Below are 115343 nucleotides of genomic sequence, written 5' to 3'. Positions count from 1 at the left end.
GCCGCTGCCGACCAGCGCCCGCAGCGCCGCGTCCAGGTGGTCGGTGTCGACCTCGAACCGCACCCGCCGCCCCTCCACCACCAGGTCGTGCACGCCCGGCAGCCCGGCCAGCCCGTCGGGCGGGCCGACCAGCTCGGCGGAGACGCTGGTGCGGGTGAGGTGGCGCAGGTCGGCCAACGTGCCGGTCTCGACCGTGCGGCCGTTGCGGATGATGCTGACCCGGTCGCACAGCGCCTCGACCTCGGCCAGGATGTGGCTGGACAGCAGCACGGTCCGCCGCCCGCGCAGCTCGCGGACCGCCTCCTGGAACACCGCCTCCATCAGCGGGTCCAGCCCGGAGGTCGGCTCGTCCAGGATCAGCAGCTCCACGTCCGAGGCCAGCGCCGCGACCAGGGCCACCTTCTGCCGGTTGCCCTTGGAGTACGTGCGGCCCTTCTTGCGCGGGTCGAGCTCGAAGCGCTCCAGCAGCTCGGCGCGGCGCTTCTCGTCCAGCCCGCCCCGCAGCCTGCCCAGCAGGTCGATCACCTCGCCGCCGGTCAGGTTCGGCCACAGGCTCACGTCGCCCGGCACGTAGGCGAGCCTGCGGTGCAGCTCGGCGGTGTCGCGCCACGGGTCGCCGCCCAGCAACGACGCCGAGCCGGCGTCGGCGCGCAGGAGCCCGAGCAGGACCCGGATGGTGGTCGACTTGCCCGACCCGTTGGGGCCGAGGAAGCCGTGCACCTCCCCCTCGTGGACGGTCAGGTCCAAGCCGTCCAGCGCACGTGTCGGGCCGAAGGTCTTGACCAGGTCCGACACGGATATCGCAGCAGTCATGCAGGCAAGCTACAGTCGTTTCACAAAGTCGTGAAGTTAAGGAAGCGTATAAACTGCCCTCCTTCCTGGGGACCACGAAGGGATGATCCGGCGGTGACAGACGTGGGCGAGCGTGACGAGCAGGCGGTGCTGCGCTTCATCGAGCGCTTCGGCGCGGTGTTCGCCGAGTCCGGCATGCCGCGGATGCCGTCGCGGGTGTTCGTCGCCCTCCTGGCCACCGACTCCGGCGAGATGACCGCCGCCGAGCTGGCCGACCTGCTGCGCGTGTCCCCCGCCGCGATCTCCGGCGCGGTCCGCTACCTGGCCCAGATGAACCTGGTCAGCCGGGAGCGGGAGACCGGCTCGCGCCGCGACCTCTACCGCGTGTTCGACGACGTCTGGTACGAGGCGCTGTTCCGCCGCGACGAGATGTTCCGCCGGTGGTCCGGCCCGCTCAAGGAGGGCATCGGGGTGCTCGGCCCCGCCACGCCCGCGGGCAAGCGCATCTCCGAGACGCTGATGTTCTTCGAGTTCGTCCACGCCGAGCTGCCGAACCTGCTCAAGCACTGGCGGTCGTACCGCGACGAGCGACTGGGCGCACCGGATTCCGCCGACCGGCCCTGACCGCCCGTACCGATCGCCCGCGATTCGACGTAGTTACGACTATCGGCGCTACTGGGCCGTCGGTTTTGTCCCGACCATGCATGTGACCAGGTCGCTCCACCCCGTTCGCGCGGACGTCCCATCCCCTGCACCGCACGGCCGACCGGCGCACCCGCCCGGCACGGCCGCGCAGCCCTGCCCCGAGGGAGAACCCTGACATGGGAGACGCCCGAACCACCGGAAGACTGGCCGTGCTCGGCCTGGCCGCCGTGTCGGCCGCCGCGCTGGCCTTCGCGAACGTCGGAGTGGCCGCCGCGGAGGGCACCGTGCTCGGCGCGGACCGCGCCGACGCCGTCCCCGGCTCCTACATCGTGGCCCTGAACGACTCGGCGTCGCCGAGGTCGGCGTCCGCGTCCACCGCGTCCTCGCTGGTCGACAAGTACGGCGGCCAGGTCCGCGTGACCTGGCAGCACGCGCTCAACGGCTTCCACGCCACCCTGTCCGCGGGCCAGGCGCGACGCCTGGCCGCCGACCCGCGGGTCGCGTTCGTCCAGGCCGACCTGCCGATCTCGGTCGACGCCGTCCAGCAGAACCCGCCGTCGTGGGGCCTGGACCGCATCGACCAGCGCAACCTGCCGCTGGACAGCGCCTACAACTACTCGACGACCGCGAGCAACGTGCGGGCGTACATCATCGACACCGGCATCCGGACCACCCACTCGGACTTCGGCGGCCGCGCCACCTGGGGCACCAACACCGTCGACTCCAACAACACCGACTGCAACGGCCACGGCACCCACGTCGCCGGCACCGTCGGCGGCACGGCGCACGGCGTCGCCAAGGGCGTGCAGCTCATCGCGGTCAAGGTGCTCAACTGCGCGGGCTCCGGCACCACGGCGGGCGTCGTGAACGGCGTCAACTGGGTCACCCAGAACGCGGTCAAGCCGGCCGTCGCGAACATGTCGCTGGGCGGCGGCGTCGACACCGCCCTCGACACCGCGGTGCGCAACTCGATCGCCGCGGGCATCACCTACGCGGTGGCGTCGGGCAACTCCAACGCCAACGCGTGCAACTACTCCCCCGCCCGGGTCGCCGAGGCGCTGAGCGTGAACGCGTCCACCAACACCGACGCGCGCGCCTCGTTCTCCAACTACGGCACCTGCACCGACCTGTTCGCGCCCGGCCAGAACATCACGTCGGCGTGGATGACCAACGACACCTCCACCAACACGATCAGCGGCACGTCGATGGCGTCGCCGCACGTCGCGGGCGCCGCCGCGCTGTACCTGGCGGACAACCCGACCGCGACCCCGCCGACCGTGAACGCGGCCATCGTCGCCGCCGCCACCTCCGACAAGATCACCAGCCCCGGCACCGGCTCGGCGAACAAGCTGCTGTTCACCGGCACGGCGACCCCCGGCGGCCCGGCCGTGACCAACCCGGGCAACCAGTCGACCGTCGTGGGCACCCCGGTCAGCCTGCAGCTGTCCGCGAGCGGTGGCACCGCGCCGTACACGTTCTCCGCCACCGGCCTGCCCGCCGGCCTGTCGATCAGCTCCTCGGGCCTGATCAGCGGCACGCCGACGACCACGGGCACCTACTCGGTGACGGTGACCGCGACCGACTCGGCGTCGCGCACCGGCAGCACCACGTTCTCGTGGGCGATCACGTCGACCGGCGGCGGCTGCGACCCGGCCACCAACAGCACGGACGTGACGATCGGCGACAACTCCGACGTCAGCAGCCCCATCTCGCTGACCTGCGCCGCCAACGCCTCGGCCTCCACCACCGTGCAGGTCAACATCGTGCACACCTACATCGGTGACCTGATCGTGGACCTGGTCGCGCCGGACGGCACGGTCTACAACCTGCACAACCGCAGCGGCGGCAGCACCGACAACATCAACCGCTCGTACACCGTGAACGCCTCCTCCGAGGCGGCCGCGGGCACCTGGAAGCTGCGCGTCCGCGACCAGGCGCTGTTCGACACGGGTTACCTCAACAGCTGGACGCTCGACGTCTGAGCGTGACGTGACCGGCGGGGCCGTCCCACTCCGGGGCGGCCCCGTTCACGTGACACCCGTGGGCCGTGGCGGACGCGGCACCGGAGTTCGGATTCGGTGGTCCCGGTGGAGCGGGTGCTGTGCTCCCGGGCGACCCCCAACGATGTGGACGCCGCCCCGGAGCCGGTCACCTCATCTCCCGGGGGTCAGAGCTCCACGCCCAGCAGCGAGTCGGCGGCGGCGCGGAAGAGGGTCGGACCGGTGTGGTCCGTGCCGCCGGTGGCGACGGCTTCGGCCGCCCACGCGTCCATCGCCGCCAACGCGCGGGGAGTGTCGAGGTCGTCGCTGAGGTGGTCGCGCAGCCGGGCCACGGTGTCGACCGCGCTCGGACCCGTGGCCGGCGACGCCGCCAGCCGCCACTTCGCCAGTCGCGCCTCCGCCTCGGCCAGCAGGGCGTCGCTCCACGGCCGGTCGCTGCGGTAGTGGCCCGCGAACAGGGCCAGCCGCACCGCGTTCGGGTCGACCTTCCGCGCCCGCAGCTTCGACACGAACACCAGGTTGCCGCGCGACTTGGACATCTTCTCGCCGTCCAGGCCGATCATGCCCGCGTGCACGTAGTGCCGGGCGAACGGGTGCTCCCCGGTCACCGCCTCGGCGTGCGCGGCGGAGAACTCGTGGTGCGGGAAGATCAGGTCCGACCCGCCGCCCTGCACGTCGAACGACGTGCCCAGGCGGTTGAGCGCGATGGCGCTGCACTCGATGTGCCAGCCCGGCCTGCCCTCACCCAGCTCCGACGGCCACGACGGCTCGCCCGGCCGGGCCGCGCGCCACAGCAGCGCGTCCAGCGGGTGGCGCTTGCCCGCCCGGTCCGGGTCGCCGCCGCGCTCGGCGAAGAACCGGCCCATGGTCTCCAGGTCGTAGTTCGACTCGTAGCCGAACCGGCCGGTCGCCGTGTGGTCGAAGTAGACGTCGGGGAACTCCGGGTCGTCGACCCGGTACGCCGCACCGCCCGCCAGCAGCTTCGCGATGACCTCGACGACCTCCGGGATCGCGTCGACCGCGCCCACGTAGTCTCGCGGCGGCAGCACCCGCAGCGCCACCATGTCCTCGCGGAACAGCGCGGTCTCGCGCATGCCGAGGACCACCCAGTCGTCCTGGTCGCGCTCGGCCCGCTCCAGCAGCGGGTCGTCGATGTCGGTCACGTTCTGCACGTAGTGCACGTCGTGGCCGTTGTCCAACCACACCCGGTGGACCAGGTCGAACGCCAGGTAGGTCGCCGCGTGGCCCAGGTGCGTGGCGTCGTACGGGGTGATGCCGCAGACGTACAGCCTGGCGGTGGCGCCGGGAGCGGTCGGGCGCACCTCGCCGGACGCCGTGTCGAACAGCCGCAACGGACGCGGCTCCCCCGCTACCCGCGGGACAGGAGTGGATGACCAGGTCTGCATGTCAACGACCCTAACTCGCGCGCGGGACCGGGGACGAAACGTCCGCTTCGCGGGAAGCCGGGCGTACCCTCGTCGGCAGGGACGTGGGAGATGGTCGCGATGATCCTCGACATCGTCATCGGCGCGCTGGGTGTGCTCGCGGTCGGGCTCGCGGGCAGCGCCCGCGTCGTCAAGCAGTACGAGCAGGGCCTGGTGTTCCGCTTCGGCAGGGTGCGGCCCGCGCCGCGCGGACCGGGGCTGACGATGGTCGTGCCGGGCATTGACCGGCTGCGCAAGGTGAACCTGCAGATCGTCACCCAGCCCATCCCCGCCCAGGACGGCATCACCCGCGACAACGTCACCGTGCGCGTGGACGCCGTCGTGTACTTCAAGGTGGTCGACGCGGTGCGTGCCGTGGTGACGGTCGAGGACTACCGGTTCGCCATGCTCCAGGTCGCGCAGACGTCGTTGCGCTCGATCATCGGCAAGAGCGAGCTGGACGACCTGCTGTCCAACCGCGAGCGCCTCAACCAGGGCCTGGAGCTGATGATCGACAACCCGGCGGTGTCGTGGGGCATCGAGATCGACCGGGTCGAGATCAAGGACGTGGCGCTGCCGGAGAGCATGAAGCGGTCCATGTCGCGGCAGGCCGAGGCCGAGCGGGAGCGGCGGGCGCGCGTCATCACCGCCGACGGCGAGCTCCAGGCGTCGAAGAAGCTGTCCGAGGCCGCCGCCGCGATGGCCGCCACGCCCGCCGCGCTCCAGCTCAGGCTGCTGCAGACCATCGTGGAGGTGGCGGCGGAGAAGAACTCGACCCTGGTGCTGCCGTTCCCGGTCGAGCTGCTGCGCTTCCTCGAACGGGCGACAGGATCGGTGGAACAGCAGGTCAGGGTGCCGGAGCAGGGCTGAGCGTTTGCCCCTTGCCGCCACCGGGGGGACGATGTGGTCTGGCTCACGTCGTCGGGACGAGGGAGGCGGCATGACCGCGCTCAAGCCGGAACCCGTGATCACCCACCCGGGTGCGGCCCGACGACGGCCGAAGGGCGCGGTGCTGCTGGGGCTGCTCCGCACCACCGACCCGAAGCAGATCGGGCTGCTCTACCTGACCACGTCGTTCGTGTTCTTCATGGTCGGCGGCGTGATGGCGCTGCTCATCCGGGGCGAGCTGGCCCGACCCGGCCTGCAGTTCCTGTCCAACGAGCAGTACAACCAGCTGTTCACCATGCACGGCACGATCATGCTGCTGCTGTACGCGACGCCGATCCTGTTCGGCTTCGCCAACTACATCCTGCCGTTGCAGATCGGCGCGCCGGACGTGGCGTTCCCCCGGCTCAACGCGCTGTCGTACTGGCTGTTCCTGTTCGGCGGGCTGACCGTGATGGCCGGGTTCCTCACCCCCGGCGGCGCGGCGGACTTCGGCTGGACCGCGTACACGCCGCTGAGCAGCGCGGTGCACGCGCCGGGCGTCGGCCCCGACCTGTGGATCATGGGCCTGGCGGTGTCCGGCCTCGGCACCATCCTCGGCGGGGTCAACATGGTCACCACGGTGTGCTGCCTGCGCGCGCCCGGCATGACCATGTTCCGGATGCCGATCTTCACCTGGAACATCTTCGTCACCAGCATCCTGATCCTGCTGGCGTTCCCGATCCTCACCGCCGCCCTGATGGGCCTGGCCGCCGACCGGCACCTGGGCGCGCACGTGTTCGACCCGGCCAACGGCGGCGTGATCCTGTGGCAGCACCTGTTCTGGTTCTTCGGCCACCCCGAGGTCTACATCGTCGCGCTGCCGTTCTTCGGGATCGTGAGCGAGATCTTCCCGGTGTTCAGCCGCAAACCGTTGTTCGGCTACAAAGGACTGGTTTTCGCCACGTTCGCCATCGCGGCGCTGTCGGTGGCGGTGTGGGCGCACCACATGTTCGCCACCGGCGCGGTGCTGCTGCCGTTCTTCTCGCTGATGACGTTCCTGATCGCGGTGCCGACCGGCATCAAGTTCTTCAACTGGATCGGCACCATGTGGAAGGGGCAGCTGACGTTCGAGACGCCGATGCTGTTCAGCATCGGGTTCATGGCGACGTTCCTGCTCGGCGGGCTTACCGGCATCATCCTGGCCTCGCCGCCGCTGGACTTCCACGTCACCGACACCTACTTCGTGGTGGCCCACTTCCACTACGTGCTGTTCGGCACGATCGTCTTCGCCACCTATGCGGGCCTGTACTTCTGGTTCCCCAAGATGACCGGGCGGATGCTGAACGAGCCGCTGGGCAAGCTGCACTTCTGGACCACGTTCCTCGGCTTCCACGGCACGTTCCTGATCCAGCACTGGCTCGGCAACCTCGGCTTCCCCCGCCGCTACGCCGACTACCTGGAGAGCGACAACTTCACCCTGCTGAACACGATCTCCACGATCGGGGCGTTCCTGCTGGGCGCGTCCGTGCTGCCGTTCGTGTGGAACGTGCTGCGCAGCTACCGGTTCGGCGACCCGGCCGGGCGCGACGACCCGTGGGGCTTCGGCAACTCCCTCGAATGGGCGACGACGTGCCCGCCGCCGCGGCACAACTTCACCGAGCTGCCGCGCATCCGGTCCGAGCGGCCCGCGTTCGAGCTGCACTACCCGCACATGGTGGAGCGGATGCGCGACGAGTCGCACTTCTCCCTCCGCCCCGGCAAGCACCACGCCGAGCCCGACGCCACCACGGAGAAGGCGCTGGCCTCGACCGAGCGGGAGCGCGAGACCAAGGACGAGATCAGGGACGACCGCACCGACTGAGCGCGTCCACCGGGCTCTGTCGGGCGTTCGCCGGACAGGTGCGGCGCGCCGAACCTCATACCGTGGTGTGTTCCCTCCCCCGGGAGACCGGTTGCACACACCACGACCGATGAGGAGACCTCGTATGTCACGAGGCAGAACGGCACGACTCCGCGCCGCCGTGAGCACCTGCCTGGTCACCGCGGCCGGACTGGCGTCCGTCGTGCTCGCGTCACCGGCGCACGCCGCGCCGTCCTTCCAGCTGCCCTTCGAGTGCGGGCAGAAGTGGCGGCTCGACACCTGGGCCCACAGCCCCGCGCTCGACATGGTGCGCGAGCCGAACCAGGTCGGCACCGAGGGCGCGGCTCTGCTGGCGCCGGCGGCCGGCACGGTGAACAAGTCCTTCTACCACGACAACGCCGGCAACGTGATCCAGATCAACCACGGCGGCGGCCACTTCACCACCTACCTGCACCTCCAGTCGCGCGCGGTCGCGGTCGGGGCGCGGGTCGCCCAGGGGCAGCGGATCGGGCGGGTCGGCCGGACCGGGCCCACCTCGAACGACCACCCACACCTGCACTACGAGCAGGGCTTCGACGCGAACGGCGACGGCAGCGCCACCTGGGGGTATGCGGGAGCCGAACGCGTCGCCGCGGTGTTCGACGGGGTGACCCACACCGGGTCCTCGCGCACCTGGCGCGACGTGACCAGCCGCAACTGCGGCAGCGAGACCGACAACGAGCGGGTGTCCGACTTCAGCGGTGACGGCCATTCCGACGTCCTCGGCGTCAACGCCAACGGCGACCTGCTCTACTACCCCAACAACGGCCTCGCGCTCTCCACGCCCAAGCAGATCGGCCACGGCTGGAGCAGCTTCAGCCACGTCATGGCCGCCGACTTCAGCGGCGACGGACACGCTGACATCCTCGGCGTCAACGCCAACGGCGACCTGCTCTACTACCCCAACAACGGCCTCGCACTTTCCACGCCCAAGCAGATCGGCCACGGCTGGAGCAGCTTCAGCCACGTCATGGCCGCCGACTTCAGCGGCGACGGACACGCTGACATCCTCGGCGTCAACGCCAACGGCGACCTGCTCCACTACCCCAACAACGGCCTCGCACTTTCCACGCCCAAGCAGATCGGCCACGGCTGGAACGCGTTCACCCACGTGATGTGACCCCGCGGGTGGCGCGTCCCCAGCCCGGGGGCGCGCCACCTCGCCGGTCAGCGGCGCTTGCGGGAGCGCAGGTAGTCGCTGACGACGGCCGCGCCCAGGCCGTCCTCGTCCGGCGCGACGACCCGGCCGCCGGACCGCCTGGCCAGCGTGTCCACGAACCGGGTCAGCCTGGGGTCGTCGCCCAGCCGGAACACCGTGATCGACGCGCCCAGGCGGGCCAGGGCGTCCACCTCGACCAGGGTCTTGCCGATGGTCCGGGGCAGCGGCGGGTAGTGGAACTCGGCGTCGCCGGTCGCCTCCAGGTGCGCGGTCGGCTCGCCGTCGGTCACCACCAGCACCACCGGCTGCGCGTCGGGGTGCCGGCGCACGTGCCGACCGGCCAGCAGCAGCGCGTGGTGCAGGTTCGTGCCCTGCTCCCACACCCCTTCCAGCGCGGTGAGCTGCCCGATGTCGACGGTCTCGGCGTGCCGGCCGAACGTGATCAGCTCCAGCGCGTCGGTGCGGAACCGGGTCCGCACCAGGTGGTGCAGCGCCAGCGCGGTGCGCTTCATCGGCACCCACCGGCCGTCCTGCACCATCGACCAGGACGTGTCCACGCACAACGCGACCGCCGCGCGCGAGCGCTGCTCGGTCTCGCTCACCTCGACGTCCACCACGTCCAGCTCGACCGGGCCGCCCGCCGACCGCAGCACGGCGTTGGTGACGGTCCGCGGCACGTTCCACGGCTCGGTGTCGCCGAAGCGCCACGGCCGCGTGGACCCGATCAGCTCACCGGCCGCGCCGGCGGACGAGTTGTCCCGCTGCCCCTGCTCCCGGGCGCGGTCGAGGACACCCCGCAACGCCGTCTCGCCCAACTGCCGCAGCGCCTTCGGCGTCAACCGCAGCGTGCCGTCCGGCGCGCGTTCCAGCAGGTTCTGCGACCGCAGCTCGCGTTCCAGCTCGGCCAGCCTGCGCGCGTCCACGCCCGTCTCCGCGCCGAGCTGCCGGACCAGCGCCTCCAGGTCGATGTCCTCCAGCCGCGCGCCGGGATAGGACTGCGCGAGCTGCTCGGCCAGCGCGTCCAGCTCGGCCAGGTCCGCCATCGCCTGCGCGCCCTCGCCCAACCCCAGCGGGTTGTTGCCGCGGAACCGCGCCGAGCCGTTCCAGTCCTCGCCCGGCCGCAGCCCTTGCAGCAGGGCGTCCAACTGCGACAGCTGCGCGCCGACGCCGGAGTCGCCGAAGGCCTGCTGCGACAGCGCCGACAGCTCCTGGCGCTGCTGCTCCGACATCGAGTTCATCATGCGCTGGGCGGCGGCCGACCGGGCGGCCAGCGCGTCGATCAGCTCGTCCACGGACTTCGGGTTCTCCGGGAAGAACTCGCCGTGCTGGCGCATGAACCGCTCGAACCGCTCGGCCGTGTCCTCGCCCGCGGCGTGGGCGGCCAGCAGGTCGTTCAGGTCGCCCAGCATGGCCTGGATGCGCCGCACGTCCTCGGGCCGGACGTTCGCCATGGCCTGCTTCATGCCCTGGAACCGCTGGTCCATGAGCTCGCGGCCCAGCAGGGTGCGGATCTGCTCGTAGGACTCCCGTGCCTGCGGCGAGCGCCAGTCGTACTCGGCCAGCTCGCTCACCGCGGCCGCGGTCGACTGCGGCAACGCGTCCAGCCTGGCCTCGCGGAACCGCGCCTCGTCGTCCGGGTCGGGGAACAGCGCGGCCCGTTCGGCGCGCAACGCCTCCTCCAGCAGCCGCTGGATCTCCTGCAGCGTGCCGTCCAACCGGTGGCGGCGGGTGAGGGCGGCGCGCTTCTGCCACAGCCGCGCGGTCAGGTCGTCCAGGCCGCGGGTGCCGGGCAGGCCCCGGCGCAGCAGCTCGCGCAGCGCCGAGTCGGGCGAGGCGCCTTCCATGACTTCGCGGCCCAGCTCGTCCATGGCCGCGCGCAGGTCGGTCGGCGGGGCGAGCGGGTCGGGCCCGTCGACGTACCGGCCGTACCGGTAACCGGTCATCCGTACACCTGTCGGTCGTCGTCGCTGCTGTCCTTCGACAGCTGACGGGTCAGGTAGAGCGATTCCAGCGCCAGCTCGACGGCCGACGCGATGCGGCCCGCCGGGTCCTTGGGACCCGCGCCGACGCGCTGCGCCACGTCGTGCAGCACGGGCAGCTCCGGCAGCGCGGCCAGCAGGTCGCCGGGGTGCACGCGCTCACCGGTGGCCACCGGGTGGCCGTCGGACACCAGCGCGGCCAGGGGCCGCAGGTCGACGCCCGCGAACGTGGACCGCGCCGTGTCCGCGACGGCCCGGCGCAGCAGGTGCACCAGCACCTCCTGCTCGCGGCCCTCCTCACCGGCCTCGAACTCGAGCTTGCCGCGCAGCACCTCGGGCACCGAGTCCAGGTCGACCGGCCGGGCGATGGGCGGATTCTCGCCGATCAGGGCGCTGCGCCGCAGGGCGCTCGCGGCCACCGTCTCCGCCGCCGCGACCGCGAACCGGGCCGACACGCCGGAGCGCTGGTCGATCGAGGACGACTCGCGCAGGTGCCGCACGAACCGGGCGATGACCTCCAGCAGGTGGTCGCCCACCTCGGCGACCAGGTGCGCCTCCTGGCGGACCAGGTCGACCTCGGCGCCGATCTCCAGCGGGTAGTGGGTGCGGATCTCCGCGCCGAAGCGGTCCTTGAGCGGCGTGATGATGCGGCCGCGGTTGGTGTAGTCCTCGGGGTTGGCGGTGGCGACGAGGAGGACGTCCAGCGGGAGCCGCAGCGTGTAGCCGCGGATCTGGATGTCGCGTTCCTCCATCACGTTCAGCAGCGCCACCTGGATGCGCTCGGCCAGGTCGGGCAGCTCGTTGACGGCGATGACGCCGCGGTGGGAGCGGGGCAGCAGGCCGTAGTGGATGGTCTCCGGGTCGCCGAGGCTGCGGCCCTGGGCGACCTTGACCGGGTCGACGTCGCCGACCAGGTCGCCGACGCTGGTGTCCGGGGTGGCGAGCTTCTCGGCGAACCGCTCGTCGCGGTGCTTCCACGTCACGGGCAGGTCGTCGCCGAGCTCGGCGGCGCGGCGCTTCGACTCGGGGGTGATGGGGTCGAGCGGGTGCTCGTTCAGCTCGGCGCCCTCGATCACCGGCGTCCACTCGTCGAGCAGGCCGACGAGGGTGCGCAGGAGCCGCGTCTTGCCCTGCCCGCGTTCGCCGAGGAGGACCACGTCGTGCCCGGCGAGCAGTGCCCGTTCCAGCTGCGGCAGGACGGTGCGGTCGAAGCCGACGATGCCGGGCCACGGGTCGCGGCCGTCGCGGAGGGCGGCCAGGAGGTTCTCCCGGATCTCGGCCTTGACCCCGCGCGGCGCGTAACCGGCCGCGCGGAGGGCGCCTGCGGTGGTGGGGAGGTCGGAGGTCACCCCGTCGAAGTTACGCACTGCCGGGCCTCCGGTCGACGTGGAGCGACTCCACCTCGCGTTTTCCGCCGGAACTCCCCGACCGGACCGGAATTGTCGGACCCCTCTGGGAAAATGAGAACAGGGGTCCCCTGGGCGGGGACTCCTGCGAAGCGTTCCCGGGTCGGCGGGCGTTCCCGGGTCAGCGGGCCAGGGTGAGGAGTTCCGTTCGCATCGCCTCGTCGTCGAGGTAGGCGATGGCGATCATCGGGGCCAGGGCCCGGCACCAGTCGTGGAGGCGGTCGGGGTCCAGGGCGGCGGCGGCGGCGACGGTGGTGGCGCGGGTCGGCACGTCCCCGTGGCCGGCGGCGGTGAGGGCGTAGTCGACGACGTCGAAGCACGGGTCGCCCACGCAGGGCCTCGGGTCTATCGCGACCAGCGCGTGGCCGCCGTCCAGCACGTTGCCCAGGTGCAGGTCGCCGTGCAGCAGCACGCGCGGCTGCGTGTTGAGCAGGGCGGAGCAGCGGTCCCACGCGCGGCTCCAGGTCCGCTCGGAGACGTGGGCGGCCACGGCGGGGTCGGCCAGGCGGCGGCCGATGCGGGTGAAGGCCTCTTCGCAGCGGGCGCGCAGGTCCGGCCACGGGCGGTCACGGTCCGGCACGCCGTGCAGCGCGGTGACCAGGTCCGCCCACTCCCGCGGTGCCGGCGGGGTCGGCAGTTCGTCCGCCGGGGTGCCCGGCCGCACGGCCTCCATCAGCAGCACGCCCTCGGCTTCGGCCAGCACCGCGGGCACGCGACCGGACGGGGCGAAGTGCCGCAGCACGGACGCCTGCGAGGCCAGGAAGACGGGGTCCGGGCTGAGCTTCAGCGCCATCGGCGCCTCACCGCGCGAGCACGCCACCACCACCGACGAAGCGCCCGGCGGCATCACGTCACCCAGGGTGAGGTCCCAGCGCGCCGCGACCTCGGCCGCCAGCTCGGGCACCCGTGCGCACCACCCGGCGACCGGAGGGCCGAACCGCTGTGCCAACCGCGAAGTGATCTCGTCGACGTCCACCGGTGTCACAGTAGGAGCGACGGCAAGCGGATAAAGGCCCGTAGGCGGCGTCCGGGTGGACGCCGCCTACGGGTTGTGCAGTGCGTTGTTCAGTTGTCAGTCACCCGAGGTCACAGCGCCGGGTAGGCGTTGGCCATGAGCTCCTGGAACTGGGCCGAGAACCAGTGGCCCGACAGCGGCGCGTTGGCAAGCGCACCCGAGGGGTTGTTGCCGTTGCGGATGTTGCCACCGTAGGTCGGGTCGCACATCCGGTCGAGGCGCTTGCCCTCGTCGTTCGGGATCTCGCTGGACGCACCGTCGGACTCACCCGGCGGCTTGATCCAGACGTAGGCGTCGATGCTCGGCTTCGGCGCGGCCTTCGGCCGCTCGCCCAGACCGGCGCCGGCCTGGTTGCACCAGTTGCCCTTCTGGTAGCGGCGGTCGATGCGGGACTCGTTCACGTACGCGTCCGCGGTGGTCGCGGTCGACTTCGCGGTGGGCCGGTTCGGGCCGCCCCAGCCGTTGCGCGAGGTGTCGATCAGCATGCCGATGCCGCTGTCGAAGCCCTGCTTGACGAGCTCGGCGCGCATCGCCGTGGCGAAGCCCAGCTCACCGTTGAAGTCGTTCCAGTCGACCCACTTGGCGTTCTCCTTGACCGGGCGACCGCCGACCAGGTCGTCGACCGTCCAGTACGGCTCCTCCAGCGCGGAGTAGTTCGCCGTGTTGGTGGCGAAGCCGTGGACCTTGTCCTTGGTGGCGCCGTTCTTGCCCAGGATCGAGGCCATCATCTTCGCCGAGGCGTAGAAGTTGTCGTACTCGGGAACCGTGTCGCCCCACCCGATCCAGCCGTGGTGGCCGGAGTCGAGGTAGTTGTAGACGTTCGGGATCTCGCCCAGCTTGCCGACGGCGTACGAGACGCCCTCGACGTAGTTGCCGTTCGCCTTCATCGTGTCGCAGTTCGCCACGGCCGTGGCGCGCGGGGTCACGTTGGTGACGAGGTTGGGCAGCGAGTCGATCTCGATGACCGCGACGATGCGCAGCTTCGAGTACTTCGCGTTGCTGACGATGCTCGTGATCTTGTCGATGTACTCGGTCTTGTAGCGACCGATCTCGGTCGGGCCGAGCTCACCGGCGGAGGCCAGCGCGGCGCAGTCGCGACCGGGCAGGTTGTAGACGACGAACTGGAAGACGAGCTGGCCGTCCGCACGCGCGGCGCGCTGCTTCTCGGCCTCGTCGAGGTGGGCGGCCAGACCCATGCTGCCGGTCGTCGGCGAGCCGTTGCCCTCGATCGCGCTGGTCCGGTCCAGCCACACCGCGGTGGGCTGGTTCGCGATCCGCGAGCCACCCGGCTCGGCGGCAGCGCGAGCCGACCACTGCGGGTTGACGTACACGCCCGCGCCCACGTACGGGTTGTCGACCTTCGGGCCACCCGGGTTGTTGCCGGTGGTGGTGGTCGTCGTCGTGGTGGTCGTGGTGGTCGTCGTCGTGGTGGTGGTCGTGGTCGTCGTGGTGTCGATCGACCCCGTGCACACCGTGCCGTTCAACCGGAACTGCGTGGGCACCGGGTTGGACCCGGTCCACGAGCCGTTGAAGCCGGGCGTCACCGAAGCACCGGTGCCGAGGTTGCCGGCCCAAGAGGGGTTGCGGACCGTCACGCGCGTCCCGGACTGGGAGAACGTGCCGTTCCAACCCTGCTGGACCCGCTGACCGGCGGCGAAGTCCCACTCCAACGTCCACCCGCCGGAGATGGCGTCACCGAGGTTGGTGACCGTGACGTTGGCGCCGAATCCGCCTTGCCACTGGTTCGTGATCTGGTACGCCACCCGACAACCGGGGGCAGCGTTGGCGGTGGCGGTCGAAGCCACCACCCCGGCAACGGACAGGGCCGCCACCGAGGTCACCGCCAATGCCCCGGTCATTTTCCGGGAACGTACGAACGTGCGCAGACTCATGCATCGCCTCCTTGCGAGCAACCCGCCATCTGGGAGCGCTCCCAGTGGTGTCGCCGAATCGGGATTCGACGCGAGACCGAAACGGCTTCCTGGGAGCGCTCCCAGACGTACGGTAACGCACGACACCTCGTGTTGACGAGGGGTTGACCTGGACATAATCCATGGCTATACCCGCGCACGAAACCCGCCACCGAGCCTGCGACCTGCACCGACGGTACTTCGGTCACCGATGGGACAGTAGCCACCAGTTCGGCCGGAACCGATTCGGAGCGCGAATGGTCGTCGCCCGGCTCACCTGTTCAGCCGATTGCCGGAGCGGTTCGGCGGCAGGGCCACCGTCGAATATTCGACGGACGATCCGAAAGACCGGTCGACCGATCGTTTCGACGATCACCGAATGGCTGTCGAACATTCGACGACGACTACCGCCTAATGGCGGCCGGCGCCCTGATCCGAAAGGACGCGCACCGCTTCGTCCACAGCCGCGAGCCGAGCCCGCCGCACGGCCTGCGACAACGGCCGCAACGCCTCGTCCCGGGCCCTCGTCGCGGTCGCCGACACGGCCCCGCCCGGCGCGTCCGACGCCGCCACGGTGAGGATCGCGGCGACCTCGGCGGCCCGCTGGAGCACGCGCAGCGCGCGCGACGGCATCCCGGCGGGCCACTCCAGCCCCGAGTGCTCCGCGGACAGCGCGGCGATCTCGGCGCGCACGTTCGGCCGGTGCCGCGCCACGTCCAGCGTCACCAGCGCGGTGGCCGCCTCCCGCATCGCCGACGCCAGGCCGTGCTCGGCCTCGCCGATCGGCACGTGCTCGGCGGCGGGTGCGCCGGGCAGGTCGAACACCGTCCACCGCAGCACGCCGTCGGCCACCAGCTTCGGCACCAGCCCCACGCCCACCTCCGGCAGCACGGCCGCCTGGCCGGCGCGCAGCGCGGACTTGCCGAGCGGGCCGTTGGCGCCCAGCCCCCGCACGTCGCCGGGCACGGGGATGACCAGCCGGGCGGTGGTCGCGGACGCGCGGCGCAGCGACGCCAGCAGCAGCGCGGGGCCTACCGGGACCTCGTCGGGGCCGGGCAGGTCGAGGGCCGTCGCGGTGCCGTCGTCGTCGGCCACCACCTCGTGCAGCCCGGCCCAGAACCCCAGGGCGTCGAGGACGTCGTCGGCCGCGGCCGCACCATGCAGCCAGGCGGACGTCCACACGACCAGCGTCGCACTCGCACAAGACACGCCTGCCGAGGGTACGCGGGCCGCGCGGCGGTTCAGGCCGCCGGGCCGACGTGTTCCACCAGCAGGGAGCGGAACTTCCCGACCGCCTCGGCGTCGGCGAACGCGCGGTGCGGCACGGCGTACACGGCGGTGGTGCCGGTCCGCAGCACGAAACCGCGCGCCGTCTCCACCCAGCCGGGCAGCTCCGCCCAGCTCAGCTCGCTGCGCGCGGCCTCGCCGACGGACATCCGCAGCGAGTGCGCGTCCGCCGTGCCGGTCACCGCCTTCGCGGCGAGCGGGTGGTTGTGGAAGTTCACCGCGGTGCCCACCGGCACGAGTGCGACGATGATCACAGCGAGCACCAGCCCGAACACGCCCGCCCACGTCATGCCCAGCACGAGCACCACGACGCCCAACACGCCGAGCACCGCCGCGAACCACGGCGCCCACCGGTACAGCGGCACGGACGTGCGCAGCGCGTCACGCCAGTCCGCCGGCCGGGGCGACCAGCTGAAGTCCACGCTCACCGACCCGCTCCCGGCCGTTTCGCCGGCTCGCAGCACCGGGTGGCGCAGAACGCGCCGTCGACCGTGCAGCCCAGTGAGCGGAAGTCCGACAGCTTGCGCGCCGGCGCGTCGGACACGTGCTCCGCGACGAGTTCCGCGACGAGCCGGGCGAAGCGCGGGTCGTCGTTGGGGGTGGCCGCGCGGGCGAAGCCCATGCCCAGCTCCTGGGCGCGCTCGCGGGCCTCGGTGTCCAGGTCCCACACCACTTCCAGGTGATCGCTGACGAACCCGATCGGGCACACCACCACGTTGCGCACACCCTTGTCGTAGAGGGCGTCGAGGTGGTCCACGATGTCCGGTTCGAGCCACGGCACCTGCGGCGGCCCCGACCGCGACTGCCACACCACGTCGTGCTCGGCCGCGCCGACGGCCTCGGCGACCAGCCGGGACGCCTCGGCGACCTGCCGGGAGTAGAGGTGGCCGCCGTCCTCGGGCGGTCCGGCGGCCTGGTCCGCCGACACCGGCACCGAGTGCGCGGTGAACACCAGGCGGTGGTCGTCACCGGGCAGTCGGGCGGCGGCGGCGCGCACGGCGTCCGCGAACGACTCCACGAACAGCGGGTGGTCGAAGAACTGGCGCAGCTTGACCAGCTCGGGCGCGTCCGGCACGGCCGCGCGGGCGCGCAGGATGTCCTCGTCGTACTGCCGGCACGCCGAGTAGCCGCCGTAGGCGCTGGTCGGGAACACGAGGGCGCGCCGGACGCCGTCGGCCTTCATCCGGGCCAGCGTGTCCTCGACCATCGGGTGCCAGTTGCGGTTGCCGAAGTAGACCGGCAGGTCGACCAGGCCGCGCACGGCCTCGATCGCGGCGCGGTTGAGCGCGTTGATCGGCGACACGCCGCCGAAGTGCTGGTAGTGCTGCTCGACCTCGTCCAACCGCTCGGGCGGGACGCCCCGGCCGCGGGTCACGTTCTCCAGGAAGGGGCGGACGTCCTCGGGTCCTTCCGGTCCGCCGAAGGACAGCCAGAGCAGCGCGTCGTAACTCACCCCGACATCCTCGCGCCGCCGCCCGGGTACCGCACAACCGGGTCGGCGTGATCGCCCGCACGCCGACCCGGTCCGCGCGTCAGAGGCCCAGGAAGTGCACGCCGCCGTCGACGAACACCATCGAGCCGGTGGTGGCCGGGAACCAGTCCGACAGCAGCCCGCACACCGACTTGGCGACCGGCTCCGGGTCGTCCACGTTCCAGCCGAGCGGCGCCTTCTCGCCCCACATGGCCTCGAGCTGGGCGAAGCCGGGGATCGACTTGGCGGCCATGGTGCGCACGGGACCGGCCGAGACCAGGTTGACGCGGACGCCCTGCGGGCCGAGGTCGCGGGCCAGGTAGCGGTTGATCGCCTCGAACGCGGCCTTCGCCGGGCCCATCCAGTTGTAGGCGGGCCACGCCTGCCGGGCGTCGAAGTCCAGGCCCACCACCGAGGAGCCGGGGCCCATCAGCGGCAGGGCGGCCTTGACCAGCGCCTTGTAGGAGTAGGCCGAGACGTGCACGGCCGTGGCGACGTCCTCCCACGGCGCGTCCATGAACGGCGCGCCCAGGCACGAGGGCGGGGCGTAGCCGATCGCGTGCACCACGCCGTCCAGGCCGTCCACGTGCTCGCGCACCCGGTCGGCCAGCGTGTCCAGGTGCTCCTGGTTCTGCACGTCGAGCTCGACCACCGGCGCGGCCTGCGGCAGGCGCTTGGCGATCCGCTCCACGAGGCTCAGCCGGCCGAAGCCGGTGAGCACGACCTGGGCGCCCTGCTCCTGCGCGACCTTGGCCACGTGGAAGGCGATCGACGCGTCCGTGATCACACCGGTGACCAGCAGCCGCTTGCCTTCGAGCAGTCCCGTCACTGAAACCCGTCCTCCGAAATGTTGTGCTCTGGTACTGGCTGGTTCAGTGGCCCATGCCGAGGCCGCCGTCGACCGGCAGCACCGCGCCGGTGATGTAGGCGGCGGCGTCGGAGGCCAGGAAGGTGACGGCGGCGGCGATCTCGTCGGTCGTGCCGTAGCGGCCCGACGGCACCTGGGCGAGGATCTGCTTGCGGCGCTCCTCGGGCAGCGCGTCGGTCATGTCCGTGGTGATGAAGCCGGGCGCGACGACGTTCGCGGTGATGTTGCGGGCGCCCAGCTCGCGGGCGATCGACCGGGCCACGCCGACCAGGCCCGCCTTGCTGGCGGCGTAGTTGACCTGGCCCGCGCCGCCCGTGAGGCCGACCACGGAGGAGATGAACACGATCCGGCCGTAGCGCTTGCGCAGCATTCCCCTGGACGCGCGCTGCGCGACCCGGAACGCGCCGGTGAGGTTGGCGTCGAGGACGCGGGTGAACTGCTCGTCGGTCATCCGCAGCAGCAGGGTGTCGTCGGTGATGCCGGCGTTGGCCACGACCACCTCGACCGGCCCGTGCGCGGCCTCGACCTCGGCGAACGCCGCGTCGACCTCGGTCGAGCTGGTCACGTCGCACTTGACGCCGAGCAGGCCTTCGGGCGCGCCGGACCCGCGGTGCGTCACCGCGACCTTGTCGCCCTGCGCGGCGAACGCCCGCGCGATCGCCAGACCGATGCCCCGGTTGCCACCGGTGACCAGAACGGACCTCGACACGCTTGCTCCCATCGCTGCTGGTTGATGCGGGCGAGGCTATCCCGTACCCCGGAGTACGCCACCATCGGCCGGAGGTGGATCACAATCGGCCGGTGACCGGTTTCGTCGAACGACTCACGACCGAGGTCGACGGCGACGTGCTCGCCGCCCCGGGCGACCGCGCGCTGTACTCCGTCGACGCGTCCAACTACCGCCACGTGCCGACCGTCGTGGTGCGGCCGCGGTCGGTGGACGGGGTGGTGGCGGCGGTCGGGGTGGCCGTCGCGCACGGCGTGCCGATCACCAACCGGGGCGCGGGCACGTCGATCGCGGGCAACTCGGCGGGCGCGGGCCTCGTCATCGACTTCTCCCGGTACCTCGACCGGGTGATCTCGGTGGACCCGGTCGACCGCGTCGCGGTGGTGCAGCCCGGGGTGGTGCTGGACCGCCTCAACGACGCCGCCCGGCCGCACGGGCTGGTGTTCGGCCCGGACCCGTCGACCCACTCCCGCTGCACGCTCGGCGGCATGATCGGCAACGACGCGTGCGGCGCGCACTCCGTCGCCTGGGGCAAGACCAGCGACAACGTGCGCGCGCTCGACGTGCTGCTGACCGACGGCCGCCGGTTCGACACCCGCACTCCCCCACCGCTGGACCTGCCGGCGGTGGACCCGTCGTGGTTCCCCGCGCTGGACCGGCGGGTGTCGGGCTACCGGCTGGACGCGCTGCCGGACCTGACCCGGGCGCTGGTCGGCTCGGAGGGCACGTGCGCGACCGTGCTCGGCGCGACCGTGGAGCTGGTGCCGGCGCCGCCGCGCCGGGTGCTGGCCGTGCTCGGCTTCGACGGCCCGTACGACGCCGCGGACCTCGCGCCGCAACTGCGTGAGCTGGACGTGCTCACGATCGAGGGGCTGAACGCCGAGCTGGCGCGGGCGGCGGGCGACTCGCGGCTGCTGCTGCCGCGCGGCGAGAGCTGGCTGTTCGTGGAGACGGCGGAGGACTCGGTCGCGCACCTCGCCGCCGCGCTCGCGCCGCACTCCGTGGTGGTGACCGACCCGGCGCGGCAGCGCGCGCTGTGGCGGGTGAGAGAGGACGGCGCGGGGTTGGCGACCCGGATGCCCGACGGCGGCGAGGCGTGGTCGGGCTGGGAGGACGCGGCCGTGCCGCCCGACCGGCTGGGCGCCTACCTGCGCGACTTCGACGCCTTGCTGGCCGGCCACGGCCGGCGCGGCATCACCTACGGCCATTACGGCGAGGGCTGCCTGCACGTGCGGATCGACTTCGACTTCCGGCGCGGGCACCGGTCGTTCCTGCAGGACGCGGCGGACCTGGTGGTGGCGCACGGCGGGTCGCTGTCGGGTGAGCACGGCGACGGGCAGGCGCGGTCGGAGCTGCTGCCGCGGATGTACCCGCCGGCCGCGATCGAGGCGTTCGGGCGGTTCAAGGCGGCGTTCGACCCGGACCACCTCATGAACCCGGGCCGGATCGTGGCACCCGCGAAGCTGGACGACGACCTGCGGGTGCTGGTCGCGCCACCGGTGATCCCGACCCGGGCGGCGCTCGCGCTGCGCGCCGACGGCGGCGACCTGGCGGCGGCGACGCGGCGGTGCGTGGGCGTGGGCAAGTGCCTGAACACGTCCGGCGGGGTGATGTGCCCGAGCTACCGGGTGACGAAGGAGGAGAAGCACTCCACGCGCGGCCGGGCGCGGCTGCTGTTCGAGATGCTGGGCGGGCAGGTGGTGCGCGGCGGGTGGCGGTCGGAGGAGGTGCGCGACGCGCTGGACCTGTGCCTGGGCTGCAAGGGGTGCAAGCGCGACTGCCCGGTGGACGTGGACATGGCCACCTACAAGGCGGAGTTCCTGCACCACCACTACCGGGGACGGGTGCGGCCGGCGGCGCACTACTCGATGGGGTGGTTGCCGCTGTGGCTGCGGCTGCGGTTGGTGAACGGGGTGACGGCGCGGTTCGGGCGGTTCGCCGGGGTGTCGCCGCAACGGCCGCTGCCGACGCCGGTGCGGTCGTTCCAGTCCCGGTTCACCCCGGTCGGCGGCGGTGACCGGGTGCTGCTGTTCCCGGACACGTTCACCAACCACTTCGAGCCGGGCATCGGGTTCGACGCGGCGGCGGTGCTCGGCCACGTCGGGCAGGCGGTGGAGGTGCCGGAGGGCGCGGTGTGCTGCGGGTTGACGTGGTTCTCCACCGGTCAGCTCGGGGTGGCGCGGCGGGTGGTGCGGCGGACGGCACGCGTGCTGCGGCGGTGGACGCGCGACGGCGTCCCGGTGGTGGGGTTGGAGCCGAGCTGCACGGCGTTCCTGCGGTCCGACGCGCTGGAGGTCGCCGGGGACGACCCGGACGTGGTGCGGCTGGCCGGGTCCGTGCGCACGTTCGCCGAGCACGTGTCGCCGCTGCTGGAACCGGTGCCGGGCGAGCGGCGCGCGGTCGTGCAGCCCCACTGCCACCAGTACGCGGAGCTGGGGCTGGACGCCGACCGGGAACTGCTGGCCAAGGCCGGGGTGGGCGCGTCCCTGCTCGAGGGATGCTGCGGCCTGGCGGGCAACTTCGGGTTCGAGCGCGGGCACTACGACGTGTCGATGGCGGTGGGTGGGCAAGCCCTGTTCCCGGCCGTGCGGTCGGCCGACGCGGGCACGGCGGTCGTGGCGGACGGGTTCAGCTGCCGCACGCAGGTCCGCCACGGCACCGACGCGGAACCCGTGCACACCGCCACCCTGGTCCGGCGGCGGTTGGGGATCTAGGAGTCGGTCCGGGTGGCGACCCAGTACTCGGCGAACCGGCCGTCCCGCACGCGCAGGATGTCGTGGCCGACGAACCGCATCGGCCCCTGGGCCGTGCGACCGCGGCCGGTCCACCGCGCCGCGACGAGGTCACCCTCGACCACGGGGCCGACCTCCAGCGCGAAGGACAGGTCGGTGAACATCGCGTGGGTCTCGCGGACGACGGCGGCGAGGTCGGCGGGCCCGGTGACGTCGCGGTCCGGCCAGTGCCCGACGAAGTCCTCGGTGACCAGGTCGGCGGCCACGTCGCGGTTGCCGTGCCACAGCTCGTCGAGCCAGCGGCGGTACAGCTCGTGGATCGACACCATGGGGGTGGGGTTGCCCGGGGCCGACGGGGTCAACCGGGTGTCACGGGTGCGGCCGCCCCCGGCGGACAGCGACACCGCGTCGGCCGGCTCCAGCAGGTCCGCCACGGCCACGTCGGCACGGCGAACGGGGGCCACCCCGCTCAACCGAGGGAGCACGGCGGACAAGACGATCGCGGTGGTCGGCGCGACCGGGACTCGCGTGGATCGGCCGCACCGAGGACCTGGCCGGCGACGAGCTGACCCCGGTCGCCATCGCCGCCGCGATCTCGGCCGCCACCGGGCGCGAGCTGTCGTAGGAGCAGGTCCCGATCGAGGTCGTCCGACAGGTGGGCGGGGACTTCGCCTACGCCAACGAGTGGCTGGACGAGCGCGGCTACCGGGCCGACGTCGCGGCCACCCGCCGGCCGCACCCCGGCCTGCTCGACCCGCGCGCCTGGCTCGCGGCCACCGGGGCCGCGCTGGTCACCGCGTACCTCAGCGGCGGGTCTGCTCGGTGACCCAGGCCAGGTAGTCCGCGTTGCCGCCCAGCACCGGCAGCGCCAGCACCTCGGGCACGTCGTAGGAGTGCCGCGCCTCGACGAACTCGGTCAGCTCGTCCACCCGGTCGTACGCGGTCTTGATCCACAGCTGCCACTCGCGGTCGTCGTGCACCTCGCCGTCCCACCGGTACACGCTCCGGACGGGACCGCTCACCTGCACGCACGCAGCCAACCGCGCCTCCACGATCGCCTTCGCCAGCGTGCCCGCCGCGTCCTCGCTGTCGGTGGTGGTGATGACCACGACGTGGTTGTCGCTCATCCACCGGAGGGTAGCGGCGGACGGCCGGCCGCGGCGGGCCGTGGAACGCTCGGCGCGCCGGACCCGATACAGACGACGACACACGGCCGCGTGCAGAACGGTGGAGCTGAACCCATGACAGTCGATACCGGTCCGACGGCCGGCGGCACCCCCGACGCCGACGTCATCTTCGTCGCCATGCCCGGGACCGTGCGCGGTCCGAACGCCGGCTGGACGAACGTCGAGCAGATCAAGAAGCACCTGTACGAACGGGTCGCGCGCGAGGTCGGCGAGGAGATGGGCCGGCGTTTCCGCGTGCGCGTCGAGGTCGACGAGTACCGCCCGGGCAACATCCACCAGTCGATGTTCGGAGCGGCCCTGCACGCGCCGGTCTACATCGCCGACCTCACCGGCTTGAACGCCAACGTCTACCTCGAACTCGGTGTCCGCTGGGCCGTGCGCGACAACGTGACGGTGCTGACGTGCCAGAGCCTCCAGGACGACCTGGCGTTCAACGTGGCCCCCAGCAAGGCGGTCGAGTACGGCAACGACCCCGAGAAGCTGGAGACCGCGTGCAAGCGCATCGTGGAGATGATCGTCAAGGGGCTCAGGAACCCGGACCACGTCGACAGCCTGGTGCGCCAGGGCACCGAGCTCGTCGCGGTCGGACGTCGAGAGTTGCGGGAGCTGCGCGACGAGAACGCGCGGCTGCACCACCAGCGCGGCGAAGACCTGATCACAGCCGCGCGGACCGCGTCGCACGACCAGCGCGTGGACCTGCTCCGCCAGGCCGTCGAGGTCAACCCCGCCAACGCCGAGGCGCACCTCCTGCTCGGCGAGGCGGCCATCGCGGCCGACGACCACCCCACCGCCATCACCCACCTGACCAGGGCGGTGTCACTCGACGAGACCGACAGCCGGGCATGGCGCCAGTTGGGCGTCGCGCAGAGCAAGCACGGTTCGCTCGACGCTGCCGCGCACTCGGTCCAGCGGTGCATCGCGCGTGCACCGGACGACGCCGAAGCGCACGCGATCCTCGGCGGCATCCACCGTCGCCGGGCCCGAAGCCACTACGACGACGCCGGCGTCTACGACTTCGCCGCGCTGCGCCAGGCACGGGACGCCTACGCCGAGGCGGGCCGGATCGACCGCCGCGACACCTACCCCCTCATGAACGTCGTCCGCTTGGACCTCTTGTTGGCGGGCGACGACGGGGACCTGTGCGCGCGGGCCCTCGCCGCCGCCGACACCCTGACCGGGCTCGCGCGCTACAGCGCCATGGAGGAAGGCCACCGGGACAGGTGGAAGTGGTTCGACTACGCCGACGCCCTGGCGTTCGCCGGCCAGGAGCGGGAGGCACTCGCCGCCGCCCGCCGCGGCCTCGCCCTGTTCGAGCCGCCGCACCGCAGGGCCGCCGGGGTCACGGCGGCGGACCCGTTGCAGGACATCGTCAACCACACGCCCCTCCCGGCGGAGGTCGACGCCGCCGTCCGGGCGCTGATCGACGCCTACCGCTCGCCGGAGGGGTGAGCACCGCTCGGCCACCCGAACCCGCCGCACCGCCGGGCCGGGACGACGTCACCGGGTCGTGCTGGCCCGTTCGGTGAGCCGCGGCGGCAGCAGGGTCAGCGGGGGTGTCGGGGTGCGGTCCAGCTTGGCCATCAGCAGCGCCACCGCGTGGTGGCCCAACTGCTCGGCCGGGACCGCCACCGACGTCAGCGGCGGCATCAGGCGCTCGGCCTGGTCGTCCGGGCAGATCGCGATCACGGCGACGTCGTCGGGCACCTTGCGCCCCAACGACCGCAGCACCTCGACCACGGACGGCAGCGCGGCCTCGTTGTGCACCACCAGGCCCGTGACGGCGGGGTGCCGTTCGAGCAGGCCGGTGATCGCCACCCGGACCGAGTCGTGGTCGGTCTCGGTCGGCAGGGTCGTCGACGAGACCCCGCGCCGCATCGCCGCCGCGCTGAACCCCGCCATGGTGCGGTGCGCGAACCCGGTGTCGCGCTGGTAGACCGCGCGGGGCGCGCCGACCAGCGCCACGTAGGTGTGGCCCAGGTCGGCCAGGTGGTCCACGCACCGCGAACCCGCCTCGGCGAAGTCCAGGTCCACGCACGTCAACCCGGCCGCGTCGGCGGGGAAGCCGATGAGCACCGACGGCCGGTCCAGGTCGCGCAGCACGGGCACGCGCTCGTCGTGCATCTCCACGTCCATCACCAGCAGCCCGTCGACCTGGGCGCTGCCCGCCACCCGGCGCAGTCCGGCCGCGCCCTGGTCGGCGGTCACCAGCAGCACGTCGTGGTCGTGCCGGCGGGCCGCGTTGGCGACCGCGACGACGAACTGCATCAGCACCGGCATGTGCATGCCCTCGCGCATCGGCAGCACGAGCGCCAGCACGTTCGCGCGGTTGCTGGCCAGGGACCTGGCGCCCGCGTGCGGGTGGTACCCCAACGCCCGCACGCTCGCCTCGACTCTCGCCTTGGTGGCCGAGGAGATCGAACGGCGGCCCGTCAGCACGTACGACACCGTGCTGGGCGCCACCCCGGCGTGCCGGGCGACATCGGCGATCGTGACCATGTCAGCGCACCTCCTTCACGCGCACGCCCGCGATGCGGGCGGTGAGCACCAACGACGTGCCGACGAACGAGATCCGGGTGCCCGGCGGCGCGGACCGCGACCCCGGCACCACGTCGTGGAACGAGATCCACGCGCCCTCGCCGGTGAACACGACCTCGTCGTCCACCAGCCGCACGCCGTCGCAGTCGTCGAAGTCCGACGCCGGCAGGACGCCCGCCCTCGGCGCGATCCGCTCCCCCGGCACGTCCACCACCAGCCGCGACCGGATGTCCCGCGACGACGAGCCCGCGCACAGCTCGTACCGCCCGGCCTCCACCACCCGGCGGCCGGTCGTCACGTCCCAGTGCCACAACCGGTCGGTCCGCAGCCGCACCACCGCCGTCTCACCCGGCGCGAGGAACACCCGCTCGAACGACTGCAGCTTGCGCACCGGCTGGCGCACCCGCGAGTCCAGCGCCGACGAGTACAGCTGCACGACCTCCGCGCCCGCCACCGCGCCGGTGTTCGTCACCGACACCGCGGCCACGCCGTCCGCCCACGCCAGGTCGGCGTACTCGAACGTGGTGTAGCTCAACCCGTGGCCGAACGGGAACAGCGGCTCGCCGGTGAAGTAGAGGTACGTGCCGCCCGCGCGGATGATGTCGTAGTCGAAGATGTCCGGCAGGTCGTCGTCGGAGCGGTACCAGGTCTGGGTGAGCCGGCCCGACGGGCAGAACGCGCCGAACAACGCCTCCGCGACCGCCCGGCCCTGCTCCTGGCCGCCGTGCGCGGTCCAGACGACGGCGGGCAGGTGCTCCTCCTCGCCGTCCAGCGAGTACGGGTAACCGCTCACGAGCACCAGCACCGTGTTCGGGTTGGCCTCGCGGACCGCGCGCACCAGGTCGAGGGACGGCAGGCGCAGCGTGGCGCGGTCCTCGGTCTCCCGGCCGTTGACGTGCGGGTCGTTGCCCAGCACCAGCACGACGGTGTCGGCCCGTGCCGCGACCTCGGCCGCGGCGGCGACGCCGTCCACCACGCGTTCGACCCCGAACGGGACGGTGTCGGTGCCGTGGACCTTGTTGCGCAGCACCACCCCCGCGTCGGTCAGCCGCGGCTCGAACAGCTCCCGCACGTCCCAGCCGCCCGGCGCGGTCGCGGTGGCGACCAGCGAGCCGTCCTCGGCCACGCCGAGGTAGCGCCGCGAGCCCACGTCGCGCAGCGTCCACACCCCGCCGCCCCAGTGGAAGCGGTCGAACAGCGCCCGCTCGCCCAGTCCCACGACGCCGCCGCGCACACCGAGGTAGCGGCCGTCCGCCGCGCGCAGCGCGATCCGGTCGACGCCCTCGGCGTAGGCGACCGAGGAGGCGAACTCCTCCAGTCCCCTCCGAACGGTCACCTGGTAGGGCAGCGTGCCGCTGTACCAGTCCTCGAACAGCGCGTCGGCGTGCGTGCCGATCACCGCGAGCCGCGAGCCGCGCGCGAGCGGCAACGCGGAGTCGTTGCGCAGCAGCACGACCGCCTTCCGCGCGGCTTCCAGCGCCAGCTCGCCGTGCGTGCCGATGACGTCGGAGGTGATGGCGGCGTAGGGGTTGTCGTCGACGGGGTCGAACTCGCCGAGCCGGAACCGCAGCGCCAGCACGTTGCCCACCGCGCGGTCCACCGCCGACCGGTCCAGCAGGCCGTCCTTGATCGCGGTGGTGACGCTCTCGACGGTCAGCGAGGGGTCGGCGTCCTGGTCGGTGAAGCTGTCCACGCCCGCGTCGAGCATCGCCGCGTGCGCCTCGGCGTGCGTTGGCAGGTACGCCTGCAACCCGGCCACGTTCGACGGCGCGTACGCGTCGCTGACGACGGCGAGCCCGTTCGGGGCCCACCTCCGCAGCTCCTGCCCGATCAACGGGCTCAGGTGCGCGGGCCGGCCGTTGACCAGGTTGTACGACGGCATCACCGCCACGGCCGCGCCCGCCTCGACCGGGCCGCGGAAGCACGGCAGCTCGTACTCGTGCAGCACGCGCGGGCGCAGGTCCGACGACGTGACGCACCGGTCGTCCTCGTTGTTGTAGCCGAGGAAGTGCTTCAACGTCGGCGCCGTCCGCAGGTAACGCGGGTGGTCCCCGCGCAATCCCGACGCGTACGCCGTGCCCATCGCCGCGGTCAGCGTCGGGTCCTCGGAGTAGCCCTCCTCGTTGCGCCCCCACCGCGGGTCGCGCAACGGGTTCACCACCGGCGCCCACACGTTCAGCCCGTGCGCCACCGGGTCGCGGTGGTGGAAGCCCCGCGCCTCCACGCCGACCGCCTCGCCGACCCGCCGCACCAGGTCGGTGTCCCACGACGAGGCCAACCCGACCGCTTGCGGGAACACCGTGGCCGGACCCAGCCACGCCACGCCGTGCACCGCTTCCAGTCCCGTGCGGAACGCCGCCAGCCCCAGGCGCGGCACGGCCGGCTGGTGCTGGTGCAGCAGCGCCACCTTCTCCTCGTCGGTCAGCCGGCCGAGCAGGTCGGCCACCCTGTCCTCGACCGGCAGGCCCGGATCTCGGAACGGCAGCGGGTCCACGGCACACCTCTCGCGGTCGTCGAATTGTTCGAAAGTGCAGCTCACTCAATCGAATCGTTTCGATCGCTGCGACAACGGCGCCGACCGGGGGTCAGCGGGCGGGGTGCCAGAAATGTGGCACAGCTCTCTCGCCGGCGTCAACACCGAAGTTCCGGAGTTGTTCCACCGACGGGGCCACGTCGAACAGAATCGACGATCGAGACGCTCCGCGACACGCCGAACACCCCCCTCACCACGTCGTGAGGGGGGTGCCGGCGACCTTCGCGGGTCTACCCGAACAGCTCCACGTGCAGCTGGAACGCCGTGGCGATCTCAGCTTGCGCCCAGAACCGGTGGTAGGTGAAGGTCGGCGCGGGGCCGCCGTCCAGGTACGCCTGGACCTTCGGCCAGTCCTTGTCCTGCTTGAACATCGAACGGATGTCCACGAAGGACACACCCGGCTTGATCTGGTCGCCGTTGGGCATGGTGCCCGTCCAGCCCGACGGAACGTACGGACCCTCGCGCGTCGTCGTGTTGTAGACGTCGTCGAAGCGGTTGTAGTCCTTGCGCTCCTCGGGCACCGTGATGCCCTTGTCGGTCTTGTGCGCCAGCAGCGCCGTCAAGAGGCCCTCACCGACGGTCTTCGCCTGGGCGTTGCCCGACTCGGCCGCGTAGTTGAGGAGCGTCTTGGCGTAGGACGCGGCGATGCCGACGTCCTGGCTGTAGTTGAGCACCCTGACGCGCAGGTTCGCGTTGGCGCCGGGGTTGGTGGCGTTCCAGTTGTCCGGCGCGCCGGTCCACTCCAGGTCCGACGGGATCTGGAACTGGCCGTTGGTGCCGATGGTGGTGTTCGCGATCGCCCAGGGGACCCACTTGTCGAGGATCTTCTTGGCGGCCGCGTTGCCGGTCATCTCGTACAGCGCCGCGGTGCGCTCCATCTGCCACGCCTGGAAGCCGAACCAGCGGTTCGACGGCGGGTCGCGCCACACCGGGTGGGCGTCGTAGAACATGCCGTAGAAGGTCGGCGTGCCGGCCGGCGGCTGGCTGTACGAGCCTTCCCACGTGTTCGTGACACCACCGGCGATGGCGCCGTCGGCGGACTGCAGCCACGTCAGCAGCTCGAGCTGACGGGTCATCGACGTGGCCCAGTCCTGCTGACCGGTCGTCGACTTCGGCTTCAGGGCCGGCTCGTTCGCCAGCGCGTAGGCCGCGAGCGGGTTCTGGTAGCCCTGGTGCGAGGCACCCGAGCCGATGCGCCAGGCCCAACCCGCGGACGTGTCGGTGGCGCCGCCCCACGCGTAGTACCAGGAGATCAGGTAGTGCGCGCTGTCCTTGCCCGTGCCGCCGGGGCAGGAGGAGGCGCTGGTGCAGTTGCCGATCTTCTTGAAGTACTTGTCGAACAGCGAGTAGCGCAGGTAGTCACCCATCTTGGCCGCCTTCGCGACCTCGGGGGCGATCTCGGCGACCTTGCCCTGCTCGGTCGCCCACCGCTGGGCCAGCAGCGCCACCTGCACCGCACGCGCGTCGGCGTCCGGGGCGTTGGTGTACTTGTACTGCTTGGCGTAGCTGGCGTCCTTGGTGAACAGGTCGAGGTAGCCGTTGCGGCCACCGTGCGCGAAGGTGTCGCACGACGGCTGCGGGATGGTCTCCCACACCGACTCCGACGAACCGCGCTGGTAGGTGTTGATGTAGGCGGGCGCCGCGTCGGACTCGTCACCGCACCGGCCGAAGCCGTAGGTGTTGTCGACGTCCATCAGCCAGTGCATGCCGTAGATGTCGTCGGTGCCGTACGCCGACTTCAGCTCGGCCGCGATCGGGTCGCGACCCACCGGCACGTTGGACTCCAGCTGCGACGGGTACAGGTCCATCCGCGGGTGCTCGGGAGCGTAGGTCGCGGGCTTGGACGGGTCGTACTTGTTGTTGGTCGGCTGGTCCGCCGTGGCCGGGATGATGTACTTCTCCATCGAGGCCCAGGCCTTCTTGAACGAAGACCAGTCCTCGGTGATCCGGGCGTAGCTCGCTTCCAACCACAGGTAGTAGCTGAACGCCTCGGACGTGGTCTGGTGACCGTGGTCCGGAGCCTCGACCATCAGCGTCTCGATCGAGTGGTACGGCACCTTCAGGCCATCGGAGAAGGTGCGGAAGTAGCCGCTCGCCGGGTCGTGGATCTTGGCGTAGAGGTCCAGGAACTCCTGCTCGAACGTGGAGGTGTTGGCGCTGGTCTCCCTGACTTCCACCGACGCCGCCGTCACACCGGTGGCGCTCGCGGTGAACGTGGCCGTGGCCAGGTCGCCGCCGTTGGCCGCCGAGGTGACCGTGACGTTCTGCTTGGTCGCCCAGTTGCTCGGCGTGAACGTCAGCGACGCGGGACCGGCCGTGAGGTCGGTGCTGCCGGCCGAACGCGCCACGGTGACCGTCACGTTCGCGGTCGGCGCGGTGGCCAGCGAGACGCCGAAGGTGCCGGTGCCGCCCTGCCGCACGCTCAGCGACGGCGGGCTGACCTGGATCGCCTGGCCCGCGATGACGCGGATGCTGGCGATGCTGGAGTTGCCGATGCCGCCCTTGTCGTCGGTGGCGCGGGCGACGATCGCGTGCTCACCCACGCTCGCGCCGGTCCACGAACCCGTGTACGGGGCGCTCGTGTCGGTCGCGACGACCACGCCGTCGGCCAGGAACTCGACCTTGGCGACGGTGCCGTCGCTGTCGGCCGCGGTCGCCGCCAGCGGGATCGCCTGGCCGGACTGGAACGTCTGCGCGGTGGTCGGCGACGTCAGCGACACCGTCGGGTCGACGTTGACGTTCGGCCCGGTGCACCGGGTGCCGTTGAGGGCGAAGTCCGTGGGCGGCCGGTTCTGGCCGGTCCACGAGCCGTTGAAGCCGGGGGTCACGGAGGCGCCCGTGCCCAGGTTCGGCGCCCAGCCCGGCGCCGCCACGGTCACGACGCTGCCGCTCTGCGAGAACGTGCCGTTCCAGCCCTGCTGAACGCGCTGGCCGTCCGGGAAGGTCCACGTGAGGCGCCAGTTGTTGACCTGGTCGCCCTCGTTGCGAATGGACACGTTGGCGCCGAAGCCACCCTGCCACTGGTTGGTGACCTGGTAGTTGACCGTACACGCGACGGCCGCGTTCGCCACCGGCGCGACGAACGGCATAACACCCGCGGCGGTCGCCGCCGCGGCTATCAGCGCGAGCGGACCGGTGCGCAACCGTCCCGCTCTGGTGCGGTACCTCATGCGTCCTCCTCCTGCACGGATCAGCCATTGACCCGCGAGCTTGAAAAAGCGGCGTGGCGGAGAGTGGAGTCGGCACGGGACGCCTGGGCGCGCAGAACGCCCCGTGCCGAGACTGGTGCTAGGGCTCGGTGCCCCAGGTGAGGGAACCGCCGGTGTAGGCGGTCACCCGGTCGAAGTCGGTGAGGGTCGCGCTGACCCGGTAGCTGTGGTCGTCGGCCTGGTTGAAGGTCGACCAGTCGGACTTGGCCACCCGCAACTGGATGTCGCCGGTGCTCGCACCCGCGGCGAGCGTGCCCGCGGTGAACGACACCTGGAGGTAGGAGTCCGCGCCCGGCCGCGCGTCGGGCAGCTTCACCACGGTGGCGCGCACGTTGGCGCAGCCGACCACCGCCCAGTCGCAGAACACCTGGTAGTTGGCGTTGGCCGTGTCGCCGGTGAACCAGTACCGGAGGGTGACCGCGGACCGGTCGACCGCCGCCGCGCCGCGGTTGACCAGGGCGAGCGTCGCGCCGATCTGGTTGGCCGAGGCCGAGCCGTTGCCGCGCTGCTGCACGGCGATCGGGCCGGTCGGGCCGCCGGTCGTGGTGCGGAACGTCACCGCCGTGCTCGCCGCGGAGGCGTTGCCGGCGGCGTCGCGGGCGCGGACGGCGAAGGTGTAGGCCGTGTCGGCGGTGAGGCCGGTCAGCTGGTGGCTCACGCCGGTCGTGGTGGCCGCGACCGAGCCGTCCGCGCGCAGGACGTCGTAGCCCACCACGGCGTTGTTGTCGGTGGAGGCGGTCCAGCGGATCGTCGCGCCGGTGCTGGTGATCGCGGAGGCGGTGAGTCCACTCGGGACCGTCGGCGCCTCGCGGTCGCCGTTGTCCGCCACCGTGATCACGATCGGCGTGCTCGCCGCCGACACGTTGCCCGCCGCGTCCTTGGCCCGCACCGAGAAGGAGTGCGAGCCGGGCGCGAGACCGGAGAGGGGGAACGTCGGGGTGGCCGTGGCACCTACGACCGTGCCGTCCGCCCGCAGCACGTCGTAGCCGGCCACCCCGACGTTGTCGGTGGAGGCGTTCCAGCCCAGGGTGAAGGTGTTGTTCGGACCGGCGACCGCCCGCAGCCCGGTGGGGACGGTGGGCGCCTCGCGGTCGACCACCGCCGGGCCGGGCTCCTTGCCCCACTGCACCGCGCCGTCCTGCACGAGCACCAGGCGGTCGGTCAGCGCGACCGTGTTGCCCGTGCCCAGGCCCTCGTAGGACCAGTCGTTGGACGGGTCCCAGGAGCCGGCGCTGGTGATGCGGAACTGCACCTCGTGCTTGTGCGCGGACTGGCCGCCCGGGTACACGCCGGGGCACGGCACGTCCACGTAGTACACCGAGCCGCTGTGCTGCTTGGGCGCGCTCGGCGTGCCGCACTGGTTGTAGTTGGTGGTGACGGTGATCTGGCTCGGCGTGGTGGCGCCGTCGAGGGTGAAGTAGTAGCGCAGCGAGCCGTTGAACATCCGGGCCGGCCACGCGGTCTTGTTGAAGACGAACGCCTTGATCTCGGTGAAGCCGGTCGCGCTCTGGTTGACCGACGCCTGCACGGTCAGCTCGGGGCCGTCGGTGGCCTCGGCGACCGGGAAGTTGGCCAGCGGCGTGCCGCCGTACTCCTGGTAGAGCCGGGCGAGCGCGCCGGTGAACGCGGCGTTGTAGTCCAGCGCGACCTCGTTGGCGACGAAGTCGGTGCGGTCGTCCTTGTACGCGTCGTTGTTCGTGCCGGGGCCGCCGACCAGCGCGCCGTACAGGACGTGCCTGCTGGTCACGGGGTCCTGCATGGTGTCGGCCCACGCGCCGTGCGCGGTGCGGTGGTGCGGGTTGCGCGGCGGGTTGGCGCCGAAGCCGACGACGTAGCTGGCGCTGCGCGGGTTGTCGCCCAGCGCGTAGTTGATCTGCCGCACGCCGAAGTCGTGGTAGGTGGCCGCCCTGGCGGCGTCGCGCTCGCGCAGCCAGTCGCTGTAGACCAGCGCGACGAACGCGGTGTTGGCGGCGTACCGCAGCGAGCCCCAGGTGTCGAGGTGCGCCTGGCCGCCCGGCGAGTACCGCACGCGGTTGCCGTTGTAGCCGGTGGTCCAGTAGTCCAGCCACCGGTTGGCGTCGGCGACGTACTCGGCCTCACCGGTCAGCTTGGCCAGCAGCGCGTAGGCGCCGTAGGACTTGTCGTCCCACGCGATGGTCCAGCGGTACGAGCGCGTCGTGGTCTGCGGCTCGGTGGACAGCTTGGGGTACTCCGCCTTGGCCTTGGTCAGGTAGCTCGCGTCACCGGTGGCGCGGTAGAGCCAGATCGCGCCCCACACCAGCTCGTCCTGGTAGCCGCTCCACGAGTTGTAGAAGTTCGCCGAGTCGGTGATGCAGGAGCTGTACTTGCCGCGGTAGGTGTCGGCGAAGGTGTAGAGCTGCTTCGCGTGGGTCAGCAACGTGGCCGCGTAGGTCGGGTCGGTCGCCTTGAACACCATCGAGGCCGACGCCATCGCCGCCGCGTACTCGCCCGCGAGGTCCGAGCCGGGGCACGAGGCGTCCACTTTGTACGCCGGGCGGGCCATCTGCATGACCTCGGCCGCGCCCCACCACTTGTGGTCGTCGTCGCCCTTGCCGACCTGCCCGTACACCACGTTCGGCGACGGGTGCGCCTTGATGATCCAGTCCGTGCCCCACTTGAGGTTGGCCATGAGGTGGCGCAGCTGACCCGAGTTCTCGTAGGCCTCGCGGTTCTCCACCGCGCCCCACGCCAGCATGGTCATCGTGGCGCCGAACGGGAGGCCGAACTTGACGTGGTCGCCCGCGTCGTAGAAGCCGCCCGAGAGGTCGATCCCCACGTCGCTGCCGTCGCGCAACGCCGAGTCGCCGCGCCAGTTCACCCGGTTGTCCGCGGGCAGGTCGCCGGACCGCTGGGCGTCGTAGAACCAGATCGACTTCTGCAGGGCCTCGCCGTAGTTGAACGCGGGCGCGGCGGTCGCGGACGGCTGGAACGGGGTCAGCGTCAAGGCGCTGACCAGCACAGCGAGCGTGCCGGCCAGTGCTCCGGACATGCGTCGTCGCATGCGGTGCCTCCGAGGGGCAGGGCGGTGGAGGTTTTCTGGGAGCGCTCCCAGTCCGGGACTGTAACCGCACAGAAACACCGTGAAAAGAGGGTTCAACCACAAAGCCTTGACAACTACGACCTGAAGGCCTTCAGACCCTGGGCCGAATGTCCGCGATCGCTGGGCCGAACGACGCAGCGTAGGGGAGCGCTCCCAGAAAGTGATCACGGCGGCGTGCTACCTCACCCGGCAGGTCAGCTCGGGCGTCGACGTCGCGCCACTCGCGGTGTACCCGAAGGACCCCGAAGCGCCGGGTGCGAGCGTGCCGTTCCAGCCGACGTCGTCCACGGACACCGACGTGCCGGTCTGGGTCAGCCTGCCGTTCCAGAGCGAGTTGATCGTCTGGTCGCCGGACTTCGCCCAGGTGACCGTCCAGCCGTTGAGCCGGGCGGTTCCGGTGTTGGTGACGGTCACGTCGGCCTGGAACCCACCCTGCCACGAGGACGTCACGCGGGCCGTGGCCACGCAGCCGCCCGGCGGGGGCGCGGTGGTCGTGGTGGTGCTCGTGGTGGTGGTTGTTGTCGTGGTCGTGCTGGTGGTCGTGGTCGGGCCGTAGCTCAGGCCGTGCCCGAACGGGTACAGGGCGGCCTTGCCGTCACCGACGTTGATCGGCTGCTGCGAACCGCTGTTCATCCAGGTCACGGGCAGCTTGCCGGTCGGGTTGTAGTCGCCGAAGAGCACGTCGGCCACGCCGCGGCCTTCGGTGCCGGGCAGCCACGCGGCGAGCAGCGCGTCCCAGTCGCCGACCTGGTTCGCGATGTCCATCGGACGCCCCGACACCAGCACCACGACCACCGGGATGCCCGCCGACCGCAGCCGATTGATCGTCTCCAGGTCCTCGCGGTCCAGCCCCAGGCCGTACGGGCGGTCGCCCTGGCCCTCGGCGTACGGGGTCTCCCCCACCACCGCGATGGCCGCGGTGTACGAGCCGTCCACCCCCGCGCCGTACCGGTCGTGGGTGATCGACGCACCGGAGCCGACCAGGTCGCGGATGCCCTGCAGGATCGTCGTGCCGGGGGTGACGTTGCCGCTGCCGCCCTGCCACGAGATCGTCCAGCCACCGCTCTGGTAGCCGATGTTGTCGGCCGACTTGCCCGCGACGAAGTACTTCCCCGACTTGCGCAGCGGCAGCACGCCGTCGTTGCGCAGCAGCACCTGCGACTGCCGCACCGCCTGGCGGGCCAGGTCGCGGTGCGCCGCCGAGCCGACCGTCGAGGTCAGCGACCGGTCGGTGAGCGGGCGCTCGAACAGGCCGAGCTCGAACTTCTTGGTCAGGATGCGGCGGTTGGCGTCGTCGATCCGGGCCGTGCTCACCCGCCCGGCCTGCACCTCGGCCTTGAGCAGGCTGGTGAACCGCTGGTAGTCGGTCGGCACCATGACCATGTCGATGCCCGCGTTGACCGCGGCGGCGACCTCGGCGCCGGTGAACCCGGTGGCGCCGTCGAGCTGGTCGATGCCCGCCCAGTCGGAGACCACGAAGCCGGTGAAGCCCAGCTCGGTCTTGAGCAGGTCGGTGATCAGGTAGCGGTGGCCGTGCGCCTTCACGCCGTTCCAGCTGCTGTAGGAGATCATCACCGAGCCGACGCCGCGGTCCACGGCGGCCCGGAACGGCGGCAGGTGCACCGAGCGCAGCTCCTGCTCGCCGATCCGCGCGTCGCCCTGGTCGTCGCCGCCCTCGGTGCCGCCGTCGCCGATGAAGTGCTTGGCCGTGGCGAGCACGGAGCTGGGCGTGCCGCCGAGGGTCGCGCCCTGGAGGCCGTCGATGTAGCTGGTCATCGCGGTGGGGATCTCCGGCACCTCGCCGAACGACTCGTAGGTGCGACCCCACCGGTCGTCGCGCGCCACGCAGAGGCAGGGTGCGAAGTTCCAGTCGATGCCGGTGCCCGCGACCTCCTCGGCGGTCGCCGCGCCGATGCGCTCGACCAGCCCGGGGTCGCGCGTCGCGCCCAGGCCGATGTTGTGCGGGAAGATCGTCGCGCCGCGCACGTTGTTGTGCCCGTGCACGGCGTCCACGCCGTAGATCAGCGGGATGCCCAGCGGCGTGGCCGTCGCCGCGCGCTGGAAGCCGTCGTACATGTCGGCCCAGGCCTGGGCCGTGTTGGTGGCCGGCGCGGAACCGCCGCCGGACAGCACCGCGCCGATCCGGTAGGTGGCCAGGTCCGAGGTCGACCTGAGCGCGCCGCGGTCGACCTGGGTCATCTGGCCGACCTTGTCGTCCAGCGACATCCGGGCGAGCAGTTGCTCGACCCGCGGGTCGGCCTGGGCCGCCACTTGCGCGGTGGCGACCGGTCGCAGGGTGGGCACCAGCACGGTGGCGGCGAGGGCGACGGCCGCCAGGAGGGCCGTCGTCGCGGCCACCGCGACAGGTCGGGAGGGAGTGCGCGTCATTGCGTTGCCTCCGGGTCGGGAACAGGGCCCGAGAATGGGCTGGGAGCGTTCCCAGACTAGGAATGTCCGGTTTAAAGCACCAGGCTTGGGCTTTTCGGACCAGCGGGACCACGACCGCACGGCGTAATTCGACAACTTTTTCGACATCAACTTCGAACATGCCGTGACCCGGATCTCACTCACTCGATCGGCCCAGTGGAGGCGGGAAAACATGACCGAGCGTGGCGAACACCGCGTTCATCGGCGGGCGACCGGTCTCAGGTGCTGTTCATCCGGCGTTTTCTTCACGGACCGTATAAACCGGCGTGAGGCGCCGGCCGATCACGCCCTCTTTTCTTCACCGTTTCCCACTGGCTACAGTCCTGCCACCTGGGAGCGCTCCCAGGTCAAGTCAGCCCCCGTTCAGCACCGACGCTGCGAGGACCCGATGCGAGCACACACCACCCGCGACCGCGGCCACGACACCCCACGTCCTCGGCACAAGGCCAGGCTGGCGACCGCCGGCGCGCTCTCCAGCGCGTTGGTGGCCAGCGCGGTGGCCCTGGTCCTCGGCGGTGGCGCGACGACCGCCCAGGCGGCCGACTCGGCGTTCTACGTCGACCCGAACACGTCGAGTGCGAGGTGGGTCGCGGCCAATCCCGGTGATTCGCGTGCGGCGGTGATCCGTGACCGGATCGCGTCGGTGCCGGCGGCGCGGTGGTTCACCACGACGAACACCTCGACGGTGCGTTCGGAGGTCGGTTCCTACGTCGGTGCGGCGGCGTCGGCGGGGAAGATCCCGATCCTGGTGGTCTACAACATCCCCAACCGCGACTGCGGTGGTGCCAGCGGTGGTGGCGCGCCGTCGCACTCGGCCTACCGGGCGTGGGTGGACGAGGTCGCGGCGGGGTTGGCCGGTCGGCCGGCGGCGATCGTGCTGGAGCCGGACGTGCTGCCGATCATGAGCAACTGCCAGAGCGAGAGCCAGCAGTCGGAGACCCGGGCGTCGATGGCGTACGCGGGCAAGAGGCTCAAGTCCGGGTCGGGGCAGGCGAAGGTGTACTACGACATCGGCAACTCGGCGTGGTTGAGCCCGTCGGAGGCGGCCAACCGGTTGCGTGCGGCCGACATCTCCAACAGCGCCGACGGCATCGCGTCCAACGTGTCGAACTACCGGCGCACGTCCGACGAGGTGGCCTACACCAAGAACATCCTCAACGCCCTGGGCGACGGCAGGCTGACCGCGGTGATCGACACCAGCCGCAACGGCAACGGCCCGCTGGGCACCGAGTGGTGCGACCCGGCCGGGCGCGCGATCGGCACGCCCAGCACGACCAACACCGGCGACTCCCGCATCGCCGCGTTCCTGTGGGTCAAGCTGCCCGGCGAGGCCGACGGCTGCATCGCCCAGGCCGGCCAGTTCGTGCCACAACGCGCCTACGACCTGGCCATCGCAGCCGGCCCGACGTCCACCACCACCACGACGACCACCACTACCTCCACGACCACCACTACTTCCACGACCACCACCACGACCACCACTCCCCCTCCAGGGGGATGCCGGGTGACGCACCGCGTGGTGAGCCAGTGGTCGGGCGGTTACACCGGCGAGATCGTCATCGAGAACCGGGGAGCGGCGATCAACGGCTGGACCCTGACGTTCTCCGCGCCCGGTGTGACCGTTTCCCAGGGCTGGAACGGGACGTGGACCGACGGCGGCGACATCGTCCGCGTCGGTAACGCGGCCTGGAACGGCGGACTCGCGACCGGTGGTACCGCGACCATCGGGTACAACGCGAGCTTCAGCGGCGGTACCCCACCGTTCACTTCTCCCACTTTGAACGGTGCGGCGTGCGGCTGACGCCGTAGCCGGCCCTCGAAGCGGCCCCCCTCCCCGACTGGCAGTCAACGGGAGGGGGGCCGCTTCCTCTCTTATCCTGGTCCCGTGACCGAACCGATGTCCGCCGCCGCGCGCGAGGCGCTGTCGACCGACCCGTCCGCGCCCGCCGACGCGGTCGCGGCGCTCGCCGACGACCCGAGCCCGGTGATCCGCGCGAACCTGCTCACCAACCCCGCCGTGCCCGCCGACCTGCGCTACCAGGTGCACGCGTCGTTGGCCGCGGAGGCGGCGGCCGGTGACCGGGAGGCGGAGAACGCGCTGGCGTGGGTGCGTTACGACCGCTCCGGCCGCACCGCGTGCGACACGCCGGAATGAGCGGGCCCGGGATGAGCGGGCCGGGGAAGGCGGGCCGGTGCCCGTGCGGCCGGGGCGAGCCGTACGACGAGTGCTGCGGGCCGTTGCACCGGGGTCGGCGCAAGGCGGCGACGGCCGAGGCCCTCATGCGATCCCGCTACAGCGCGTTCGCGGTGGGCGACGAGGACTACCTGCTGGCCACCTGGCACCCCGGCACCCGCCCGGCCTCGCTCGACCTCGACCCGGAGCAGCGCTGGACGCACCTCGAAGTCCTGTCCCGCACGGGCGGCACGCCGTTCCAGACGACCGGCACGGTCGAGTTCCGCGCCCACTACCGGTGGCAGGGCCACCGCGACGAGCTGCACGAGAACAGCCGCTTCGTCCGCGAGGACGGCGTCTGGTTCTACGTCTCCCCCGCCTGAAACACCGGCCGCCCGCGGGACGATCTACCGGACATGGTCGAGCAGGCAGACGGCAGCTTGGGCATCTACGACGCCTTCCCCGGCTACCGCCGTCCCCCCGAGGAGGAGCTGGCGGACGCGCTCCGATCCGCCCTGGTGGTGGTCGACGCCAACGTGCTGCTCAACCTCTACCGCTACAACGAGTCCACCCGGGACGACCTGCTGGGCCTCCTGCGCCGCGTGGGCGACCGGCTGTGGATACCGCACCAGGTGATGCGCGAGTTCTGGCGCAACCGGCTGACGGTCCTGGCCGGCCGTGCGGCGGCGACCGACCAGGTGCTCGCCGCCCTGGCCAAGCAGCACCGAGCCGCCGATGACGCGCTGCACCAGTGGGCCAAGACCACGGCCGTGGCCGACGCGGTCCGCGACGACCTCCGGGGCGAGGTCGCCGCGTTGCACGCGCGGTTGGAGACCGCCATCAGGTCGCACACGCCCCCGTCGCCCGACTCGCCGGGTGTGCCGGGACGCGAACCGGTGCTCGACCGGTTGGAGGCGCTGCTGCGCGGCAAGGTCGGCGCGCAACCCGACCACAGCCAGTGGAAGGCGCTCGTCCAGGAGGGGAAACGGCGTGCGGCGGCCAAGGAGCCGCCCGGCTACCTCGACGCGGGCAAGGACGACTCGACCCTGCCCGAGGGCGCGGCGGGCGACTACCTGGTGTGGGCGCAGGCGGTGCAGGAAGCCGCGCGGCGCGACACCGACCTGCTCTTCGTGACCGGCGACGAGAAGGAGGACTGGTGGTGGCGCTACCGCTCGGACTTCCTCGGCCCGCGGGTCGAGCTGGTCGAGGAGTTCGCCACCACGGCCGGCAAGCAGCTCTACCTGATGCGGCCCGTCGACCTGCTCCGGCGCGCGTCCGCGCTGGAGGTCGAGGTGCGCACCGAATCGGTGGACGACGTCGCCCGGGTGAGCGAGAGCCAGGAGAGCGCGCTCTGGTCGGTCGACGGGGTGGCCGAGTTGCTCCGCCACCTCGACTTCGAGGAACGACCGCACGCGGAGATCATCCGTGAGGCGGCCCGACGGGGCGGGTTCATCGACAAGGAGGCGGCTTACCGGATCGGCGGGTTCGACGACAGCACTCTCATGAGCGGTTTCATCGGCCCGGTCATGCGCATCACCCGCATGTTGAAGGGCCGCGGTGTCGTGCCGCAGTCGGTCGACACGCCCCTGATGCCCCACATGAGCGCGGAACACGGGCCCCGGTTCCACATCCCCGAGGAGATGGTGACCATCCTGGCCGAGGACGAAGCCGCGGACTAGCGCGGGGCGTTCTGCGAGCCGCGGACGCCGGTGGCGGAGCCGCGCGGGAGGGTGCAGGCGGCATCGGTGTTGAACGGGCCGGTGGAGGTGTCGAGGCCGCTGCGGCGCGGGGTGGACTCGTAGCCGGCCACGCACGGCGGCGGTTCGAAGAACGTCAGGGCCAGGCCGAACCGCGCCCGGCCGGACCCGAGGCTCGAGGCGGCCACCGACACCGCGTCGGGCACGGTCACCAGGACCTCCTCCAGCGCGCCCTGCCGGGTGACCAGCACGTCGGCCGTGGTCAGCAGGTTCGCCAGGACGACGCCGAGGTTCGGCCCGGACTCCCGCAGCAGGGCGCTCACCTCCGCCGACGCGCCCGGAGCCGCCGCGATCAACCGCCGCAGGTCGCCGTCCGACTCCCGCAGCCGTGACGCGACCCGCAGGGCGCTGTCGGCGAAGGAGTCGATCGCCGCCGAGTGGTCCAGCTGGGTCGCCAGCACACCCGCCGAGTCGTTGAGCAGCTTCGTGGTCTGCGGCAGGTGCGCGCTCGCGGTCGCGATGAACTGCGTGGTCGCGTCCAGCAGCACCTGGAGGTCCGGCCCGGTGCCGCGCAACGCCTGGTCCAGCTCGTCCACCACGGTCCGCAGGGAGTCGACCGGCACCGAGCGCGCCAAGTCGTCCAGGCTGGTCAAGACCCGCTCCACGGGCAGCGGCAGCGACGTCCGCGACCTCGGGATGACCGAGCCGTCGCCGAGGTACGGCCCGCCGTCGTGGCGCGGCCGCAGGTCGACGTACTGCTCGCCCACGGCCGAGCGGTTGGCGACCACCGCCTCCAGGTCCACCGGGATCGGCGGTGTGCCGGCCGCGATGCGCAGCTCGACCTCGACCTGGCCGTCACCCAGCCGGATCGGCCCGACCCGACCCACCGGCACGCCCCGGTACGTCACCTCGCCGCCGGTGAACAGGCCGCCCGTGCGCGCCAGCTCCACGCGCACCACGTACCCGTCGTCCACCACCACGAGCCCCACGTACTTCGCGCCGACGTACGTGACGCCGAGCAGCGCGATGATTGCGAACAGCGCGATCTGCGCCTTGATCCGGCGAGTGATCATCAGCGCGCTCCGGGCTTCAGGGTCAGGTAGGTGTTGAGGTAGTCGCCCTTGATGCCGTCCAGCACGGCGTCGGTGAACGGGAAGGTCAGCAGCATCTCCAACGACTGCGGCAGGTTCTGCCCGGACTCGGCGAGCCGCCGCAAGGTGGGCTCCAGCGCCCGCAGGTCGGCCACCAGGTCGTCCCGGCTGCGGTTCACCGTGCTCACCGCGACGTCGGACAGCCCGCGCAACGCGTCGAGCAGCCCGACGAGCTGCCCGCGCTGCTCGTGCAGCACGCGCAGGCCGGGTTCCAGCCCGTCCAGCACCTCGCCGATGTCCTCCTTGCGGGATTCCAGCGACGACGCGAGCTCGTCCATCCCTTCGAGGGCACGGGTGATCTCACCCCTGTGCGAGTCCATCTCGCCGACGAACGAGTCCAGAGTAGACAGGAGTGACCTCACCGCGGCCTCGTTGCCGGACAGCGCCGCGCTCAGCTCCCGCGAGATGTCCTGGATCTGCGCGATGCCGCCGCCGTTGAGCAGCATGGACAACGCGCCGAACACCTCCTCCACCTCGGGGTTGCGGTTGGTCCGCGTCACCGGGATCACGGCGCCGTCCACCAGCGGTGACGCCGACCGCTGCGCGGGGACGGCGAGCTCCACGTACTTCTCCCCCAGCAGGCTCGACTGGCGCAGCCGGGCCAGGGCGTTCGACGGCAGCAGCACGTCGCCGCGCACCGCGACGCGCACCAGCGCCGTGGTGCCGTCCTCGGACAACGCGATGTCCTCGACCTTGCCCACCGCCACGTCGTCCACCTTCACCCCGGCGTGCGGCACCAGGTCGAGCACGTCGTCGAACTCGACGGTCACCCGGTACGGTCGGTCGCCGAGGTCCGCGCCGCCGGGCAGCGGCAGGTCGTACGCGCTCGGCATCGCCGAACACCCGGTCAGCACGAGCACCAGCGCCACCGCCGCGAGCCGCCTCACCGCACACCGCCGGGCACGCTCAGCAGATCGGTGACGAACTCGTTCAGGTTGGCCCGCGCGGTCAGCGTCCCGGTCGCCGGGTCGTAGGCGTTGACCACGTTGTGCAGCGCCACGGGCGCGACCTCCAGCATCTCGGTCAACGACGTCTGCTGCCGCACCAGGGTGCCGGTCAGCACGGCGAGGTCCTCCACACCGGACTTCACCCGGTCGCGGTTGTCGTGCACGAAGCCCCGCACCTGTTCCAGGGCCGTGGCCAGCTCGCCCAGCGCCGCGCCGAGGTCGTCCCGTTCGGCGGCGAAGAACCCGGACACGTCGGCCAACTGGTCCGCCAACCGCCCCACCTGCTCGTCGTTGGCGGCGAGCATCGAGGTGAACGATTGCAGGTTGTCCACGGTCCCGAACAGGTCGTCGCGCGACCCGGCCAACGTCTTCGCGGCGTCCGCGAGCTGCCGGATCGACTCGCCCAGCGCGGTGCCGGCGCCGTCCAGGTTCGCCGCGCCGGTGGTCAGCAGGTCGGACAGCGCGCCCTCGCGGTTCGCGCCGTCCGGGCCGAGCGCGGTCAGCAGCGTGTCCAGGCTGGAGTACAGCTCGTCCAGCTCGACCGTGCCCGCGGTGCGCGCGCTGGTGATCACCGCGCCGGGCGGGAGCCGGTCGCCCCCGGTGTAGACGGGTGTGAGCTGCACGTACCGGTCGGCCACGATGTTGGGTGACACGACCACCGCGCGGGCGTCCGCGGGCACGTCCACGCCGTGGTCCAGCTCCAGGTCCACCCGCACCGCCCCGCCCTCGGGCAGCACGCCGACCACCCGGCCGACCCGCACCCCGAGCACCCGCACGTCCGACCCCTCGTACACGCCGACGGCGGCGGTGAAGTAGGCGGCGACCCGCGTGGGCGCGGGCCGCAGGAAGACCCACCACACCGCGATCGTCGCCACCAGCACGAGCACGAACCCCTGCGCCAGCGCCAGGACCACCCGGCGACGACCTCGTGTGCGGACGAACATCAGCGGCCTCCCGTCGGGCAGTCGCGCCGCGCGCCCGGATCGACCACGAGCCCGCACACGTGGGTGTCCACCCAGCGACCGTTGCCCAGGGAGTTGTTCAGCACCCGGTAGTACGGCCCGGCCAGCGCGAGCCCGCGGTCGAGCGCTTCCTGGTTGTTCCGCAGCACGTCGGTGACGCGTTCCAGGTTCTCCAGCGCGGGCCGCAGCTGCTCGTTGTTGTCCGCGACCAGACCGGACAGCTCCCGGGACAGCGCACGCGTGCCGTCGAGCAGGCGCGCGATCGCGTCCCGGCGGTGCCCGATCTCCTCCAGCAGCAGGTTGCCGTCGGTGATGAGCGCGGCGAAGTCCTTGTTGCGGTCCGCCAACGCGCCGCTGACCTGGTTCGCGCCCTCGATCAGCGACGCCAACTGCTCGTCGCGCGAGGAGATGGTCCTCGACAGCGACGACAGCCCGTCCAGCGCCTGCTTCACGTGCGCCGGCGAGTCGCGGAAGGCGTCCGAGAGCACCCGGAAGCTCTGCGCCAACTGGTCGGTGTCGATCCCGCGCACCGTGGTGGACAGCCCGCTGAACGCCTCGATCACGTCGTAGGGCGAGGTGGTGCGCTCGACCGGGATGGTCTCGGTGAGCGGGTCGCGGCCCTCGGAGTCCAGCGCCAGGTACTTCTGCCCGAGCAGGGTCTTGATCCGGATCTCGGCCCGGCTGCGGTCGCCCAGCTCGACACCGCTGACCCGGAACGTCACCAGCACCCGGCCGTCGCGCAGCCCGACGTCGGTCACCGCGCCCACCTTCAGGCCCGCGACGCGGACCTCGTCGTCCACGCGCAGGCCGGCCGCCTCGGCGAACTCGGCGGTGTGCTGCTCACCGCCGCCGAAGAACGGCAGGTCCTCCAGGAAGAAGGTGAGCACGGCGGTGACCGCGATGACCAGGAGGCCGACGGTTCCCAGCAGCGCCGGCCTGTGTCGCACCCCTTCGGGCGTCATCGTTGGCACCTCGCTTCGGTCACCGGGATGCCGACGGGCGGTCCGCCGGGCGCGGGCGGCGCCTCCGAGGAGGCGAAGCACAGGTAGAAGTTGAGCCAGGAGCCGTAGGAGGCGGTGCGGCCGATGGCCTCGAACTTCACCGGCAGGTTCCGGATGAACGGCTCGAGCTCGGGCGCGTTGCCCAGGTTGCCCGCGAGCAACCCGAGGGCGGCGATGTCGTCCTTGAGCGGCTGGCGGCCCTGCTCCAGCAGCGTGGCCGTGCTGTCGCTCAACGCGGCCAGGCCCGTGATGGCGTTGCCGATCGGCTCGCGGTCGGCGGCGAACCCGGACACGAGCTGCCGCATCGAGGTGAGCAGCTCGCCGAACCGGTCGTCGCGCGAGTTCACCGTCTCCAGCACCGCGTTCAGGTTCTCCACGACCTTGCCGATGACGTCGTCCTTGGCGGCCAGCGCGGAGGTCAGCGAGGCGGTGTGCGCGAGCAGGCTCTCCACCGTGCCGCCCTCACCTTGCAGCACCTGGACGATCTCGTGCGACAGCTCGTTCACGTCCTCCGGGTCCAACGCCTGGAACAGCGGCTTGAACCCGTTGAACAGCACGGTCAGGTCCAGCGCCGGCGTGGTCCGCTCGACCGGGATGAGGTCGCCGGGCGCGAGCTTCGCGCCGACGCTGCCGGCGGGCTGCTCCAGCGCGATGTAGCGCTGGCCGACCAGGTTGCGGTACTTGACGGTGGCGGTGACGTCGGCCGACAGCGAGCGGCCGTCGGCGACCGAGAACCCGACGTCCACCAGCTCGTCGTCCACCAGTGCCAAGGACTCGACCTGTCCCACCTTCACCCCGGACATGCGCACGTCGTCGCCCTCGGCCAGCGCGGTGACGTCGGTGAACCGGGCGGTGTACACGGCGGTGGCACCGACCCGGCTGCCCGCGATGGTCGCCGCGAGGAAGCCGGTGGCGGCGACCGTGACGAGGACGAACACCAGGAACTTGGTCAACGGCGCGGCGACGTTCCTCATCGGGCTCCCATCAGCAGGCCCGCCCATTCGGGCACCCGGTCCGGCGTGACGGCGTGCACCGGGCCGGTCGGGCAGTGCGGCGCGCCGCCCCGCCGGTGCGCCGGGTCGTCACGCCCGGGCACGTACCCCTCCCCCGGCGGCACGATGGTGACCTCCGCGTGCATGCCGGGCTGGTCGGTGCCCTTGCCCAGCGCCAGGTCCATCCGCGGCCGCAGCGCGTTGACCGCGCCGAGCACGCACCCGAACTCCGGCGAGTAGGTGGCGAACAGCTCGAGCGTCGGCCGCGCCCGGTCCGCGAGCGCGACCACCGTCTCGCCGTTGGCCCGGAGGAACCCGGTCAGGTCGGCCGACGCGGTGGTGAGGCTCGCGTACACCGCGTCGAGGTCGGCACGCTGCTCGGCGATCGTGCGGCTGACCGCGGTGGCGTCCGACAGGGCGCGCACCAGGTCCGGTCCCGCGTCCGCGTACACGCCGGCGACGTCGGCGAACTTCGTGATGTCGTCCTTGAGCACGGGCAACCGCGGGTTCAGCTCGCGCAGGTAGGCGTCGAGCCGGACGATCGCCTGCCCCAGGGTCGCGCCGCGCCCGTCCAGCGCCTGCGCCATCGACGTCAGCGCGGACGACAGCTTGTCCGGCCGCACGGCCTGCAACGTGGGCAACAGGTCGGCGAGCACCCGTTCCAGCTCGACCGCGCCGGACGTGCGGTCCTGCTCGATCACCGCGCCCTCGCCGAGCACGCCGGCCGGGTCGTCGGGCAGTTCGAGGCTGACGAACCGCTCGCCGAACAACGTCTTCGGCAGCAGTCGAGCGGACACGTTCGCCGGGATGCGGTCGACCTGGTCCGGCCGCAACCCCAGTTCCACCTCCGCGCCGTCGCCGCGCGAGCGGATCGCCCGCACCTCGCCGACCAGCACCCCGAGCAGCTTCACGTCCGAGTCGGCCTGGAGCTGGTTGCCGACGTGGTCGGTGCGCAGCAGCACGGTCACGCGCGAGGTGAACACCTTCTGGTACGCCGCGACGGACAATCCGCACAACGCGACCAGGAGGGCGGCGAACAGCAGCCCCAGCAGGCGACGGCGCAATGCCACGGGTATTCTCCGCAGTGGTGGTGTGAATAAACCGAAATGACGTTACCGACGAGTACGTTACTGACGGGCGGTCCACCGCACAAGAAGCCGAAAAGGCTTGTCAAGGACGTGACAAAAACCGGTCCCGGAACACTCACGTCGCTGCACAAACCCGATCGGGCGCTGGCGCCCCGGCCCGCGTTGCGACTACCAATGATTGGCGTTGTCGAGAGTCGGGGGTGCACGCGTGTCACATCTGCCGCACTGCGTTCGGGTGCTCCACCGCGCCGGGGTGGTCGCCGCGCACCGGCCCGATCGGGCGCTGCGGTCGCTGGTCGAGGTGCGCGCGTGGGGTCCGCTGCTCGGGTCGGTGCTGCGCGCCGCGCGCCACCACCCCGAGGCCACCGCGGTGGTCGACGAGACCGGTTCGCGCACCTACGCCGACCTGCGCGAGCGGTCGGCGGCGGTGGCGCGGGCGCTGCACGCGGCGGGCGTCGGCGCGGACCACGTGGTGGCCGTGCTGTGCCGCAACCACCGCGGCCCGGTGGAGGCGATGCTGGCGTGCGCCCGGCTCGGCGCGCGGGTGCTGCTGCTCAACACCGGCTTCGCCGCACCGCAGTTGGCCGACGTGGTGCGTCGGGAACGGGTGGCCGCCCTGGTGCACGACGCCGACTTCGGGCCCGTGCCGGCGGAGGTGCCGCCCGCCGTGGCCCGGTTCCGCACCGACGACTTCGACGCGCTGGTCGGCTCCGCGCCCGACCGCGAGCCGCCACGACCGGCGCGGCCGGGCAGCGTCGTGCTGCTGACCAGCGGCACGACCGGGACGCCGAAGGGCGCGCAGCGGGAGCTGCGCTCGCCGTTCGCCGCGGTGGACTTCCTGGACCGCGTCCCGCTGCGGTCGCGGGAGGTGACGCTGATCGCCGCGCCGGTGTTCCACGGCATCGGCTTCGCGCACCTGGTGCTGGGGATGGCGCTCGGCTCGACGGTGGTGCTGACGCGGAGGTTCGACGCGAGGCGGACGGTGGAGCTGGCCGCGCGGCACCGCGCCACCGCGTTGATGCTCGTGCCGACCATGCTGCGGCGCATCCTCGACCTGGGGCTGCTGGAGCTGGAGTCGCACGACCTGTCGGCGTTGCGGGTGGTGCTGAGCTCCGGGGCGGACCTGCCCGCGCCGCCGGCCGCCGAGGCGACCAGGCGGTCCGGCGACGTGGTGTACGACCTGTACGGGTCGACCGAGGTGGCGGTGGCGACCGTGGCCACGCCCGAGGACCTGCGCGAAGCGCCGGGCACGGTCGGCCGCCCGCCGCGCACGTGCCGGGTGGGCGTCTACGACGAGCAGGGTCGACGGATCACCGAGCCGGGCGTGGTCGGCCGGATCTTCGTCGGCAGCGGGCTGCGGTTCAGCGGCTACTCCGGCGGCGGCGGCAAGGACACGGTCGACGGCCTGGTGAGCACCGGCGACCTGGGGCACTTCGACCGGCACGGGCGGTGGTTCGTGGTCGGCCAGGAGGACGACATGATCGTCTCCGGCGGCGAGAACGTCTACCCGGGCGAGGTGGAGAACCTGCTGGCCACGCACTACCAGGTGCGGGAGTCGGTGGTGCTGGGCGTGCCGGATCCGGAGTTCGGGCAGCGGCTGCGGGCGTTCGTGGTGCCGGTGCCCGGCGCGCGGGTCGACCCGGAGGAGCTGAAGCTCTTCGTCCGCGACCGGCCGGCCAGGCACAAGGTGCCGCGCGAGGTCGTGCTGGTGACCTCGCTGCCGCGCAACGCGACCGGCAAGGTGTTGCGCCGGGCGCTGCGCTAGCGCCGTTCTTGTCACCCGGCGCACGACAACACTGGCGACTTTGTCACGGGAGTGCGCCCCGGTTGACAACTTTTCTTGATCAAAAATACAGTGTTCGGAATCACACCTAGCCGTTTGGTGGTGGGCGAACAGCATGAACAGAACCGGAGAAGTCCGAGCCTCCGAGTTACCGCTCATCGGGAACGCGGACCTGTGGGAGCAACTGCCCGCCGACCTCGCGCCGAAGTTCCGCGCCAGGGCCGGCGACGTGGCCGTGGACATGGTCCGGGAAATCCAGGATCAGATCGCCGAGTATTCGCAGAAGCTGGAGGGGATGTTCGGCCAAGTGGTCGTCGAGGGGGTGGAACAGGCGATCCACCAGTTCATCGACCGGATGGTCGACCCCACCGCGCAGCGCGAGGACCGGGCCAAGCTGTTCCGCCTGCTGGGCAAGTTGGAGGTCAGCGCGGGCCGCAGCCTCGACCTGCTGCAGACCGCCTACCGGATCGGCGCGCGGGTGGCGTGGCGGCGGATCTCCGAGTTCGGCCAGACCGAACGCGTGCCGCTGGCCACCATGTGCCTGATCGCCGAGGCGATCTTCGCCTACATAGACGAGCTCTCGCTGCGGTCCATGGAGGGCTACGCCGAGGCGCAGGCCCGGCACGCGGGTGCGTTGCAGCGGCGGCGCAAGCGGTTGCTGGAGCTGCTGCTGGGCGAGCCCGGCTACCACCCGAACGCGCTGGCGGAGCTGGCCGAGGCGGCGCACTGGCCGTTGCCCGACAAGGTGCTGGTGGTGGCCCTGGAACGGCGCACCGACCAGCACCAACTGCCGATACCGGTGCTGCACGAGGACATCCTGATGGACCTGGAGGGCAGTGAGCCGTGCCTGCTGCTCACCGACCCCGAACGGCAACTGGTCGCGTTGGAGCAGAAGCTGGGCGGGTGGCGCGCGGCGGTCGGCCCGGTCGTGCCGCTGGCGGCGGCGCGGCAGTCGCTGCACTGGGCGCGCCGCACCATCACGCTGATCCAGTCCGGCGTGATCGCGGACCGGCCGATGGTGGACACCACCGAGCACCTGTCGACGTTGCTGCTGCTCGGCGACGAGGAGCTGGTGCGCGAGCTGGTGAAGCGGACGCTGGCGCCGCTGGAGGGGCTGACGCCGAAGCAGCAGCAACGGATGCGGGAGACGATGACCGCGTGGGTGGAGACGCGGGGCAGCGCGCCGGAGGTCGCGTCCAGCCTCGCCGTGCACCCGCAGACGGTCCGCTACCGGTTGCGGCAGTTGGAGGAGCTGTTCGGGGCGAAGCTGCACGACCCCGACGCGTTGTTCGACATGGGCATCGCGCTGCGGGCGTTGCGGCTGCTGAACGGCTCGGCCGAGCGGACCGGGCGGTTGGGGCGCGAGGCGCCGCCGGGGTTCACGGGATCCCCGGGAGCAAGGTCAGCGTGAGGTCGATCGCGTTGCCCGGCCCGGAGATGAGGCCGGTCAGCAGCGGGTCCAGCCGCTCCCGCCCCTGGCAGCCGGCGAACGGCGGGATCGGGTAGACGCCCTTCATGCGCATCCTGGCCAGCTCGAACGGCCCTTCGAGGTCGATGGAGGCGGCTTCGACCGTCCGGCACGTCGGTCCGACGTCGAGCGGCTGGGCGTCGACCGCGACGTCGTCGAGCTCGATGTCGAGCCGGGCGTTGGCCTCGACCTGGCCCTCCTTGATGGTCCCGGTCACCTTGGCGACCGGGACGAGTCCCGTGCGCGCGGTGGTGGGCACGAAGCCGAACACGACGAAGTAGCCGTCGCTGGGCGGCAGCCACAGGTCGCCGACGATGGTGCCGTTGACGAGGTCGATCTCGGCCCTGAGCGTGCCCGGACCGATCACGAGGTCGGACTGGAGCTTGTGGATCCGGCTCACGCCGTCCACCTGGTAGTTGACCACGATGCCGGCGGCCGGCCGCGGGGCGCGCACCTCGGCGTGGCGCACCTCCCACGTCGGGGTCAGCGCCGCGCCCAGCAGCGCGGCGACGGCGGCCAGCACCACCGCGATCCTCACCGCGCACCTCCGCTCATTCTTCGAAGCTACTTTCCCCCACCGTTCCGGACAAGCTCCGGGCGATGATTTGTCACGCGGGTGACAACTCTTTACGGAGCTTTTATCGCACCCCTCACACAGCCGGGGAAACGTGAAAGAAATACTTGCCGAGCGTGCCCGAGAAAGCTACTTTACTGACGAGTAGCCTTCCGCCGCACACCGAACACCCTGCTTTCCGCACTGCTCTCGACGAGGAGACGCACATGCTGAAACTCACTGGCCGTACGGTCATCGGTGCACTCGCGGTCGCCACCGCCGTCGTCGGATCGGTGGTATTCGCCGGCGCGGGTACCGGCATGGCCGCGACGAAGAGCCTGACGCTGGCGTACAGCTGCCCGTTCCCGCTGATCGGCACCCAGGACATGACGGTCCGCATCACCGTGGCCGACCTGGCCGACTCCGCGGTGGTCGGCCAGCCGGTCCCGCCGACGCGGGTGACCGCCATCGCCACCGTGCCGTCGAGCGCGACCCTCGGCCTCAGGCTGGTCGGCGCGTCGACCGTGGAGGGCACCGCCGTCGCGAGCACCGCGGTGGACAACGCGGGCGCGGTGCAGAACGTCGTGGCCAACCTCGTGGTGGCCAAGACGAACATCCCGGCGTCCGGCTCGTTCAACACCATCGCCACGGGCGGCACGGCGCCGGTCACCTTCGCCAACGCGGGCACGACCACGGTCCGGGTCGGCGCCTTCAGCACCACGTTGACGCCGCGTCGGTCCGACGGCAGCTTGACCGGCCTCGGCACGTTCACCTCGGCCTGCACGCTCAAGCCGAACCAGAACACGCTGCTCCACACCTTCACCGTGTCGCCCGCCTGACCGTCGTCGACGGCACCGGGCAGTGATCCGACCGCGGGCGGGCCGGCGACGTCGCCGGCCCGCCCGACGTTCTCGGCAGGAGAGGACCCGACATGAGATTGCGGCACCGGGTGGCCGCGCTGGGTGTCACCGCGGCGGTGGTCGGCGCATCGGCCCTGTGGGGCGCGGGCGTCGGCAGCGCGGCGACGGCGAGGCTGACCCTGGTCTACAACTGCCCGTTCCCGTTGATCGGTGCGCAGGACATGAGCGTCGAGATCGTGGTCGAGGACCTCCCGGACACCGCGGTGGTCGGCGAACCCGTCCCCGAGGCCCGCGTGACCGCGACCGCCACCGTGCCGGAGCTGGCGACGCAGGGCCTGCGGCTCGTCGGCGCGGAGACCGTGGAAGGCACCGCGACGGCGCAGACCGTGGTCGACAACGCGGGGCTGGTGCTCGACATCGTGCCCGACCTGACCGTGGCCAAGACCCCCGTGCCGGAGTCGGGCGCGTTCGACACGGTTGCCACGGGCACCACGCCGTCGTTGAGCTTCCCCTTCGCGGGCACCACGACCATCGACGTCGGCGACTTCGTGACCACCCTGACGCCGCGCACCGCCGACGGTTCGGAGACGGGGCTGGGCACGTTCACCTCGCCGTGCACGCTCAAGCCGGGCCAGTCGACCCGCCTGTACGAGTTCACCGTGCAGTCCGAGGGCACCACGACGACCACCACCACCACCACCACGACCGAACCGACGACAACGACCACCACCACGGAGCCGACGACCACGACCACCGACTCCACGACCACGACAACGGACCCCACCACCACCACCACCACGACCACGACGGAGCCGACGACCACCACGACCGACTCCACCACGACCGATCCCACAACGACGACCACGACGAGTCCCACGACGACGACCACGACCACGACTCGGCCGACTACAACCACCACAACGACAACGACCACTCAGCCGACCACCAGCACCACGACGACCACCACCACCAGGTCCACCACCACAACGGTTCCGACCTCCACCACCACGAGCGCTGCCACCAGCACCACGGCGTCGACCACGAGCAGCACCACCACGACGACGACCACGTCGCAGACCGCGGTCCCGGTGACGCCCCCGGACAAGAACGGGCTCGCCTACACCGGCAGCTCGATCAAGGGCCCGCTGGTCCTGGGCGGCGCTCTGCTCGCACTGGGCGCCGGGGTCCTCCTCCGCCTCCGCCGCACCCGCCACCGCTCCTGACCTTCCCTTCGCGCCGTAACGCGGAACGGCCCCTCCGGCGACTGTCCGGAAGGGCCGTTCCCCGGTGATCAGCCCGGCATCGCGGGCAGCTCGCCGAGCTGGTCCGGCGTCGGCGGGGTGACCTCGACCGGCTTGCCCCAGTTCCGGTAGTTCGCGACCACCTGCGCCGTCCCACCGCCCTCCACCGGCGTGCTCACCTCGGTCTTCACCGGCAGGTCCTCGCCGTCCACCCACAGCTTCAGCACCGACGCCCGCCCGTCCAGCGTCACGTGCGCCGTGTAGCGGACGGTCTGCTTGCCGGACAGCGGTTCCTCGGCCTTCTCCACGATCCGCGCGCCCCCGGGCAGCGCCTTGCGGATGTCGGCGGCGTCGCGGATGTGGACGGCGACCTCCGCCATCGCCCGCGCCAACGCGTTGTCCGGGTCGTCCGGGTCGATCCGCAGCCACGGCTTGTCCGGCTGCGGCGCCTGGCCCTGCGGAATGCGCACGAAGATGCCTTCCGGCACCATCACGTACGCGACCTCCTCGGCGTCGGCGATGGAGATCCGGCACGATGCGGCGAAGTCGGCGGTGCGCACGCCGCAACTGCCCTTGCCGTCGGTCGCGAGGTCCACGTCGACGGTGACCGACCCCTTGCCCTCGGCGGCCACCAGGTTCGCCTCGGCCAGCGCCTGCGGCGTGTCGAACGTCCTCATCGTCGACGACGGGTCGTCGGCGCACGCGGCGAGCGCGGCGGAGACCACGACCGCGAAACCCGCCGCGGCCACACGGTTGGAGCGCATGCTTCTCCTCGGACCGGAATGGGGAAAGGCTTTTACCCGCCCACTCTAACCGGAACCCCGGAGCACCCGCGCCGATGAATTCATGCCTGTTGCGGAAACAAGAATGCCGATTCGACTTTTGTCAGAGTCGTGACAATCACGGCCGTCTTCGCACCGAGGCCAGCAGGTTGCGGGCGACCTCGCGCAGCTTGGTGTTGTGCTGCTGCGACTCGGACACGAGCTGGCCGAACGCCTCCTCGGCGTCGATGCCGTGCGCGGCCATCAGCACGCCCTTGGCCTGATCGATCTCGGCGCGTGATTCCAGCGCGTGCTGGAGGTGCCCGACCAGCCGCCGGGACCGCTCGTAGCGGCGGAACCCGGTGATGGCCGTGGACGCGGCGGTGACGAACAGCCGCAGCAGCGCCTCGTCGAACGGGTCGAACGCCCGCTCGTCGGAGCTGTAGAGGTTCAGCGAGCCGAGCATCTCGTCCTCGACCACGATCGGCGCGGACAGGTAGGCGCGCACGCCCGCGCGTTCGGCCGCGGCGGCGAACTCGGGCCACTTCTCCCGACCGTCCACCGCGGTCGCCCGCACGGGCTTGCGCGTCCGGGTCGCCTCCAGGCACGGCCCGTCACCGGCCGCGTACTGCTCGGCGTCGACCGTGAGCACCGTCTCGTCTGTCGCCGCGACCGTGGACGCGCCGTCGGGGTCCACGGCGGTCACGCTGACGTTCTCCGCGTCCGGGATGACCCTGGAGGCCGAGTCGGCCAGTTGCTGCAACGCGTCCTTCAAGGCCTGGCCGTCGGCCAGCACGCCCGCCAGCTCTTCCAGCGCCTCGCTGGCCTCGTCCAGCAAGACCGCGGGCACGTGCTCGTCAATGCTCACAGCCACTGTCTACACCTCGAACGCCATAATCGCCCCAACCAAAGGGGGTGGACGGGTGCGCGTGCTGCTCGTCGAGGACGACGACGGGGTCGCGGACGCCTTGGTCGAGGCGCTCGAGGCCAACGACCACCGGCCGAGCCGGGTGGCCCGCGGCGCGGACGCGCTCCTGGTCCACCGCGACTTCGACCTGCTGCTCCTGGACCTCGGCCTGCCCGACACCGACGGGCTGGAGGTGCTGCGCAAGATCCGCAAGGTCTCGCCGGTGCCCGTGCTCGTGCTCACCGCGCGGGGCGACGAGCGCTCGATCGTGCGCGGTCTTCGTCTCGGCGCGGACGACTACCTGGTGAAACCGGTCCGCCTCGGTGAGTTGCTGGCCCGGATGGACGCGGTCGCGCGGCGCAGCGCGGCGCTCACCGGGCCGAAGGACCGCACGGTCCGCGTCGGCGACGTGCGGATCGACCTGGAGGGCAGGCGGGTGGTGGTCGGCGACGCCGAGATCGCGTTGACCACCAAGGAGTTCGACGTGCTCGCCGTGCTCGCCGGCCGCGCGGGCACGGCGGTGAGCCGCCAGCAGCTCATGGACGAGGTGTGGGGTGACGCGTACCTGGCCGTGTCGCGGTCGTTGGACGTGCACCTGGCGGGCCTGCGGGCGAAGCTGGGCCGTCCCGGGCTGCTGACCACCATCCGCGGGTTCGGCTACCGGCTCGCCCCCGGCGGGGCCGAAGACGGAACGGGGACGTGAATGCGCCGCCGGCTGCTGTTGGTGCTGCTGCTGTTCTCCGGGGTCGCCGTGACCGCGTTCGCCGTGCCGCTGCTGTCGTCCACCGCGGCCGAGCGCACGCAGTCGTTCGTGCTGACGCGCACCGGCGACCTGGACCGGTTCGCCGCGCTCGCCCAGCAGGCCGAGACCACCGGTGACCGGGCCGCGCTGGAGGACGAAGTCACCGCGTACGTCGAGCTGTACGGCGATCCGGTGGTGGTGGTCGACGCGCGCAGGCAGCCGGTCGCCCAGTCCGGGCTGACCGCGGCCGACCCGGCGTTGGCGCGGGTGCTCGACGCGGCGCTGCGCAACCAGCCCGCGTCGTCGGTGCCGACGCTGACGCCGTGGTCGTCGGGGCACGTGGTGTTCGCGCGGCCGGTCGGCACGGGCACGAGGGTGGCCGGCGCCGTGGTGCTGCGGGCCTCGGTCGACCGGGCGGCGGCGGACGTCACCCGGCGGTGGCTGCTGGTCCTCGGTGGCGCGCTGGCGGCGGCCGTCGCCTCGGTGGTGCTGGTGCTCGCGGTGGCGCGGTGGTTGCTGAAGCCGTTGGCCGAACTGGCGATCGGCGTGCGCGCGGTGGCCGCGGGTGAACGGCGGGCGCACGTGCCGGGCAGCAGCGGCCCTCCGGAGGTGCGGGAGCTGTCGGAGTCGTTCAACCGGATGTCCGACGCCGTCACCGAGGCCGCCGACCAGCAGCGGCGGCTGATCGCGGACGCCTCGCACCAGTTGCGCAACCCGATGGCCGCGTTGCGGCTGCGCATGGACACGTTGAGCGGCCAGGTCAAGCCGGAGGGCGTGCGGGCGTACACGGCGGGCGTGGCCGAGATCGAACGGCTGGAGTCGCTGCTGGACGGCCTGCTGGCGCTGGCGGCGGCGGAGAGCGCGGCCACCGAGGTCGCGGCGGGCGGGCGTGAGCCGGAGCTGGCCGACGTGGGTGCGGTGGCGGTCGACCGGGCCGGGTTCTGGCAGGTGCCGCTGCCGGACGCACCCGCGTTGGCGGTGCTGGTGCGCTGCCCCGAGTCGGACCTGGCGCAGGTGCTGGACGTGCTGCTGGACAACGCGGTCAAGTACGGCGGCGCGGTGCGGGTGACGCTGGGCGCGGACCGCGCGGCGGGCGTCGGCTGGGTCGAGGTGCACGACGACGGGCCCGGGTTGGGCGAGGAGGAGCTGGCGTTGGCCACGTCGAGGTTCTGGCGCGGGCGGTCGGGGCAGCCGGGCACGGGGCTCGGGCTGGCGATCGCGGACCAGCTCGTCAAGGCGCGGCACGGTGTGCTGGCGCTGTCCTCGGCGGACGGGTTCACCGCGCGCGTGGCGCTGCCGCTGGAGCCGGCGCTGTGAACCGGCGGGTGTTCCTGCTCGGGCTGCTGGCCGCGGGGTGCGCGACCGGCGGGCCGTCCGGCGAGGTGGCCATCGCGTCCGGTGAGCGCGGCGGCATGTACTTCGACTTCGCGACCCTGCTCGCCGAGCAGCTCCTGGACGTGCGCGGGCGGGTGCTGGAGACGGAGGGCAGCCTGGCGAACCTGGCGCTGCTGGCGTCGGGCGAGGCCCAGGTGGCTCTCGCGCTGGCCGACTCCGCCCGCGTCGCCGACCCGGGGCTCCGGCTGCGGGCGTTGGGCCGGGTGTACGAGAACTACCTGCAACTGGTCGTGCGGGTGGACGACCCGGCGCGGGTGCCCGCCGACCTGGCCGGGCGGACCGTGTCGCTGGGGGCCGAGGGGTCGGGCGCGTCGCTGTCCGGTGAGCGGATGCTGGTCGCGCTCGGCCTGCGCGGCTCCGTGCGGGTGGAGCACCTGAGGCTGGGTGACGCGGCGGAGGCGTTGGCCGCGGGGCGGATCGACGCGCTGCTGTGGTCGGGTGGCGTGCCGACGCCCACGTTGGACGACCTGCCGGGCATCCGGCTGCTGCCGCTGGCGGGGCTCGTGCCGGGGCTGCGTGCCGCGCACGGCTCGGTCTACGACCAGGTGCCGGTGCCGGTGGGCGTGTACGGCGCGACCCGGGAGGTGCCCACCATCGGCGTGGCCAACCTGCTGGTCTGCCGGGCGTCCCTGCCGGACGACGTGGCCGCCGCCGTCACCAGCACCCTGATCTCCCGTGCCGCGGCCCTCGTCCCCCGGCAGACTTTGGGCACCCAGTTCCTCGACGTCCGCAGCCTGATCGGCACCGCCGGCCTCCCCCTGCACCCCGGCGCCGCCGCCACCTACCGCACCCACCACCACTAACCCGAGAGTCGAACGCTCGGGTCCCGAGAGTCGAACGCTCAGGACCCCTGAATTCAACGCTCAGGACGGCCGGGCGCGTTCTGAACGGTGAACTCAGGGGTCCTGAGCGTTCGACACGGTGGTCCTGAGCGTTCGACACGGTGGTCCTGAGCGTTCGACACGCGGGACGCGGGGGTTCGACACGCGGGTCAGAGGTTGGTCAGGTAGGCGTGGCGCAGGGAGGTCAGGATGTCGTCGTCGACGGCGTCCGCGCTGCCGATGCCGATCCGCACGGTGATGGTGACGGTGGCCGGGGGGCGGGGCGGGTCCTGGGGGTGGGAGGGTAGGCGCAGGCCCAGGTCGACGCGGGTGCGGGTGGCCGGCTTCACGATCGCGAACGTCCGGCGCGGCGTCACGAGGGCCACGTACGCCTTGCGCGCCCGGACGCGCATAGGTCCCAGCAACGCCGCCTCGGCCAGCAGCCGGTCGAGGATGGGCCGCAGCTCGGGCCGGTCGGCGTACTGGGCGTCCACCAGCCCGTCCGACGACGCGCGCAGCAGCTCGGGGTAGCCGAACCGCTCCATCACCAACAGCATCTGCGGATACCCCGTCACGCCCTGCTCACGCAGCCACACGCGCAGGTCACGCTCGTTGTCGTGGCCGGACGACAGCACCCGCCGGTTCCACTCCGGCACGCCCTCGCCGGTGCCGCGGCGCAGCAGCGCCACGGACCAGTCGACCATCTCCCGCCAGTTCTCCGCCACCACCACGGGCGACATACTGCCGCGTCACGGCAGACGTTGCCCGAAGAGCAGCGCGCCCGCCACGGCGATCATCCCCAGCACGGTGCCCAGCGTCACCCACGGCCGCGACGCGTCGGCCTGCTTCTTCTCGTAGCCGATCTGCTCGCCCAGCGTGTCGTACACCCGGCGCAGCTCCTCGGCGCTCGCGGCCTTGAAGAACTCGCCGCCGGACAGCTTCGCGATCTCCTTCATCGAGTCGTCGTCCACCGGCACCTCCTGCCGCCGGCCCTCGATCTCGACGACACCCTCCTCGGTGCCGAACGAGATCGTGGAGATCGGGACGCCCGCCTTCTTCGCGTCCTCGGCCGCGTCGAACGCGTCCCGCGTGCCGACGGTCTCCTTGCCGTCGGTCATCAGCACGACCCGCGCGGGCGGTGGTCCGTCCGCGCCGCCGACGACCTTGCCGAACGAGTCGATCGCCGCCAGCGCCGCCACGATCGCGTCACCGGTCGCGGTCGACTGGGCGAGCTTGAGCCCGTCGATGCTCTGCGTGACCGCGGCACGGTCGGTGGTCGGCGCGACGAGCACGGTCGCCGAGCCCGCGAACGAGATCAGCCCCAGGTTGATGCCCGGCGTGAGCCCGTCGGCGAACGACTTGGCGGCCACCTGCGCGGCCTCCAGCCGGGACGGCTGCACGTCGGTGGCCTTCATCGACAGCGACGTGTCGATCACCAGCATCACGGTGGCGCGGTTGCGCGGCACCTTCTGCTCGGCGGTCGGCCCGGCCAGCGCCACGGTCAGCGCGATGAACGCGACCATCAGCAACGCCACCGGCACGTGCCGGTACCAGCCCTGCCGCTTGGGCGCGACCTTCTCCAGCATCGGCAGGTTGGCGAACCGCAGCGTCCGCTTGCGCAGCACGCGCTGCAGCACCACGTAGAACGCGGCCAGCGCCGCCACGCCCACCAGCAGCAGGAACCACCACGGCGCGGTGAAACCCGACAGGCTCATCAGGCCACCCCTCCCGACCAGCGGCGCTTGCGCGCGACGACGAACCGCACGGTGTCGGCGATCCAGTCCGAGTCGGTGCGCAGCACCAGGTGGCCGGCACCGGCGCGGCGCAGGCCCGCGGCCACCTCGGCGCGGTGCTCGGCCGCCGCGGCGGCGAACTCCCGGCGCAGCAGCGGTGACGCCACGACCTCGCGCTGCCGACCCGACTCCGGGTCGGCCAGCACGACCGTGCCCACCTCGGGCAGGTCGACGTCACGGGGGTCGATCACCTCGATGGCCACCAGGTCGTGCCGGGCGGACAACGCGCGCAGCGGGCGCTGCCACTCCGTGCCGCCGAGGAAGTCGGAGATCACCACGACCAGGCCGCGCCGCCGCGGCGGGCGGCGCAACTGCTCGACCACGTCGGCCAGTGAGCCGCGGGTGCCCTCGGGCGCGCGTGGCGTCTCGGCGACCTTGCGGATCAGGCCGCGCGAGTGCGCCAGGCCACCGCGCGCGGGCACCCGGACGAGGTCTTCGCCGGTGGACACCAGCGCGCCGATCCGGTTGCCGCCGCCGCGGGTCAGGTGCGCGACCGCGGCCGTCGCGGCGACCACCAGGTCGCGCTTCTCGCACGCCGCCGTGCCGAAGTCGAGGCTGGGCGACAGGTCGATCGCGAGCCACGTCTCCAGCTCGCGGTCGGCGACGGTCTCGCGGATGTGCGGCACGGTGGTGCGCGCGGTGACCGCCCAGTCCATCCGCCGCACGTCGTCGCCGGGCTGGTAGGGCCGTGCCTCGCCGGGCTCGGAACCCGGTCCGGGGACCAGACCCAGGTGGTTGCCCTGGAGCAGCCCGTCGAGCCGGCGGCGCACCTCCAGCTCGAGCGTGCGCAGCGCCGCTTCCATCCGGCCGCCGTGCAGCACCGGTGGCGCCCAGTTCGGCCGCTCGCCGGTCGTCGGGTTCGGCTCGGTCACGGCCTGCCCGCGGGCTGCGGCGTCTGCGGGCGGGCCGAGACCTGCGGCAACGGCACGGTCTGGAGCACGCGGGTGATGATGTGGTCCAGCGGCACGCCGTCGGCCAGCGCGTCGTAGGACAGCACGAGGCGGTGCCGCAGCACGTCCGGCACCACGTCCACGATGTCCTGGGGCAGCACGTAGTCGCGCCCGCGCACCAGCGCCAGGGCGCGGGCGGCGGCGATGATGCCGAGGCTGGCGCGCGGCGAGGCGCCGTAGGCGACCCACCCGGCCACGTCGGTGAGCTGGTGCTCCTTGGGCGCGCGGGTCGCGATGACCAGCCGCACCACGTAGTCGACCAGCGCGTGGTGCACGAAGACCCGGGAGGCCACGCCCTGCAGGCGGACCAGCTCGTCCGGGCCGAGGACCTGGCTGGGCACCGGCGGCTCGACGCCCATCCGGTAGACGATCTCCCGCTCCTCCTCGGCCGTCGGGTACTCGACCTGGATCTTGAACAGGAACCGGTCGCGCTGCGCCTCGGGCAGGGGGTAGACGCCCTCGTTCTCGATCGGGTTCTGGGTGGCCAGGACCAGGAACGGGGTGGGCATCGGGAACGTCTTGCCGCCGATGGACACGTGCCGCTCGGCCATGACCTCCAGCATCGCCGACTGCACCTTGGCGGGCGCGCGGTTGATCTCGTCGGCGAGGACGAAGTTGGCGACCACCGGGCCGAGCTCGACGTCGAAGCTCTCGCTGCCCTGGCGGTAGATGCGGGTGCCGAGGATGTCGGCGGGCACCAGGTCGGGGGTGAACTGGACGCGGGAGAACGAGCCGCCGACGACGTTGGCGAACGTCTCCACGGCCAGCGTCTTGGCCACGCCGGGCACGCCTTCCAGCAGCAGGTGGCCCTTGGCCAGCAGGCCGACGAGCATCCGCTCGACCAGCCGGTCCTGACCGACGATCACCCGCTTGACCTCGAACACGGTGCGTTCGAGCAACTGGGCGTCACGAGCCGGCGTGTGGGTCGCCTCGGCGGCGGGCTCGGACAAAGGTCCTCCTCGACAGGGTTGTACGACGGTGGCCCAGTCTCCCCTGCCGACGGTGTGGCTCTTGTGAAGGGGGTCGGACCCGGATTCGGGCAGCGGCGCAGCTCACGCCGTCCGCACCGGATCTTGGTCCCGGTCACGGGGTCAGGTCGCGCGGGGTGTCGACGTCACGCGCCTCACCCGGTCGGGCGGTGACGGGCACGGCGTCCAGCGGGCCGAGGACGGACCTCATCGACGCGTCGCGCGGGTCGGGCGGCAGCGCTCGGCGCAACGCCGCGGTGCGCCACGCGCCGATGAGCCACTGCGAGCGCCCTTCGTCGTCCACGAGCACCGCGCCGGTGTCGCCGATGGCCGCGAGCAGGCGGTCCACCGTGGACCGGGTGATGCCCGGCTGGTCCACCGCGAGCACCACCACGAGGTCGGTCGTGACGTGCGCGAGCCCCGCGGCCAGTCCGGCGACGGGTCCACCGCCGGGCGGGTCCTCCCGCGCCCAGGTCACGCCGGGCACGCCGGCCTTGCGCGGACCCACGACGACGGTCCGCTCGGCGAGCGCGACGGCGTCCAGCACGTGGTCGAGGAGTGTGCGCCCGCCGACCACGACCGACGCCTTGTCGACGCCGCCCAACCTGCTGCCCCGACCACCCGCGAGGACCACCGCCGACCACGACACGCGCCCACGGTAGCCGTCAGGCGGCCTCGCCCAGCGCGTCGTCGTCGGAGGTGAAGAGCATCCACAGCAGTGCCGCGACCACCAGCGCGCTCGTCACGAACACCGGGAACACCAGGTCGAACACGGCCGCGCCCTGCGGGGCGGCGGCGTCCGGGTCGGTGGTGACCCGCACGGCGGCCATGCCGGTGTAGTGCATGCCGGTGACCGCGACGCCCATGATCAAACCGGCCGCCATCCGCGCCGGGGTGGTCTTGACGACCAGGGTGAACCAGAACGCGGCGGTCGCCGCCACCACCGCGATCACGCAGGACAGCGCCACCAGCACCGGGTCGTAGGAGATCCCGCCGCGGAACCGGATGGCGGACATGCCCAGGTAGTGCATGCCGGCCACGCCCAGCCCGGCGAGCAGGCCGGCGAGCAGCAGCCGCATCCTGGTGAACCGGACGAGCGTCACCAGCGACAGCCCGATCCCGACCACACCGATCGCCGCCACGGCGGACAGCGCGGTCAGCGGCACCGAGTACTTGATCGTCGCGCCGGGGATGTCGAAGCCGAGCATGGCGATGAAGTGCATGAGCCAGATGGCGACACCGCCGATGGCGAACGCGCCGAGCACGGTCCAGCGGGCCTTGACGGCGCGGTCGCGCTCGGCTTGGGCGCGGGCCATGCAGGCGAGGCCGATCAGCGAGCCGACGACGGAGACGACGTAGGCCAGCACCAGGGTGGAGAGGCCGTCGGAGAAGTGCTGCATCGAGTCGTGAGGCACAGCCATTACTAACTGACCGTGACTGCATTCACCAGAACGGCCCAGGTGAATTCATTGACTCGCAATCGAACTCAGCCAGTTCTCTACTGTGAGTAGTCGTCGACTGGGCCGAACGGCCGCTCAAAGCGCCGTCCGGGTGAGCCAGTGGTCGAGGAGGGCACGGTCGCCGGAGACGGTCACGCCGGCGGCGTCCGGCGACAGCCGCCGGGTGGCGACGAGCAGCAGGTCGCGGGCGCTCGCCGTCACGGTGACGTCCGCGGCGCCGTCGCCCCGTCGCCACGTCGGACCGGCCGGTCCTCGGGTGATGGTCCAGGGCGGCCCGCCGTGCGGGTTCAGCACGACGACCTGGCCGTCGCCGCGCAGCTCGGCCAGAGCCGGCTTCAGGGTGGGCGCGCCGGGCGCGGTCAGCAGCTCCAGCAGGCCGTCCAGGGCATCGGCGGCGAGGTCGGCCGGGATCAGCGCGTCCCGGCCCGCGAGGTCGGCGTGGTGGATGGTGGTGTCGTGCAGCATCCGCCGCAGCCAGAACGCGGACGGACCGTCGCCGAAGTAGGTCCACACCGGCGTGACGCCGTCGCCGACCGCCTCGATCAACGCCACCGCGCCGTCGCGCAGCCACGCGGCCCAGTCGCCGGGGACCGGTTGGTCCCGGGGGTCGGGCACGGCGACGGGCAGGCCGGAGCGCACGATCGCGGCGGCCCAGCGGTGTTCCTGACCGATGTGCGCGACGAGGTCGCGCACCGTCCACTCCGGACAGGTCGGCACGGTCGCGGTGAAGTCGCGGACGTGCGCGGCGACAGCGGAGGTCTGCTCGAGCAAGCCCACGGCGAGGCGTTCGGGGGTCGGCATGGCCGTACCGTAGGAACGGCACCCGGGTGGAGGTTCGACCGATCGTGACGGGGGACACAGTGCTGGGCATCGGCGACCTGGCGCGGCTGACCGGGGTGCCGGTGCGCACCATCCGGTTCTACTGCGACGAAGGCGTGCTCGAACCGGCCCGCAGCGCGGGTGGGCACCGGCGGTTCGACCGGGCCGCCGTCGACCGGCTGCGGACGGTCCGGGAGCTGCGCGCGCTCGGGTTGGGGCTGCCCGTGATCACCGACGTGCTGGCCGGGCGGCGGTCGCTGGCCGACGCGGTCGCGGCGGAGCGGGCGGCACTCGACGTGGCGCTGGCGGAGATCGCGTGGCGTCGGGCGGCCCTGCGCGCGGTCGAGCACGCCCCGCCGGCCGCGCGGGCCGCGCGCTTGGCGCTGCTGGCCGCCGCGCCGGACGGCCGGGCCGTGCGGGACTCGTTGACGTCGTTCTGGAGCCGGTGCTACCTCGGGCCCGCGCCGGCGGACACGCTCGAGATGTTCCTCCACGTGAGCGCGCCGCCGCCACCGGCCGACCCGACGCCCGAGCAGGTGCTCGCCTACGCCGGGATGGTCGCGCTGACCGCCGACCGGTCCCTGCGCCACCTGCTGTCCACTCGCGACCGCGTCCCGGACCAGCGCGCGCTGCACGACGGCGTGGGACGGGCGTGCGACGCGGCCCGCCCGCTGGTGTCGGCGGGCCGCCCGCCCGGTCCGGGGCCCGCGCTGGACCTGTTCGTGCGGTCCTACGCGGAGGTGCTGGGCCGGCGGGACACCCCCGCGTTCCGCCGTGCCCTGCGCGCGCGGACCGCGGTCGAGGGCGATCCCCGGCTGCGCCGGTACTGGCACCTGGTCGGCACGGTGACCGGCGAGGAGGTCACGGTCGGCGCGGCCCACTCGTGGTTGCTGGACGCGCTCGCCGCGTGAGGCTCAGCCCCCGGCGCGGCGGCCGACCACGAGGTTGCGGCCCGCGTCCTTGGCCTCCAGCACCGCCACGCTGGCCTCCTCCACCGCGTCGGTGACCGACGCGCCCGCGCGGACCTCCACCGCGCCGATCGACACCGTCACCACGCCGCCGGGGTTGCCCCGGTGCTCCAGCCCGAGCCGCTGCACCTCCTGCCGGATCCGCTCGCCCAGCGCCAGGGCACCGTCCAGCCGCGTGGCGGGCAGCAGCACGGTGAACTCCTCGCCCCCGTACCGGTAGGCGCGGTCGCCCGCGCGGGTGCTCCGGTCGATGGCCTCGCCGACCTTGCGCAGCGTCTCGTGCCCGGCCAGGTAGCGGTACAGCGTGTTGTAGCTGTGGAACCGGTCGATGTCGACCAGCAGCAGGCTGTACGGCTCGCCCACCCGGTTGCGGCGGGCGTGGTCGGCGTCGAACGTCGCCGGGTTCGGCAGGCCCGTCCGCTGGTCGATGGTCGCCGCCTCGGCCAGCGCCCGGTTCTCCGCGTGCAGCTCCTCCAGCCGCTCGGCGAGCCGGTCCACCTGGTGCTTGCGCGCCAGCGCCCAGTCCTCCAGGTCCTGGTCGTAGACGGCGACGCCGTCCGGGCCGATCGTCTTCGCCCGGTACATCGCCAGGTCCGCCTGGTGCAGCAGGTCCTCCGCGCCGTGGCCGGGCCGGACGAACGTGATGCCGGCCGACACCGACAGCCGGATCACCCCCTCGTCCAACGTCACCGGCGTGGCGATCACGGCCAGGATCTCCCGCGCCGCCGCGATGGCCTGCTGCTCGTCCAGCTCGTCGAGCAGCACGGCGAACTCGTCGCCGCCGAGCCGGGCCGCCGTGCCGCGCCCGGTCACCACCGCGGCCAGCCGGGACGCGACCAGGCGCAGCACGTGGTCACCCGCGGCGTGCCCGTGGCAGTCGTTGACCTCCTTGAACCGGTCGAGGTCGAGGAACACCAGCACCGGGCCCGGTCCGCCGCGCACGGCCTGCTCCAGCCGCGGCAGGAACCCGGTGCGGCTCGCCAGGCCCGTCAGCGCGTCGGTGTTGAGCCTGCTGCCCAGCTCGTCGGCCGTCGCCGCCCAGCCCGTGACGTCGAGCGCGACCACCACCAGGCCCCGCACGTCGGGGTCCGCGCTCAGGTCGCGGGCGATCAGGTCGACGCGCCGGTGCGCGGAGCCCTCCACCGGCACCGCGCACGTCAACCGCGACGCGCCCGCCCGCCTCACCGCCTGCAGGAACGTGCCGACCGCCGCCGAGTCGCCGTTCGCCACCAGGTCGGGCAGCAGGCCGGACGCGCCGCCGAACAACCGCCGGGCCGCCGGGGTCGCCCACCGGACGCCCAGGTCGCTCGGATCGACCACCAGCACGGCGGCGTCGGCCCGTTCGAGCACCGCCTGGTGGAAGCCGCCGTTCATCGCGACGCGCGCAGGAACCGCAGCAGGGCCCGGTCGAACTCGTCCGGCCGGTCGAGGTTCACCAGGTGGCCGGCGCCCGCGACGACGACCTTCTCCGCGCCGGGCACGGACTCGCACAGCCGGTCGGCCACGCCGTGGATGTCCGACGAGTCGAGGTCGCCGACGATGACCAGCGTCCGCGCGCGCAGCTCGTGCAGCCGGTCCACCGCGTGCAGCTCGTCCGGCGCGGTGCCGAACGCGCCGCGCGCCACGGCGTGGGCGGTCAGGCCGCGGCACAGCTCCCGCACCGCCGGGTCCACCTCGTCCGGCGACCGGTGCGGGCCGTCGACCCACATCCGCAGCAGGCACTCCGCCACCTCGTCCACCGTGGTCGACGCCCGCAGCCGCGCGATCAGGTCCACGGTGAACGGGTCCTCGACCTCCATCCCGCTCACGCCCGGACCGACCAGCACCAGGTCCGCCACCCGGTCGGGGTGGGCGAGCGCGAAGTCCACCGCGGTGCGGGCGCCCAGCGACAGCCCGACCAGGGTCGCCCGGTCGAGGTCGAGCCCGTCGAGCAGGTGCTCCAGGTCTTCGTGGTGGGAGAACGGGCCGGTCACCGGCGACGACCCGCCGTGGCCCCTCGCGTCGTACCGGACCGCAATGCGGTCCCGCGCCAGCAGCGGGAACTGGCGGTCCCACAGGGCGTCCGAGAGGCCACCGGCGTGCAGCAGCACGACCGGCGGCCCGTCGCCCCGTCTCTGGTAGGTCAATTCGCCGTCGTCGAGAATCAAGCGGCCGGCCGTCATGGTCCCCCCTGGACTTGACTTCCTCCCTGTGCCCATCGACGCTACCGAATCCAGGCCGCGCATTCGGGTGATCGGGACCATTTCTCCGCAATTCCGGGGTGGCCATTCCGAGATCGCACCGAATAGGGGTTCATATCCACCCGGGGTCTACTGTGGACAGACCAATCGAGACGCACCGGCAAACCCTGTGGGCAGTCGCCGGCGGCCGTGCCCGACCTCACCGCCGACCGATCCCCTGGACGTGAGGACGACCGCAAGTGGACGTACCCCGTGGTTTCACCATCCGCGAAAGCGACCACCGCATCCACAACCCGCTGGGCGACGCCAAGCCGGCCGTCCTCGGGCGGGCGTTGCGCCCGCGTCCCGGACGGCACGTGCTCGACCTGGCGTGCGGTTCGGGCGGGCTGCTGTGCACCCGGGCCCGCGATCACGGGCTCACCGGCACCGGCGTCGACCTCTGCGCGACGTTCCCCGCCTCGGCGAGGGCCCGCGCGACCGAGCTGGGCGTGACGGACAGGGTGGGGTTCGTGCACCGGGACGCGGCGGGCCACGGCGCGGACGAACCGGTGGACGTCGCCGCGTGCGTCGGCGCCACCTGGATCGGCGACGGCGGGCCCGGCACGGTGGAGCTGCTGCGGCGCAGCCTGCGCCCCGGCGGCCTGCTGCTGGTGGGGCACCCGTTCCGGCGGCGGACCCCGCCCGACCGGGCCGCCGTGGAGGGCAGCCACGCGACCAGCCGGGACGACTACCCGTCGCTGCCCGGGCTCCTGGCGCGGGTCGACGAGCCGGGCTGCGACGTGGTCGAGGTGGTGCCGGCCGACCGGGACACCCGGGACCGCTACGTCGCGGCGCAGTGGCTCAGCACCCGTCGTTGGCTGGAGCGGAACCCGGATGACGAGCCGGCGCCCGTGCTGCGCGCCGAGCTCACCACCGCACCGGTCCGGTACGCGCGCTACGAACGCGAGTACCCGGGCTGGGGCGTGTTCGCCTTGATGGACCGCTGACGCGGGGGCGCGGACCCCGCTCCGGCGGGATCCGCGCGAGGCATGCGGGACGGCGAAATCCCCTGCGGCCGAAACACACGTCCGGACGACGACCGCACCCGCGTGGAATCGGCATTCTTGCGCTCGATGTGGTGAATCGACTCAAGCCGTGCGGACCGTGCGCCGATGGGGCGGTGCTCGATCGAGCAAGATCCCCGACGCGTGCAGGAGGAGTTCGGCATGGCTCTGCGCGACCGCGTCCGCGATGTCGTGGACGGCAGGCGCTTCCAGCGGTTCGTGATCGCGGTGATCGTGGTCAACGCGATCACCCTCGGCTGCGAGACGTCGACGGCGTTGGTGGGCTCCTACGGCGAGCTGTTCGACGTGCTGGACAGCGCCGCCCTGGCGGTCTTCGTCCTCGAACTGGTCGCACGGCTGTACGCGCACGGGCCCCGGTTCTTCCGCGACCCGTGGAACTGCTTCGACTTCGCCGTCGTCGGCGTCGCCCTCCTGCCGACCGCCGGGCCGCTGTCGGTGGTCCGGGCGCTGCGCATCCTGCGCGCGCTGCGGCTGGTCGCGATGGTGCCGAGCATGCGCCGCGTGGTGACCGCGCTGGTGAAGTCGATCCCGGGTCTGCTGTCGCTGTCCGGGCTGCTCGTGCTGATGCTGTACGTCGGCAGCGTGGTCGCCATCAACCTGTTCCGCACGAGCGGCGACCCCCGGTTCGGCGACCTCGGCGCGACCGTGCTGACGTTGTTCCAGATCACCACCGGCGACGGCTGGTCGGACGTGATGCGCGACCTGATGGCGACCCGGCCGTGGGCGTGGGTCTTCTTCCTGGTCTACCTGCTGGTCGGCTCGTTCACCATGCTGAACCTGTTCATCGCGGTGGTGTGCGGCGCCATGGAGTCGGAGGCCGCGCCGTCACGCGCCGGGATGGACGACCGGGTGCTGGACGAGGTGCGGGCCCAGCGCGAGGAGGTCCGCGCGCTGCGGGAGGAGATCCGGGCCCTCCGCTTCGACCCGGTCGGCGATCGTCGTTGACGGCTAGAGCACGCGCGTCGCGTACGGCATGATCCCGCCGTACCGGACCGGAGCGACCCGGACGTGCGAGCCGGAGTACGGCGCCTCGACCATCATGCCGCCGCCGAGGTAGAGCGCGACGTGCGTGCCGCCGCCCGGTCCCCAGAACAGCATGTCGCCGCGCTGCGCCTGGGACAGCGGCACCTTGCGACCGGCGTTGTACTGGTAGCCGCTGTAGTGCGGCAGGTACACGCCGGCGCCGGCGAACGCGTACATCATCAGCCCGGAGCAGTCGAAGCCGACGCTGTAGTAGTCACCGTGCGCGTCGCCGATGCCGCCGTCGCGGATGCCGACGGTGGGGCCGTCGTAGTTGCCGCCGCCCCACGAGTACCGCACGCCGAGCTGGCCCATGGCCCGGGCGACGACGGTCTCCACGCTGCCGCTCACCGGCGCGGTCACCGGGCGGGGCGGCCGCGGTGCCTGCGGTGCCGGCGCGGCGGCGGCGAGCGCGGCCCGGCGGGCGGCTTCCTCGTCCTCACGGCGCTTGTCGGCGAGCCACTGGTCGTACCGGTCGCGCTGGCCTTCGAGCCCTTCGACCGCGTGCAACGCCTGGTCCAGCTCGCCCTCGACCCGGGTCTTCTCGTCCTGGATGCCCCGCGCGGCGGCGGCCTGGCCCTGCTGCGCCTGCACGGCGGCGGTCTGCGCCGCGTCCGCGTCCCGCTTGGCCTGGTCGGCGGCGGACTGCTTCCGGTCGGCCAGGTCGAGCGCGGCCCGGGCCGCCGAGTCCTTGTTCGCCTGCTCGGCGCGGCTGCGCTCGACGTCGTCCAGCGCGTTGAGGCTCGACTCGCTGACGGCCTGCAGCAACTGCGCGCGGGCGAGCAGGTCCTCGGGGCTGGTCGCGCCGAAGTACGCCGAGACGGACCCGACCACGCTGCCCTGCTCGTAGCTGGCGGCGGCGAACTCGTCCAGCCGCACGCGGGCGTCCTCGACGGCCCGGCCCGCGGCCTCGGCCTCGACCCGGGCCGCGTCGGCCTCCCGACGAGCCCGGTCCGCCTCGGTCCGGGCGGTGTCCAGGTCCACCCGGGCCTTGTTGGCGAGCTCCAGCTTGAACGCGACGTCGTCGGTCAGCTCCCGCAGCCGCGCCTCGGCGTCGGTGAGCCGACCGGTCAGCTCACCGACGCGCGCGGCCTTGGCGTCGGCCTGCTGCCGGCCGGCGTCGATCTCGGCGTCACTGGGGTTGGGCGGCGGTGGCGGCACCGCGTGCGCGGCGTCCCCCAGCCCGATCGCGGTGGTCAACGCGATCACGACCGGGATGATCCATCGAGTCACGACTGCCGCCCTCCCCGCGCACTCGGCCGAACGGCGTTACGCCGAACGGCGCTACCCGGGGTCGACTGTGCCACTCGTGCCTCATCGTTTCCAATGGACTCGGTGTGAACATCAGCCACACGGGTCACACCGGACGCCTGGGAAAGCCCTCACCCGGGTGACGCGATCACGGTCAGTTGACGTTGCGGTCGAGGTCGGCCCAGTACGGCCGGCGGAGTTTGAACTTCTGCACCTTGCCGGTGGCGGTGCGCGGGATGGCGTCGCGGAACTCGACCGAGGTCGGCGCCTTGTAGCCCGCGAGCCGGGCCTTGCAGTGCGCGATCAGCTCCGCCTCGGTCACCTCCGCGCCCTCGGCCCGCACGACCAGTGCCTTGATCGTCTCGCCCCACTTGTCGTGCGGCACGCCGATGACCGCCGCCTCGGCCACCGCGGGGTGGGCGAACAGGGCGTCCTCGACCTCGATGGACGACACGTTCTCACCGCCGGTGATGATCACGTCCTTCTTGCGGTCGGAGATGGTCAGGTGGCCCTCGTCGTCCAGCTCGCCGCCGTCGCCGGTGTGGAACCAGCCGCCCGCCAGCGCCTCGGCGCTCGCCTCCGGGTTCTCCCAGTAGCCGGCCATGACGACGTTCCCGCGGGCCAGCACCTCGCCGCTGTCGGACACCTCCAGGCGCACACCCAGCCCCGGCGCGCCCGCCCGGGAGAGCTTGCGCGCCCGTTCCTCGGCGGGCAGCGCGTCGTCGGCGGGGCGGGTGCGGTTGAACGTGAGCAGCGGCGAGGTCTCGGTCAGGCCGTAGAGCTGGAGGAACTCCCAGCCCAGCTCCTCGCCCACGCGGGCGATCGTGCGGCTGGGCGGCGGCGCGCCCGCGCAGATGACGCGGACCCGGTCGCGGCCGGGGACCTCGCCGTCCCAGTCCCGGGCGGCGTCGAGCACGGCGTTCCAGACGGCGGGCGCGCCGCACATCAGCGTGACGCCGTGGTCGCGGACGCGGGTGAGGATCTCCCGGCCGTCGACCTTGCGCAGCACGACCTGCGGCACGCCGAGGCCGGCCAGGCCGTAGGGCATGCCCCAGCCGTTGCAGTGGAACATCGGCAGCACGTGCATGTAGACGTCGCGCTCCCAGGCGCGGGCGTGCAGGGCGAACGTGACCGCGTTGAGCCAGATGTTGCGGTGGGTCAGCTGGACGCCCTTGGGCCGGGCCGTCGTGCCGGAGGTGTAGTTGATCGTGGCGGTGGCGTCCTCGTCCGGCTCGCGCCACGGCCGCGGTTCGGTGCCGAAGCGCATCAGCTCGGTGTCGGTCTGCTCGCCGAGCACGAAGCGGTGCCGCGCCGTGACGCCGCCGAGGTCCAGCTCGGGGTCCACGAGCAGCACCGACGCGCCGCTGTGCTCGACGATGTAGGACACCTCGTCGGGCCGCAGCCGGAAGTTGACCGGGACCGCGACGCGCCCGCTCGCGGGCACCGCGTGCAGCAGCTCGAGCAACCGGGCCGAGTTGTGGCTGACCACGGCCACCCGCTCGCCCTCGCCGACCCCGAGCGCGTCGAACCCGGCCTGCCAGGCCCGGACGCGGTCGGCGAACCCGCCGTACGTGGTGGTAGGCACGGGCGCGGCGGCCTGCACGGGCTCGTCGACGCAGGCCGTGGTGTCGGCGAAGACCTGCTCCGCCCGGTGGAGGAAATCGGCGACAGTCAGGGGTACGCGCATACGTGGTGACCTTATTGACCGGCCCTTCGTCGGGCTACCGTTCGCACACCGCGGCCGAGGTCCGGACGCCGGGAAGGCACGCCTGGAGTCGGCGGGTGAGCACCGTGCGCCCGAACCGCATCGTCGAAGACCGGGCGCGCAACCGCCTGACCGCCCTGCTCCGGGAGCAGGGCCACGTCGTGCACCGGATCGACGGGCGCACCGACTTCGGCGAGGACCTGCACGTCTCCTCCGCCGCGGACGGGAAGACCACCGGCGACACGATTGCCGCGCAGGTCAAGGGCGGGACCCCGTATCGCGCGGCGGGCGGTTACCTGGTCGAGGTCGAGCAGCACGCGCGCTCAGGCACACCAGGTGCTCGCCCCGCGGCCGGAACCGCCGGCCGTGCCACGATCGAGTGGTCACCAGGTGCTGGGGTCGCCCCACGTGCGGATCGGGCCGGTCGCCACCACGGGCACCGCGGCCAGCTCCGGCAACGCCGTCGCGGCCGGTTCGCGCACCACGGCCGCCGCCACCGAGTCGTACGGCGTCGGGTCCAGGGTGCAGATCACCACCGCCGCACCCGCCTTCGCCGCCAACGGCACCAGCCGGGCGGCGGGCTCCACGGTGAGCGACGTCCCGACCACCAGCATCACGTCGCAGTCCAGCACGGCCATCCGCGCCGCCCGCACCACGTCGTCGTCCAACGGCTCGCCGAACGCGACCGCCGCCGGCCGCAGCACCCCGCCGCACACCGCGCAGTCCGGTGGCACGTCACCGGCGCGCACCCGGTCGAGAACGTCACCCATCGCACCCGTGACGCCACACGAGACGCACACCACACGCGCCATCGACCCGTGCAGCTCCAGCACCGCCGACCCGGCGCGCTGGTGCAGCCCGTCGACGTTCTGCGTGAGCAGCGACCGCACCCGACCGGCCCGCTGCAAACCCGCCAACGCGCGGTGCGCGGCGTTCGGCTCGGCCGTCCACAGGGGATCGTCCAGCCAGGACCGCCACACCTCGCCCCGCACCCGCGCCGAGGTCAGGAACGACTCGGCGTCGAACCGGAACCGCACCACACCGGACTCCAGTGACACCCCGGCGCCGGTGAGCGCGGTGATGCGCCGGCCGAGGGCCATGACGTCCCGTGCACTCATGCCACCACCGTCCCACAAGCCTGCGAGCATGTCGGGGTGCGCGGGACACCTTCGGCGGAGCCGACCACCAGGCGTTGGACGGGCGCGGTGCTCGGAGTTATCGGTTTGGTCACGGCCGTGGTGGGGTTCTTCCTGCCCTGGCTGCGCTCCGGCACGGTCACGCGGACCAGTTACGAGGTGCTCGCTCTGCGTGGTTTCGCCGGGTTGAGCGGTGTGCCGGGCGAGGTCGTGCGCGGCGTGTGGGTGGCACTCACCCCGTTGGCGGTGTGCTGTGTGGTGCTTTGGGCGGTGCGTTTTCACCGGATCGCGGCATGGCTCGCACTGGTGTTTGGCACGATTGCGGGAACGGTGGCGGCACTTGCCGCCGTCCAAGGGGGCAACGAGGCGGCACTGGTCGGGATCAGCCTGACCGGACCGGTGACCACCCTCGGTGGTGCTGTGCTGGGGATCGCCGGGGCGATCACCGTGCTCACCGCGAAATCCCGCACAGCGATCAGCACTCCAGGAGGAGCACCGTGACCTACCCAGGTGGCGGCGGAGGCGAATGGCCACCGCAGAACAACCCGTACGGCCAGCCGCAGGGGGGCTACCCGCAGCAGGGCCAGCCGGGCGGCTACCCCCAGCAGGGGGGTTACCCGCAGGGCGGCTACCCGCAGACCGGACCGCAGCCGCAGCAGGGCTACCCGCAGACCGGTCCGCAGGGCTTCGCCCAGCCGCAGGCCGGTTACCATCAGGACTTCGGCCAGCAGCCCTACGGTCAGCAGCCGTACGGCTACGCGGGTGGTGAGCCGCCCAAGAAGAAGCGCACCGGCCTCATCATCACCGCCGTCGTCGCCGTCCTCGCGCTGGCCGCGGGCACGGTCGCCACGGTGTGGGCGCTGCGCAGCTCCGACGACGCGGCCGCGGGTGCGGAAAGCCCGTCCACCGCGGCGAACAACCTGCTCAGCGCGCTGGGCAGCGGTGACGTCCTCGGCATCATGAACGGCCTGGCGCCCGCCGAGGCCAAGCTCAGCAAGGACTACACCGAGGCCACGGTCAGCGAGGCCAAGCGGCTGGAGATCCTCAAGCCCGACGCGGACCCGAACAAGCTCAGCGGTGTCCAGATCAAGAGCGAGGGCATCAAGTTCGACGACGCCGCCGCGGAGAAGGTCAACGACCACCTGACGATCAACAAGGTGGTCGAGGGCAAGATCACGATCACCTCGGACGTCAAGCAGATCCCGCTGACCGACAAGCTGGTCGACGCGCTGGGCGCGGACCTGCAGAAGGCGGGCACCGAGACCGAGACGCTGGACTTCGCCAAGGAGAAGGCCGACCGGGACGGCAAGCCGATCGGCATCGCCACCATCAAGGTCGGCGACGAGTGGTACCCGAGCCTCTTCTACACCATCGCGCACGCCGCGCTGGAGGAAGAGGACCTGAAGTGGCCCGCACAGGGCATCGCGCCGGCCGGCGCGGGCTCGGCGAACGACGCCGCGAAGCAGCTGGTGGAGAAGGCGCTCGACGGCGACCTCAAGGGCGTCATCGCGCTGCTGCCGCCGGACGAGATGGGCGTGCTGCAGGACGTCGGCCCGGTCATCCTGGACCAGGCCGGCAAGACCCCCGCCACCGGCGCGAAGCTGGTCGAGCTGGAGACCGACTCGAAGGACGTCAAGGGCGGCGTGCAGCTGACCATCCGCAAGCTGGTCGTCGAGGCCGAGGGTGAGACGGTCGAGATCAGCCGGGACGGCGACTGCTACAGCGCCACGGTCCAGGGCCAGTCGCAGCGGCTGTGCGCGGACGAGATCACGCAGCTGGTCGAGCAGCAGGGCGGCGGCGACATCCCGTCCGCCGCGGTCGACGTGATCGCCCGGGTCGGCGCGCAGGTGCTGAAGGACGGCGTCGGCGTGGTCGCCACCGAGGTCGACGGCAAGTGGTACGTCAGCCCGTTCCGCACGTACAGCGAGCTGTTCCTGACGCTGATGCGCGGCTTGGAGCCGAAGGACATCGACGAGCTGATCAAGGCGATCAAGTAACCGCAACCGCCTGACGCAGGCTCCGCAGGGGTCCCCGCCAAGGGGACCCCTGCTTTTATTTTGCCCGGGGGGTCCGACAATTCCGGCCGCCGCGCACCGGCCGCGACGGGCTCAACCCGCTCCCGGCGAGCCACAACGATCGGTTGTGCGCATCTGGGCTCGGGAGGGGGTGCGGTCGTTCGTCCGGGCGGCCGAGATCGGGCAGTCCGGACACGCCGCCGCCGAGCTGGGCGTCACGCGGCAGGCGGTCTCCAAGCGTGTTCGTCGACCAGAACCGCACGTTCCCGGACTACGCGGGCATCCGGCTCGGCGAACGCGTGCTGGTCGGGCCCCGGGCCACGTCCATCACCGTCGGCCACCCGGTCGATCCCGGTGAGCGGCGCGGGTGGCTGAGCGGCGGGCCCATCGACGTGGCGGAGAACGTGTGGATCGGCGCGGGTGCCACGATCCCGCCCGGCGTCACCGTCGGCCGTGACGCGGCGCTAACCGCGGCGGGGACCCAACGCGGCGCCGAGCCACGTCGCACCCGCCACGAACAGCGCCGTGACCGAGCCGGAGACCGCCAGCGCCGAGGTGACGCCGTCGTCGTGGGACAGCGCCCACAGCACGTTGCCCACGGGTGGGGTGGCGCCGAACAGGAGCACCAGCACGACCAGTGCCGTGGCGGCCAGCACCGACCAGCCGGGCTGCCGGATCACCGGCCTGCTGCACAGCACGCCCACACCGACGCCGACCAGCGCGCACACGGCCAGCGCCGCGAAGCCCTGCGCGACGGTGCCGGGCGGGTACGGGCGCGGCTGCGTCACGACCGGCACCAGGGCGGCGACCAGGGCCACCACCAGGGCCACCAGCACGGACAGCGCGGTCACGGCCGACTGGGTCCGCGCCCAGCCGCCCGCGGTGACCGCGGTGATCGTCCGGCGCACCGGGTCCTCGGCGGTCGCGATGACCACCGTCAGCCACGCCGACACCGGGCAGACCAGCACGCACGTCCCGGCGTACGCGGGCAGCGGCGGGCCGGCGTCGGAGGCGTAGAGCATCCCCAGCACGGCCGCGAGCACCAGCGACGGCGGCAGCCAGCGCTGCGTGCGCAGCACGTCCACCAGCAGGTACCGCACCAGCGCCGTCACGACCGGACGCTCCGCACCGAGCAGCCCAGCCGCAGCGCCTCGGCCAGCACGCCGTCGCTGAACCCGGCCCGCACCTCGACCCGCGCCCCACCGCCGACCTCGTGCGCCGAGAACACCCCGTCCAACGCGCTGATCAGCGCGAACGCCTCCCCCACCCGGTCGAGTTCGATCACCACGCCGCCGGGCCGGGTCGCGCCGAGCGCCACCTCGCGGGCACCGGGCAGGTCGTGCCCGTGGTGGTCGGTCAGCACGACGGCGGCCCGCGACGACGTCACCAGCCCGCCGAGCACCGCGCTCGCGGCGGCGTCCAGCCCGGACCACGGCTCGTCCAGCACCAGCAGGTCGGTGGCGTGCAGGGCCTGCGCGAGCGCCACCTTCTGCGCGTTGCCCTTCGACAGGGTGGCCATCGGCGCGTCCGGGTCGCCGACGAACCCCAGCGCCTCGACGAGCTCCCACCGCGCCGGGACGCCGCGCACGGCGGCGAGCCGGCCCAGGTAGTCGCGCGCGGACAGCCGCACGCCGGTCGGGAACCGCTCCGGGGCGTACCCGACCGACGCGCCGCGGTCGACCCGGCCGCTCGTCGGCGCGGTCACGCCCGCCGCGATCCGCAACAAGGTCGACTTGCCCGCGCCGTTGCCGCCGCGCAGCACGACCACCTCACCGGGTTCGACGGCGAGCGAGACGTCCCGCAGCACCCACGGGCCGCGGCCGTAGCGCTTGCCGATTCGATCAAGACGCACCACGGGTGTGATGATGCCCCGATCAAGGTAGGGCCGGGTTGAAGCGGAATACAGGACACGCGTACTGTTTGGGGTGAGAGGGCGCCGCACCCACGGGTGCGGAAGACTCAGCAGTAGTTCCCCAACCGACTTTGCGCGTCACCAGATGGAGTTTCACGTGACTGCACCAGCGAGCAAGGACAGCTTCGGCGCCCGCGGCACGCTCACCGTCGGCGACGCCTCGTACGAGGTGTTCCGGCTGAGCGCGGTCGAGGGCGCCGAGCGCCTGCCGTACAGCTTGAAGATCCTGCTGGAGAACCTCCTGCGGACGGAGGACGGCGCGAACATCACCGCCGACCACGTGCGCGCGCTGGGCAGCTGGGATCCGTCGGCCGAGCCGGACACCGAGATCCAGTTCACGCCGGCCCGCGTGGTGATGCAGGACTTCACCGGCGTGCCGTGCGTGGTGGACCTCGCCACGATGCGCGAGGCGGTGACCCAGCTCGGCGGCGACCCGTCGAAGGTCAACCCGCTGGCGCCGGCCGAGCTGGTCATCGACCACTCGGTGATCGCCGACATCTTCGGCCGGCCGGACGCGTTCGAGCTGAACGTGGACCTGGAGTACCAGCGCAACAAGGAGCGCTACCAGTTCCTGCGCTGGGGCCAGACCGCGTTCGACGAGTTCAAGGTCGTCCCGCCGGGCACCGGCATCGTGCACCAGGTCAACATCGAGCACCTGGCCCGCGTGGTGATGGTCCGCAACGGCATCGCCTACCCGGACACGCTGGTCGGCACCGACAGCCACACCACGATGGTCAACGGCATCGGCGTGCTCGGCTGGGGCGTCGGCGGCATCGAGGCCGAGGCCGCCATGCTCGGCCAGCCGGTGTCGATGCTGATCCCGCGCGTGGTCGGCTTCAAGCTGCACGGCGAGCTGCCCGCCGGCGCGACCGCCACCGACCTGGTGCTCACGATCACCCAGATGCTGCGCGAGCACGGCGTGGTCGGCAAGTTCGTCGAGTTCTACGGCTCGGGCGTCGGCGCGGTACCGCTGGCCAACCGCGCCACCATCGGCAACATGAGCCCCGAGTTCGGCTCGACCTGCGCGATCTTCCCGATCGACGGCGAGACCATCGACTACCTGAAGCTGACCGGCCGTTCCGCCGAGCAGCTCGAGCTGGTCGAGGCCTACGCCAAGGAGCAGGGCCTGTGGCACGACCCGGCCGTCGAGCCGGTGTACTCCGAGACGCTGGAGCTGGACCTGTCGACGGTCGTGCCGTCGATCGCCGGCCCGAAGCGCCCGCAGGACCGCATCGAGCTGACCAACGCCAAGGAGGCGTTCCGGCAGGCGCTGGGCGCCTACGTCGCGCACACCGACGACGTGGCCAACTCGCCGGTGGACGAGGCGTCGGAGGAGTCGTTCCCGGCCAGCGACCCGATCGCGGTGTCCGACGGTGACGCGGGCGGCAAGCCGCGCGTGTTCCAGTCCGCCGCCGAGGGCGCGGAGGGCCGGCCGTCCAACCCGGTGAAGGTGACCGTGGACGGCGCCGAGTTCGAGCTCGACCACGGCGCGGTGGCGATCGCGGCGATCACGTCGTGCACCAACACGTCCAACCCGTCGGTGATGCTCGGCGCGGCGCTGCTGGCGAAGAAGGCCGTGGAGAAGGGCCTGGAGCGCAAGCCGTGGGTCAAGACGACCCTCGCGCCGGGCTCCAAGGTCGTCATGGACTACTACGAGCGCGCCGGGCTGCTGCCGTACCTGGAGAAGCTGGGCTTCCACCTGGTCGGCTACGGCTGCACCACGTGCATCGGCAACTCCGGCCCGCTGCAGGACGAGATCTCGGCGGGCATCAACCAGGGCGACCTGGCCGCGGTGTCGGTGCTGTCGGGCAACCGGAACTTCGAGGGCCGGATCAACCCGGACATCAAGATGAACTACCTGGCGTCCCCGCCGCTGGTGGTGGCGTACGCGCTGGCCGGGTCGATGGACAAGGACATCACCACCGAGCCGCTGGGCACCGACGCCGAGGGCAAGCCGGTGTACCTGGCCGACATCTGGCCGTCGCCGCAGGAGATCTCGGAGGTCGTCGCGTCGGCGATCTCGCCGGAGGGCTTCACCAAGGGCTACGCCGACGTGTTCGCCGGTGACGAGCGCTGGCAGTCGCTGCCCACGCCGACCGGCAAGACGTTCGAGTGGGACGCGCAGTCCACCTACGTGCGCAAGCCCCCGTACTTCGAGGGCATGGAGATGGAGCCCGCTCCGGTGACGGAGATCGGCGGCGCGCGCGTGCTGGCGCTGCTGGGCGACTCGGTCACCACGGACCACATCTCGCCGGCCGGCGCGATCAAGGCCGACTCGCCCGCGGGCAAGTACCTGACCGAGCACGGCGTCGAGCGCAAGGACTTCAACTCCTACGGTTCCCGCCGGGGCAACCACGAGGTGATGATCCGGGGCACGTTCGCGAACATCCGGCTGCGCAACCTGCTGCTCGCCGACGAGAACAACGGGCAGGGCGTGCAGGGCGGGTTCACCCGCAACTTCCTCGAGGAGGGCGCGCCGCAGACCACGATCTACGACGCGTCGGTCGCCTACGCCGAGGCGGGCGTGCCGCTGGTCGTGCTGGCGGGCAAGGAGTACGGCTCGGGCTCGTCGCGCGACTGGGCCGCGAAGGGCACCTCGCTGCTCGGCGTGCGCGCCGTGATCGCCGAGTCGTTCGAGCGCATCCACCGGTCGAACCTGATCGGCATGGGCGTGCTGCCGCTCCAGTTCCCGGCGGGCGAGTCCGCGGCGTCGCTGGGCCTGGACGGCACGGAGACGTTCGACTTCACCGGCGTCACCGCGCTGAACGACGGCGAGACGCCGCGCACGGTGCACGTGGTGGCGACGAAGGCGGACGGCGCGAAGGTCGAGTTCGACGCGGTGGTCCGCATCGACACGCCGGGTGAGGCCGACTACTACCGCAACGGCGGCATCATGCAGTACGTGCTGCGCAAGATGGTCCGCGGTTAGTCGTCAGGAGTGAGAGGGCCGTCCGCCTCCGGGTGGGCGGCCCTCTCGCACGTCCGGGGGCGGACGCGTCGCCGCCGCATTGTCGTCACAATCGCAGTTTCGTCCGTAACGATCCGCAGATCGAAAACGACGTGCCATTCCGATTGACCCGATCGGGTGAACCAATTGCTCTTCGTGAGAATTCGCGCCTAACCTCGTCCTGCCGACGCATCCGAGTCGCACGGCACGTGTCATTCGGTGGGATCTTCGCTGGTCCGCACCTGTTCGGGGACTGACTTACCCGGCTTCGCCGGAATGCGCGAACGTGATTCCAGAGGGGACGTCACGTCTGTCGGCGCGCACGAGGAGGTGCGATACCGATATGAATCAGAACACTCGAAGACGGGCTTGTGGCGTGACTGCGGTCCTGGTGGCCGCGTTGGCGGCCCCGCTGGCCACCACCACCGTCGCGGCAGCCGCGGGCGGCACGGTCACCGGCACCAAGGCGCTGGGTGCCACCGACATCCCGTGCGGCGGGTCCGTCCCGGTCACCGTCACGCTCGACGCCCAGACCGGCATCGCCGGCAATCCCGTCGACATCGAACTGGTCCTCGACCGCTCCGGCAGCATGCAGGGCGCCATCGGCGACCTCAAGACCGCCGCCAAGTCCTTCGTGGACATCATCGACGAGGCCACCGACGGCTCGCTGGACGGCGTGGTCGCCAACGGCAGCCGCATCGGCGTCGTCAGCTTCGCCGACGGCGCCACCGTCGACACCGCGCTCTCGTCCGACGCGAACGCCGCCAAGTCCGCCATCGACGCGCTCGTCGCGTCCGGCGGCACGAACCACTCCGCGGCCATCTCGACCGGCCAGGCGCAGCTCGCCGGGTCGGTGCCCGCGAACAAGAAGATCATGGTCATCATGACCGACGGCCAGACGACCGTGGGTCCCGACGCGAGCCCCGACGCCCTGGCCGCGCGCAACGCCGGCACCGAGATCTTCGGCATCGGCCTCGGCTCCGTCGACGCGAACGAGATCCGCGACTGGACCACCGATCCCGACGGCACGCACTACTACCAGGCACCGACCGCCGCCCAGCTGCAGGAGGTCTTCGAGGCGATCGGCGCGGCCATCGTGGTGCCCGCGGCGACCGGCGTGACCGTGGTCGACACGGTGGCGCCGCAGTTCTCGATCAGCGGCGCGGCCGTGTCCAAGGGCTCGGTCGGCCAGAACGGCAACCAGCTCACGTGGACCATCGACGAGCTGAGCACCGAGACGGTGACGCTGACGTTCACCGCGACGCACTCCCCGGCCGCCGGTGGCGGCGCGCTGGCGGTCAACCCGACCGTCGCCTACACCGACGCCGAGGGCCACGTCGTGACGTTCGGCAACCCGACGGTGAACGTGCGCGGCTGCGCGGCGTTCATCGACGTGGAGCCCGAGCACGCGGTGAACGAGCTGGGCACGCCCGGCCAGACGCACACCGTGACCGCCACCGTCACCGACGACTTCGGCGACCCGGTGCCCGACACCGCGGTCGACTTCTCCGTGCTCTCCGGCCCGAACGCGGGCGCCGCGGGCAACGGCAGCACCTCCGCCGCGGGCGCGGTCGACTTCACCTACCCGGGCACGCAGGGCCTCGCGGGTCTGGGTACGGACTCGATCCGCGGCTGCTTCGCCCACGCCGCCGGCCACCAGGTGTGCGACGACGTGCTCAAGGACTGGGTCGACACGACCCCGCCGGTCGTGACGTGCCAGCCGACCAACAACCCGGGCGGCGGCACGGTGCCGCCGGCCGACAACGAGGACGGGTTCTTCGTCCTGACCGCGACCGACGCGGTCGACCCGAACCCGCAGGTCTTCGTCTCCGACTCGGCGAGCCCGGCGGTGTTCGGCGGCTTCCCGAGCGGCACGAAGATCAAGCTGGTGCAGGCGCCGGGCGCGACGCCGAACCAGAAGCCCGGTGTCGGTGACATCGACTGGCGCATCACGCTCAAGGGCGACGCCCTCGTCTACGGCGTGGACGCGTCGGGCAACCAGTCGGCTCCGGTGAGCTGCCTGGTCCCGCCGCCGCCGAAGTAACCGCTCGACCGTGAGGGGCGTCCACACCGGACGCCCCTCACACCCCTGTCGCTAGGGTTGCGCGCTTGTGAGGGCCGTCGTGTGGGCATTACCGGTCGTGCTCGGGCTCGTCCTGCCGCTGTGGGAGGAAGGGCCGCCGGTCGAGGCGTCGGCGGCGCTGGTGATCGCCGGGGTGCTGCTGCGGGCACGGCAGGCGCACGCCGAGCGGCCCGGTGCCTGGTTCCCGTTGCTCGTGACCGGCTCGACCGCGGTCGCGGTGGTGTGGTCGGGCGAGCTGGTCGAGTTCCGGCTCGGCCCCGCCTTCGACCTGTGGCGGTACCTCGTCGGCCTGGCGGTGGCCATCGGGCTGGGTTGCTGGGCGTGGCGGGCGCGCTACCGCACCGTCGCCGTCACCGCGGCGGCGTACCTGGCCGCGATCCAGTACCTCGGGCGCGGCGCCGAGCCGGTCGCGGAGTTCGGCTGGACGTCCTACGGCCCTGCCGACGCCGCCGTCCCGGCCTTCGACCCGGTCCTCGGCGTCGACCTGTCGGCCGGGCAGCCGCACCCGGAGCTGGTGATCGTGGCCGGGGCCGTGTTCGCCCACGCCCGGCCGGGGCGGGTGCGGCCGTGGCACGTGGCCGCGCTCGCCGGGCTGCTCGGCTCGCTGTGGCACCAGGGCGCGATGGCCCTGCTCCTCGTGGCCGCGGTGCTCGCCGCGCACGACCTGAACGCCCGCCGCCCCGGCGCGTGGTACCCGTTGCTGATGGTCGGCGTGGGCTTGGCGGTGTGGCCGGTGCTCGACGCGCTGACCGCGCCGGCGTGGCCCGAGCCGGTGATCGAGGACCCGGGTGCGGAGCGGCACGCGGTGCTGGTCGCCGGCGCGTGGAGCACCTCGGCCGCCGTCGCCCCGACCGTCGACCACGACGAGCTGTTCCTGGCCGTCGTGGTCGCGGCGGGGCTGGCCGTGTGGTCGTGGCGGCGCAGGAGCCCGATCGTGCTGCTCACCGCCCTCGCTCACCTGGGCGGCGCGTGGGTGGGCGACCTGCCGGTCGGGACCGGGCCGGTGGTCCTGGCCGGTGCGGCCGTCGCCCTCGCGACGACGGCCGCACCGCGTGCCGCTCAGAACGGCTGGGCGTTCGGCTGGAACACCTGACCGTCGGCCGGCGCCTTGAGGTTCACCAGGTAGTCGGTCACCGCGGTGTCCACCCCGGCGCTGTCGCCGAGGATGCAGTGCCCGAACGCGTCCACGCTCAGCAACCGCGCGTTGCCCAGCTGCCGGACCATGCGCTTGCTGAACTCGTACCGCGTCGCGGGGTCGTAGTAGTTGCCCACCACGACGATCGGGTTCGGCGTGCGCGCGTGCCACGGGCCGTCCCAGCGGTCCGGGTGCCGCACGGGCCAGGTCGCGCACGTGAGCAGGTCGGAAGCGGCCTGCTGGCGGCCGAACGTCGGCGACTCCCGCTCCCACTTCGCGGCCAGCGCGGGGAACAGCTGCGGCACGCGCAGGAACGGCTTGTCGGTGCAGTTCACGCCGTAGTACGAGTCGTCGTACAGGTACTCGGTGTCGCCCGTGACACCGGCGCGGACGTCCGCCAGGCCGTGCTTGTTCGCCAGCGGCGGCAGCAGCGCGGCCTGCTCCTGCGCCGAGAACGTGGCGGCGCTCGGGTGCAGCACCGCGTAGATGCTCTGCAGCCAGGCGGCCAGCGCCTTGAACCGGGTCGGCGCGTACAGGTCGCTCGTGACGCGGCCGATGTAGCCGGCGTGGGTCACGACCTGGTTGTCCGGCAGGGTGATCGAGCGGGTGCGCAGGTGGTCGCGCACCTCGTCGAACTTCGCGCGCGGGTCGCCGTCGCTGAACGCGCACTTGTCGCCCTCGGCGTCGCAGCGCTCCAGGTACGCGTCGAGCGCGATCTCGAAGCCCTGCGCGCGCTGGCGGTCGTACTCCGCGCCGTTGGAGGTGCGCAGCGCCGGGTCCACGTTGCCGTCCAGCACCAGGGCGCGGGACTTCGACGGGAAGATGTTGGCGTAGGTCGCACCGAGGAGCGTGCCGTAGGAGAAGCCGACGAACGTCAGCTGCCGGTCGCCGACGCCCTGCCGCAGCAGGTCGAGGTCGCGGGCCACGGCCTCGGTCGACATGTGGTCCAGCAGCGGGCCCGCGTTGCGCGCGCACGCGTCGGTGTAGTCCTCGGTCGCGTCCGTCGTGTCGCGGATCTCGGTGCGGGTGACCGGGACGGCGGACATCCGGCCGAAGATCTCGTTGGCCTCTTCGAGGGTCTTGAAGCAGCGCAGCGGCGAGCTGCGGCCGACGCCGCGCGGGTCGAACCCGATCAGGTCGAACCGCTTCATGATCTCGGGCTGGAAGAACGAGCTGCCGTAGGCGGAGTAGATCAGGCCGGCGCCGCCGGGGCCGCCGGGGTTGATGAACAGCGAGCCGACCTTGGCGGACTGGTCGTCGGCCGGGCGCTTCATCAGCGCGATGGTGATCCGGGGGCCGCGGGGCTTGCGGTGGTCCAGCGGCACGGGGTGGTTGGCGCAGCTGACCTTGTCGCGCTGCGCGGCCGGGATCTCGGCGAGGACGTCGTCGGCGCAGGCCGACCACTGGATCGGGGTGGCGGTCTGTGCTTCCTGGGCGGCGGCGGTACCGGTTCCCACGAGGCCGGACACCGAAGTGCCGACGGCCAGCGCGAGAACCAGTGCTCTGGTGCGGAGTTGCATGCGGTAGCGCTCCCTCGGTTCACTCGACGTCGCCCCTCAGTGACACCGCGACGCCATCGCGCGAGGCTTTCACTCGATCGTGTCCAGCACTACCCGCAGAACGGAGGATTGGTGCCCTACGTACGGTTCTTGCCAGGGCTCGTGCTGGCCGAACGGTTCTACCGCGAGGCGGTCGAACCGCTGGTCAGGGCGCACTTCGGCGAGGTGCCGCACAGCGCGGCCCGGATCGGGTCCGGATCGGAGGTGCTCGGCTTCGACACCGAGCGCTCGGCCGACCACGAGTGGGGGCCGCGCCTGCAGCTGTTCCTCGACCCGGACGACACCAGGGCCGACGACATCCGGACCGCGTTGGCCGAGCACCTGCCGAAGGTGTTCCGCGGCTACCCCACGCACTTCGCCGACACCGGGGACGAAGGCGTCGGGCACATGGCGGTGACGGACGGGCCGGTGCGCCACCGGGTGGAGGTCACCGACGCGGGCACGTGGTTCGACCGGCAGCTGGGGTTCGACCCGCGTGGCGGCGTGACCGTGCGCGACTGGCTGCGCGCGCCGACGCAGCGGTTGGCGGAGACGACCGGCGGCGCGGTGTTCCACGACGGGCTCGGGGTGCTGACGGGCGCACGGGAGGCGCTGCGGTGGTACCCGGAGGACGTGTGGCGGTACGTGCTGGCGTGCCAGTGGTCCCGGATCGCGGGGGAAGAGGCGTTCGTCGGGCGGTGCGGCGAGGTCGGGGACGAGCTGGGGTCGGCCGTGGTGGCGGCCCGGCTGACCCGCGACCTGATGCGGTTGAGGCTCCTGCTGGACCGCCGCTACCCGCCGTACGGCAAGTGGCTGGGCAGCGCGTTCGCCCGGTACGGCGAGCTGGTGCCCGTGCTGCGCGCCGTGCTGGCGGCGACGGACTGGCGTGCGCGGGAGGACCACCTGGTCACGGCGTACGAGTCGGTCGCCGCGTCGTGCAACGCGCTGGGCCTGTCGGCTCCGGTGGACCCGACCACCCGCCCGTACCACTCCCGCCCGTTCCGCGTGCTGCGCGCGGACCGCTTCGCGACCGCCCTCCGCGACGCGATCACCGACCCGTCGATCGCCGCCCTCCCACCGACCGGCACCGTGGACCAACACCACCACACCCCGTGAGTCGAACGCTCACGTCCCGCGTGTCGAACGCTCAGGACCCCTGAGTTCAACGTTCAGCACACGGCCCGGCCGGCTCGAACGTGGAACTCGGGGGACGCGAAGGTTCGACACGCGGGACGCGAAGGTTCGACACTCGGGACCTGAACGTTCGACACTCGGGACCTGGAGGTTCGACACTCGGGGCCTGGGTCGACACCCCCGTCCGGCTCCGGGGACGTGCGGTGGTCCCCCGCGAGGGACCGCCGCACGACGGGACTACCCGGCCGCCCGCGAGAGGGACAGCGCGAAGCGGCCCTCCGGGTCGGTCCACCAGCGGTGCAGCTCGAAGCCCGCGGCGGTCAGCTCCCGCTCCACCCCCTCCCGGCGGAACTTCGCCGACACCTCCGTGCGCAGCTCCTCACCCTCGGCGAACTCGACGTCCAGGCCGAGCGCCGCGACGTGGCTCTTCACCGGGCGCACGGCCCGCAGGCGCATCTCGATCCACTCCTCTTCGGCGTTCCACAGCGCCACGTGCTCGAAGTCCGCGGGGTCGAAGTCGGCGTCGAGCTCGCGGTTCACCACCCGCAGCACGTTCCGGTTGAACTCCGCCGTCACGCCCTGCGCGTCGTCGTACGCGCGCACCAACACCCCGGGGTCCTTGACCAGGTCGGTGCCGAGCAGCAACCACTCCCCCGCGTCCAGCACCTCGCGCACCGAGGCGAAGAACTTGTCCCGCTCCTCCGGGATCAGGTTGCCGATCGTCCCGCCCAGGAACGCCACCACCCGCGGCGGCACGCCGGGCAGCAGGCCCAGGTGCTCGGTGAAGTCGCCGACCACGCCGTGCACCCGCAGCCCCGGGTACGCGGCCATGATCGCGCCGGCCGCGTCGGTCAACGCCGACGGCGACACGTCCAGCGGCACGAACTCGCGCAACGTGCCGTGCGACCGCAACGCGCTCAGCAGCAGCCGCGTCTTCTCCGACGAGCCCGAACCCAGCTCCACCAACGAGTGCGCGCCCGTCAGCGACGCGATCTCCGCGGCCCGCGCCACCAGGATCTCCCGCTCCGCGCGGGTCGGGTAGTACTCGGGCAGCCGGGTGATCTCCTCGAACAGCTCGCTGCCGACCGCGTCGTAGAACCACTTCGGCGACACCCACTTCGGCCGCGCGGTCAGCCCCGCCCTCGCCTCGGCGCGCAGCGCGACCGCCGCGTCCTCGGGGGTCAGGTGCACGTCCAGCACAGGCTCGGTCATCCTCGTCCAATCCGTTGAACGTCCACAGTAGACACATCTGCCGTGACGACGTGCCCGTCGGGCACCTCCCGCCAGCGCGGGTCGTCGTCCAACGGCTCGGAGGCCACCGTCACCGCGCCGTCGCCGGAGCGGACCCACAACGAGTGGGTCCACGTCGTGCCGGCGAGCACGGTTCCGTCGGTGAGCAGCAGGTTCAGCCGCGAACCGGGCGCGGCGGCGGCCACTTCGGACACGACCGAGGCCAGCGCCGCGCCCGGTGCGGCGCCCGCGGCCAGCCGCGACCGGACCAGGGCCCACAGCAGGGCCGCGTCGGTCGGCGCGTCCACCGTCAGCAACGTCGCCACGGGCAGCGTCTTGGCCACGTCGACCACGGACTCCGGCCAGTCGGCCACCCGCCCGTTGTGGCTGAACAGCCACCGCCCGTCGGTGAACGGCGCGCACGCCGTGTCCGCCACGGGCATGCCGACCGTGGCCGAGCGCACCGCGGCCAGCACCGCGCCCGACACCGTGACCCGGCTGAGCGCCAGCAGGTTCTCGTCCGACCAGATCGTGCCCGCACGCCGGTAGCGCACGGCCGGACCGCCCGGCGCGGGGTACCACCCCACGCCGTAGCCGTCCACGTTGACCGTGCCGCCGCCGCGCATGTCCCGCGGCGCGTACGACTGCCGCACCAACGAGTGCGGCGGGTCGTGCACCAGCGCGGCGACGGGCACGGCGGGGCCCAGGTAACCCAGGTGGCGGCACACGGTCAGGCCAGTTCGTCCCGCGAGGCGTCCCGCGCGCAGCGGAAGCCCGAGAAGATCTGCCGCCGGATCGGGTAGTCCCAGTTCCGGAACGTCGAGCGCACCGCGGCCTGGTCGCTGCCGAACGACCCGCCCCGCAGCACCTTGTAGTCCGGCCCGAAGAACACCTGCGAGTACTCCGCGTACGGGAACACCTCGAACCCGGCGTACCCGTGGAAGTCCGAGCTGGTCCACTCCCACACGTCACCGATGAGCTGGTGCACGCCCAGCGCCGACGCGCCCGCCGGGTAGGCGCCGACCGGCGCGGGCGCCAGGTGCCGCTGGTTCAGGTTCGCGTGCGCCTCGGTCGGGTCCTCGTCGCCCCACGGGTAGCGGCGGGACCGGCCGGTCGCCGGGTCGAACCGGGCCGCCTTCTCCCACTCCACCTCGGTGGGCAGCCGCTTGCCCGCCCACGTCGCGTACGCCTCGGCCTCGTGGTAGCAGACGTGCACCACCGGCTGGTCGGCCACGAGCGGCTCCGTGCGGCCGAACGCGGTGCGGTACCACCGGTCGTCCACCCGTTCCCAGAACCGGGGCGCGACCAGGGACGCCTTCCGCACGTGCGCCCAGCCGGCCTCGCTCCACCAGCGCGGGTCGCGGTAGCCGCCGTCGGCGACGAAGGCCGCGTACGCGCCGTTGGTCACCGGCGTGGTGTCGATGAAGAACGGCTCGGTGACCACCTGGTGCGCGGGCCGCTCGTTGTCCAGCGCCCACGCCTCGGTCGACGTGCCCATGGTGAACGGCCCGCCGGGCACCAGCACCTCGGCCGGGCCGACCGGGCCGCCGCGCGGCGGTGGTGGCGCGTCCAGCACCGGCTCGCCGACGCGTAGCTGGTGCGTGGCCAGCATGGTCTCGTCGTGCTGCTGCTCGTGCTGCACGATCATGCCGAACGCGAACCCGCCGTCGACCAGCCGGTGGCCTTCCAGCGGGGTGCGCTCGAGCACGTCGAACACCTTGTCGCGGACCTCGCCGACGTACCGGCGCGCCTCGGCGGGCCCGAGCAGCGGCAGTTCCGGCCGCACCGACCGGGCGTGCTTGAACGCGTCGTACAGCTCGTCGATGTCGGCCCGGACCGGCTCGCGCCCGCCCACGTCGCGGACCAGCCACAGCTCTTCCTGGTTGCCGATGTGCGCGAGGTCCCACACCAGCGGTGACATCAGCTTGGAGTGCTGGCGGACGAGGTCGTGGTCGTCCACCGCGTCGGTGAGCAGCCTGCTGCGGTCGCGAGCCCTGGTGAGCTGGGCGGCGACCCGGTCGCGAAGGTTCTCTGTGCTGGTCATGAACGGCCCCCTCCGGTCTTCTCAGCGAGCGTGCGGTGCAGTTCTTCGGCGATCGCGTCGGTCTGGGCTGCCGACAGGTCGGTGTCGGGCAGCGCGGCGCAGCCCAGCTCGACCACGTCGCGCGCCGCGCGGGCGAGCACCGGGTCGGCCAGGCCGTACCGCGCGGCGGCGAGCCAGCGGTTCGCGGCGGTCTCCGTCGCCGCCAGGACGTCGTCCACCGCCTTCGGCGTGCTGAACAGCGCGGCCATCAGCACGACCGGCGGCAGCCACCGGCCGTGCGGCGGGGTGTCGAGGTAGCGGACCTCCAGGTACCCGCGCGGGCGCACCGGCGGGAACTGCAGGGTCAGGTGGTAGTCGAGGTCGTCGGCGGTCGCCGGCCGGTCGAGCGCGCCGCCGACCCAGTCGGCGAACGTCAGCGGGTACGGCGGCAGCCAGTCCGGGCCCGGCCTCCGCACCGCGATGACCGGCGTGTCCAGCACGCGCTTGGCCCACGCGTCGGCCGGTCGCGCGCACACCGCCGCAGGGCGGGTGCGCACCGGGTCGGTGGCGTAGAGGGAGCGCATCCGCGCGCTGGCCCAGTCGGTGCGCCTGCCGTTGACGCCCGGCGAGTTGGCGAACAAGGCGCTCACCACGGGGCCGAGGGCGTGCACCGCGGCCCACCGCTTGGGCAGGTCGTCGGCCGGCCCGAAGTCCAGGCACACCTGGAGACCCGCGGTGCTGCACATCATCGTGATGCCCTCGGGTCCGAGCGGGGCGAAGGCGTGTTCCATGGCCGCGTAGCGGGGGACCTGGAGCATCCGGCGCGGCGGGCGGAACGGGTCGGCGCCGTGCTGGCCGAGCCGCAGGCCGGCCGGTTCGAGCAGGCCCTGGAGGTGGTCGATGTCGGCCGCGACGACCTTGAGCAGGTCGGTCAACGAGTCGCGCGGCGGGGTGGAGATCTCGACCTGGCCACCCGGTTCCACGGTCAGCGGTGTGCCGGAGGGCAGTGGCCGCTGCGGGCTGTCGGGGACGAGGGTCGGTGGTGCGTGGTCACCCAGCGCGGACGCGAGGGTCTTCGCGTCGAGCGGTCGGGTGGGATCTTCGACGTGGTGGACGGTCCATTCGAGTTCGACTCCGAGCAGCCTCGGAGGTCCGTGCTTGAAGCAGACCGAGGCGACGTAGGCCTCGGCCTCCGCTCGGTCCCGGAACACCGCCGGGGTGGGCCCCGGAGCCGGGGCATTACGGACAGCAGTCACTTGTCGCACTCCCCGTGATCAACCTGGTTGGTTCGACGCTACACGCAGGCACCGACACTCGCAGCCAGGTCAAACCCTTGCGGATCAACGACATGCCGGCCGGCGAGCACGGGGATGACGGCCGCTCGGGTGCGGGCGGGCGACAAGCCGGCGGCCCCCGAACTGCTCCGAACGGAGGCTTCCCGGCGTCCAGTCGGACAATCCGGTCACGGCCGTGAACACCTCGTGGCGTCCAGGTGACGTCACGATCCCGGGTACACGAGGTCCACGTGCAGCACGCGGTCGTTGCCCACCTCCTCGTCCAGGTCCCACGTGGTGGTCAACCACAGGTCGCCCTCGCGGTCGAGCCGGAGCGTGCGCAGCCGCCCGTACCGGCCCTGGAAGAAGACCTCCTGCTCGACCAGGTCCGAGCCGTCGATGCGCAGCCGGTACAGGCGCTGGCCGACCGTGGTGCCGATGAACAGGTGGTCGTCGACGATCGCCAGCCCGCTGGGACCGCCCGCCGACGTCGGCCACATCGTCTTCGGTGGGATGCTGCCCTCGCAGTAGCCGGCCGTGCCCTCGCAGCCGGGCCAGCCGTAGTTGCCGCCGCGCTGGATGAGGTTCACCTCGTCCAACGAGTTGTTGCCGAACTCCGTCGCCCACAGCCTGCCCTGCGAGTCGAACGCCATGCCCTGCACGTTGCGGTGCCCGTAGCTCCAGATCGCCTTGCCCGGGAACGGGTTGTCCTCCGGGATCGAGCCGTCGGGGTGGATGCGCAGGATCTTGCCCGCGTTGGTGTCCAGGTTCTGCCCGTAGCTGCCGTTCTGCGCGTCGCCGGTGGAGACGAACAGGTACCCGCCGTCCGGGCTGAACTGCAACCCGCCGCCGTTGTGGTAGCGGTTCTTGGGGATGCCGCCCAGGATCGTGTGCCAGCCGGTGAGCATGTCGCCCACCAGCCGGACGCGCACGACCTGGTTGCCGGCCGCCGCGGTGTGGTAGATGAACACGGTGTTGTCGTAGGCGAACAGGGGCGACACGGCGACGCCGAGCACCCCGCCCTCGCCGTTGGTCGCCTGCGCGCCCGGCACCCGGCCGAGCGCGGTCCACGTGCCGTCCGGCGCGAGCCGGTAGAGCGTGAACCGCTCCCGTTCGGACACCAGCGCCGAGCCGTCGGGCAGGAACGCCAGGCCCCACGGCACGTCGGTGCCCTCGCGCAACGTGGTCACCTCGCCGGGTCGCGGCGCGCCCGCCGTCGCCTTGTCCTCGGGCACGGCGTGGACCTCGTCGCTGAACGCCGACACGTTGCCCGCCGCGTCCCGCGCCCGCACCGCGAACCGGTAGCCGGTGCCGGCGGTCAGGCCGGTGATCGCGGTGGACGTGCCGTCGGTCGTGACCACCGGCGCGCCGGCGCGGTGCACCTCGTACCCGGTGACGCCCATGTCGTCGGTGGACGCGTCCCACGCCAGCGAGACGCTCGTGGCGGACCAGTCGACGACGCGCGGGTTGGCGGGCGCGGTGGGCGCCTCGTCGTCCGCCGGCGACGCGTCCGTGCGCACGACCACGTTGTTGCCGGCCCGCGAGACGTTGGACGCGGCGTCGCGGGCGAGCACGGTCCAGTCGTAGGCGGTGTCGGGGCGCAGCCCGGTGACCGTGGCCGCCGACTCCGTGCCCGGCACGCTCGTCATGAGCTGGCCGTGCTGGTAGACGTCGTAGCCGACCACGCCCACGTCGTCCGTCGCCGGCTCCCACGCCAGGGACACGGTGGTGTCGGACGTGCCCGTGGCGCGCAGGCGACGCGGCGGGGTGGGCGGCTCCACGTCGGTGTCGTCCACCAGCAGGCGGTCGGTGTCGGGGCCGCCCCGGTCGGTGGCGGCGGTGGCGCGCACCCGGTTCACGCCCGCCTCCAGCGCCACGGCCGCCGTGACGTCGCGCCACGTCGTCCACGCGCCGGTGGCCGGGAACCCGACCGCGCCCGCCCGGCGGCCGTCCACGGTCAGGTCGACCGGGAGGTCGGCGCCGGTGGCGTTGGCGTAGCGGAAGACGAGGGTGTGCGTGCCCGACCGGGCCGCGGTCACCTCGTACTCGACGTAGCCGCCCGCCGCGTCGGCGTAGTCGACGTACCCGGAGCCGGTGAACCCGCCGTGCGCGGAGGCCACCACGCCGCCGGACACCGTCGCGTCCTCGGCCTGGTGCTCGGTGCGGCCCTGCGCCGAGCCGGAGGCGGTGAGCAGGGACAGCGCCGTCGCGGCGGTGACGGCGGCGACCGCCGACCGCCGTCGTCCGACGCGCGGGCCGGTCGCGTGCTGCGCCATGGGTCTCCTCCCGCCTACCGGTCGCGGTAGCGCGCGGCCCGGCGGCGGAACTCCGCCCTCGACGACGGCACGTCCAGCGCGACCCGGTCCAGCGCCTCGGCCGGCCGCCGGCCGTCGGGCAGGGCGAACGACGACCGCAGCACGCCCGGGTGGCCCGCCGCGAACGGCACCAGGCGCACCGGCACGTCGGCCCGGTCCGCGAGCGCGTCGAGCTGGTCGGCCATGACCGCGTCGTCGCCGACGCGGACGTGCAGCGCGGCCTCGTGCACGAAGTACCGCGCGCCGGGGTGCGGCAGCCGGTCGACGCCCGTACCTCCGCCCTCCTCGCCGAGCGCGAGGGCGTAGGCGGGCGTGCGCAGCGGCTCGGGCACGCACAACGGCTCGAAGACCACCACGGCGCACCCGGCCGCACCGTCCGCGACGTCGCCGGGGCGGCGGCCGACGAGCCTGATCAGATCGATCAAGTCCGGGCCGTGCCGACTGCGGTCCACGGTGGACGGTCGGGTCGACCGGCCCAGTCCCGGCAGCAGCCTCAGCGGCGGCCGGATGTCCTCACCTGCGGTCACGGTGCGCCACCGTAGTGACGGTGACCTGCTGTTTCGAGCGGGAGCGGCGAAGTACACCCCAAAGTGGACGAGGCAAGCCGTACGTACTGATTGGATTTCGTCAGGCCGCCCTGGCAACATCGACAGGTGCCCAGGGTGAGCCAGGACCACCTCGATGCCCGTCGCCGTCAGATCCTCGACGGCGCTCGTGCGTGTTTCGCGCGTTTCGGCTACGAAGGCGCGACCGTGCGCCGCCTGGAAGAGGCTACCGGCCTGTCCAGGGGCGCGATCTTCCACCACTTCCGGGACAAGGAGTCGTTGTTCCTCGCCCTCGCCGAGGACGACGCGCTGCGCATGGCGGAGGTCGTCGCCGAGCAGGGCCTCGTGCAGGTCATGCGCGACCTGCTGTACCCGCCGGACCCGAACGACGTCGAGCACCCCGCCGACTGGCTCGGCACCCGGCTGGAGGTCTCGCGCCGGCTGCGCACCGACCCGGAGTTCCGGGGGCGGTGGGCGGAACGGTCGCGGCAGCTCACCGACGCGACCCGGCAGCGGCTGGAGCGCCAGCGCGAAGCCGGGAACCTGCGTGACGACGTGGACGTGGACGTGCTGACGTCGTTCCTGGAGCTGGTGCTGGAAGGGCTGGTGTCGCACCTGGCCATGGGCCTGCCCGCGGACGACCTCGAACCCGTGCTGGACCTCGTCGAGGAGAGCGTGCGCCGGCACCGCCGCAAGGGCTGATGGGCCGCTACCTGTGGGCCGCGGGACTGGCCCGGCTCGCCGACGAGATGGTGGCCGTGGCGGTGGTCGTGCTGGCCCTGTCGCGCAGCGGCTCCACGGTGCTGTCCGGCGCGGTGATCGCGGCGTACACCGTGCCGTCGATCCTGTCCGGCCCGCTGCTCGGCGCGTGGCTGGACCGGACGCGGCGGCCGGTGGCGGCGTTGGCGGCCAACCAGGTCGCGCTGGCCGCGATGGCGACGGCGATGGTGTTCGCACCCGCGCCGTGGCTGGTGCCGGCGGCGTTCGTCGCGGGCGTGACGCTGCCGATGACCAGCGGCGGGTTCACCAGCCTGGTGCCGCGCCTGGCCACCGACCTGCCCCGGGCCACGGCGCAGGACGCGCTGCTGTTCAACGTCGCGGCGATCGGCGGGCCGGGGCTGGCGGGCGTGCTGGGCACGGTCGCGTCACCCGCCGTCGCGGTGGCGGCGGTCGCGGCGCTGGCGTCGGCGGGAGCGCTGTGCACGACGGCGCTGCGCGTACCGCCGCACCCGCCCACCGAGCACCCGTCGCTGGTCGCGGCGATGAAGCGCGGTCTGCGGCACCTGGTCACCACGCCACCGCTGCGCGGCGCGACCGTGGCGTCCGCGGTCGGGTACGGGTCGGTGGGCATGCTCGCGACCGCGCTGCCGACGCACCTCGGTGTGCTGGGCGTGGGCGAGGACCGCACCGGGCTCGTGTGGGCGGCGTTCGAAGTGGGGTGCGTGGTCAGCGTCCTGGCGGTGCGCCGCCGGCTGCCCCGGTGGCGGCCCGAGCGGGTGGTGTGCACGGCCATCGCGCTGTACGGGGTGACGCTCGCGCTGTGGCCGCTCACCCACCACTTCCCCGTGCTGCTCGGCCTGGCCCTGGTCAGCGGCCTGGCGCAGGGGCCGACGCTGACCGCCACGATCACCGCGCGGCAGCGGTACACGCCCGGTCCGCTGCTGGGGCAGGTCTCGACCACGGGCGCGAGCGTGAAGCTCGGCGCGTTCGCGATCGGCGCCGCGGGCGGTGGGGCGTTGCTGACCACGTGGTCGACGGCGGCGGTGATCTTGCTGGTCGCGGCGGGGCAGTGGGTGGGCGCGTCACTCGGAGCAGTCACCTCTAGGCCGACGCGCACGGCTCCGGTGACCCCATAGGATCGCCGGCATGGCTGACGCGCGACCTGCCCACGTGCACCGGGTGCGGGTGCGCCCGGTCGACTGCGACCGCCAGGGGATCGTGCACGCGTCGCGTTACGCGGTGTTCTTCGAGGCCGCGATGGTGGAGACGCTGCGGTCGTTGCTGGGCTCCTACAAGGAGTTGGAGAAGCACGGCATCGACTTCGTGATGGCCGAGACGTCCATCCGGTACCTCAGCCCGGCCCGGTTCGACGACCTGCTGCGCATCTCGGTGCGCGTGCGCACGCTCGGCACCACCACGTTGACCATGGGGTTCGAGGCGGACGTCGACGGCACGCCGGTCGCCACCGGCTGGAACCGGTACGTCTCCTTCGGCACGCCGGAACTGCGCAGCACCCCGATCCCGGCCGACTTCCGCGCCGTCCTGGAACGCCGCCCGGCGCCGGCCCGGCCCGCCGCTAGGCCCGCACCCGCGCCCCGGCGCTGACCGCGTGCGCCGCTCCTGACCCCTCCGCCCGCGCCACCACCCGACCGCCCTCGACGCGGATCGCGGTCTCGGTCTCGTCGCTCACCGACGGCACGCCCGCCGCGCGCGCCAGCGCGCCGGTCTCGTCGCACACCACGCGGATCCGGGGCCACGCCCCGACCGGGAACGCCTGCCGCATCGGCACGCACAGCCGCGCCAGCGCCAGCCGCGCCAGCGGGCCCAGCTCGCCCGGCGTGCCGGTCACCAGCGCGAGTGTCACCAGCGCGTGGTTGCGCACCGCCTCCTCCGCGGCGGCCAGCCGGTTCAGCCCGAGCACGACCACCACGCCGTCCTCGTCCGGCGTCACCTCCGCGCCGCGCACGAGGTCCGGTACGGCCGGTGGCGCCCACGGCCGGTCCTCCCCCGCGACCACCGCGCCCGGGGGCGGGGCCCACCAGTCGTTCAGCTCCAGGCCGGCGAGCTGTTCGCACGCGCTGATCACGTCGAACGGCTCCAGGAACCCGGGCGCGGCGGCGGCCAGGCCGCTCGCGCCGTGCAGGGTGGCGAGCACGACCTCGGCGAGGCGCACCAGCCGGGCGGGTGGCGAGCCGGGCGGCGGCACGACCGGGTCGAAGGCTTCCAGCGCGAGGCTGAGCAGCAGCGCGTCGAGCTTCAGCAACTGCGTGAACGGCCGCCGCGTCACCTCCTCGGCGGCCACTTCGGGCAGGAAGTCCCGGGCCGGCGCGTCGTGGCCGATCGACGTCACCCAGGCACGGGCCAGCGCGCCGAGCGCTTCGCGCCGGTCCGCCCCGCGTTGCGGGTCGGACGGCACCTCCGCGCGCTCCGCCAGGTCGGCCAGCACGGCGAAGTAGAGCGCGCGTTTGCCGGGGAAGTTCGAGTAGACCGCGCCCCGGGTCAGCTCCGCCCGCTGGGCGATCGTGTCGATCTTGGCGTCCCGGAAGCCGCGGTCGGCGAACTCGGCCCTGGCCGCCGCCAGCACCCGCGCCCGGTTGCGCTCCTGCGTCTCCGCTCTGCTCAGCCGCACCGTCACGCTCCCCGTTTGCCCGGCATCGCCCGGTCAAGATACCGTCACCATTCAAATGATGAGAACATCTGATGTGAACCTCCGGAGGATCGCGTTGACCGTTCCCGAGATCGACCCCACCCGACCCGAGGTGCTGCTGGACCCGTTCACCGCCTACGGCGAGGCGCGCGAGCGCTGCCCGGTGGCCCGGATGCCGCTGCCCGGCATGGGCGACATGTGGGTCCTCACCCGGCACGAGGACGCCAAGGCGATGCTCGCCGACCCGCGCTTCGAGCTGAGCCCGAACAGCTTCATGGGCCTGCCGGGCGTCCCCGAGCACTGCCGGCCGTACCTGCGCACGATGTCCGAGCTGAACGGCCCCGAGCACGTGCGGCTGCGCCGGCTGGCCGCGCCCGCGTTCACCGCGCGTCGGGCCGAGGAGTTCCGGCCGCGGATCGAGGCGATCGTGGCCGCGCTGCTCGACGCCCTGCCCGACGGCCCGACCGCGGACCTGCTGGAGCACTTCGCCCGACCGCTGCCGATGGACGTGATCTGCGAGCTGGTGGGCATCCCCGCGGAGCACCGGCCGCGGTGGCGCGAGTACGGCGTGGCCGTGGTCAGCGGTTACGGCCCGGGGTTCGTCGCGGCGATCCCGGGGATCGTCGAGGGCGCGATCGAGGCCGTCGAGCTGCGCCGGACGTCACCGGGCGACGACCTGATCTCCCAACTGCTGCGGGTGCGGGACGCCGACGGTGACCGCTTCACCGACGCGGAGCTCGTCACCCTGGTCTGGCAGCTCGTGATCGCCGGGCAGACGCCGACGAACCTCATCGTCAACGGCCTGGAAGCGCTGCTCACCCATCCCGAGCAGCTCGCCGCGCTGCGGGCGGACCCGGGGCTGGTGCCGCGCGCGGTGGAGGAGCTGACGCGGTGGGTCGGCCCGCAGCTGCTCACCGTGCCGCGGTTCCCGCGGGAGGAAGTGGCCTTCGGCGACGTGGTGATCGGCAAGGGCGAGCCGGTGATGACCGCGATCGTGTCGGCCAACCGCGACCCCCGCGTGTACGACGCGCCGGACGAGCTGGACGTCACGCGCGTCCCGTCGACCGGCCACCTCGGCTACTCGCACGGCGCGCACTTCTGCCTCGGTGCGGCGTTCGCCCGGGTGCAGACCCAGGCGGCGCTCTCGGCCGTGTTGGACCGGTTCCCGGACCTCGCGTTGGCCGAGACGCCCCAGCGGACACCGGACGGCGGCACGTGGCGGTTGGCGTCCCTGGTCGTGCGCACCCGCAACGGTTAGCCGCCGAAGAAGTGGTCCACGATCTCGGCCGCGATCTCCCCGACGGGTCGGCCGTCGGTGGCGACCAGGAGGTCGGCGTCCACCACGACGGTGGGAGCGGCCAGGCGGCGCAGCTCTTCCCCGGCCAGGCCGCGGAGGTCGTCGCCGGGGATCGCCGGACCCCTGCCCGCGCCGCGCAGGAGCAGCCGTGCCACGAGCTGGTCGTGGGTCGCGGCCAGCCAGCACAGCCGCGCCTCCGGCACCACGTCCTCGTGGCCGCCGGTGACGACGAGGTGCCGGGCGCCCGCTTCCCGGTACACCCGCCGGACCGCGTCGAACCGGCGCGCCCGGCCCGCCGCGTCCAGCGGCGGTGTGGCGAACGTGATCTGGGCGAGGTCCACGTACCCGGTCCTCGTGCGGGCGGAGAGCCGGGTGAACACCTCCCAGCCCACGGTCGACTTGCCCACGGCACGTGGTCCGCCGATCCACAGGACGGTCACGCGGTCCACCTCGCCCGGATCCCGGCCGCGATGTCGGCGGGCGCGCGGCCGTCGGTGTCCACGGTGAAGTCGGCGAAGTCGGCGCGCTCCAGCGCGTCGGCGTCGGCGAGCGCCTGGTCGACCTGCTCGACGAGCCACCCGCGGCCGAGGAACCGGTCACGCAGCTCGGCCCGGTTCACCCGCAACCGGCACAGCGTGATGTCGGCGCCGGACAGGCGATCGGTGTACAGGCGGGCTTCCCCGACCGTGTTGAGGAAGCCGGAGACGACGAGCGGGGAACCCTTGTACTCGGGCCACAACGCGCCCAGCGCGCTCGACTTGACCACGTGGTTCCCGGGGTCGTCGGCGGGCGCGGGGAAGCAGAGGCCGAGCTGGTCGGTGTCGACGTAGGACGCGCGGTCCAGCGAGCGGTAGACGTGCCAGCCGACCGTCGACTTGCCGACGCCGGACGGGCCGAGGAGCCACAGGACGGTGGTCACCGGGCCGGAGCGTAGTTCCGGCCGGTCCGGTGCCGCCATCGGTTTTCCGTGCCCGGCCCGCGCTTGAACCTTTCTCGCGTTCACGCCACCGTGGTGGCATGCCGTCCACGGTGAAGAACGCGACGCTGCTGTTCCTGGGACGCGCCGTCGTCCGCGCGCAAGCCCTCCTCGGCGACCCCGCCGCCCGGTTGCTCGGCCTGAGCCCCTCCCGCGACCCCTACCCGGTGTACGAGTCGGTGCGCGGGCGGGGCGTGCTGGTGCCGACCAGGATGGGGCTGTACCTGACCGCCTCGCACGAGCTGTGCTCGCGGCTCCTGCGCGATCCCGGGTTCGGCCCGCTGCCCGCGGGCGCGCTGTCGCCGGTGGACGCGTCGGTCCAGGTGGACGGACGGCGGCTGGTGAACCCCGTCGAGGAGTCGTTCCTCGTCCGCAACCCGCCCGACCACACCCGCCTGCGGCGGCTGGTCGCGCCGTGGTTCACGCCGCGCGGGCTGCGCGACCGGACGGCCACGGTGGAGCGGGTGGTCGAGGAGTACCTGGACGAGGTGGCGGACCGGCCGACGTTCGACCTCGTCGGCGACTTCGCGGCCAGGGTGCCGATCCAGGTGATCGCCGACCTGCTCGGCGTGCCCGGCGCGGACCACGCCGCGTTCGCCCGGTGGGGCAGCGCGTTGGTCAACGCGCTCGACGGCGTGCGGGACCTGCGCGAGATGCGGGCGTTGCAGGCGGCGTTGCGCGAGTTCGAGGCGTTCCTGGACGACCTGATCGCGCACCGGCGGCGGCACCCCGGTGGCGACGACGTCGTGTCCGCACTGGCCGCGCACGACGACCTGTCCCGCGAGGACCTGATCGCGACCACGGAACTGCTGCTGGTGGCCGGGTTCGAGACCACGGTGAACCTGATCGGCAACGCGGTGCTGGAGGTCCTCGGGCACCCCGGGGTCCGCGAACGCCTGCTCGCCGACCCGGGTTACGCCGATGCCGTCGTGGAGGAGACGCTGCGCCACGACCCGCCGGTGCAGTACACGGTGCGGGTGCCGTTCGAGTCCACCGAGGTCGCGGGCACCCGGCTGCCGAAGGGCACCCCGGTCATGCTCATGCTGGCGGCGGCCAACCGCGACCCGGCGGTGTTCGCCGACCCGCACCGGTTCGACCCGGACCGCGCGGACGTGCGCGAGCACCTGGCGTTCTCCTCCGGCATCCACTACTGCCTGGGCGCGGGACTGGCCCGCATGGAGGGCGCGGCGGCGCTGCGCGGGCTCTTCCGGCGGTTCCCCGACCTGAAGGCGGCGGGCCGCGTGCACCGGCGTCCGTCGCGGGTGATCCGGGGCGCGGACCGGCTCCCGGTTTCCACCGGCGTGAAAAAACACCACCCGATCGGTCAAACCATCAGCTGAGCCTCAGCTCTGTGGTGCATGCTGGTATCGCGCGCCGACCCGCCGCACCGCCGCCGCGGCGGGTCGTTGCGTCCTTTCCGCATCAGTGCGGATTTCTCCGGACCCCGATCCGCTCTTTGCCGTCGTGCTCCTGTCGCGCCCGTTCCACTTTCCCCAGGTTCGCCGCGGACCACTCGGCCAGGTGCGCGAACAAGGGCGCGAGGCTGCGCCCGAGTTCGCTGATCTCGTACTCCACCCTGGGCGGCACCTCGGCGTGGTAGGTGCGCACCACGAGCCCGTCGCGCTCCAACTGCCGCAGCCGCTGGGTCAGCACCTTGGGCGTGATGGTGGTGATGCGGCGGGACAGCTCGACGAACCGCTGCCGGCCGAACTCGTTGAGCGCCCACAGGATCGGGGTCGTCCAGCGGCTGAACACGAGGTCCACCACCGGCGCGATGGGACAGGCCGACTCCGGGTCGGCCGCTGTGCCGCTGGTCACACGGAACCCCCTCCGCCATTACTTTCCTCTAGGTACCCACTATCCCCGGGATATTAGCTTCTGCGCCGTACCGAGAACGCGGACGACGGGGAGTGGACATGATCGTGGTGACCGGGGCGACCGGGAACGTCGGCCGAACGCTGGTGCGGACGTTGGTCGAGGCGGGCGAGCGGGTGACGGCCGTGTCGCGCGGCGTACCGGCCGAGGGCACGCACCCGGACGTGCGGCACGTGCGGGCGGACCTCACGCAGCCGGGGAGCCTGCGGCCCGCGTTCGACGGCGCGACGGCGCTGTTCCTGCTGACGTCGGGTGACTTCACCGCCCACGGCGGCAACGGGACCGTGCTCGGCGAGGTGCTGGACCTCGCGCGCGCCGGTGGCGTCGAGCGGGTCGTGCTGCTGTCCTCACAGGGCGTCGGCACGGGACGGCACAACCCGGAGCTGGAGGAGGCCGTCACGCGGTCGGGCCTGGAGTGGACCGTGCTGCGGCCGGGCGGTTTCGCCTCGAACAGCTACGCGTGGGCCGGGACGGTCCGCGGGCGACGGATGGCCGCCGCGCCGTTCGCGGACGTGGCGCTGCCGGTCATCGACCCGGACGACATCGCCGGGGTGGCGGCGGCGGCGTTGCTGGAGGCGGGCCACGGCGGCCGGACCTACGTGCTGACCGGGCCGGCGGCGGTCACGCCGCGGCAGCAGGTCGCGGCGATCGGGGACGCGGTGGGCGAGCCGGTGCGGTTCGTGGAGCTGAGCCGGGACGAGGCCAGGGCGGGGATGACGGCGTTCATGCCGGAGGTGATCGCGGACGCCACGCTGGCCATCCTGGGCTCGCCGACCGCCGACGAGCAGCGGGTGAGCCCGGACGTCGAACGGGTCCTCGGCCGGACCGCGGGCTCCTTCGCGGACTGGGCCGCGCGCAACGCGGCGGCGTTCGAGTGAGCGGTCCGGTGAGGGGCGTGGCGCACGCCCCTCACCGGACGGCGTCACGTCAGTCGACGCCCTGCATCAACCGGTGGATCGACTTCGTGGCCGCCACGAGCGCGACGCCCAGGCCGATCGCCACCGCGCCCAGCACGCCGAAGTACGCCACCGCGTTCTCGTCGCTGTAGAACCGCACCACGATCGCGCCGACGCCCGAGCCGGCCGCCGTGGCCAGGAACCACAGCCCCATGGTCTGCGAGGCGAACGCCCGCGGCGCGAGCTTCGTCGTCACGGACAGGCCCACCGGCGACAGCAGCAGCTCGCCGCACGTCATCACCAAATACATCAGCACCAACCACAGGAAGCTCACCCGCACCGACGGGTCACCCTGGCTGGCGACCATCATCAGCAGGAACGACAAGCCCACCAGCAGCAGCGCGTAGCCGAACTTGCGCGGCGTCGCGGGCTGGCGACGCCCCAGCTTCACCCACAGCAGCGCGAACAGCGGCGCCACCGCGATGATCATCACCGGGTTGATCGACTGGATGAACGACGGCGGGAACGACAGGCCGAGGAACGCGGTGTCGACCCGGGTGTCCGCGAACGCCGCGATCACCGTCGCGCTCTGCTCGAACAGCAGCCAGAACATCGCCGCCGCCACGAACAGCGGGATGTAGGCGATCACCCGCGACCGCTCCACCTTCGTGGTGCGCGGGCTGCGGATCATCACCGTGAAGTAGCCGATCGGCAGCAGCACCGACAGCAGGCTGATCAGGTTGATCACGCCCTCCGCGCCCAGCACCCCGAGCACCACCAGCAGCGCCACCACCGCCACCGAACCGACCACCGCGGCGAGGATGCGGCCGAGCACCCGACCGCGCTCCGCCGCGGGCAGCGGGAACGGCGGCACGGCGGCCGAGTCGCCCAGGCCGCGCCGGCCGAGCCGGTACACGACCAGGCCCAGCGCCATGCCGACGGCCGCCGCGCCGAAGCCCAGGTGCCAGTCGTAGGTCTCGCCGAGGAACCCGCACACCAGCGGCGCGAGGAAGCCGCCGAGGTTGATGCCCATGTAGAAGATCGTGAAGCCGGAGTCGCGTCGCGGGTCCTGCCGGTCGTACAGGCCGCCGACCACGGTGGAGATGTTCGGCTTGAGCAGGCCCGTGCCCAGCACGATCAGCACGAGGCCGGTGTAGACGCCCGTGACGCCGATCGGCAGCGCGAGCGCGACGTGCCCGAGCATGATCAGCACGCCGCCGTGGAACACGGCGCGCTGCCCGCCGAGCACGCGGTCGGCCAGCCAGCCACCCGCCACGCCGGACATGTAGACCGACGCGCCGTAGATGGCGACCAACGACAGCGCGAAGCTCTTGTCGAGCCCGAGCGCGCCCTCGTCGACGGAGCGGTACAGGTAGTAGGCGAGGATCGCCTTCATCCCGTAGTAGGAGAAGCGCTCCCACAGCTCGGTGAAGAACAGCGTCGACAGTCCTCGGGGGTGGCCGAAGAAGCCCCGCTGCGGGGTGGAGACAGCGCTCGTGGCGCTCACGTGGTCCTCCTGGTGTCAACGATGTCACCGTCGGCGTACCGGGTCACGTTACGCCGTACGGGTGTACTGGAAGAAATCCCGATGCGCCCGAGTGGCCTACTCCACAACCTCGGGGTGCGCTCCGCTTCAACGTTTGGTGCACTCGTGAGGTGGATCTGATCGAGGCTCACGGACGCGCGATGACGGAGTTCGACTCGCGGGTGCGCCGGGTGCGCCCCGAGCAGTGGGACTGGGACACACCCTGCAAGGAGTGGTCGGTCCGGAACCTGGTCAACCACCTGGTCCACGAGCAGCTGTGGGCGCCGGAACTCCTGGCGGGCTGCACGGTCGAGCAGGTGGGCGACCGGTTCGACGGCGACCAGCTCGGCGACGACCCGCTGCACTCGTGGGTGCTGGCGGCGGCCGCGGCACGGGAGGCGTGGATCGCGCCGAAGGCGCTGCTCAAGCCGGTGCACCTGAGCTACGGCAAGGCCACGGCGGTCGAGTACGGCTGGCAGATGACCTCCGACCTGGCGGTGCACGCCTGGGACCTGGCCCGCGCCATCGGCGCGGAGGAGCGGATCGACCCGGACCTCGCCGAGGCGGTGCTGGGCTACATCGAGCCCAACGCCGAGGCGTGGGCGGCGAGCGGGCTGTTCGACCCGCCGGTGCCGGTGCCCGACGACGCCGACCCGCAGACCAGGCTGATCGCCCTGCTCGGCCGGACGCCGTAGCGGGCGCGCACCGCGGGGAGAGCCCATCGGAAGCTCTCCCCGCGGCCTATTCCTTGGCACGGGCGGGGCCCCCGTGGCCAAGCCCTGGCGCGCACGCCCCGCCCCGCGCGGCTCCCCGACTACGCGGGACGGGACGCACCTCCCCCTCGCAGCGTGCGGAGTCCCCGACATCTCGACGCACACCACAGTGATAGCCCGTGAGCGTTGTCAGCGGTCGGTGAGCCGGTTCTTGACAACATCGTCCGGACAACGGCGACGGGCCCCGCCGCATCACGCGGCGGGGCCCGAGTGGGTCCGGGTGGGCTGTCAGGGGCCGGTGACGCCCGGTTCCCAGCTCTCCGGCCGGCCGCTCTCGGTCAGCAGCAGCTGCCAGTCGCCGAAGCCCATCGGCGCGTCGTGGTGCCACGGGAACCGGCCGTCCGCGGTCGGCAGGATGATCTGCACGGCGGCGAAGTCGCCCTTGCCGTAGAGCAGGAACGCGCTGCCGAAGAACTCCGGGTAGAAGCCCTTGAAGACGCGCTCGAAGGTGACCGGCACGCCCTCGAAGAAGTCGTGGTAGAGCCGTCCGGGCACGAACCGCTCGCCGCGGCGGGCCCGGTCGACGTAGGCGCGGATGAGCACCTGGGCGTGCTCGGGCGGCAGGCCGAGCACCACGGCCTCGGCCACCCCGAACCGGCGCCACGCCCCGACCGAGAACGAGTAGCCCGCGCCTTCGCCGTCCTCGGGCACGGTGACCACGGCGTGGCCGTGCTGCTCGGCCTGGGTCAGCAGCCAGTTGCGCAGGTTGATGTCCTGGACGGAGGGTCCGGAGGGGTTCGACACCCGGCCATTGTGCCCGTTGCCGGCGTCAACCCCGCATAAGCGCGGGCCCCGGACGAGCGACAGCCCCGCACCGGGACGACCGGCGCGGGGCTGGGCTGATCCGGGCTGTGCCGGGGGACGCTCCCGCTAGGCGTCCACTTCCGCCATCACCTGGTCCGACACGTCGAAGTTCGCGAAGACGTTCTGCACGTCGTCGCAGTCCTCCAGCGCGTCGATCAGCTTGAAGATCTTGCGCGCGCCCTCGGCCTCCAGCTGCACGGACACCGACGGCAGGAAGTTGGCCTCCGCCGACTCGTAGTCGTAGCCCGCGTCCTGCAACGCCTTGCGCACCGCGACCAGGTCGCCCGCCTCGGACACCACCTCGTAGCTCTCGCCCAGGTCGTTGACCTCCTCGGCGCCGGCGTCGAGCACCGCCATGAGCACGTCGTCCTCGGCCAGCCCGTCGGCCTTCGGCACGATCACGACGCCCTTGCGGGTGAACATGTAGGCCACCGAGCCGGGGTCGGCCATCGAGCCGCCGTTGCGCGTCATCGCGGTGCGGACCTCGGACGCGGCCCGGTTGCGGTTGTCGGTCAGGCACTCGACCAGCACCGCCACGCCGTTGGGGCCGTAGCCCTCGTACATGATGGTCTGCCAGTCCGCGCCGCCCGCCTCCTCGCCGCCGCCGCGCTTGCGGGCCCGTTCGATGTTGTCCAGCGGCACGGAGTTCTTCCGCGCCTTCTGGATGGCGTCGTACAGGGTCGGGTTGCCGTCGGGGTCGCTACCGCCGGTGCGGGCCGCCACCTCGATGTTCTTGATCAGCCGCGCGAAGAGCTTGCCGCGCTTGGCGTCGATTGCGGCCTTCTTGTGCTTGGTGGTCGCCCACTTTGAGTGGCCGCTCATTTCTCCTCCGTCGAATACTCAGCCCGCGGCACGGACCATGTCCACGAAAAGGCGGTGCACCCGCCCGTCACCGGTCAGTTCCGGGTGGAACGAGGTGGCGAGCACGTGCCCCTGCCGAACCGCGACGATCCTACCGGCGGCCTCGCCGGCGTCGTCCGTTTCGGGCACCCGGGCGAGCACTTCCACGTCCGATCCGGCCGATTCCACCCACGGGGCCCGGATGAACACCGCGTGCACCTCGCCCACGTCGGTGAAGTCGAGTTCGGCCTCGAAGGAATCGACCTGCCGGCCGAAGGCGTTGCGGCGGACCACGATGTCGAGCCCGCCGAGCTGGTGCTGGTCGGGCCGGCCGTCCAGGACGCGGTCGGCGAGCAGGATCATCCCGGCGCACGACCCGTAGGCGGGCATGCCCTCCTTGATCCGCGCGCGCAGCGGCTCCAGCAGGTCGAACGTGGCCAGCAGCCGGCTGATGGCCGTGGACTCGCCGCCGGGCAGCACCACGCCGTCGACCTCGGCCAACTCCTCGGGCCGGCGGATGGGGCGGGCGAGCACGTCGGCCTCGGCCAGCGCGACGAGGTGCTCACGGACGTCGCCCTGGAGGGCGAGGACACCGACGACGGACACGGCTGGATTTCCTCCTAGGTGAACTGCCACCAGCCTAGGTGACCGGGCCGGACGGGTGCTCGTGGCACCCGCCCGGCCGTTCGGTCTTCCCGCGGACGCGCTAGTCGCGCTCCGCGACCCGCTCGGCCGCCTGGTGGGCGGTCGAACGACGGGCTTGGACGGCTCGCCAGCCGACGAACAGCAGCACGGCGAGCACGGGGATGGACCAGAACGCGATGCGCTCGGCGGGTCCGGCGAACGCCATCAGCACGATGACGAGCGCGAGGAACGCCAGCGTCGCCCACCCGGTGTAGGGCGCGCCGGGCATCCGGTAGGAGGGCCGCTCGACCTCGCCGCGCACCGCGGCCCGGCGCAGCCTGAGCTGGCAGAGGATCAGCGTGGCCCAGGTCGCCACCACGCCCAGCGACGCCACCGCGATGGCGATGTCGAACGCCTCTTTCGGCACCAGGTAGTTGAGCACCACGCCGAACAGGTAGGCGACCGAGGTGAACAGGATGCCGCCGTAGGGGACGTGCCTGCGGTTCATCTTCCCGGTGAACGCGGGCGCCTCGCCCTTCTGCGCGAGCGAGCGCAGGATGCGGCCGGTGGAGTAGAGGCCCGAATTGCACGACGACAGCGCGGCGGTGAGGACGACCGCGTTCATCACGTCGCCGACCCCGGCGATGCCGAGCGCGGAGAACACGGTGACGAACGGGCTTTCCGCGCCGCTGTAGAGGCTCCACGGCAACAGCATCGCGAGCAGCAGCACGGAGCCGACGTAGAAGACGCCGATCCGGTACACGACGCCGTTGATGGCCTTCGGCAGCACCTGGCGCGGATTGGCGGTCTCCCCCGCCGCGATGCCGACGAGTTCGATCGCCGAATAGGCGAAGATGACCGCTTGCAGCGTCATCAACGCGATGCCGATGCCCGCCGGGAACACGCCACCGTGCGCGAACAGGTTGTGCACGCCCGCTTCACTGCCGCCGACGTCCGCGCCGCCGATCACGAGCGCGACGCCGGTGAACAGGAACACCACGATCGCGGTCACCTTGATGACGCTGAACCAGAACTCCAGCTCGCCGAACAGCTTCACCGACAGCAGGTTGACCAGCACCAGGAACCCGAGCGCGGCCAGTGCGGTCACCCACTGCGGCAGGTCCGGCAGCCAGCGGTGCACGTAGATGGCCACCGCCGTGATCTCGGCGATGCCGGTCATCGCCCAGTTCACCCAGTACATCCAGCCGGAGGTGAAACCGGCCCACGGTCCGATGAACTCGCGGGCGTATTCCACGAAACTGCCCGCGGTGGGCCGGTGCAGCACCAATTCGCCGAGCGCGCGCATCACGAAGAACGCGGCCAGGCCGCACAGGGCGTACGAGAAGACCAGTGCCGGGCCGGCCTGGGCGAGTTTGCCGCCGGCGCCGAGGAACAAGCCGACGCCGATGGCGCCGCCGATGGCGATCATCTGCACCTGGCGCTTGGACAGCGCTTTGGTGTAGCCGTCGGCGTCGGGTTCCGCGACCGTCTGCTCAATCATGGTGGCCGAACGTTAGTGGCTCGCGACGGGCTCCCGGAAATCGCTTGAGGAAGACTTGATGTAATCCTCTTCACAACCGCCGGAGAGCGCCTGGTCGAGGTCGTCCCAGAGGTCCTCGACGTCCTCCAGGCCGACGCTCAGGCGCAGCAGGTTGGCGGGCACGCCGGACTCCTCGCGCGCGGTGTCGGGCACCAACCGGTGGGTCAGCGCGGCCGGGTGCTCGATCAGCGTGTCGACCGACCCGAGGCTGACCGCGGGCGTGACGAGCCGGAGCCTGCGCACGACCGCGGCGGGGTCCTCGCGGGTGGTGAACGCCAGCATCGCGCCGGGGCCGCGCATCTGGGTGCCGACCAGGCCGGAGGGGTCCGCGCCGGGCAGGCCCGGGTGCCGGACGAGGCCGGTGCCGGGGTGGGCGGCGAGGCGGGCGGCCAGGTCGGTCGCGGTGCGCTGGGCCGCTTCGACGCGCAGGGGCAGCGTGGCCAGGCCCCGGTGCATGAGGTAGCCGCCCAAGGGGTGCAGGACCGCGCCGGTGACGATCCGGACCTGGCGCAACGGGCCGGCGTGCTCCTCGGCGCAGGCGACGACGCCGCCGAGCACGTCGCCGTGACCCCCGAGGTACTTGGTGCCCGAGTGCAGCACGTAGGTCGCCCCGTGCGCGGCCGGGTTCTGGAGCACGGGGGTGGCGAACGTGTTGTCCACCATGACGGGCACCCCGTCCGCCTGCGCGGCCACGGCGGCGATGTCGAGCAGGTCCAGGTTCGGGTTGGCCGGCGTCTCGACCACGACCAGGCCGGTGTCCGGCGTGATCGCCTCGGCGACGTGGTCGGCCCCGGCGTACGTCGTGCGCACGCCGAGCAGGCCGGACGACAGCAGGTGGTCGGTGCCGCCGTAGATCGGGCGCACCGCGACCACGTGCGGCTTGCCGGTGAGCACGCACGCGGCCTGGACCACGGCGGTCACCGCGGCCATGCCGCTGCCGAACGCCACGGCGGCCGACGTCCCCTCCAGCGCGGCCAGCGCCCGCTCGAACCGCGCCACGGTCGGGTTGTGCAGCCGGGAGTAGACCGGCGAGGCGGCGTGCGCCGCGCCCTCGGCGAGGTGCTGCAGCGCGAGGCCGCCCGCGCCCTGGTCGGGGATGGGGTAGGTGGTGGACAGGTCGATCGGCAGGGCGTGCACGCCCAGGTCGGCGAGATCGTCGCGCCCACCGTGCACCGCCGTCGTACGCAACCGGGTCATGGCCGAATCTTGGACTTATCGTCGGCCGATGCGGGACAGTTCCGCAGGACGTTCGGTGGCAGGAGGGTTTCGGCGTGCTGGATTCGGTGGACGCGGCGATCGTGCAGGAGTTGCAGAAGGACGCTCGGCTGCCCAACAAGGAGCTGGCCGACCGGGTCAACGTGGCGGCGTCGACGTGCGTGGTCCGGCACCGGTCGTTGCGCGAGCGGGGCGTGATCACCGGGTACCACGCGGAGGTGGACCTGGCCGCGGTGGGACGGCCGGTGCAGGCGGTCATCGCGGTCCGGGTGCGGCCGCACACGCGGGCGATCGTGGAGCCGTTCATGGACTACGTGCTGACGTTGCCGGAGGTGCTGGCGCTGTCGCACGTGGCGGGGCCGGAGGACTTCCTGGTGCACGTCGCGGTGGCGGACACGGCGCACCTGCAACGCCTGGTGCTCGACCGGTTCACCACGCGCCGCGAGGTCAGCGAGGTGCAGACGAACCTGCTGTTCCAGCACGTGCGCAAGCACACCGTGCCGCCGGTCGACGGTGACCGGTGGTCGTGAGGGGCTTCCGGCCGTCGTCGAGCCGGTGACGTGAACCTGTGTTAACAATGACCATGGGGACCGAAGCGTTGCGCGACCTGCTCGACGGCCGGTGGGCGGCGGTGCGCCGCCGCTCGACGGACCTGCTCGGCGAGCTGAAACCACCGGGTGAGCTCGAGCGCGAGGAGTACCGGGCCTGGGTGCTGGAGCAACTGCGGGCACTGGCCGACGGCGGGCACCCGTTGATCGGGTTCCCGGCCGCGCACGGCGGGCAGGACGACGTCGGCGGCTCGGTGGTGGCGTTCGAGGTGCTGGGGTTCGGCGACCTGTCGCTGATGGTCAAGGCGGGCGTGCAGTGGGGCCTGTTCGGTGGCGCGGTGCAGGCGTTGGGCACGGCGGAGCACCACGAGCGGTACCTGCCCGCGATCATGGACCTCAGGCTGCCCGGGTGCTTCGCGATGACCGAGACCGGGCACGGGTCGGACGTGCAGCACCTGCGGACGACGGCGACGTACGACCCGGACACCGAGGAGTTCGTGGTCGACACGCCGGACCCCTCGGCGCGCAAGGACTACATCGGCAACGCCGCGCGGGACGGGCGGATGGCCGTGGTGTTCGCGCAGTTGGTGACCGGCGGCGTGACGCACGGGGTGCACGCGGTGCTGGTGCCGATCCGGGACGCGTCCGGCGCGCCGATGCCCGGTGTGCGGATCGAGGACTGCGGGCCGAAGGCCGGGCTGAACGGCGTGGACAACGGGCGGTTGTGGTTCGACCACGTGCGGGTGCCGCGGGCGAACCTGCTCAACCGGTACGGCGACGTGGCCGCGGACGGCACGTACTCCAGCCCGGTCGAGGGCGGGGGCAGGCGGTTCTTCACCATGCTCGGCACGCTGGTGCGCGGGCGGATCAGCGTGGCAGGCGGTGCCGGCAGCGCGACGAAGAAGGCGCTGGCGCTGGCCGTCCGGTACGGCGACGGGCGGCGGCAGTTCACCCGGCCCGACACGGGCGAGGAAGTCGTGGTGCTCGACTACCTGGCGCACCAGCGGCGGTTGCTGCCCGCGTTGGCGACGACGTACGCGCTGCACTTCGCGCAGGAGGAGATGGTGTCGGCGCTGCACGACGTGGCCGACGACCGGCAGCAGCGGGAGCTGGAGTCGCGGGCGGCGGGGCTCAAGGCGGTGGCCACGTGGCACGCCACGCACACCATCCAGGCGTGCCGGGAGGCGTGCGGTGGCGCGGGGTACCTGTCGGAGAACCTGATCGCCGGGTTGAAGGCGGACACGGACGTGTTCACCACGTTCGAGGGTGACAACACCGTGCTGCTGCAACTGGTGGCGAAGGGTCTGCTGACCAGCTACCGCGACCACGTGGGCGACCTCGACCCGTGGGGCATGGCCCGGTTCGTCGCGGACCAGGCGGTGGGCGTGGTGATCGAGCGGACGGCGGCGCGGGCCATCATCGACCGGTTGGTGTCGGGCAGCTCGGACGCGCTGCTGGACCGGGGTTGGCAGGTGCGGCAGTTCGAGGACCGCGAGCGGCACGTGCTGGAGGGGTTGGCGCGGCGGTTGCGGCGTGCGTCGCGCGACGACGCGTTCGACGTGTTCAACGCCGCGCAGGACCACGTGCTGCACGCCGCACGCGCCCACGTGGACCGGGTGGTGCTGGAGGCGTTCGTGGCGGCGGTCGACCGGTGCGCGGACCCGGAGGCGTCCGCGCTCCTGGACCAGGTGTGCGACCTCTACGCGTTGAGCACGATCGAGGCGGACCGGGCGTGGTTCCTGGAGCACGGCCGGCTGACGCCGCAGCGGGCGAAGGCCGTGTCGCAGGCGGTGAACGAGCTGTGCGGCCGGCTGCGCCCGCACGCGCGCACGCTGGTGGACGCGTTCGGCATCCCTGAGACCTGGCTCACGGCGCCGATCACCGGATGAGGTCACGGGAGAGGATGGGTTCGTGGATGACAGCGCCTTGATCAGCTTCGGACTGGCCCGGTACGTGCAGGCGGTGGCCGAGCGGGTCGGCGTGCCGCCGGAGGGCACCGAGTTCGAGGTCAGCGACACCGCCACCGCCTACCTGGGCCTGGAGGGCCCGGGGCGGGACCTGATGCTGCTGTGGAACGAGCAGCGCGGCTGGTCCATCGCGGTGGAGACCGACCCGACCGAGAAGCCGGTCGTCGTGGCCCACCTCGGCCTGCCGCTCGTGCCGCCGCCGGAGGACGTGGCGCGGTTCGTGGACGACGTGCTGGCGGGCAAGCCCGGCGGCGCCGAGCCGGACCCGGGCGTGACGCAGGACCGCGGCACGCTCGCCGGGCGGTTGCGGGAGTACCTGTAGCGGGCTAGGACACGCCGGCGAACCGCAGGCCCGCGGTCGTCACGGCGGCCAGCACGACCACCACCACGAACGGCGCCTTGCGCCACGCCGCCACCCCGCCGACCAGGACGCCGATCGGCAGCGCGAGCCCCGCGAAGCCCTGGCCCTTGGTCAGCGAGGACGTCGCCACCAGGGCGAACAGCAGCACGGTCGCGGACATCGACATCAGCGACCTGACCCGGTCCGACAACGTGATCCGGTCGCGCAGCAGCGGTCCGGCCAGGCGGAAGGCGTAGGTGCCCGCGGCGAGCACCAGGACGGCGGTCAGCGTCACGCCTTCTCCCCCTGTCGTGCGGTGATCAGCAGGCCGCCCAGCGCGAGCAGCACGGGCACGCCCGCGGGCAGGAGCGGCGTGGCGGCCAGCGCGATGGCCGCGCCCAGCAGCGCGGCGTGCCGGGTGGCCTTGTCCTTGAGCGCGGGCAGCAGCAGCGCGAGCAGCGCCGCGGGGAACGCCGCGTCGAGCCCGAACGCGGCCGGGTCGCCGATGTTCTGACCGATCACCGCGCCCACGACCACGGCGACGTTCCACGCGATGAACAGCGCGACGCCGCACGACCAGTAGGCGGCCTTGGCGCGGCGCGGGTCGCTCTGGGCCAGCGCGAACGCGGTGGTCTCGTCGATCAGCAGGTGGCTGCCGACCAGGCGGGGCAGCAGGCCCTTGCCGAGCACGTCGCCGACCGCCAGGCCGAACGGCAGGTGCCGGACGTTGAGCAGCAGGCCGGCCAGCACCGCCGCGGCCGGGCTGCCGCCCGCCGTGACCACCCCGACCGCCATGAACTGCGAGCCGCCCGCGAAGACCAGCAGCGACATCACCACGGGCAGCCACCAGGGCAGTCCCGCGCCGGTCGAGATCGCGCCGAACGAGGCGCCGCTGACCGCGGCGCCGGCGGCCACCGCGGCGACGTCACGCAGCAGCCCGGCATCAAGGGTTCGCCATGTCGAACGCATCGTCTTCTACGATGAACAGTGACAAGGCGTTCGTCAAGCCGAACGATAGGACTGTCATGTCGAACACAGGGGCGCCGCTCGACGTCATCGCGGCCTCGCTGCGCCGCGAACGCGACCGCGTCGGGCTGTCGTTGAGCGAACTGGCCAAGCGGGCGGGCATCGCGAAGTCCACGCTGTCACAACTGGAGTCGGGCAGCGGCAACCCCAGCGTGGAGACCCTGTGGGCGCTCGGCGTGGCGCTGGGCGTCCCGTTCTCCCGCCTGGTCGACCCGCCCACGCCACGCGTGCGGGTGATCCGCGCCGGCGAAGGTCCCGCGATCTACTCCGAACGCGCCCACTACACGGCGACCCTGCTGGCCTCGTGCCCACCGGGTGCCCGCCGGGACATCTACCTGCTCCACCTGGAACCGGGCCCGCCGCGCGACTCCGAACCGCACATGCCGGGCACCGTGGAGCACGTGATCGTCAGCACCGGCCGCATGCTGGCCGGCCCGCAGACCGAACCGGTCGAGCTGGGCCCCGGCGACTACCTGCTCTACCCCGGCGACATCCCGCACACGGCCCAGGCACTCGAACCGGGCACGACCGCCATGCTGGTCTCGGAGCACGTCTGAACGACGGGCGGCCCGCCGGACACGTCCGACGGGCCGCCCGGAACCGGGGATCACCAGCCGCGCTCGGCCAGGCGGTGGGGCTCCGGGATCTCGTCCACGTTGATGCCGACCATGGCCTCGCCGAGGCCGCGCGACACCTTCGCGATCACGTCCGGGTCGTCGTGGAAGGTCGTCGCCTTCACGATCGCCTCCGCGCGCTGCGCCGGGTTGCCGGACTTGAAGATGCCCGAGCCGACGAACACGCCCTCCGCGCCGAGCTGCATCATCATCGCCGCGTCGGCGGGCGTCGCGATGCCACCAGCGGTGAACAGCACGACCGGCAGCTTGCCGGCCTCCGCCACCTCGCGGACCAGCTCGTACGGCGCCTGGAGCTCCTTGGCCGCGACGTAGAGCTCGTCGGCGGGCAGGTTCTGCAGGCGCAGGATCTCCGCGCGGATCTTGCGCATGTGCGTGGTGGCGTTGGAGACGTCGCCGGTGCCGGCCTCGCCCTTGGAGCGGATCATCGCCGCGCCCTCGGTGATGCGGCGCAGCGCCTCGCCCAGGTTCGTCGCACCGCACACGAACGGCACGGTGAACTGCCACTTGTCGATGTGGTTGGCGTAGTCGGCCGGGGTCAGCACCTCGGACTCGTCGATGTAGTCCACGCCGAGGGACTGCAGCACCTGTGCCTCGACGAAGTGGCCGATGCGGGCCTTGGCCATCACCGGGATCGACACCGCGTCGATGATGCCGTCGATCATGTCCGGGTCACTCATCCGGGACACGCCGCCCTGCGCGCGGATGTCGGCGGGCACCCGCTCCAGCGCCATGACGGCCACCGCGCCCGCGTCCTCGGCGATCTTGGCCTGCTCGGCGTTGACCACGTCCATGATCACGCCGCCCTTGAGCATCTCCGCCATGCCCCGCTTGACGCGGGAGGTGCCGGTGACCTGGGTGCCGGCGTCGGGTGAAGTGGTCACGACCAGCCTTTCTCGAAGTGGGAGGGCGAACACCACCATGGTACGGCCGACGTGGACCGCCGAAGCATGCCAATCGAGCACGTTCTCGGCAGGCCACTTTCCCTCCCTTCGCAGGTAGTGGCGTACGCCACCCGTTGGAATAGCGCGACGACCACCGCCGTGCGGCGACCCGCGGCGCACCGCGTGACCACGTCCGTCCGGATTCCTCCTGCCGGGTTGGGTGTGGCCGCTTGGGGTTGTCCCCCGCGCCGCACGGGTGTGAGATCGGACACTGAACACTTGTGGAGGGTGGTCCCAATGGGCAGCAAACACTCCGACAACGGCCACTCGGCAGGCGCGGTCGCTGTGGACGACCCGGCCAAGGTCCGCAACGTCGTGCTGGTCGGCCCGTCCGGCTCCGGCAAGACGACGCTCGCCGAGGCCCTGCTCGCCAGCACCGGCGTCCTGACCCGACCGGGCTCGGTCACCGAGGGCACCACGGTGTGCGACCACGACCCCGCGGCGGTGCGCCAGCAGCGGTCGGTGGGACTCGCGGTCGCCCCCGTCCAGCACGGCGGCGTCAAGATCAACCTCATCGACACGCCCGGCTACGCGGACTTCGTCGGCGAACTGCGCGCCGGCCTGCGCGCGGCGGACGCGGCGCTGTTCGTGGTCAGCGCGGCGGAGGGCGTCGACCCGGCCACGATCTCCCTGTGGGAGGAGTGCGCGATGGTGGGCATGCCGCGCGCGGTCGTGGTCGCCCGCACCGACCACCAGCGCGCCGACGTGCTCACCGGGATCGCCTCGTGCCAGGAGGCGTTCGGCGCGGGCGTCGTGCCGCTGTACCTGCCCGACGGCGACGGCCTGGTCAACCTGCTCACCACCGACGACCCCCGCTTCGAGGAGCAGCGCAACGCGCTCATCGAGGGGATCATCGCGGAGAGCGAGGACGAGACCCTGATGGACCGCTACCTCGGCGGCGAGGAGGTCGACCAGGCCACGCTCATCGCCGACCTGGAGACGGCGGTCGCGCGCGGCTCGTTCCACCCCGTGATGCCGGTGTGCGCGCTGACCGGCCTCGGCCTGCCCGAACT

At 72.4% G+C, this 115343-nt stretch carries 101 protein-coding genes and 1 pseudogene (2 of these 102 only partly in view); 40 read left to right on the top strand and 62 right to left on the bottom strand.

Going from position 1 to position 115343, the window contains the following annotated elements:
- Nucleotides 1-813, bottom strand: the 5' portion of a protein-coding gene (locus FHX81_RS35675) for an ABC transporter ATP-binding protein (RefSeq protein WP_141982891.1). The gene continues 105 nt to the left of window position 1, outside the view; 813 of the gene's 918 nt are visible here — the first part of the coding sequence; the start codon lies at nucleotides 811-813; the stop codon falls past the left edge of the window.
- Nucleotides 814-906: 93 nt separating this feature from the next.
- On the opposite strand from FHX81_RS35675, the gene FHX81_RS35670 reads away from it, so the two are divergent.
- Together FHX81_RS35670 and FHX81_RS35665 are read left to right on the top strand one after the other, a co-directional pair.
- Nucleotides 907-1416, top strand: a complete 510-nt coding sequence (locus FHX81_RS35670; RefSeq protein WP_141982890.1) for a GbsR/MarR family transcriptional regulator — start codon at nucleotides 907-909, stop codon at nucleotides 1414-1416.
- 197 nt (nucleotides 1417-1613) lie between these two features.
- Nucleotides 1614-3419, top strand: a complete 1806-nt coding sequence (locus tag FHX81_RS35665; protein WP_141982889.1) for a S8 family peptidase — start codon at nucleotides 1614-1616, stop codon at nucleotides 3417-3419.
- 185 nt (nucleotides 3420-3604) lie between these two features.
- Here the strand turns inward: FHX81_RS35665 and mshC are convergent, their stop codons facing one another.
- Complete coding sequence (gene mshC, locus FHX81_RS35660) at nucleotides 3605-4843, bottom strand: cysteine--1-D-myo-inosityl 2-amino-2-deoxy-alpha-D-glucopyranoside ligase (RefSeq protein WP_141982888.1); 1239 nt, start codon at nucleotides 4841-4843, stop codon at nucleotides 3605-3607.
- 99 nt (nucleotides 4844-4942) lie between these two features.
- Between mshC and FHX81_RS35655 the strand changes: the two genes are divergently transcribed.
- From FHX81_RS35655 to FHX81_RS35645, 3 genes are all read left to right on the top strand, one after another.
- A complete protein-coding gene (locus FHX81_RS35655) occupies nucleotides 4943-5731 on the top strand; it encodes an SPFH domain-containing protein (protein WP_141984311.1) in 789 nt (262 codons plus the stop codon).
- A 70-nt stretch (nucleotides 5732-5801) separates the two neighbouring features.
- On the top strand, nucleotides 5802-7589 hold the full coding sequence (ctaD, locus tag FHX81_RS35650; protein WP_141982887.1) for an aa3-type cytochrome oxidase subunit I: 1788 nt from the start codon (nucleotides 5802-5804) through the stop codon (nucleotides 7587-7589).
- Nucleotides 7590-7713: 124 nt separating this feature from the next.
- Nucleotides 7714-8748 carry a VCBS repeat domain-containing M23 family metallopeptidase gene (locus FHX81_RS35645; protein ID WP_170232293.1) on the top strand — a complete coding sequence of 345 codons (1035 nt, stop codon included), beginning with the start codon at nucleotides 7714-7716 and terminating at the stop codon, nucleotides 8746-8748.
- 47 nt (nucleotides 8749-8795) lie between these two features.
- Here the strand turns inward: FHX81_RS35645 and FHX81_RS35640 are convergent, their stop codons facing one another.
- From FHX81_RS35640 to fabG, 9 genes are all read right to left on the bottom strand, one after another.
- Nucleotides 8796-10730 carry a vWA domain-containing protein gene (locus tag FHX81_RS35640; protein WP_141982885.1) on the bottom strand — a complete coding sequence of 645 codons (1935 nt, stop codon included), beginning with the start codon at nucleotides 10728-10730 and terminating at the stop codon, nucleotides 8796-8798.
- Entirely contained in the window at nucleotides 10727-12115 is a 1389-nt protein-coding gene (locus tag FHX81_RS35635) for a sigma 54-interacting transcriptional regulator (protein ID WP_141982884.1), read from the bottom strand. The genes FHX81_RS35640 and FHX81_RS35635 overlap by 4 nt, the downstream gene beginning before the upstream one ends.
- A 178-nt stretch (nucleotides 12116-12293) precedes the next feature.
- Entirely contained in the window at nucleotides 12294-13148 is an 855-nt protein-coding gene (locus FHX81_RS35630; RefSeq protein WP_246108136.1) for an aminoglycoside phosphotransferase family protein, read from the bottom strand.
- Between the two features lie 110 nt (nucleotides 13149-13258).
- A complete protein-coding gene (locus FHX81_RS35625) occupies nucleotides 13259-15046 on the bottom strand; it encodes a glycoside hydrolase family 6 protein (protein ID WP_246108135.1) in 1788 nt (595 codons plus the stop codon).
- Nucleotides 15047-15508: 462 nt separating this feature from the next.
- Entirely contained in the window at nucleotides 15509-16306 is a 798-nt protein-coding gene (locus FHX81_RS35620) for a hypothetical protein (RefSeq protein ID WP_141982881.1), read from the bottom strand.
- Between the two features lie 32 nt (nucleotides 16307-16338).
- Nucleotides 16339-16812 carry a YcxB family protein gene (locus FHX81_RS40955; protein WP_170232291.1) on the bottom strand — a complete coding sequence of 158 codons (474 nt, stop codon included), beginning with the start codon at nucleotides 16810-16812 and terminating at the stop codon, nucleotides 16339-16341.
- Entirely contained in the window at nucleotides 16809-17837 is a 1029-nt protein-coding gene (locus tag FHX81_RS35610) for a ferrochelatase (RefSeq protein WP_141982880.1), read from the bottom strand. The genes FHX81_RS40955 and FHX81_RS35610 overlap by 4 nt, the downstream gene beginning before the upstream one ends.
- Before the next feature lie 79 nt (nucleotides 17838-17916).
- The gene (gene fabI / locus FHX81_RS35605) at nucleotides 17917-18684 is read right to left on the bottom strand and encodes an enoyl-ACP reductase FabI (protein WP_141982879.1); all 768 of its coding nucleotides are present in this window, start codon (nucleotides 18682-18684) and stop codon (nucleotides 17917-17919) included.
- Nucleotides 18685-18727: 43 nt separating this feature from the next.
- A complete protein-coding gene (gene fabG / locus FHX81_RS35600; protein WP_141982878.1) occupies nucleotides 18728-19432 on the bottom strand; it encodes a beta-ketoacyl-ACP reductase in 705 nt (234 codons plus the stop codon).
- A gap of 92 nt (nucleotides 19433-19524) precedes the next feature.
- On the opposite strand from fabG, the gene FHX81_RS35595 reads away from it, so the two are divergent.
- Nucleotides 19525-22164 (top strand): FAD-binding and (Fe-S)-binding domain-containing protein, encoded by a 2640-nt coding sequence (locus tag FHX81_RS35595; RefSeq protein ID WP_141982877.1) that lies wholly within the window; start codon nucleotides 19525-19527, stop codon nucleotides 22162-22164.
- Here the strand turns inward: FHX81_RS35595 and FHX81_RS35590 are convergent.
- Complete coding sequence (locus FHX81_RS35590; protein ID WP_342787242.1) at nucleotides 22161-22646, bottom strand: ester cyclase; 486 nt, start codon at nucleotides 22644-22646, stop codon at nucleotides 22161-22163. The genes FHX81_RS35595 and FHX81_RS35590 overlap by 4 nt on opposite strands.
- Before the next feature lie 191 nt (nucleotides 22647-22837).
- On the opposite strand from FHX81_RS35590, the gene FHX81_RS40950 reads away from it, so the two are divergent.
- Nucleotides 22838-23008 (top strand): hypothetical protein, encoded by a 171-nt coding sequence (locus FHX81_RS40950; RefSeq protein ID WP_170232290.1) that lies wholly within the window; start codon nucleotides 22838-22840, stop codon nucleotides 23006-23008.
- On the opposite strand, the gene cutA is transcribed toward FHX81_RS40950, so the two are convergent.
- Nucleotides 22986-23309: a divalent-cation tolerance protein CutA gene (cutA, locus tag FHX81_RS35585; protein WP_141982876.1), complete on the bottom strand. Its 324-nt coding sequence runs from the start codon at nucleotides 23307-23309 to the stop codon at nucleotides 22986-22988. The genes FHX81_RS40950 and cutA overlap by 23 nt on opposite strands.
- Nucleotides 23310-23423: 114 nt before the next feature.
- Between cutA and FHX81_RS35580 the strand changes: the two genes are divergently transcribed.
- Nucleotides 23424-24818 carry a tetratricopeptide repeat-containing protein gene (locus tag FHX81_RS35580; protein ID WP_141982875.1) on the top strand — a complete coding sequence of 465 codons (1395 nt, stop codon included), beginning with the start codon at nucleotides 23424-23426 and terminating at the stop codon, nucleotides 24816-24818.
- Nucleotides 24819-24866: 48 nt separating this feature from the next.
- On the opposite strand, the gene FHX81_RS35575 is transcribed toward FHX81_RS35580, so the two are convergent.
- The 6 genes and pseudogenes from FHX81_RS35575 to FHX81_RS35555 all read right to left on the bottom strand — a co-directional run.
- Nucleotides 24867-25865, bottom strand: a complete 999-nt coding sequence (locus FHX81_RS35575) for a LacI family DNA-binding transcriptional regulator (protein WP_141982874.1) — start codon at nucleotides 25863-25865, stop codon at nucleotides 24867-24869.
- Nucleotide 25866: 1 nt separating this feature from the next.
- Nucleotides 25867-28398: a beta-glucosidase family protein gene (locus tag FHX81_RS35570; RefSeq protein ID WP_141982873.1), complete on the bottom strand. Its 2532-nt coding sequence runs from the start codon at nucleotides 28396-28398 to the stop codon at nucleotides 25867-25869.
- Nucleotides 28399-28667: 269 nt separating this feature from the next.
- Nucleotides 28668-31607, bottom strand: a complete 2940-nt coding sequence (locus tag FHX81_RS35565; protein ID WP_141982872.1) for a glycoside hydrolase family 48 protein — start codon at nucleotides 31605-31607, stop codon at nucleotides 28668-28670.
- 118 nt (nucleotides 31608-31725) lie between these two features.
- A complete protein-coding gene (locus FHX81_RS35560; protein ID WP_141982871.1) occupies nucleotides 31726-34668 on the bottom strand; it encodes a glycoside hydrolase family 9 protein in 2943 nt (980 codons plus the stop codon).
- Between the two features lie 216 nt (nucleotides 34669-34884).
- On the bottom strand, nucleotides 34885-35172 hold the full coding sequence (locus FHX81_RS42375; RefSeq protein WP_281291790.1) for a cellulose binding domain-containing protein: 288 nt from the start codon (nucleotides 35170-35172) through the stop codon (nucleotides 34885-34887).
- Nucleotides 35173-35259: 87 nt separating this feature from the next.
- Nucleotides 35260-37095, bottom strand: a pseudogene (locus FHX81_RS35555) (glycoside hydrolase family 3 protein); the annotation flags it as partial.
- 427 nt (nucleotides 37096-37522) lie between these two features.
- Between FHX81_RS35555 and FHX81_RS35550 the strand changes: the two are divergent.
- The 4 genes from FHX81_RS35550 (at nucleotide 37523) to FHX81_RS35535 (ending at nucleotide 40986) form a co-directional block, all read left to right on the top strand.
- A complete protein-coding gene (locus FHX81_RS35550; RefSeq protein ID WP_141982869.1) occupies nucleotides 37523-38935 on the top strand; it encodes a glycoside hydrolase family 6 protein in 1413 nt (470 codons plus the stop codon).
- A gap of 84 nt (nucleotides 38936-39019) precedes the next feature.
- Nucleotides 39020-39289 carry a hypothetical protein gene (locus FHX81_RS35545; RefSeq protein WP_141982868.1) on the top strand — a complete coding sequence of 90 codons (270 nt, stop codon included), beginning with the start codon at nucleotides 39020-39022 and terminating at the stop codon, nucleotides 39287-39289.
- A gap of 11 nt (nucleotides 39290-39300) precedes the next feature.
- Nucleotides 39301-39690, top strand: a complete 390-nt coding sequence (locus FHX81_RS35540) for a YchJ family protein (RefSeq protein WP_141982867.1) — start codon at nucleotides 39301-39303, stop codon at nucleotides 39688-39690.
- A 33-nt stretch (nucleotides 39691-39723) separates the two neighbouring features.
- Nucleotides 39724-40986, top strand: coding sequence for a PIN-like domain-containing protein (locus tag FHX81_RS35535; RefSeq protein WP_141982866.1), 1263 nt, complete (start codon nucleotides 39724-39726; stop codon nucleotides 40984-40986).
- Here FHX81_RS35535 and FHX81_RS35530 read toward each other — a convergent pair.
- Genes FHX81_RS35530 through FHX81_RS35505 form a run of 6 tightly spaced genes read right to left on the bottom strand, consistent with a single transcriptional unit; the run spans nucleotide 40983 to nucleotide 47127 of the window.
- On the bottom strand, nucleotides 40983-42077 hold the full coding sequence (locus FHX81_RS35530; protein ID WP_141982865.1) for an MCE family protein: 1095 nt from the start codon (nucleotides 42075-42077) through the stop codon (nucleotides 40983-40985). The genes FHX81_RS35535 and FHX81_RS35530 overlap by 4 nt on opposite strands.
- Nucleotides 42077-43042 carry an MCE family protein gene (locus tag FHX81_RS35525; RefSeq protein ID WP_281291767.1) on the bottom strand — a complete coding sequence of 322 codons (966 nt, stop codon included), beginning with the start codon at nucleotides 43040-43042 and terminating at the stop codon, nucleotides 42077-42079. The genes FHX81_RS35530 and FHX81_RS35525 overlap by 1 nt, the downstream gene beginning before the upstream one ends.
- Entirely contained in the window at nucleotides 43039-44046 is a 1008-nt protein-coding gene (locus FHX81_RS35520; protein WP_141982864.1) for an MCE family protein, read from the bottom strand. Before FHX81_RS35520 ends, FHX81_RS35525 begins: the two co-directional genes overlap by 4 nt.
- Entirely contained in the window at nucleotides 44046-45011 is a 966-nt protein-coding gene (locus tag FHX81_RS35515; protein ID WP_246108134.1) for an MCE family protein, read from the bottom strand. The genes FHX81_RS35520 and FHX81_RS35515 overlap by 1 nt, the downstream gene beginning before the upstream one ends.
- A gap of 11 nt (nucleotides 45012-45022) precedes the next feature.
- A complete protein-coding gene (locus FHX81_RS35510; protein WP_141982862.1) occupies nucleotides 45023-46039 on the bottom strand; it encodes an MCE family protein in 1017 nt (338 codons plus the stop codon).
- Nucleotides 46036-47127: an MCE family protein gene (locus FHX81_RS35505; protein ID WP_141982861.1), complete on the bottom strand. Its 1092-nt coding sequence runs from the start codon at nucleotides 47125-47127 to the stop codon at nucleotides 46036-46038. Before FHX81_RS35505 ends, FHX81_RS35510 begins: the two co-directional genes overlap by 4 nt.
- 226 nt (nucleotides 47128-47353) lie before the next feature.
- On the opposite strand from FHX81_RS35505, the gene FHX81_RS35500 reads away from it, so the two are divergent.
- Together FHX81_RS35500 and FHX81_RS35495 are read left to right on the top strand one after the other, a co-directional pair.
- Nucleotides 47354-48910, top strand: coding sequence for an AMP-binding protein (locus tag FHX81_RS35500; RefSeq protein ID WP_246108133.1), 1557 nt, complete (start codon nucleotides 47354-47356; stop codon nucleotides 48908-48910).
- Nucleotides 48911-49043: 133 nt separating this feature from the next.
- Nucleotides 49044-50339 carry a PucR-like N-terminal domain-containing protein gene (locus tag FHX81_RS35495; protein ID WP_141982859.1) on the top strand — a complete coding sequence of 432 codons (1296 nt, stop codon included), beginning with the start codon at nucleotides 49044-49046 and terminating at the stop codon, nucleotides 50337-50339.
- Here FHX81_RS35495 and FHX81_RS35490 read toward each other — a convergent pair.
- The gene (locus tag FHX81_RS35490) at nucleotides 50308-50934 is read right to left on the bottom strand and encodes a hypothetical protein (protein WP_141982858.1); all 627 of its coding nucleotides are present in this window, start codon (nucleotides 50932-50934) and stop codon (nucleotides 50308-50310) included. The two genes, FHX81_RS35495 and FHX81_RS35490, sit on opposite strands and share 32 nt — an antisense overlap.
- Nucleotides 50935-51176: 242 nt before the next feature.
- Here FHX81_RS35490 and FHX81_RS35485 point away from each other — a divergent pair, with 242 nt between their 5' ends.
- Nucleotides 51177-51788, top strand: a complete 612-nt coding sequence (locus FHX81_RS35485; RefSeq protein WP_141982857.1) for a DUF6801 domain-containing protein — start codon at nucleotides 51177-51179, stop codon at nucleotides 51786-51788.
- 92 nt (nucleotides 51789-51880) lie between these two features.
- Nucleotides 51881-53032, top strand: a complete 1152-nt coding sequence (locus FHX81_RS41500; protein ID WP_211363649.1) for a DUF6801 domain-containing protein — start codon at nucleotides 51881-51883, stop codon at nucleotides 53030-53032.
- Between the two features lie 68 nt (nucleotides 53033-53100).
- Here the strand turns inward: FHX81_RS41500 and FHX81_RS35470 are convergent, their stop codons facing one another.
- A complete protein-coding gene (locus FHX81_RS35470) occupies nucleotides 53101-53814 on the bottom strand; it encodes a hypothetical protein (RefSeq protein WP_141982855.1) in 714 nt (237 codons plus the stop codon).
- 136 nt (nucleotides 53815-53950) lie between these two features.
- On the bottom strand, nucleotides 53951-54685 hold the full coding sequence (locus FHX81_RS35465) for a GAF and ANTAR domain-containing protein (RefSeq protein ID WP_141982854.1): 735 nt from the start codon (nucleotides 54683-54685) through the stop codon (nucleotides 53951-53953).
- A gap of 49 nt (nucleotides 54686-54734) precedes the next feature.
- Here FHX81_RS35465 and FHX81_RS35460 point away from each other — a divergent pair, with 49 nt between their 5' ends.
- From FHX81_RS35460 to FHX81_RS35450, 3 genes are read left to right on the top strand one after another with little or no spacing between them, the layout of a single operon-like run.
- Entirely contained in the window at nucleotides 54735-55421 is a 687-nt protein-coding gene (locus FHX81_RS35460) for a response regulator transcription factor (protein ID WP_170232289.1), read from the top strand.
- A complete protein-coding gene (locus FHX81_RS42730; protein WP_141982852.1) occupies nucleotides 55422-56777 on the top strand; it encodes a sensor histidine kinase in 1356 nt (451 codons plus the stop codon).
- On the top strand, nucleotides 56774-57658 hold the full coding sequence (locus tag FHX81_RS35450; RefSeq protein ID WP_141982851.1) for a TAXI family TRAP transporter solute-binding subunit: 885 nt from the start codon (nucleotides 56774-56776) through the stop codon (nucleotides 57656-57658). Before FHX81_RS42730 ends, FHX81_RS35450 begins: the two co-directional genes overlap by 4 nt.
- A 188-nt stretch (nucleotides 57659-57846) precedes the next feature.
- Here FHX81_RS35450 and FHX81_RS35445 read toward each other — a convergent pair whose 3' ends face one another.
- From FHX81_RS35445 to FHX81_RS35415, 7 genes are all read right to left on the bottom strand, one after another.
- Nucleotides 57847-58407 carry a DUF5655 domain-containing protein gene (locus tag FHX81_RS35445; protein ID WP_246108132.1) on the bottom strand — a complete coding sequence of 187 codons (561 nt, stop codon included), beginning with the start codon at nucleotides 58405-58407 and terminating at the stop codon, nucleotides 57847-57849.
- A gap of 18 nt (nucleotides 58408-58425) precedes the next feature.
- Nucleotides 58426-59391 carry a VWA domain-containing protein gene (locus tag FHX81_RS35440; RefSeq protein ID WP_141982849.1) on the bottom strand — a complete coding sequence of 322 codons (966 nt, stop codon included), beginning with the start codon at nucleotides 59389-59391 and terminating at the stop codon, nucleotides 58426-58428.
- Nucleotides 59391-60272, bottom strand: coding sequence for a DUF58 domain-containing protein (locus FHX81_RS35435; RefSeq protein ID WP_246108336.1), 882 nt, complete (start codon nucleotides 60270-60272; stop codon nucleotides 59391-59393). The genes FHX81_RS35440 and FHX81_RS35435 overlap by 1 nt, the downstream gene beginning before the upstream one ends.
- Before the next feature lie 65 nt (nucleotides 60273-60337).
- Nucleotides 60338-61369 carry an AAA family ATPase gene (locus FHX81_RS35430; protein WP_141982847.1) on the bottom strand — a complete coding sequence of 344 codons (1032 nt, stop codon included), beginning with the start codon at nucleotides 61367-61369 and terminating at the stop codon, nucleotides 60338-60340.
- 133 nt (nucleotides 61370-61502) lie between these two features.
- Nucleotides 61503-62036, bottom strand: a complete 534-nt coding sequence (gene mobA, locus FHX81_RS35425) for a molybdenum cofactor guanylyltransferase (protein WP_141982846.1) — start codon at nucleotides 62034-62036, stop codon at nucleotides 61503-61505.
- Nucleotides 62037-62052: 16 nt separating this feature from the next.
- Nucleotides 62053-62808 (bottom strand): MHYT domain-containing protein, encoded by a 756-nt coding sequence (locus FHX81_RS35420; protein WP_246108131.1) that lies wholly within the window; start codon nucleotides 62806-62808, stop codon nucleotides 62053-62055.
- 114 nt (nucleotides 62809-62922) lie between these two features.
- Nucleotides 62923-63648, bottom strand: coding sequence for a maleylpyruvate isomerase family mycothiol-dependent enzyme (locus FHX81_RS35415; RefSeq protein WP_141982845.1), 726 nt, complete (start codon nucleotides 63646-63648; stop codon nucleotides 62923-62925).
- 44 nt (nucleotides 63649-63692) lie between these two features.
- Here FHX81_RS35415 and FHX81_RS35410 point away from each other — a divergent pair, with 44 nt between their 5' ends.
- Complete coding sequence (locus FHX81_RS35410) at nucleotides 63693-64577, top strand: MerR family transcriptional regulator (protein WP_141982844.1); 885 nt, start codon at nucleotides 63693-63695, stop codon at nucleotides 64575-64577.
- Nucleotides 64578-64580: 3 nt separating this feature from the next.
- On the opposite strand, the gene FHX81_RS35405 is transcribed toward FHX81_RS35410, so the two are convergent.
- Complete coding sequence (locus FHX81_RS35405; RefSeq protein WP_141982843.1) at nucleotides 64581-66008, bottom strand: sensor domain-containing diguanylate cyclase; 1428 nt, start codon at nucleotides 66006-66008, stop codon at nucleotides 64581-64583.
- On the bottom strand, nucleotides 66005-66760 hold the full coding sequence (locus tag FHX81_RS35400; RefSeq protein ID WP_246108130.1) for an alpha/beta fold hydrolase: 756 nt from the start codon (nucleotides 66758-66760) through the stop codon (nucleotides 66005-66007). Before FHX81_RS35400 ends, FHX81_RS35405 begins: the two co-directional genes overlap by 4 nt.
- A gap of 293 nt (nucleotides 66761-67053) precedes the next feature.
- Here FHX81_RS35400 and FHX81_RS35395 point away from each other — a divergent pair, with 293 nt between their 5' ends.
- Nucleotides 67054-67800 carry an SAM-dependent methyltransferase gene (locus FHX81_RS35395; RefSeq protein ID WP_141982841.1) on the top strand — a complete coding sequence of 249 codons (747 nt, stop codon included), beginning with the start codon at nucleotides 67054-67056 and terminating at the stop codon, nucleotides 67798-67800.
- 219 nt (nucleotides 67801-68019) lie between these two features.
- Complete coding sequence (locus FHX81_RS35390; protein ID WP_141982840.1) at nucleotides 68020-68823, top strand: ion transporter; 804 nt, start codon at nucleotides 68020-68022, stop codon at nucleotides 68821-68823.
- Nucleotides 68824-68826: 3 nt separating this feature from the next.
- Here FHX81_RS35390 and FHX81_RS35385 read toward each other — a convergent pair whose 3' ends face one another.
- The 3 genes from FHX81_RS35385 to FHX81_RS35370 form a co-directional block, all read right to left on the bottom strand.
- Nucleotides 68827-70131 carry an NlpC/P60 family protein gene (locus FHX81_RS35385; RefSeq protein WP_141982839.1) on the bottom strand — a complete coding sequence of 435 codons (1305 nt, stop codon included), beginning with the start codon at nucleotides 70129-70131 and terminating at the stop codon, nucleotides 68827-68829.
- Nucleotides 70132-70303: 172 nt separating this feature from the next.
- Nucleotides 70304-71836 (bottom strand): AMP-binding protein, encoded by a 1533-nt coding sequence (locus FHX81_RS35380; protein WP_141982838.1) that lies wholly within the window; start codon nucleotides 71834-71836, stop codon nucleotides 70304-70306.
- 401 nt (nucleotides 71837-72237) lie between these two features.
- The gene (locus tag FHX81_RS35370; protein WP_141982837.1) at nucleotides 72238-72972 is read right to left on the bottom strand and encodes an SIR2 family NAD-dependent protein deacylase; all 735 of its coding nucleotides are present in this window, start codon (nucleotides 72970-72972) and stop codon (nucleotides 72238-72240) included.
- A 117-nt stretch (nucleotides 72973-73089) separates the two neighbouring features.
- Between FHX81_RS35370 and FHX81_RS35365 the strand changes: the two genes are divergently transcribed.
- Together FHX81_RS35365 and FHX81_RS41495 are read left to right on the top strand one after the other, a co-directional pair.
- Entirely contained in the window at nucleotides 73090-73491 is a 402-nt protein-coding gene (locus FHX81_RS35365; RefSeq protein WP_141982836.1) for a hypothetical protein, read from the top strand.
- Nucleotides 73488-74987: a proline-rich domain-containing protein gene (locus FHX81_RS41495; protein ID WP_141982835.1), complete on the top strand. Its 1500-nt coding sequence runs from the start codon at nucleotides 73488-73490 to the stop codon at nucleotides 74985-74987. Before FHX81_RS35365 ends, FHX81_RS41495 begins: the two co-directional genes overlap by 4 nt.
- A gap of 482 nt (nucleotides 74988-75469) precedes the next feature.
- Here the strand turns inward: FHX81_RS41495 and FHX81_RS35350 are convergent, their stop codons facing one another.
- Together FHX81_RS35350 and FHX81_RS35345 are read right to left on the bottom strand one after the other, a co-directional pair.
- The gene (locus FHX81_RS35350) at nucleotides 75470-76117 is read right to left on the bottom strand and encodes a hypothetical protein (protein ID WP_141982834.1); all 648 of its coding nucleotides are present in this window, start codon (nucleotides 76115-76117) and stop codon (nucleotides 75470-75472) included.
- Entirely contained in the window at nucleotides 76114-76857 is a 744-nt protein-coding gene (locus tag FHX81_RS35345; RefSeq protein ID WP_246108129.1) for an ABC transporter ATP-binding protein, read from the bottom strand. The genes FHX81_RS35350 and FHX81_RS35345 overlap by 4 nt, the downstream gene beginning before the upstream one ends.
- Before the next feature lie 157 nt (nucleotides 76858-77014).
- Here FHX81_RS35345 and FHX81_RS35340 point away from each other — a divergent pair, with 157 nt between their 5' ends.
- From FHX81_RS35340 to FHX81_RS35330, 3 genes are all read left to right on the top strand, one after another.
- Nucleotides 77015-79846 carry an aconitate hydratase gene (locus tag FHX81_RS35340; protein WP_141982833.1) on the top strand — a complete coding sequence of 944 codons (2832 nt, stop codon included), beginning with the start codon at nucleotides 77015-77017 and terminating at the stop codon, nucleotides 79844-79846.
- Between the two features lie 394 nt (nucleotides 79847-80240).
- Complete coding sequence (locus FHX81_RS35335; protein WP_170232288.1) at nucleotides 80241-81908, top strand: VWA domain-containing protein; 1668 nt, start codon at nucleotides 80241-80243, stop codon at nucleotides 81906-81908.
- 67 nt (nucleotides 81909-81975) lie between these two features.
- The gene (locus FHX81_RS35330; RefSeq protein ID WP_141982831.1) at nucleotides 81976-83040 is read left to right on the top strand and encodes a hypothetical protein; all 1065 of its coding nucleotides are present in this window, start codon (nucleotides 81976-81978) and stop codon (nucleotides 83038-83040) included.
- Here FHX81_RS35330 and FHX81_RS35325 read toward each other — a convergent pair.
- The gene (locus tag FHX81_RS35325) at nucleotides 83007-84602 is read right to left on the bottom strand and encodes an alpha/beta hydrolase (RefSeq protein WP_141982830.1); all 1596 of its coding nucleotides are present in this window, start codon (nucleotides 84600-84602) and stop codon (nucleotides 83007-83009) included. The genes FHX81_RS35330 and FHX81_RS35325 overlap by 34 nt on opposite strands.
- A gap of 129 nt (nucleotides 84603-84731) precedes the next feature.
- Between FHX81_RS35325 and FHX81_RS35320 the strand changes: the two genes are divergently transcribed.
- The gene (locus FHX81_RS35320; RefSeq protein WP_246108128.1) at nucleotides 84732-85736 is read left to right on the top strand and encodes a DUF4037 domain-containing protein; all 1005 of its coding nucleotides are present in this window, start codon (nucleotides 84732-84734) and stop codon (nucleotides 85734-85736) included.
- A 255-nt stretch (nucleotides 85737-85991) separates the two neighbouring features.
- Here the strand turns inward: FHX81_RS35320 and egtD are convergent, their stop codons facing one another.
- The 6 genes from egtD to FHX81_RS35290 all read right to left on the bottom strand — a co-directional run bounded on the left by egtD (nucleotide 85992) and on the right by FHX81_RS35290 (nucleotide 93123).
- Entirely contained in the window at nucleotides 85992-86966 is a 975-nt protein-coding gene (gene egtD, locus FHX81_RS35315) for an L-histidine N(alpha)-methyltransferase (RefSeq protein ID WP_141982828.1), read from the bottom strand.
- A complete protein-coding gene (gene egtC / locus FHX81_RS35310; RefSeq protein WP_141982827.1) occupies nucleotides 86963-87712 on the bottom strand; it encodes an ergothioneine biosynthesis protein EgtC in 750 nt (249 codons plus the stop codon). Before egtC ends, egtD begins: the two co-directional genes overlap by 4 nt.
- Nucleotides 87713-87714: 2 nt before the next feature.
- Nucleotides 87715-89028 carry an ergothioneine biosynthesis protein EgtB gene (gene egtB / locus FHX81_RS35305; protein ID WP_141982826.1) on the bottom strand — a complete coding sequence of 438 codons (1314 nt, stop codon included), beginning with the start codon at nucleotides 89026-89028 and terminating at the stop codon, nucleotides 87715-87717.
- On the bottom strand, nucleotides 89025-90263 hold the full coding sequence (locus FHX81_RS35300) for a glutamate-cysteine ligase family protein (protein ID WP_246108127.1): 1239 nt from the start codon (nucleotides 90261-90263) through the stop codon (nucleotides 89025-89027). Before FHX81_RS35300 ends, egtB begins: the two co-directional genes overlap by 4 nt.
- A 242-nt stretch (nucleotides 90264-90505) precedes the next feature.
- Nucleotides 90506-92557 (bottom strand): PQQ-dependent sugar dehydrogenase, encoded by a 2052-nt coding sequence (locus FHX81_RS35295; protein WP_141982824.1) that lies wholly within the window; start codon nucleotides 92555-92557, stop codon nucleotides 90506-90508.
- Nucleotides 92558-92571: 14 nt separating this feature from the next.
- On the bottom strand, nucleotides 92572-93123 hold the full coding sequence (locus tag FHX81_RS35290; RefSeq protein WP_141982823.1) for a Scr1 family TA system antitoxin-like transcriptional regulator: 552 nt from the start codon (nucleotides 93121-93123) through the stop codon (nucleotides 92572-92574).
- Nucleotides 93124-93249: 126 nt separating this feature from the next.
- On the opposite strand from FHX81_RS35290, the gene FHX81_RS35285 reads away from it, so the two are divergent.
- From FHX81_RS35285 to FHX81_RS35275, 3 genes are read left to right on the top strand one after another with little or no spacing between them, the layout of a single operon-like run.
- The gene (locus FHX81_RS35285; protein ID WP_141982822.1) at nucleotides 93250-93843 is read left to right on the top strand and encodes a TetR/AcrR family transcriptional regulator; all 594 of its coding nucleotides are present in this window, start codon (nucleotides 93250-93252) and stop codon (nucleotides 93841-93843) included.
- Nucleotides 93843-94997: an MFS transporter gene (locus tag FHX81_RS35280; RefSeq protein ID WP_141982821.1), complete on the top strand. Its 1155-nt coding sequence runs from the start codon at nucleotides 93843-93845 to the stop codon at nucleotides 94995-94997. The genes FHX81_RS35285 and FHX81_RS35280 overlap by 1 nt, the downstream gene beginning before the upstream one ends.
- Nucleotides 94998-95007: 10 nt before the next feature.
- On the top strand, nucleotides 95008-95466 hold the full coding sequence (locus FHX81_RS35275) for an acyl-CoA thioesterase (protein WP_141982820.1): 459 nt from the start codon (nucleotides 95008-95010) through the stop codon (nucleotides 95464-95466).
- Here the strand turns inward: FHX81_RS35275 and FHX81_RS35270 are convergent.
- Nucleotides 95438-96490, bottom strand: a complete 1053-nt coding sequence (locus tag FHX81_RS35270) for a TetR/AcrR family transcriptional regulator (protein ID WP_141982819.1) — start codon at nucleotides 96488-96490, stop codon at nucleotides 95438-95440. The genes FHX81_RS35275 and FHX81_RS35270 overlap by 29 nt on opposite strands.
- A gap of 94 nt (nucleotides 96491-96584) precedes the next feature.
- On the opposite strand from FHX81_RS35270, the gene FHX81_RS35265 reads away from it, so the two are divergent.
- Complete coding sequence (locus FHX81_RS35265) at nucleotides 96585-97766, top strand: cytochrome P450 family protein (protein ID WP_246108126.1); 1182 nt, start codon at nucleotides 96585-96587, stop codon at nucleotides 97764-97766.
- Here the strand turns inward: FHX81_RS35265 and FHX81_RS35260 are convergent.
- Nucleotides 97763-98245, bottom strand: coding sequence for a P-loop NTPase family protein (locus FHX81_RS35260; protein WP_141982817.1), 483 nt, complete (start codon nucleotides 98243-98245; stop codon nucleotides 97763-97765). The genes FHX81_RS35265 and FHX81_RS35260 overlap by 4 nt on opposite strands.
- Entirely contained in the window at nucleotides 98242-98724 is a 483-nt protein-coding gene (locus FHX81_RS35255) for a hypothetical protein (RefSeq protein ID WP_141982816.1), read from the bottom strand. The genes FHX81_RS35260 and FHX81_RS35255 overlap by 4 nt, the downstream gene beginning before the upstream one ends.
- A gap of 98 nt (nucleotides 98725-98822) precedes the next feature.
- On the opposite strand from FHX81_RS35255, the gene FHX81_RS35250 reads away from it, so the two are divergent.
- Entirely contained in the window at nucleotides 98823-100121 is a 1299-nt protein-coding gene (locus FHX81_RS35250) for a cytochrome P450 (RefSeq protein ID WP_141982815.1), read from the top strand.
- Nucleotides 100122-100203: 82 nt separating this feature from the next.
- Here FHX81_RS35250 and FHX81_RS35245 read toward each other — a convergent pair whose 3' ends face one another.
- On the bottom strand, nucleotides 100204-100599 hold the full coding sequence (locus FHX81_RS35245; RefSeq protein WP_141982814.1) for a winged helix-turn-helix transcriptional regulator: 396 nt from the start codon (nucleotides 100597-100599) through the stop codon (nucleotides 100204-100206).
- Between the two features lie 98 nt (nucleotides 100600-100697).
- On the opposite strand from FHX81_RS35245, the gene FHX81_RS35240 reads away from it, so the two are divergent.
- Nucleotides 100698-101534 carry an NAD(P)H-binding protein gene (locus tag FHX81_RS35240; RefSeq protein WP_141982813.1) on the top strand — a complete coding sequence of 279 codons (837 nt, stop codon included), beginning with the start codon at nucleotides 100698-100700 and terminating at the stop codon, nucleotides 101532-101534.
- A gap of 49 nt (nucleotides 101535-101583) precedes the next feature.
- On the opposite strand, the gene FHX81_RS35235 is transcribed toward FHX81_RS35240, so the two are convergent.
- A complete protein-coding gene (locus FHX81_RS35235) occupies nucleotides 101584-103059 on the bottom strand; it encodes a peptide MFS transporter (RefSeq protein ID WP_141982812.1) in 1476 nt (491 codons plus the stop codon).
- Nucleotides 103060-103238: 179 nt separating this feature from the next.
- Here FHX81_RS35235 and FHX81_RS35230 point away from each other — a divergent pair, with 179 nt between their 5' ends.
- On the top strand, nucleotides 103239-103772 hold the full coding sequence (locus FHX81_RS35230) for a TIGR03086 family metal-binding protein (protein WP_141982811.1): 534 nt from the start codon (nucleotides 103239-103241) through the stop codon (nucleotides 103770-103772).
- 306 nt (nucleotides 103773-104078) lie between these two features.
- Here the strand turns inward: FHX81_RS35230 and FHX81_RS35225 are convergent, their stop codons facing one another.
- The 5 genes from FHX81_RS35225 to FHX81_RS35205 form a co-directional block, all read right to left on the bottom strand.
- On the bottom strand, nucleotides 104079-104594 hold the full coding sequence (locus FHX81_RS35225) for a DUF4262 domain-containing protein (RefSeq protein ID WP_141982810.1): 516 nt from the start codon (nucleotides 104592-104594) through the stop codon (nucleotides 104079-104081).
- Nucleotides 104595-104720: 126 nt separating this feature from the next.
- A complete protein-coding gene (locus tag FHX81_RS35220; RefSeq protein WP_141982809.1) occupies nucleotides 104721-105476 on the bottom strand; it encodes a YebC/PmpR family DNA-binding transcriptional regulator in 756 nt (251 codons plus the stop codon).
- Nucleotides 105477-105494: 18 nt separating this feature from the next.
- Nucleotides 105495-106100: a pyridoxal 5'-phosphate synthase glutaminase subunit PdxT gene (gene pdxT, locus FHX81_RS35215; RefSeq protein ID WP_141982808.1), complete on the bottom strand. Its 606-nt coding sequence runs from the start codon at nucleotides 106098-106100 to the stop codon at nucleotides 105495-105497.
- A gap of 100 nt (nucleotides 106101-106200) precedes the next feature.
- Nucleotides 106201-107619, bottom strand: coding sequence for an amino acid permease (locus tag FHX81_RS35210; protein ID WP_211363647.1), 1419 nt, complete (start codon nucleotides 107617-107619; stop codon nucleotides 106201-106203).
- Between the two features lie 12 nt (nucleotides 107620-107631).
- Nucleotides 107632-108855, bottom strand: coding sequence for a trans-sulfuration enzyme family protein (locus FHX81_RS35205; RefSeq protein WP_141982807.1), 1224 nt, complete (start codon nucleotides 108853-108855; stop codon nucleotides 107632-107634).
- A 74-nt stretch (nucleotides 108856-108929) separates the two neighbouring features.
- Here FHX81_RS35205 and FHX81_RS35200 point away from each other — a divergent pair, with 74 nt between their 5' ends.
- Genes FHX81_RS35200 through FHX81_RS35190 form a run of 3 tightly spaced genes read left to right on the top strand, consistent with a single transcriptional unit; the run spans nucleotide 108930 to nucleotide 111710 of the window.
- Entirely contained in the window at nucleotides 108930-109403 is a 474-nt protein-coding gene (locus tag FHX81_RS35200; RefSeq protein WP_141982806.1) for an Lrp/AsnC family transcriptional regulator, read from the top strand.
- Nucleotides 109404-109450: 47 nt separating this feature from the next.
- Nucleotides 109451-111310 carry an acyl-CoA dehydrogenase family protein gene (locus FHX81_RS35195; protein WP_141982805.1) on the top strand — a complete coding sequence of 620 codons (1860 nt, stop codon included), beginning with the start codon at nucleotides 109451-109453 and terminating at the stop codon, nucleotides 111308-111310.
- Nucleotides 111311-111332: 22 nt separating this feature from the next.
- The gene (locus tag FHX81_RS35190) at nucleotides 111333-111710 is read left to right on the top strand and encodes a DUF6292 family protein (protein ID WP_141982804.1); all 378 of its coding nucleotides are present in this window, start codon (nucleotides 111333-111335) and stop codon (nucleotides 111708-111710) included.
- Between the two features lie 4 nt (nucleotides 111711-111714).
- On the opposite strand, the gene FHX81_RS35185 is transcribed toward FHX81_RS35190, so the two are convergent.
- Nucleotides 111715-112023 (bottom strand): AzlD domain-containing protein, encoded by a 309-nt coding sequence (locus tag FHX81_RS35185; RefSeq protein WP_141982803.1) that lies wholly within the window; start codon nucleotides 112021-112023, stop codon nucleotides 111715-111717.
- The gene (locus tag FHX81_RS35180; RefSeq protein ID WP_141982802.1) at nucleotides 112020-112697 is read right to left on the bottom strand and encodes an AzlC family ABC transporter permease; all 678 of its coding nucleotides are present in this window, start codon (nucleotides 112695-112697) and stop codon (nucleotides 112020-112022) included. The genes FHX81_RS35185 and FHX81_RS35180 overlap by 4 nt, the downstream gene beginning before the upstream one ends.
- Nucleotides 112698-112753: 56 nt before the next feature.
- Here FHX81_RS35180 and FHX81_RS35175 point away from each other — a divergent pair, with 56 nt between their 5' ends.
- The gene (locus tag FHX81_RS35175) at nucleotides 112754-113311 is read left to right on the top strand and encodes a helix-turn-helix domain-containing protein (RefSeq protein WP_141982801.1); all 558 of its coding nucleotides are present in this window, start codon (nucleotides 112754-112756) and stop codon (nucleotides 113309-113311) included.
- Between the two features lie 50 nt (nucleotides 113312-113361).
- On the opposite strand, the gene pdxS is transcribed toward FHX81_RS35175, so the two are convergent.
- A complete protein-coding gene (pdxS, locus tag FHX81_RS35170; protein WP_425473861.1) occupies nucleotides 113362-114309 on the bottom strand; it encodes a pyridoxal 5'-phosphate synthase lyase subunit PdxS in 948 nt (315 codons plus the stop codon).
- Nucleotides 114310-114567: 258 nt separating this feature from the next.
- Here pdxS and FHX81_RS35165 point away from each other — a divergent pair, with 258 nt between their 5' ends.
- Nucleotides 114568-115343 carry the start of an elongation factor G-like protein EF-G2 gene (locus FHX81_RS35165; RefSeq protein ID WP_141982800.1) on the top strand. It continues 1282 nt past the right edge of the window, so the window shows 776 of its 2058 coding nt (coding positions 1-776); its start codon is at nucleotides 114568-114570; the stop codon falls past the right edge of the window.

The organism is Saccharothrix saharensis, from assembly GCF_006716745.1.
Taxonomy (GTDB): domain Bacteria; phylum Actinomycetota; class Actinomycetes; order Mycobacteriales; family Pseudonocardiaceae; genus Actinosynnema; species Actinosynnema saharense.
This window is presented reverse-complemented; position numbering and strand designations above follow the sequence as displayed.

Bases quoted from the DNA above. Each gene is read 5' to 3' on its own strand.
- FHX81_RS35665 (WP_141982889.1), top strand. From the start codon at position 1,614: ATGGGAGACGCCCGAACCACCGGAAGACTGGCCGTGCTCGGCCTGGCC.
- mshC (WP_141982888.1), bottom strand. From the start codon at position 4,843: ATGCAGACCTGGTCATCCACTCCTGTCCCGCGGGTAGCGGGGGAGCCG.
- FHX81_RS35655 (WP_141984311.1), top strand. From the start codon at position 4,943: ATGATCCTCGACATCGTCATCGGCGCGCTGGGTGTGCTCGCGGTCGGG.
- ctaD (WP_141982887.1), top strand. From the start codon at position 5,802: ATGACCGCGCTCAAGCCGGAACCCGTGATCACCCACCCGGGTGCGGCC.
- FHX81_RS35645 (WP_170232293.1), top strand. From the start codon at position 7,714: ATGTCACGAGGCAGAACGGCACGACTCCGCGCCGCCGTGAGCACCTGC.
- FHX81_RS35640 (WP_141982885.1), bottom strand. From the start codon at position 10,730: ATGACCGGTTACCGGTACGGCCGGTACGTCGACGGGCCCGACCCGCTC.
- FHX81_RS35625 (WP_246108135.1), bottom strand. From the start codon at position 15,046: ATGACCGGGGCATTGGCGGTGACCTCGGTGGCGGCCCTGTCCGTTGCC.
- cutA (WP_141982876.1), bottom strand. From the start codon at position 23,309: ATGAGCGACAACCACGTCGTGGTCATCACCACCACCGACAGCGAGGAC.
- FHX81_RS35580 (WP_141982875.1), top strand. From the start codon at position 23,424: ATGACAGTCGATACCGGTCCGACGGCCGGCGGCACCCCCGACGCCGAC.
- FHX81_RS35575 (WP_141982874.1), bottom strand. From the start codon at position 25,865: ATGGTCACGATCGCCGATGTCGCCCGGCACGCCGGGGTGGCGCCCAGC.
- FHX81_RS35565 (WP_141982872.1), bottom strand. From the start codon at position 31,607: ATGAGGTACCGCACCAGAGCGGGACGGTTGCGCACCGGTCCGCTCGCG.
- FHX81_RS35560 (WP_141982871.1), bottom strand. From the start codon at position 34,668: ATGCGACGACGCATGTCCGGAGCACTGGCCGGCACGCTCGCTGTGCTG.
- FHX81_RS35550 (WP_141982869.1), top strand. From the start codon at position 37,523: ATGCGAGCACACACCACCCGCGACCGCGGCCACGACACCCCACGTCCT.
- FHX81_RS35540 (WP_141982867.1), top strand. From the start codon at position 39,301: ATGAGCGGGCCGGGGAAGGCGGGCCGGTGCCCGTGCGGCCGGGGCGAG.
- FHX81_RS35535 (WP_141982866.1), top strand. From the start codon at position 39,724: ATGGTCGAGCAGGCAGACGGCAGCTTGGGCATCTACGACGCCTTCCCC.
- FHX81_RS35530 (WP_141982865.1), bottom strand. From the start codon at position 42,077: ATGATCACTCGCCGGATCAAGGCGCAGATCGCGCTGTTCGCAATCATC.
- FHX81_RS35520 (WP_141982864.1), bottom strand. From the start codon at position 44,046: ATGTTCGTCCGCACACGAGGTCGTCGCCGGGTGGTCCTGGCGCTGGCG.
- FHX81_RS35510 (WP_141982862.1), bottom strand. From the start codon at position 46,039: ATGAGGAACGTCGCCGCGCCGTTGACCAAGTTCCTGGTGTTCGTCCTC.
- FHX81_RS35495 (WP_141982859.1), top strand. From the start codon at position 49,044: ATGAACAGAACCGGAGAAGTCCGAGCCTCCGAGTTACCGCTCATCGGG.
- FHX81_RS35485 (WP_141982857.1), top strand. From the start codon at position 51,177: ATGCTGAAACTCACTGGCCGTACGGTCATCGGTGCACTCGCGGTCGCC.
- FHX81_RS41500 (WP_211363649.1), top strand. From the start codon at position 51,881: ATGAGATTGCGGCACCGGGTGGCCGCGCTGGGTGTCACCGCGGCGGTG.
- FHX81_RS35470 (WP_141982855.1), bottom strand. From the start codon at position 53,814: ATGCGCTCCAACCGTGTGGCCGCGGCGGGTTTCGCGGTCGTGGTCTCC.
- FHX81_RS42730 (WP_141982852.1), top strand. From the start codon at position 55,422: ATGCGCCGCCGGCTGCTGTTGGTGCTGCTGCTGTTCTCCGGGGTCGCC.
- FHX81_RS35440 (WP_141982849.1), bottom strand. From the start codon at position 59,391: ATGAGCCTGTCGGGTTTCACCGCGCCGTGGTGGTTCCTGCTGCTGGTG.
- FHX81_RS35435 (WP_246108336.1), bottom strand. From the start codon at position 60,272: ATGGAAGCGGCGCTGCGCACGCTCGAGCTGGAGGTGCGCCGCCGGCTC.
- FHX81_RS35420 (WP_246108131.1), bottom strand. From the start codon at position 62,808: ATGGCTGTGCCTCACGACTCGATGCAGCACTTCTCCGACGGCCTCTCC.
- FHX81_RS35415 (WP_141982845.1), bottom strand. From the start codon at position 63,648: ATGCCGACCCCCGAACGCCTCGCCGTGGGCTTGCTCGAGCAGACCTCC.
- FHX81_RS35405 (WP_141982843.1), bottom strand. From the start codon at position 66,008: ATGAACGGCGGCTTCCACCAGGCGGTGCTCGAACGGGCCGACGCCGCC.
- FHX81_RS35390 (WP_141982840.1), top strand. From the start codon at position 68,020: ATGGCTCTGCGCGACCGCGTCCGCGATGTCGTGGACGGCAGGCGCTTC.
- FHX81_RS35380 (WP_141982838.1), bottom strand. From the start codon at position 71,836: ATGCGCGTACCCCTGACTGTCGCCGATTTCCTCCACCGGGCGGAGCAG.
- FHX81_RS35370 (WP_141982837.1), bottom strand. From the start codon at position 72,972: ATGAGTGCACGGGACGTCATGGCCCTCGGCCGGCGCATCACCGCGCTC.
- FHX81_RS35325 (WP_141982830.1), bottom strand. From the start codon at position 84,602: ATGCAACTCCGCACCAGAGCACTGGTTCTCGCGCTGGCCGTCGGCACT.
- egtD (WP_141982828.1), bottom strand. From the start codon at position 86,966: ATGACCGAGCCTGTGCTGGACGTGCACCTGACCCCCGAGGACGCGGCG.
- egtB (WP_141982826.1), bottom strand. From the start codon at position 89,028: ATGACCAGCACAGAGAACCTTCGCGACCGGGTCGCCGCCCAGCTCACC.
- FHX81_RS35295 (WP_141982824.1), bottom strand. From the start codon at position 92,557: ATGGCGCAGCACGCGACCGGCCCGCGCGTCGGACGACGGCGGTCGGCG.
- FHX81_RS35280 (WP_141982821.1), top strand. From the start codon at position 93,843: ATGGGCCGCTACCTGTGGGCCGCGGGACTGGCCCGGCTCGCCGACGAG.
- FHX81_RS35275 (WP_141982820.1), top strand. From the start codon at position 95,008: ATGGCTGACGCGCGACCTGCCCACGTGCACCGGGTGCGGGTGCGCCCG.
- FHX81_RS35250 (WP_141982815.1), top strand. From the start codon at position 98,823: ATGCCGTCCACGGTGAAGAACGCGACGCTGCTGTTCCTGGGACGCGCC.
- FHX81_RS35240 (WP_141982813.1), top strand. From the start codon at position 100,698: ATGATCGTGGTGACCGGGGCGACCGGGAACGTCGGCCGAACGCTGGTG.
- FHX81_RS35230 (WP_141982811.1), top strand. From the start codon at position 103,239: ATGACGGAGTTCGACTCGCGGGTGCGCCGGGTGCGCCCCGAGCAGTGG.
- FHX81_RS35220 (WP_141982809.1), bottom strand. From the start codon at position 105,476: ATGAGCGGCCACTCAAAGTGGGCGACCACCAAGCACAAGAAGGCCGCA.
- FHX81_RS35210 (WP_211363647.1), bottom strand. From the start codon at position 107,619: ATGATTGAGCAGACGGTCGCGGAACCCGACGCCGACGGCTACACCAAA.
- FHX81_RS35205 (WP_141982807.1), bottom strand. From the start codon at position 108,855: ATGACCCGGTTGCGTACGACGGCGGTGCACGGTGGGCGCGACGATCTC.
- FHX81_RS35195 (WP_141982805.1), top strand. From the start codon at position 109,451: ATGACCATGGGGACCGAAGCGTTGCGCGACCTGCTCGACGGCCGGTGG.
- FHX81_RS35180 (WP_141982802.1), bottom strand. From the start codon at position 112,697: ATGCGTTCGACATGGCGAACCCTTGATGCCGGGCTGCTGCGTGACGTC.
- FHX81_RS35175 (WP_141982801.1), top strand. From the start codon at position 112,754: ATGTCGAACACAGGGGCGCCGCTCGACGTCATCGCGGCCTCGCTGCGC.
- pdxS (WP_425473861.1), bottom strand. From the start codon at position 114,309: ATGGTGGTGTTCGCCCTCCCACTTCGAGAAAGGCTGGTCGTGACCACT.